Below are 114,533 nucleotides of genomic sequence, written 5' to 3'. Positions count from 1 at the left end.
AAACGACTCGGATCTATGCGATCTCGACGCCCAAACCTTGTCAGGACCGGAAGGTAGCAGCAATACGGGATGCTCGTGGTAGGCGTAGGCTCCGGGTCTTTTGGTTTTTTGGGGCGTCATCAGTACTTTTCACGACTCAGGACAAACACGCTGCCCTCATTGCCCCGGCCGATGCGTAGGTCTTCATCGAGATAGGTAATATCAAGCCAACCATTGTTATTTTTGCTGTTAATCCCCACATCAACGGGAAAAAATTTTTTTCCGGCCAGCATTTGCTCAACCAGTCCTTTGGGAAAACGGTAGTTCATGAGACGCTGGGAGCCAATCACATAGCGATTAAAGAAAACATTTACCCGCTGATCAGAGACGGGGGTGAAAGAGGCTTCCACAAGCACTAAGCCTTCAAGGAAAGGAATCCCCTCCAGTTCGGCGATATTGTAGATTTTTTGCTGGAGTGGCCGCACACATTGGTAAACCTGCCCGAGCTGTACGAGGGGAAAGCGATTGATCCCCAGAATGCCTCTACTGGTGGTATAAATCAGTCGCCAATCCCCTTCGAGTAACGTTGTCGCTTCTAGGGGCTTGGGGGTTGGATTTTGGTCTTCGAGGCGATCGACGATGGTGAGAATATTGGCGCGGTCTACTTCAGTGGCGATCAGACCACGATTTTTTCCGGCGATGGTTTCGAGGAGGTTCGTTTTTAGATTCATGGAAAGGTGAACAGTGGTCAGCGCAGGTCTAAGGGAATTTAGGCCATAGATTATTTTCTCATATCCCTTCAGCGGCGATCAGCAGTGCTAAGTTATCCCGGTGGATTACGGTATCGGCCCCGCCATAGCCGAGAATTTGCCGAATTTGGGTCGAATGTTGCCCTTGAATTTTTTCAATATCTTGGTGGCTGTAGTTCACTAATCCCCTGGCGATCGCCTGACCTGTTTGGGTTCTCAATTCTACGGGGTCATTAATGGTAAATTCGCCTTCAACGGCAACGATGCCCGCCGCCAGAAGAGATCTGCCATTTTTCAGGAGGGCCTGGGTTGCCCCATCATCAAGGGTCAAAATTCCCTGGGGGACGAGGCCGTAGGCAATCCAACGTTTACGGGCATTATCGGCCTGGGGTTGGGCTTCAAAATGGGTGCCGATATCTTCCCCGGCAACAATTTTCAGGAGGTTTTGGGGGGTTTTGCCCTGGGTAATCACAGTGCGGACGCCAGCGCTGGTGGCAATGCGGGCGGCGGTGAGTTTCGTTTGCATTCCCCCTGTCCCCCACTGGGAGCCGCTCGATCCGGCATCGACCTGGAGGTTAAACAATTCGCTAGAGCTAACCAGGGGAATGGGCCGCGCATCGGGGTTTTGTCTGGGGTCGGCGGAATAGAGGCGATCGACATCGGTGAGGAGCACCAACCAGTCGGCATTCACCAAGCTGGCCACCAGGGCAGAGAGGGTATCGTTATCGCCAAATTTCAGTTCGTCGACGGCAACGGTGTCGTTTTCGTTCACAATCGGGATCACGCCGAGATCTAGCATCGCGTTGAGGGCTTCTTGGACGGTCAGGTAGGAGGTGCGATCCACTAAGTCCCGACGGGTGAGCAATACCTGGGCGATCGCCTGTTGCAGACTGGTAAAGAGATCATCATAAAGTCGGATTAAACGACCCTGACCCACGGCGGCGATCGCCTGTTTTTCGGCAATTTTTTTTGGTCGTTCGGAGCGTTTCAACACACCACAGCCTACACCTACGGCCCCAGAGGAGACGAGGATTACCCGGTGGCCCTTTTGTTTGAGGCGAGTCAAGGTTTCCACAAGGGTACCAATGGTTGCCAAAGCCAACATGCCTGTATTGGGATCCGTGAGGCTAGAGGTGCCAATTTTAACGACGATGGTTTGGGGCATAGAAGACTTTATGGCTAGGTGAATTTTTCTATTATTCCAGCAAAAATTCCTTTGGGTCGAAAATCCTGGCTTATGCCTCCAGCATTCTTCCAGCCTTCCGTTAGGGAAAACAAAGGGTTTCAGTAATGGCGGTAAAATAGACCCAGTTTCTGTGTTTTATATCCGCTGGCAAAAGCGCCCACCGTTATCCATGACCGACACTGCGATCGCCAAAGAAAAACCCGATTGGGCTGGGGAAGACTGGTTATCCCGCCTCGTCAACCGTCTGATCCAAACAAAGCCCCTCTACGCCCTGATGAAACAACAGGCCCGGCGCGTTTTGATTAAAACCGCCGAAAAAAATGGTGTGCCCTGGCGACAGACCGTGAAGGAATTAGAGCAATCCCCTGCCAAACAATATTTCCAAGACATCGCCGATCCTCACCTGGATTACCCCGACTATTACCAAGTCCCCTTCCACGCCTATAACGAAGGAAATTTGTGTTGGCAAGCAGCCTTTGAAGCGGCCCCAGCGACGGCAGCCATGGCTCTGCGGGTCTGGAAAACGGAACCCCTCACCCCAGAAATGGCCCAGGCTCGACTCCGCAATAGCTTTTTGGATGTCCTCGAACAACATTTACCCCAGGAAGTGAATGAGGCTCTGGATATCGGCTGTTCCGTGGGCATTTCAACCTTTGCGCTCCTAGACCGACTCCAGTCCAAAAATCCAACAGTTAAGGTGACGGGCCTCGATCTTTCGCCCCACATGCTAGCGGTGGCTAAGGTTCAGGATAAACATCAAGCGGTGCAATGGTGCCATGGTAAGGCAGAAACGACGGGGTTTACGGATGATCGATTTGATCTGATTACCCTGCAATTCGTCCTCCATGAACTGCCCAACCAGGCCACCCGCGAAATTTTCCAGGAATGCCGACGTATTTTGCGGCCCGGTGGTTGTCTGGCAATTGTGGATAACAATCCGAAATCTCCAGTGATTCAGGGTTTGCCGCCAGCCTTATTTGTGTTGATGAAGAGCACAGAGCCTTGGAGCGACGAATACTACACTTTTGATGTAGAATCAACACTAAAAGAAGTCGGTTTTGATTACCGCACCACCGTCGCCAGTGATCCGCGCCACCGCACGATCATTGCCCACAAGCCCCTTTAATTGTTTGCCAAATGTTTGCCGAATGAAAATTGCGATCGCCCAACTGAACCCCACCATCGGGGACTTGACTGGTAATGCCGAGCGGATCCTGGTCGCAGCAGAACAAGCGGCGATCGCCAATGTCCGGTTACTGCTCACGCCGGAACTGTCCCTCTGTGGGTATCCGCCCCGGGATCTCTTGCTCCATGCGGATTTTATTGACCGGATGCAGGCCCAACTCGCGGCCCTAGCAGCAAAAATTCCGCCGACCCTCGCTGTTTTAGTCGGTTTAGCGACCCCCAATCCAGAGGCGATCGCCAAGGGGGAAAAAGCCCTCCACAACAGCATCGCCCTCATTGACCAAGGGAAAGTCCAGCACATTTTCCATAAGCAACTGTTGCCCACCTACGATGTGTTCGACGAAGACCGTTATTTCGAACCGGGCAAGCAGTCCAACTGGTTTTTCCTCCACCCCAGCCCAACGGTGGCTCCCCTAAAAATTGGCGTCACCATCTGCGAAGACCTCTGGAACGACCAAGCCTTTTGGGGCAAGCGCCAGTACGAAATTAATCCCCTTGAACAATTGGCCGAGGCCGGGGTCGATTTGATCGTCAATTTGTCGGCTTCTCCCTACACCGTCGGCAAACAACGCCTGCGGGAAGGGATGCTGCACCACGGGGCCCAACGGTATCGAACGCCCATTCTCTACGCGAATCAGGTGGGGGGAAACGATGATTTGATTTTTGATGGCGGGAGTGTTGCCTTTGACCGGGAGGGACAATTGCTGGGGCGATCGCCAAGCTTTCAGGAGTCCCTATTGGCAGTAGAATTTAGCCCAGACCAACAAACTTTATCGCTGCCCCAGGGTCTACCCGCTGCTTTTCAGCAAACCGTTAGCCCTGAATACGATGCCGATGAGGCGGAAATTTTTGCGGCCCTAGTATTGGGTCTCCGGGACTACGTCCGTAAATGTGGCTTCTCGAAAATTGTCCTGGGTTTAAGTGGTGGTATCGATTCAGCCTTGGTGGCGGCGATCGCCGTTGCAGCGGTGGGGGCAGAAAATGTGTTGGGGGTGCTGATGCCTTCTCCCTACAGTTCCGAACATTCCCTCAGCGATGCGATCACCCTCGTAAAAAATCTCCAGATTCGCCACGAAATTATTCCCATTGAGCCGGCCATGACTGCCTTTGAGACGATGCTCGGTGATTTATTTGCAGGCACAGAATTTGGGGTGGCCGAAGAAAATCTCCAGTCCCGTATCCGGGGTAATCTGCTGATGGCGATCGCCAACAAGTTTGGTTATCTACTGGTGTCAACGGGTAACAAATCCGAAATGGCAGTGGGTTATTGCACCCTCTATGGCGATATGAATGGTGGCCTGGCGGTGATCGCCGACGTGCCGAAAATGCGTGTGTTTAGCCTTTGTCAATGGTTAAACCGCGACCAAGAAATGATTCCCCCGGCGATTATCACCAAACCCCCCAGTGCGGAACTGCGCCCCGACCAATTCGATCAAGATTCCTTGCCCCCCTATCCGGTGTTAGATGAGATCCTCAAACGGGTGATCCACCGCAATCAATCAGCTCCAGAACTCCACGCCGCCGGTTATGACAACGATACCGTGGCCCAAGTCTTTAAGCTCCTTCATCGCGCTGAATTTAAGCGTCGTCAGGCTGCCCCAGGATTAAAAATCACCGATCGAGCCTTTGGCACCGGCTGGCGGATGCCCATTGCCTGCCGCTGGTAAATTAGGGTCGAAACATTAACAAGCTTCAGAAACTTCCGCCGCTTCCCAGGAGGCCAAGCCCAAGTAACGAATACCCTCTGGACTGACGGCAAAGCGACAGGGAAGAATTTGGATGCCGGCGGCGATCGCCTGACGGAACAATTCCCCATACTTCGGGTCTTTACTATCCCCAGGGGCAAACCGGGTGCAATCGCCCCGATTGATGAAATAGAGCATCACGGCTTTTGCTCCAGGCACAATGTCGATGAGTTCTTGGAGATGCTTTTGCCCCCTGGTGGTTTCGGTATCAGGAAAAAGCGCCAGGTCGCCTTTAGTCCAGGTGGTATTTTTAACTTCCACATAAAGGGGCGATCGCCCTTCCCCCGTCAGGAGAAAATCAATGCGACTTTTATTTGCGGTGCCGTAGCGCACCTCTGGACGCACCGTGTCATAGTGGTCAGCTAATTCGGGAATTTGCTTCGCCAAAAGCATCGCTTTGATTACCCGGTTGGGTAACGCGGTGTTGACCCCGACCCAAGTTGGTTCTGGGGTGTGTAGCTGGATCATCTCCCAGGTGTAGGCCAGTTTTCGCTTCGGATTATCGCTTTTTGAGAGCATCACCGGCGCTCCCAATTCACAAACCCCCGTCATTGGCCCCGTATTTGGGCAATGGGCCGTCACGATTTCCCCGGAGGCTAATTCAATATCGGCCAAGAAACGTTTGTAGCGTTTCCGCAGGGTGCCAGGGATCAATTCAGGATAACGATAAACAAAAGGTGATGCAGGGACAGTCATAGCAGCAGAAATCAAAATGGCGATCGCCCTTAAAATTTGTAGCGGGGATCTTGCCAATCAAAGACAGGGGGCATATAGGTTTGATATTCCCATTCTGTAATCACCTCTTCAATGCGGCGGTGCACAATGCCCTGGGTGGCTGCTTTTTTGAGGGCTTTAGCGACAATGATTTTTAGGGTATCCCAATCCATATCCGGGGCATCTGATTCGATGAGATAGGAGTCCCGCAGGAGCTTTTCGAGGTCGCGCAGGCAGGTTTCGGCGATTTCATACTGGGCATATTGGGCCGGTGCGAGGGGCGTTGAGGAGCGCAAAGGATCCCGTTGGACAGCGGCGATCGCCTGGCGAACAGCAATACTAATTTGTTGCTTTAGATCAAGGATGCCTTTTTCTTCTTGGCGCTCTTTACCCCGTTCGCTGGAGGCATAGAGGGGAGGCACCCGGTTCAAAGCATAGGTTGCCACCTCCACCACATCAATATAATCTGCTAATTTTTGTGGCAGGCGCTTGAGTTGTCGGTGGATTTCCTTGTGCACCAGGTTTTCCATAATATTTTGGTAAGCACGGCGATTACCCTTTCCTGGTGAGGGCACAGATGGCTGATTCATAGCAATGGCCCCTGTAGAGCAACGGGGAATTTTTTAGCAAAGACTGCAGATTTTGGCGAAAACAAGGGCGAAAAACACTTTTTCTTTAAGGTACCCACTTAATACTATAGTTTGCCTTCCCTGCAGACCCAGATTAAGTTAACAATTGTTGCGACTCCTCTACGCCACCTCCGAGGGACTGCCGTCGGGCATACACCGCATAAAACGGATCCCGGTGGCCTAGACCCAACATCTGTAACAGCAGGGGCTGGTCGCTCCGTTGTGTTACCACGGTGGGTTTGTCAAAGCCTGGGGTCTGCTGGAAGTAATGCTGCACAAGCTGGAGATGATCAGTGTCGGTACTGTCCCGCCAAGCGGCGATCGCCTTTTGGTAAAACATCCGATTCGAAAAACTAACAATACAAATCCCCCCTGGGGTCAGTACCCGCTGAATTTCTGCAAACACCGCCTCCGGATATTGGAGATATTGCACTGAGACCGCCACCAAAACGGCTTCAAAGCTTTGGTCTGCCAATGGCAATTTGGGATCTGTGTTGAGGTTTTGGACAAAATAGCGATCCAGACGACGGTTTTTCGCCAGTTCCGCCGCGTTCATTCCGTGGCCAACCACTTCCCGAAACGCGAAATCGGGCAAATGGGAGACCCAACTGCTCATTAAATCTAGAACCCGGTCGTTGGGCTGCAGTAAGGTGCCATAGAGTTGGGTTAACTGGTCAATAAAGCCATCATCGACGTGGGTCACAAACCGGGGGTAATCATAAAAAAGCTGATCATCGCTAGAATCGAGCTTCTGCCGTTGGCTAGGGGAAAGAATCATAGAAAATGCAGGGCAAAGAATACGTTAAATTAGTGATCATGCGGGGAACCCCCCAGTCAATCTGCCCCTCAGGCACAGATGTATGGATATTTCTAAGGTAACGATTTCTTGTGGGAAAAACGACTGCCCAGGGGTAGCTTCGTTGGCCCAATCCCATTGTCCCCTCTGCCAAGCGCCGGTGATCAAGCGCTATCTTCGGGTTGTGGGAGCACCCCAGTTGAACCTGACGCCCCAAACTCTCGTGGGGGAAGGCGATCGCTATTGGGTGACAGAAACCCCAGATATTCTCTTAGATACGAAGCCCGCATTGCCTCCGGTACTGACCGAAACCCTCCCCCCAGCCATCGAAAGTTATTTGCGGCTCTCGCCCCATCTGCTCCATATTCCCAAGGTATTTGGCCTGTTGACGCCCCAGGAAGGGTGGCTACTGGAATATCCGTCGGTGGCCCTTGATGAAACAGGTTATCCGCGTTGGCCAAATTTATTTATGCCCCTCACGGAGGCCTGGCAGACCGCAACTCCCCTGCAACAACTCAACTGGCTCATGCAAATCGCGGCGCTGTTACCGGATTTTGTAGACCATGGAGTGGTTCCGAGCGTTTACTATCTGGCGGATTGGGCTGTCCATGGGGGCATTATTCAGGTGCAAAAACTGCGCTTTGAACCCAGCCAGCCTTTAAATTTGGTGCGCCTGGGGAATTTGTGGGCCGAGTTACTCGAAACCGTGGCCCCTGTGATTCAACCTTTTTGTCATCGTCTCCAGCAGGGGTTGAGCCAAGGCCAGATCCAAGATCCCCAGCAGCTTTATGGGATTTTGCGCCAGGGGGTGTTGGAATTGGGGCGATCGCCCCTGGAATATCATTACCGCCTCTATACCCAAACCGATGCTGGCCCCAGCCGTGATCACAATGAGGATGCTTGTTTTCCGCCCCCCGGCAAAGTTTATCCCGATGCGCCTCTGGCGATTGTTTGTGATGGCATTGGTGGCCATGAACAGGGGGAAGTGGCCTCGGCGATCGCCATTGAGCAACTGCAAACCCAACTGGCAAACCTCACGGATTACCCACCGGATCAGACCGCCCAAATCCAAGAAAAATTAGCTGCTGCCGTGCTCCAGGCCAACGATGTGATTTGCGATCGCAACGACCAAGAAAATCGCCAAGACCGAAACCGCATGGGCACCACCGTTGTTATGGCCTGGGTTAATGCCCCCGAACTCTACCTGACCCACGTGGGGGACTCCCGCATTTATCGCATCACTACCACCAGTTGCCACCAGCTCACCTACGATGATGATCTCGGCTCCCGGGAAGTGCGCCTCGGCTATGCCCTCTACAAAGACGCCCTGGCCTACCCCGGATCTGGGGCTTTGGTGCAAGCTTTGGGGATGAACCCGTCCCACTCCCTCCACCCCACCGTAACCTCCCTGGTGCTGGATCAAGATGCGATCTATCTCCTGTGTTCCGATGGCCTCAGTGATGATGGCCAGGTAGAAGGCCATTGGGCCGCAGAAATTGCCCCCCTCATCCAAGGTGAAAAAGATCTGACCCAAGTGGGCGATCGCCTCATTGAAATTGCCAATACCAAAAATGGCCACGACAACAGCACTATCGCACTGCTCCAGGTCAAGGTGCAAGGAGAAGTTCCCGAAACCCCCATCCCCTACCCAAAACTCACCCAACTACAACCGACCTTTGTCCAACCCAAGGCCCATCCCCCTGCAGCAACCCAAATGTCTCGGCTCCGGGGGCGCAAAACGACAATGTCCCCCAATCGTCTATTACTGATCTTGGCAGGAGGTCTGTGTTTGCTGGGGGTCGGCAGTTTACTGTGGCAGCGTTGGCAGCGAGAACCCTTAGGTAGTTCCCCGACGACGAGGCCACCAACGATTAACCCTGTCCCGATTACGGATGTCACCGAAGATCCACCGACGGTAACAGTGCCCGCAGGAGAACCAGAAGAAACAACCCTACCCCTCAGCAAAAACCAAATTTTTCAGCTCCAGGGAAATCGCTCCCTCACGGCCTACGCCACACCAGAGGCGATCGCCACCACCACCGCTGATCCATTGTTAATTTTGGGCGGCAGTATTCTACGGGTCGAACAAATTAATGGGGACAATCAAGTCATGCTCAAACTCTGTCAAAAAGGCGATCAAAGCACTCCTCCCAGCCGTAAACTCCTGACCGAGGGAAATAATGCTTGGGTAGCCCTCGCTGACCTAGAAGGGCAATTGACCCCTGATTTTACGGTGCCCCCCGTGAACCCCTGCGTGTCATCTGCTTTGGAGTAAAATTTTGGGGAGCGATTAATCTCCCGGAGGCATTGCATAATGGAGGAAGATTGAAGCCTCGTGTGGCCCTGCTGACCCTGCCGTTTGATAGGTTTATTCTTAATACCAGCAGTCAGCATTTCCTGCCCTTTGCCCCCAGAATTATGGCCGAATCCCCCACAAATCTAGTGAGTGATGACACAGCCCGCGCCTTCCTCAAAGCGTTGCCTTTTTTCCAGGGGCTACCGGAGTCCAGTCTCCAAAAGGCGATCGCCCATCTGGTGACACGGCCCTTTCCAGCCAACCAAATTATCCTTCTAGAAAAAGACTGGGGCGGTTCTGTCTACTTTATCCAAACAGGCTGGGTTAAAATTCGCACCTACAATCTCGATGGCAAGGAAATCACCCTCAATATCCTCGGCGCTGGAGAATTATTTGGCGAAATGGCGGCCCTCGAAGAAGCCACCCGTTCCACCGATGTGATCACCCTGACCGCCACCACCATTAGCAGTATTCCCGCCGCTGACTTTGTCGAATTGGTGCACACAGAGCCCCTAGTGGGGGTTCGCCTCGCCCAACTGATGGCCAAACGCCTCCGCCAAGTGAACCGTCGCCTCCAGGTGCGCGAAACCAATAGTCTGGCGCGGGTCGCTGATATTCTGGTCTTCCTCGCCGAAAGTCAAGGGCAATCCACGGATCAAGGGGAGATCCAGATTCCGAGTCTGCCCCATCGGGAACTGAGTAGTTTAAGTGGCTTAGCGCGGGAGACAGTAACGCGGGTTTTGACTAAGTTAGAAAAGAAAGGTTTAATTAGGCGCACCCCGGATGCTGTGTTTATCCCGAATCTGCGTGCCCTCGACGACATCATCCATTAGGCGATCGCTGTGACTGAGCATTTTTCTGATCCAAAGAATTCTCCAGAAGATATGAATTGGGTAGACCTAGAGCCCCAAGTCTCTCAACCCCCAACCTCCCCCCTCGCCCAGGTCAATAACCCAGAAATTATTGCCCCACCCGCTCCCACCTCGCCGACAAAACACCGCAAAACCTTGGTGGTGGTTGAAACTGCTTTTTTAGCCAGCACCGCCAGCTTAATTTGGCTGATTAACTATTATTTTCCCATTGGGCCACTGCTGCGGCTGTTTTTTCCGTTGCCCATTGCCTTGGTTTATTTGCGCTGGGGTTCCCGGGCAGCGTGGATGTCAACCCTCGTCTCTAGCTTATTGCTATCTATTTTGATGGGGCCGACCCGCAGCATTATTTACACCATTCCCTATGGCCTCATTGGTGTGCAATTGGGTTGGATGTGGCGACGCCAGGTGTCTTGGTATTGGTCGGTCACCCTGGGGACGATCTTGGGCACCCTCGGTTTTTTCTTTCGGGTGTGGCTCCTGTCATTACTGCTCGGCGAAGACCTTTGGGTCTATGTGATCTCGCAAATTTCGGAGATGGCGGATTGGCTCTTTCTCAAGCTGGGCCTATTAACCCAACCGAGTTTACTGGTGATTCAGCTTTTAGCTCTGGTCATGCTGACTATTAATAGTGTGTTATACCTATTCGTGGTGCATCTGGTGGCATTGTTGATGCTGGATCGTTTAGGAAATTCGATTCCGCGTCCGCCCCACTGGGTTCAGGTGTTAATTGAGTACGAAGAATAGGCTTAAGGTTTATGGGAGCACAACTGTATCAGCAAATCCGAGAATTTTATGATGCGTCTAGTCCCCTCTGGGAATCGATCTGGGGAGAACACATGCACCATGGTTTTTATGGTCTCGGGGGCACAGAACGGCTCAATCGGCGGCAGGCACAAATTGAATTAATTGAAGAATTTTTGGCCTGGGGCAAGGTGGGGCAAGTTGAAAACTTTGTCGATGTGGGTTGTGGCATTGGTGGCAGTACCCTTTATTTAGCTGAAAAATTTAACGCCAAGGGCGTTGGGATTACCCTCTCTCCGGTACAGGCCAATCGGGCGATCGCCAGGGCAGCGGCACAGGATTTACAGGACCAAGTTGAGTTTAAAGTGGCGGATGCGTTGAATATGCCCTTTCGGGACGGGGAATTTGACCTCGTTTGGACCCTCGAAAGCGGCGAACATATGCCCAATAAGCGGCAATTTCTCCAGGAATGTACGCGGGTGCTCAAGCCGGGCGGCAAGTTATTGATGGCGACTTGGTGTCATCGGCCAACGGATTCGGTGGCAGGAACCCTCACCCCTGCCGAGCAAAAGCACCTCGAAGATCTGTATCGGGTGTATTGTTTGCCTTACGTGATTTCGTTGCCAGATTATCAGGCGATCGCCACCGAATGTGGTTTAGAAAATATCGAGACAGCGGATTGGTCTACTGCCGTCGCTCCCTTTTGGGATCAGGTGATTGACTCGGCGATCACGCCAGATGCAGTTTTTGGCATCCTCAAGGCGGGCTGGCAAACGATCCAAGGGGCACTTGCTTTGGATTTGATGAAAAGCGGTTTTCGTCGGGGTTTAATTCGCTATGGGTTATTACAAGCCACTAAGTCTATGAACAGTTAGAAATTGGTGGCGATCGCCTGCACCGGACAGGCTGGCAAACATTGCTCACAAACCACACATTTTTGTCGGGTGAACTTTAGGCGAAACGTTTGGGGGTCTAGCAATAATGCTCCCGTCGGACAAACCCCTGTACAGAGACCACAATCAACACAAATATCCTCATTGATCACAATTTCTTTGCTCGCGAGAGAAACTAAAATCCCTTTGCCTTTCATCCATTCCAGGGCCATCTCAATGGCATCAATGTCCCCCTGGAGCTCCACCACCAACTTGCCCACCTGATTGGGAGCCACCTGGGCGCGGATAATATTTGCTGCAATATTAAAATCCTTTGCTAAGCGATAGGTAACAGGCATTTGCACTGTGTCTTGGGGAAATGTCAAAGTCACACGTTTTTTCATTCTAAAAATTTCCCTTGCATCTTATTTCTCTTATGCTCATTCTAGTTGGGGTTTATCAATCTTGTGTGCTAGGGCAATCAAGGCTCAAGTTTGGCAAAAGATTCAGTTGAGGACTTTAAGTGAGAATTTTATTTCCCATAACAAAGCCAATAGTGATCAAAGCAAACAAACCTGTTGCCATGGGGAAAAATTCGACCATGGCAACAGGTAAAATGCAGAATTTGTGAAAGCTTTTCGGTGAACAGCGATTCGAGTAGTAATTTTATTTATTCTGTTTCTTCAACTGCTTCCAAATTTTCAGGATCCCAAGTGTCTAGGTCATCGAGCATTTCAAATGAAGAGGCAAATTCTTCAAACATCACCTGCTGGGTAATTTCCATCATGGCAGGGGTCAATTGCGCGCTAAATAATGCTGTGGAACGCTCAGTCAGTTCTGGAAAAATTGCAGCGGTTTTTTGTCCGGTAGGTGTTTTGTAAAAAGCAATTAAATCTTGCAGTTCGGCCTCGGTAAAATATTCGTTGTAAAGCATAAAATCAATCTCTCGCTGGAGGGCAACAAAATCGATTTTTTCTTGCATCAGAGTATAAAGGCGATCGGTGATGCGGGTAACGCTTTCCTGAATTAGGGCCAACTCTTCAGGATCTGTTTCTTCACCGAAAAAACCACTGCCCAGACTAGTGGATTGATCTTGGATCTGCTGAATCATCAAGTCCAACATCTGGGTGGCATTTTCATCGCGGAAGGTTAGGACGCGGAGCTCATTGATGAGGGCCGTTTTGGTTTCGCTTGGGGGTTCCGTTTCGGCAGAGACAAAACCTAGATTCAAACTAATGGCTAAGGCGATCGCCACTGGACTCCAGAAAGATTTAATCAGTTTCAGCATCATAAGGTCATTACCATGGCTTTTATGGGGATATTCTCAGAATTTTAAGCTTAAACAAAAAATGCGATCGCCTAAGGCGATCGCATTCCGCATGATTCAAACTAAATCGGTCTTAAAAAAACCGAAAAATGCTTTAGTAACGAGTTTGGTTAGGCTTGTAAACGATAAAGCTTACAGTCTGACACTGACGAATATTGTCGAAACCCACAACACGGATGTAGCAGTCAGAATACTCACTACGGCACTCACGTACTTCGTTGAGCACTTCCTGAGCGTTAGTTGCGCTAAACAAAGGAAGCTTCCAAAGCGTCCAGTGGTGGAGAGCGGGGGTAGGATCTTTTTCAAACTCAACACCAGGGATAAAGCCTTGGTCAATCATGAATTGAACTTGGCGAGTGATCTGTTGGTCACTGAGGGGCGGGAGGTAAGAAAGAGTTTCGTAACGCTTTTCTTTAGGTAAAGTTTTCATTGATTTATGTCCTCTTTATCGGATCAAAGTTTATTCAGAATCTTCTGAAGTATCAGACTTACCAGGGTCAGGTTCAGTCTGATCAGTTGATGAAGAATCAACTTGAGTTAAACGCTCTAGTAAAGAACGGCGATGGTTTCCATTGGACTGCTTGATTTGGCTGAGTACCATTTCTGGTAAAAACTCCAGAACGCCTTCTGCAAGGTTTTCTCGCACTGTCAGAATTCTGAGGACGAGTTCTTTGTTTTCTACCATCATCGCTTCGAGGTAAAGATCACTTTCCTGAATTGGATGACGTTTAGAGAACTCTCCTAGCCAAATCGCCTGTCCAGGATTGGTTTCACTCAGCTGCTGACTAATCAGACGCACCGCTTGGTAGGTCAAATAGCTCTGCAAAGTGATAGCCGTTTCCTTCGCAACTTTTTTAAACTCCATGGGAGGCAATCATCAGTGAATAGGTAGATTGTGACAAACTTCCCCATTCACTGATGCTCATCAGGAGCTTAGAGAGTGTCAACGGTATCGAATTCGAACTTGATTTCCTTCCACAGGTCGAGGGCCGCTGCCAATTCAGGAGACCACTTACCTGCTTCACGGAGGACATCATTACCTTCACGGGCCAGGCTACGACCTTCGTTACGGGCTTGAACACAAGCCTCAAGAGCAACACGGTTTGCAGTTGCACCAGGTGCGTTACCCCAGGGGTGACCGAGGGTACCACCACCAAACTGGAGGCAGGAATCATCACCGAAGATTTCAACCAGGGCAGGCATGTGCCATACGTGGATACCACCGGAAGCCACAGGCATGGTGCCGGGGAGAGAAGCATAGTCCTGGGTGAAGAATACACCGCGAGAACGATCTTCTTCTACATAGTCTTCACGCATCAGGTCTACGAAACCGAGGGTTGCTGCGCGATCGCCTTCGAGTTTACCTACAACGGTACCGGAGTGGAGGTGGTCACCACCGGAGAGACGGAGACACTTGGCGAGAACCCGGAAGTGAATCCCGTGGTTCTTCTGACGGTCAATTACCGCGTGCATTGCCCGGTGAATGTGGAGGAGAAGACCATTCTTACGACACCACTTAGACAGGGTAGTGTTCGCCGTGAAACCACCAGTGATGAAGTCATGCATGATGATGGGAGTACCAATTTCCTTGGCAAACTCAGCACGCTCAAGCATTTCTTCACAAGTACCAGCAGTGACGTTGAGGTAGTGACCCTTAACTTCGTTGGTTTCAGCTTGGGCTTTCTCAATCGCTTCTTGAACGAACAGGAAGCGATCGCGCCAACGCATGAAAGGCTGAGAGTTGATGTTTTCGTCATCTTTGGTGAAGTCAAGACCACCACGGAGACACTCATAAACCGCACGACCGTAGTTCTTTGCAGACAGACCGAGCTTCGGCTTAATCGTACAACCCAAGAGAGGGCGACCATACTTGTTGAGGAGGTCACGCTCTACGGTGATCCCGTGGGGGTTACCAGGACAAGTCTTGATGAAGGCAACAGGGAAACGGATGTCTTCGAGGCGAAGAGCGCGAAGCGCCTTAAAGCCAAAAACGTTACCAACCAAAGAAGTCAGAACATTAGTAATGGAGCCTTCCTCAAACAAATCAAGAGGATAAGCAACAAAACAAAAATACTGATTATCTTCACCAGGTACAGGCTCAACGTTGTAGCAACGACCCTTGTAGCGGTCAAGATCCGTTAGACCATCAGTCCATACAGTGGTCCAAGTACCAGTAGAAGACTCAGCCGCAACAGCAGCAGCACACTCCTCAGGGGGAACTCCGGGTTGGGGAGTCATCCGGAAACAAGCGAGTAAATCGGTATCCTTGGGTGTGTAATCAGGCATGTAGTAGGTCAGGCGATAATCCTGTACCCCAGCCTTAAACCCAGCAGATTTGGTCTGAACCATGCGGTTTTCCTCCAGCAAAAATGCTTATCTTTAACAGACGAATACCAGTAACGGTATTGTTGGTCGAAAACTTCAAAAATCTTACGTTGGCAAAACTGCTTTTTAAAATTCTGAAGATTCAAGTCTTATGACTTTCTTTAATCTGTGGGATATGTTACCACAGCCTCGACTTATTTTTATCTTTTGGCAACAAAAAAAGATTGCTTTTGTTTTTTGGGCTGATTAGCATTTCTAATGCTGTTTGATGGGCCTATTTTACCCTTAGAAAAATACCGAAAAAAGCCATAAAATCCCGCTCGAATTCAGCCGTGCTACCTAATGAGGCATTGGGCTAAAACCGTTTTCTGTCGGGATCTTTAGGAAGGAAAGGAGTTCAGGCGAGATAGATTAAGTATTTATGTTTCTCAACAATCTCCTTTAAGAACTTTAAACATTTAATTTTTACTCAAGAAATCATCAGAGTTTTGTGGAGCTAGGACTTATCTGGCTGGTTTGGGGAGTTGAGAGAATTTTGGTGCGGGAACAGGGTCATTAATAGTTGATTGATATAAACTTGCCCGACAACTGGTGTTTTTTCGCCCGATTCTGCGGGGAGGTTAGATTCCGGAACCGTCGGCATCACTTCGGTATTTGGAGCTTCGGTTTGGGGCGGTACGTCTTCTGGTGGGGGCTGGACATTAGGGCGATGGGGGTCAGAGCTAGTGGGCGATCGCCCTGGTGGAGAAAACGCTGTAGCGGTCTGGTCGGCAGTATCCTCTGCTTGCCAAGGATCGCGGGGTTGGGCCGTCGGTTTGCTCGCGGGCTTGGGCGGTTGGGCCTGGTGGGGAGCTGTGGTTGCCTGGCGGGACGGATCGCCAATGAGGCTTTGGGGCGGGAAAATTGCTGCTGCGGCGATCGCCGTTTGGAAAAGGGTAGAGCCATAGCCTAAGCAGGCATTTTCTCCCACTGAACATTGGCCAATGATCAGGCAACCTGCCCCGATAATCGCCCCGGTATGAATCTCGATGTTACCGCCATGGGCTTGGATGATCGCACCTGCACCAATGCAAGCACCAGCGGCGATCGCCAAATAGCTACCTTCGGTTGCCTGCAGAATAACACCAGGGGCAATAACCGCACGGGGATGGATCCTTACATCGCCACTAATTTGAATATCTGGATGGGTAATTGCCTGGAAAGTCACAATGATTTTGTCAACAGTGATTCAATTAATCACAGGTGGAGTAAAGGTTGGGGGATAGACATCAAGTTTCTCCCCCATCACGAAATGGTCGCGTTACACAACCTAGGGGCGCTGGATGATTTCCTCAAGCACCCGTCGTTTAGCCGCTTCATCCACACCAATCATGCGGACGTATTCGCCACTGTGCTCTTGGAGGCAACCTTCGAGGTGACGTAATACTTCTGCCTCTTGGGTACTATCGATGGTGCCGCAGCTACTCCAGGATTTGACCCGGAAACGGCGCTTATCGGCGTGCTCCGTCCCAATTTTGTAGCCTTGCATCAAGAGAGAACGGACTTTAGAAACCACTTCTCCACTGAGACTACTGCTACTGTGACCTCCGAAACCATTGCTGCTCGGAGCGGACTTGGTGCTTCCAGAAAAACTACTGGTTGCAGTTGTCGTCTGTACAGGGGCATTGTTGCCAGGGCGTTGGATGATGATCTCGGCGGCCCGTGTCTTGGAGTTGGGATCAACGGCAATGAGCTGCACATATTCATTGGGGAACTGGGCGGCGATCGCCTGGATATTCGCCAAAATCTGATTTGCAGAATGACCCTCAACAAAGCCTGCCCCTAGCCAAGACTGGGTTTTAAAGCGGCGAGTGCTGGCATGTTCCGCCGTAAAACTACAACCCTGGGAAGCCAGAGCCGCAATTTGTCCTGCCACATCACCACCAGAGGCCGTATTAACTACCTGGTTTCCACTGCGACGGACAGAGGCTGTTGCCTTAGTGGATAAAGTTCCCGTTTCTCCGGGACGCTGGACAATTAATTCCGCCACCCGAGACTTACTATTGGGGTCAACGGCAATGACCTGCACATACTCATTGGGATACTGACCTAACAAGCCATTGACATTCGCAATGATTTGTTCCGCAGAATGGCCTTCGACAAAACCAGCGCTCAACCAAGATTGCGTCTTAAAACGACGGGCACTGGCGTGTTCTGCCGTAAAGCTGCAACCCTGGGAAGCTAGAGCATGAATCTGAGACGTGAGATCGCCCGCCACAGCCGCTGCTTGGCTTCCCACACTGGTGCCGTTACTGCGATTGCCGTTGCTGCTGTAGCTGGTCGCTGCCGATGCTTGGACTGGCGCACTATCCCCTGGGCGCTGCACAATAATTGCTGCAGCCCTTGATTTGCTATTGGGAGCCACAGCAATTAACTGGACATATTCCCCGGCGTGGTCAGCCAGAACCCGATTCAAGTTGCCAATGATTTGATCGGCAGAATGGCCTTCAACAAAACCAGCGCTCAACCAAGACTTAGTCTTGAAGCGCCGCTTGTTGGCATATTCTGCGGTGAAGGTGCATCCTTGGGCGGCAAGGCCACGCACCTGGTTGTAAAGGTCTCCGTTTAAACTCATATTTCCCACCGATTGATGTTCGCTAGTACCGCTTGTATTTGTAGAAGAAGAGAGGGTTGGTTGCTGCTTTGAGGCAATCCGTGAACCATTATTGGTCGCTCCTGGGGAGTCTTCCCGTAATGCTTCGTTGATTTCCACCACCTGTTTGGCAAAGGCGCGATCGGCCTCGGTCACATTGGAGAGGCGCTCTACCTGCTGCTGGTTCGTAATCACAGCCCCCGAAGGCACATATTTGCCAGGGGGAATTTCCACATCTTGAACGAGGGCGTGCATCATGATCACACAACCGTCGCCGATGCGGGCATTGAACACTGTGGAACGAAAACCAATGAAGCAATCGTTGCCAATGTAGGCGGGACCATGGACAAGGGCCATGTGGGTGATACAGCTGCGATCGCCAATCCAGACAGAATAGTCATGGCCATCTGCCCCAACGACACGTCCCTGCTCCAAACCATGGATTACAACGCCATCTTGAATATTAGTTGCTGCCCCGATATGGAAAGGTGCGCCCTCATCTGCCCGAATAGACGTTCCCGGAGAAATGAGCACATGTTCGCAAACTGTGACATCACCAATCAGATTTGAGAAAGAATGCACATAGGCACTTTCGTGAATCTTTGGTTCCGCTAAGTCCTTAGACCAAGGTGTTGGGGGAGCCGCGGCACTGCGGACTACCATGGATTAATCCCTCCTCTCAATGTCATTGATTGCTTCTCTCGCTAGCTTTTAACCATCCGCCATAAATTGCTTGAGATTACCAAACGAGCCACGCATTGACTTTGGGTAGTCCGGCTAGAAAGTGTTTAGACTGGTTAGCCTGCATCTTTCTTGCTGTAAAGGGAACGGTTATCGACGTTGACCGTGTCAATAATGCCGATGACCATTGCATCTAGGGGTCTTTTTTCCATTCCCGTCTCCGTACGGGCAGCACCACCGCGACTGACCAAAACCCATTCATTGACGCCGGCACCCACGAGGTCTCCTGCCACTTCGTATTTAGGAAGAGGCTGACCCTGTTCATCGATAAATTGAACGAGCAAAAATTTAATTCCCCGGAGGCTTTCTGCTTTGTAGGTGCTGACGACAGTGCCACGTACTTTGGCAATTTGCATGAAAATTTATAACTAAAATTTTTTTATTAAAAAATTACACTCTTCTCAGAGGTTGGGGATTCACGCTTTCACGAAACTGCTCTATGGCTTCGGTGTACCGGATCGGCAGAACGTATTCGAGGTTCTCGTGGGGACGGGCGATGATGTGGGTCGAAAGCACTTGACCACCGTTAACGCGGCTGACGTTCTCAGTACCGGCAGAAACGGAGGCTTGGACTTCAGAAACATCACCACGGACAATCACGGTAACGCGGCCACTACCGATTTTTTCGTAACCAACGAGGGTGACGCGGGCGGCTTTTACCATCGCGTCAGCAGCTTCTACAACTGCGGGGAAACCGAGGGTTTCTACCATTCCGACTGCAATAGACATTGAGTTTTTCTCCTCTTGCTTTTAATTAAATAGGCTTTGGACATAACAGAGGATGCGTGACCTTAAAAATAATGGCGATCGCCCCTCTGTCCCAGGGTTAATAGGTTCTGAATTGTTCTACTTCTTCGGTGTAGCGAATCGGCAAGACGTATTCGAGGTTCTCGTGGGGACGGGCGATGATGTGGGTCGAAAGCACTTCACCACCATTGACACGGTTAGCGCTCTCAATGCCAGCGGAAACGGAGGCTTGGACTTCAGAAACATCACCACGGACAATCACAGTAACGCGGCCACTACCGATTTTTTCGTAACCAACGAGGGTTACACGGGCGGCTTTTACCATCGCGTCAGCAGCTTCTACAACTGCGGGGAAACCGCGGGTTTCAATCATTCCAACTGCAATAGGCATCTAATTTATCCTCGCTTATCAAGCTTAATGTCTTAAAAATACTAAGGAACAGGCGTCCCCCTGGGAATTTGGTCTGCTTCTAGTTGGGGTAACGGAAGCGGCATAAGACCGACCACTTGCCTCTGCGCAGGGGTTGGGATCCTTTACAGGCTTTATAGTGGACAAGGCGATCGCCAGGAATCGCGTTTGTTACTAATTTTGATTTTGGCAAGCTATGAAGAGCATAAGCAACAATGGCACCTTTGACAACATAAACTGCAATGATATTTCGTAATACCAAGGTTAAGTAGAGTCAATGCTTCATCGTTAAAATAAGCAGTGGTTTTCAAAGAAAGTTGCCCAAAGGTTAGAAGACTAAGCTTTTTGCTGCTGAATGAAGGCGATCGCCTGTTGGAGTGTATCTAAACGATTTGTTACACGATTGCGGAGAAGAGCAACTTTAACACTTCTAATTCCCGCAGGCGATCGCCCCCCCTGGCCCCACCAAGAATACCTCCCATCCGAGGCACCTCACTGAGGTCTAGAATTAAAATCACTAGGCAAGGGGAGTGTCAAATGTCGACTTAATAATTAATGGAATCATAAGAGGCGATCGCCAAATTATTATTTCTTAACGCCATGTCAATTAAGCATCGCTATCACCACAAAAAAGCCTCAAACCTTTGGGAAATGGCCATCTAATCGATTACACTCTCTTACAAAGACTGCAGACTGACAAGATAAGATATTTTCTGGCCAATCCACCCAATGCCAACCCACTTTCTGTTTTGATTCTCTAGACACCCTCCATGAGTGAATTTCTTCTACAAAGCGTATGGCTGATCCCAGTCTACGGAATTACGGGGGCGCTCTTGACCTTACCTTGGTCCCTCGGGTTAATTCGGCGCACCGGGCCTCGACCTGCCGCCTATCTCAACCTGATCATGACCTTTTTGGGTCTTTTGCATGGTTCCTTCGCCTTCGCTTCCCTTTGGAACATGCCGCCCCAACAACTATCACTGGAGTGGCTCCAGGTTGCGGATCTAAACCTTTCCCTCGTCATTGAAATTTCTCCGGTTAACCTCGGGGCAATGGAACTGGTCACTGGCATTTGTTTCATGGCCCAACTCTACGGCCTAGGGTATCTCGAAAAGGATTGGTCTATTGCGCGCTTCTATGGCTTGATGGGTTTCTTTGAGGCGGCCCTATCGGGTTTGGCCATTAGTGACTCGTTGCTCTTGAGCTATGGCCTGTTGGAAGTATTAACCCTTTCTACTTATTTATTGGTTGGTTTTTGGTATGCCCAACCCCTCGTCGTGACAGCAGCTAGGGACGCTTTTTTGACCAAACGGGTCGGCGATATTTTGCTCTTAATGGGCATTGTTGCTTTATCTAGTTATGGTACGGGGCTAACTTTTAGTGAACTAGAGACTTGGGCGGCAAATCCTCCCCTACCCCCCTGGGAAGCGAGTCTCGTGGGCCTCGCGCTCATTGCTGGGCCGATTGGTAAATGTGCCCAATTTCCGTTGAATCTCTGGCTTGATGAAGCGATGGAAGGGCCAAATCCAGCGGGGATTATTCGTAACTCGGTGGTGGTTTCTGCGGGGGCCTATGTGCTGCTCAAAATGGAGCCGGTCTTTACGATTACGCCGATCACCTCCGATGCTTTGATCATTGTCGGTACTCTAACAACGGTAGGGGCTTCGTTGGTGGCCCTGGCCCAAATTGATATTAAGCGGGCCTTATCCCATTCCACCAGTGCTTACCTCGGTTTGGTATTTATTGCGGTTGGTTTAGATCAAGTCGATATTGCCCTGTTGCTCTTGCTGACCCATGCGATCGCCAAAGCCTTACTATTTATGAGCATTGGCGCAGTCATTCTCAATACCCACGGCCAAAATATTACGGAAATGGGGGGTCTCTGGTCGCGGATGCCCGCAACCACCAGTGCTTTTGTGGTGGGGTCTGCGGGGCTTGTGTGCCTCTTTCCCCTGGGGACTTTTTGGACGATGCGCCGTTGGGTCGATGGTTTTTGGGATACGCCTCCGTGGTTAGTGCTGCTCCTCGTGGCGGTGAACTTCTGCTCTAGCTTTAATTTGACTAGGGTTTTTCGTTCTGTTTTCCTGGGGGCCCCCAAGCCAAAAACGCGGCGATCGCCTGAAGTGGTCTGGCAAATGGCCGTACCCATGGTGAGTTTGATCCTGATGACCCTGATGGTGCCCTTCTTTTTGCACCAATGGCAATTGCTCTTTAACCCATCCCTGCGGCCCCTTGCCGAACGGCCACTAATCGTCACCTTAGCACTGCCCGCATTAGTGATCGCAGGTGCCCTCGGAGTAATTGCAGGTCTGACAATTACTTTGAATCATTCCCTGAGCCGTCCCCGCCAGTTTTATTTGCGCTTCATACAAGATTTGTTGGCCTACGATTTTTACATTGACCGCATTTACAACGTGACGGTGGTTTGGCTGGTCACAACCCTTTCAAAACTCGCTGCTTGGTTTGATCGCTACATTGTGGATGGCTTCGTTAACTTGACAGGTCTAGCAACGCTTTTTAGCGGCAGTGCCCTACGCTACAACGTTTCGGGACAGTCTCAATTCTATGTTTTGACGATCGTTTTAGGGATGATCCTCGGCTTAGTTTGGTTTATGGCCACGGGTCAATGGACGATTATTACGGATTTTTGGTCAGACCAGTTAGCCTAAGGAGTCTCCCCCTTTGTTGTTCAATCTGCTTTTTTGTGAATTTCGGAGGAAAGAATGCTGAGTGCCTTAATTTGGCTGCCCTTGGTTGGGGCCCTGTTGGTGGCGATACTCCCTCAGGGAGAAAAAAGTCAGTTTTCCCGGACGATGGCCCTGGGAGTGGCTGCCCTCGTTTTTGCTTGGACAGCTTGGCTGGGGCTCCATTACGATGTGGCGATCGCCGGCCTCCAATTTGTCGAACATTACCCTTGGATCGAGTGGTTGGGCCTGAACTACGATCTCGGCGTTGACGGTCTATCGTTGCCCCTCCTTGCCCTCAATGCCTTGCTAACCCTGGTGGCCCTCTGGATTAGCCCGAAGGATTTGCACCGTCCCCGCTTTTATTACGCTCTGTTTTTGATCTTACAGGCGAGTGTCAATGGCGCGTTTCTAGCCCAGGATGTGCTGCTCTTTTTTCTGTTCTACGAAATTGAGATTATCCCCCTATATTTTCTCATTGCGATTTGGGGCGGAAAAAACCGGGGCTACGCCGCCATTAAGTTTTTGCTCTACACGGCAGTTTCCGGGATTTTGATTCTGGCTTCTTTCCTGGGTCTGGCTTTCCTTACAGAATCTAATACCTTTGCCTACAGTGCCCTCCAAAGTGATCTCCTGCCCCTGACGACCCAACTCATTCTCCTCGGCGGCATTTTGGTGGGGTTTGGGATCAAAATTCCGTTTCTTCCTTTCCATACTTGGCTCCCGGATGCCCATGTTGAAGCGTCTACCCCTGTGTCGGTAATTTTAGCGGGGGTGCTCCTTAAGCTTGGGACCTATGGTCTGTTGAAGTTTGGAATTGGCCTATTTCCCATGGCTTGGGCTGTCGTTGCGCCTTGGTTGGCGATCTGGGCGGCGATCAGTGCGTTGTATGGGGCTTCCTGTGCGATCGCCCAAAAAGACATGAAAAAAGTGGTGGCTTACTCCTCCATTGCCCACATGGCGTTTATTTTGCTGGCGGCAGCGGCGGCAACCCCCTTAAGTTTGGCGGCAGCAGAAATTCAAATGGTTAGCCATGGTTTAATTTCTGGTTTGCTCTTTTTGTTGGTGGGCATTGTCTACAAAAAAACGGGCAGTCGGGACGTCGATTACCTACGGGGACTCCTCACCCCAGAACGGGGTCTGCCTTTGACGGGTAGTTTAATGATCCTGGGGGTCATGGCCAGTGCCGGTTTACCGGGGATGGCGGGTTTTATTGCTGAATTTCTGATTTTCCGGGGCAGCTTTCCGGTGTATCCAGTGGCGACCCTGCTGTGTATGGTGGGGACAGGCCTAACGGCGGTGTATTTTCTGCTGATGATTAATAAGGTCTTTTTTGGTCGTCTGACCCCAGAACTGACGAATATGGCCCCGGTCAATTGGGCGGAGCAGTTTCCGGCGGTTATGTTAGTGATATTGCTGTTCGTCTTTGGGTTACAGCCCCAGTGGTTGGTGCGCTGGAGTGAGATCGACACCGCCGCCCTCGTGTCATCCCCAACGGTTGTTGAAATTTCTTTAAAGTAAAAGTAAACGTTTAAGAATTGTGGAATAAATATGGTCACTGCTGTTTTAGAGCCTTCGCGGCATCCCCTCGCCCCTTTTATTCATCGCCTTGAGCAGGGTTTACCGATGCTTGAAGATAGCGATCAAAATGTGATGGAAGTGGTGGGCATCCTCAAGAGTTACGGGGTGGTGTTAGATGCCTACTCGAATAATCTGAACTATGTGGCCGAATCGCAATTTCTCAATGTCTTTCCCTTTTTTAAGTATTTCAACGGCCAATTAACGGGCGATCGCCTCCTGAAACATTGGTGGCACAACCGGATTAATTTTGAATATGCGGAATATTGCATGAAGTCGATGTTCTGGCATGGTGGTGGGGGGTTAGATGCCTACCTCGACACCCCAGAATTTATTGCTGCTGCGAAAAAGGCGATCGCCGCCCGCTGGAAAAATAATCTCTTCATGTTGGGCCTGAATAAACTCTTCCCAGATTTTCTCCTGGAGCAAACCCGCCAAATGGCCTACTACACAGGCTTGGGACAGTTCTGGCGCGTCATGAGTGATATGTTCCTTGACCTGAGCGATCGCTACGATGCCGGCGAAATCAAAACCACCGCTGACGTCACCAACCACGTCCTAGCCGGATTAGTGGCCGATGCTAGCCGTCCCATCACCTACAAAGTGGAAATCAAAGGGGAAGTGTATGAATTGATTCCAGAATCTGCTGGTTTAACCTTCCTCATGGATACCGCTGTCCCCTATGTAGAAGCTATTTTCTTCCGGGGTACCCCCTTTGCTGGCACCATCTCCTACAATGCCCAGGCTGCCCAAGTCCCTGCCGAACAAGGTGTTTTTACCTACGGCGCTCTTTATGCCGACCCCTTACCCATTGGGGGATCGGGGATTCCGCCGACCTTGTTGATGCAAGATATGCGCCACTTTTTGCCCGATTATCTCTGGGATTTTTATATGCACACCCTGCGAAAAGAACAGGATCTACGGGTCAAAATTTGCCAAACCTTCCAAAAGTCAATGTTCTGCGTGACCAGTGCGGCCTTAATGGGTCTCGCTCCCCACGGCTTAGAACCCAAAACCCTCGCCGAGCGACAGGCAAACCGTGAATTTTTTGAACATTGGATGGACCGCCTCTTAAGTTCTCAAATTAAAGCGGTCAATGACCAAGCATAAAGGGGACTGTTGCTGATTTTGTCCTATAGAAAAACAAGTCAATATTTGGGCTTGGAGTAAACACGAGCCCCTTGCAAGCATGTGCTGATCGGATAATTAGTGGAGATAGGTGTAGCTTTCTAGGCTTTGACGATAATGGTTAATCAAAAGCTGTGACTGCTGTAAGGTAAGACGTTTTTCACTGAGGGCTTTTTCCGTGCGGCAACGCATTGTTTCAAGGAGATCGGCCACGTCATACTGTACATACTGCAAGACTTCTTTGATGGTGTCCCCTTCCACGAGGTGTTCGAGGTGGTAACCATCATCGGTCAGGCGCACGTGCACCACATGGGTATCACCAAACAGGTTGTGGAGGTTGCCCATGATCTCTTGATAGGCTCCCATCAAAAAGAGGCCCAGGTAGTAGGGTTCCCCATTGGGAGGGTGCAATTCCAGGAGATTTTTACTTTCGGCCTTGGTATCAATAAAGCGGTTGATGCGCCCGTCGCTATCACAGGTTAAATCTGCCAGGATGCCTTTTTTGGTGGGTTCTTCGTGGAGTCGGTGGATCGGCATAATCGGAAAAAGTTGATCAATGGCCCAGCTGTCCGGCACCGATTGGAACACAGACAAATTCATGTAGTAGAGGGTGGCCATATTTTGCCAGAGTTCTTCAAAGTCCTCAGGGATACTGGCTTGTCCTTGGATAATCGAAAAAATCTTTTGGCAACAGGACCAGTACAATTCTTCGGCATTGGCGCGATCGCCTAAACTGAGATAACCCAAATTAAACAAACTGATCGCTTCGTCTTTAAATTGCACGGCATCATGATAATTTTCTTGGTAATTTTCTGGGGTAATGGTGTCGTAGGTTTCCCGCAGATTACGCAGTACTAAATGCTCTTTGTAATCGGGCTTCGGGGGCAAAATCGGGTCTACTTCACTACTGCCGAGGACATCAAAAATCAATACTGCCTGGTGGGAGGCGATCGCCCGACCACTTTCACTCACGAGGATGGGGGGCGGCACCTGGGTTTCATCACAGGTATCCTGAACCGTTGCCACCACATCGTTGGCATAGTTCTGCATGTTGTAGTTTTTCGAAGAGGGGAAATTATTTTTTGAGCCGCTGTAATCCACTGCGAGGCCGCCGCCCACATCTAGAAACCCCATGGTGGCCCCCAATTTGACCAATTCCACATAGATTTGTGAGGCTTCTCGGATGGCAGACTTGACAACACTGATCGACGAAAGCTGGGAGCCGATGTGGTAGTGCAATAACTGTAGGCAATCGAGCATCTCCAAGGCCCGGAGTTTTTCCACGAGACGCAAAATTTGCGGGATGGTTAGCCCAAATTTAGCGCGATCGCCCGAAGAACTGCCCCAACGACCAATGCCACGACTGGCAAGCTTAGCCCGAATCCCCAACATTGGCCGGATGCCTAAACTTTGACTGGCCTGGATTACCAAGTCTAATTCTTCTGGCTGCTCGATGACGATCAGGGCACGGTGCCCCAATTGGGTAGCTAGGAGGGCCGTTTCGATGTAATGCTGGTCTTTATAACCGTTGCAAATGAGCAACCGCTCTTGATCGGCTTCTGGTTCCAAGAGGGCGATCGCAATCATGAGTTCTGGTTTGGAGCCAGCTTCTAAGCCCAGGTGATGGGTCCGCCCCAAATCCACGAGATCTTCGACCAAGTGGCGCTGCTGATTACATTTGACCGGATACACACCCCGATAATGGTTCGGATAGTTATACCGGGCGATCGCCGTTGCAAAACATTCCTGGAGCCGTTCAATGCGATCGCGGAGAATATCTGGAAAACGAATTAAGAAAGGTAAACCAATATTCCGTTGCTTCAGGGACTCTACTAATTCAAATAGATCGAGGCTCGTCCCGGCGTCTCCCAGGGGAGAAACCTGCACATGGCCCTGGTTGTTAATCGAAAAATAAGGTTCCCCCCACCCTGCCACTTGGTATAACGCCTCGCTATCCACCACCGTCCAACGAGTATCAACTGACTGCTCCAAACAACCAAGGGCTTTGTTCATCGTGGGTTTGCAACCTACTGCATTAAATTTTTGCTGGGTCTGGACAATTCCCAAAAATTGCCACCCCTTTATTTTCCCAGAGACACCTCATCATCCACAATGCTTTTTTGCAAATGTTGGGGAAATCTTCGGCGATCGCCTTCCCGCCAATTGTGACCCGTGAACTCTCCATAGTTCTAAATTTTTTCTATACTTCTGGCAACAGACCCTACCGACCCTTGTTAATCTGTTAGTAACTTTTTGCCACGCCTTCACCCTCAAATTTTCCGTTCATCCCTGCATATGCCGCCGACCTTCCTTTCCGCACAGCCGATCATCGCGCAACAACCCACACCGATTGCAACCTCAGATCGCCCGACCTTTGGTGGCATTGGCCTATGGATTGTGCTTGCTTCAGCTTTTTTCTGCAGCACCCTAGGGCTTCTGTTCTACATTCGGAATATCAATCAAAAACACAAAAAAGAAGCCAAACTCAATCGTTACAAAATCAACGATCTCAGGAAAAAACTCAAGCTGGCTCTGAACACAATCAAGAAAATGGAAAGTAACCCGGACTTGGTACACTCCCGGGAATTTAACCTCGATTACCTCCGGATGCGGATGGAAGAAGATCAGTTCCATTACGTGATTGTGAACCAGCTCAAAATTAAGGTGCGTCTCATTATCAGCGTGGCCCTACGCCCCAGCACCGCCGATGTTGCCACTGTCGGTATTGCCACCAGTGGTCGCCCCGTGGACGAAATTTTTGACGTTTATTACGACACAATTAATCGAGAAGGCCAACGCCAGGAAGGGGTCTTATTTCGCGTCAATATTAGCCTTACGAAACTTCCCGCCCAAGCCAGCAGCATTACCGTTGAGCAAATTATTGATTGTCTCGAAAAATTTCTCAATCCCGGTGAAGCCCCTGATTATTGGCAACCCACAGTACAAGGGCGTGTCGTCACCATCGAATGGGATCAAAAAGCAAAACCCACACCGCTCCTCCTCTTTAAACAGTCTGAAGAAGGAGACAATGTGAGTTTTCGGAGTATTGCCTGATGATCGCTACAAATTAGAGACAATTAGCGGATGCTTGGGGATGTCCGCCATTAACTGCCCATGCTGGTGAAGAAATCAATGGTGTCCTTAAGGGCAACAATGAATTGATCGATTTCAGCTGTGGTGTTGTAAAAATAGAGGCTAGCGCGGGCACTGCCAGAAGCCTCAAACAGGCGATGAAGCGGTTGGGTGCAATGGTGACCAGAACGAATTGCGACCCCTTCGTGATCAAGCAGAGTAGCGAGATCATTGGCGTGGACACCGGTAACATTAAAGGCGGCGAGGGCTGCACGACCTTCTCCTTTAGCGTTGGGTTGTTTGCCATAGATTTTTAGGTTGGGGATTTCCCGGAGTCGCTCAAAGAGATAGGCAGTGAGTTCGGCTTCGTAGGCGTGGATGTGATCCATCCCAATTTGAGATAGATAATCTACCGCCGCCCCAAGGGCGATCGCCTCACCGATGGCTGGGGTTCCCGCTTCAAATTTATGGGGCAGTTCACCATAAGTGGAATGGTCAAAAAAGACTTCGGCGATCATTTCTCCACCGCCCAAGAAAGGGGGCATCGCTTCGAGAATTGCCCGTTTTCCATAGAGAAAACCAATTCCCGTGGGTGCACACATTTTGTGACCAGAGCCGACGAGCCAGTCACAGTCCATTTGCTGCACATCAACGGGCATATGGGGCAAACTCTGGCAGGCATCAATAAGGATTTTCGCGCCGTATTTACGGGCTGCTTGAATGATTTCGGTCACCGGATTGACATTGCCCAGGGTATTGGAGACATGAACCACCGTCACTAGCTTCGTTTTATTGCTCAGTAGTGCTTGGTATTGCTCAAAATCAAAGGTCTCATCCTGGGTTAGCGGCACATATCTCAGGACAGCCCCAGTCTTCGCCGCGATCATTTGCCAAGGCACAATATTGCTATGGTGTTCCATCACCGACAGGATAATTTCATCCCCCGGCCCCAGGTTGCTCAACCCCCAACTGTAAGCGACGAGATTAATTGCTTCACTGGCATTGCGGGTGTAGACGATTTCATCACGACTGGCCGCATTGATAAACCGGGCGACTTTATCCCGCGCCCCTTCGTAGCCATCCGTTGCCCGTGCACTAAGGCTATGAATCCCCCGGTGGACATTGGCATTATCTTGCTGATAATAGTGCAGCAATGCATCGAGGACGGCCTTGGGCTTCTGGGAGGTGGCAGCATTATCGAAGTAGATCAGCGGTTTCCCGTGCACAGTCTGGTGCAGAATGGGAAAGTCGTCACGAACCTGTTCGGCAAGGGGTTTAGGTTGGGTTGTGATCATAGGGGATTCACTGAGTCGGATGGGTGGGCTGGAACGATTGGGACTATCAATGGTTATCGGTTAGTCAACGGTACGACAGGCGACACAACCTGTAAGGGCGTGTTGCAAATGGGCGATCGCCACGGTATCGAGAATTTCAGCGGCAAAGGCATCAATCAGCAAATGGCGCGCGTCGTAATCGTTAAGACCCCGGCTGCGGAGGTAGAAAATTTCCTCGGCTTCCAATTGACTGACGGTGGCGCCGTGGGCACATTTCACGTTGTCAGCAGTGATTTGTAGCTCTGGTTTGGTATCGACTTTGGCCTTGGGAGACAGCAGCAAATTACGATTCAATTGGGCTGCATTGGTCATTTGCGCTTTCTGGGGCACGTGGATTTGGCCATTGAAAACAGACCGAGCCGCATCGTCAATGATGCATTTATGGAGTTGATCGACGGTGCCGTAAGGATGCTGGAGATAAACGGCGGTATGGGTGTCGCTGAGTTGTTCTGCACCAACCATGGTTAACCCTTTCAGCACAGTTTCCGTTTGGGGGCCATTTTGGGTCAGGGTGAGGGTATGGCGACTCAGTTGGGCACCGAAATTGACTTCCGTGAGTTGGTAATGGCTGTCCTGGGCTTGGGCGATCGCCGTATTACCGAGGTGAATCGCGCCCCCAGCTTCCCGTTGTACCCGCACATGGTTCACCCGGGCATTGGCCTGCACCCAGACTTCCGTCAGGGCATTGTTGAAATAGCGGTGGGTATCTTGGTCGGTGCAACCCTGGGCGATCGCCCCGTAATATTCCACCACATTGGCCTGGGCACCTGTTTCCGCAATGACTAAACAGCGGGACTGCATTGCCGTCGGTTGATCGCCACCGTTGCCCACAAATAGCAATTGGATTGACTGCTCAACGCTGGTGTTTTTCGGCACCCAAACAATGGCAAGATCATCAAGACCCGCATCATTCAAGGCGGCAAACACATCCAGTTGCTCGGTCTGCTGGCCGAGATATTGGGCGATCGCCGCTTTTTTGTCTACCGTTAATGCCGTGAGATTACCGACAAAAACGCCATCAGGTAATCCCGAAACACGGGACTGATCAGGCGCGTAGTGGCCATTCACAAATACCAAACGACTGTTGGCTGTTTCCGGCAGGGCAAAAACATCTAAATCTGCCGCCGTCAGGGTCGTCGGTTGGGCTGCTTGGAAAGTCGTATGTTTGAGCACCGATAAATCCGTTACGCGCCAGGCTTCATCCCGTCGAGTTGGGAATTTTTCTTGGCGAACTCGTTCAACGCCTTTGTCACGGACGGCTTGAAATTCTGCTGCTTTGTTTTGGTCGCGTAATTCGAGAAACTTTTCAAGATTGGGATCGACTTCTGTCGGTTGGCTCTGGGAAAAGGCGATCGCCGCTGTCATAGTACCGCTAGACATCGTTACACAACCCCCGCAGCCATTTCTTGATCGAGGAAATCATAGCCCGTTGCTTCTAGTTCCAGGGCGAGTTCTTTACCACCACTTTTCACAATTCGGCCATCGTACATCACATGGACAAACTGGGGCGTGATGTAATCCAGTAACCGTTGGTAGTGGGTGATTAAAAGAAACGCATTATCCGGGTTTGCCAAGTGATTAACCCCTTCCGCCACAATCCGTAGCGCATCAATATCGAGGCCAGAATCAATCTCATCTAGAATACCGAGACTCGGCTCCAACAAAGCCATCTGCAAGATTTCATTGCGTTTTTTCTCTCCCCCAGAAAAGCCTTCGTTTAAGCTTCTTTCGAGGAAACTGGGATTCATTTTGACCACTTCGAGTTTTTCTTCGATCAAATCCTCAAAATCAAAGGCATCAATCTCTTCTTTGCCCTGATGCTTGAGCTTGGCATTGTAGGCAACCCGCAGGAAATCAAGGTTGCTCACCCCAGGAATTTCGAGCGGATACTGAAATGCAAGGAAAATACCATCTAAAGCCCGTTCTTCTGCTTCTTTTTCCAGAAGATTTTCGCCTTTGTAGATAATTTCACCGCCAGTGACTTCATACTCAGGGTGCCCCGCAATAATTTTTGATAGGGTACTTTTCCCTGAACCGTTCCGGCCCATAATCGCGTGGATTTCTCCCGCTTTGATTTCTAGGTTGACTCCCTTTAGGATCGGCTGACCATCGACGGTCGCAGTCAAATCTTTAATCGCTAAAATAACGTCGCTCATTGCCTTCGATTGCTTATTTTTGAACTAAAAAAACGAATACTTACTTTCTGTTAATGCTTGATGTCTGACACTAGCCAACGGTGCCTTCAAGTTTGAGACTGAGAAGTTTGTCCGCTTCGGCGGCAAATTCCATCGGCAACTCACTGAGGACATCCTTACAGAAGCCACTAACGAGCATCGAAATGGCATCCTCTTCGGCGATGCCCCGTTGGGCAAAATAAAAGAGCTGCTCTTCCCCAATTTTTGCGGTGGAGGCTTCATGTTCCACCTTGGCATTTTGGTTATCCACTTGGATATAGGGGAAGGTATTGGCCTCCGCCGTATCGCCAATGAGCATCGAATCACACTGGGAGTAGTTGCGCGCCCCGTCAGCTTTAGGGTGCATTTTCACCAAGCCTCGGTAGCTGTTTTTCGATTTGCCCGCAGAAATTCCCTTGGAGATGATCGTACTACGGCTGTTTTTACCGATGTGGATCATTTTGGTGCCTGTGTCGGCCTGTTGGTGATTATTCGTCAGAGCAATGGAATAAAATTCACCCACAGAATTGTCCCCAAGGAGCACACAACTGGGGTATTTCCAGGTGATTGCTGAACCAGTTTCTACTTGGGTCCAGGAAATTTTTGAGTTAACGCCCTTACAGAGGCCCCGCTTCGTGACGAAGTTATAGATACCACCTTTGCCGTTTTCGTCACCCGCAAACCAGTTTTGGACGGTGGAATATTTGATGTCAGCGTTATCGAGGGCAACCAACTCAACTACAGCAGCATGGAGCTGATTGGTATCGAACATTGGCGCGGTACAACCTTCTAGGTAGCTCACAGAGGCACCTTCTTCGGCGATGATCAGGGTCCGCTCAAATTGACCGGTTTCCCCGTCATTGATCCGAAAATAGGTGGACAACTCCATCGGGCATTTTACGCCTTTGGGAATGAAGACAAAGGAACCATCACTAAATACGGCGGAGTTTAGGGCCGCAAAGTAGTTGTCAGAAGTGGGCACAACGGTGCCGAGATATTTTTTGACCAGGTCTGGGTATTCCTGTAGTGCTTCGGAAATGGAGCAGAAAATGACGCCGTGCTTGGCGAGGTCTTTTTTGAAGGTGGTGGCGATGGAAACGCTATCAAAAACGGCATCTACAGCGACATTGGATAGACGCTTTTGTTCGGAAAGGGGAATGCCCAATTTTTCAAACGTTTCTAGGAGGGCCGGGTCAATTTCGTCTAGGCTCTCGATCTTTTTGGTTTCTTTTTTGGGGGCTGCGTAGTAAACGATGTCTTGGTAGTCGATGGGGGGATATTTAACGTGAGCCCATGCCGGTTCGGACATTTTGAGCCATTGGTGGTAAGCCTTGAGACGAAACTCCAGCATAAAGTCCGGTTCGTTTTTCTTCGCGGAAATTAAGCGAACGACATCTTCGCTGAGGCCACGGGGAATTTTTTCCGTCTCGATATCTGTGACGAAACCATATTTATAGGGCTGATTGACAAGGGTTTTGACGGTCGCACTCATGCTGGGGTCAGTCTCTCTACAGAATGGGTAATGCTTTCTGGGTTTGGCGTTGTCGGATTGAGAAAACGCGATATGATTAGTTTAACAACTGTTTGGTTGTTTTAGTTTCTATTCAAGGTACTTTAACAACAAAAAAGTTGTCAAATATTTGTGGTAGATCTTGTCTGACGGCTTATCCATGACCCTTTCTGACACCCGCACCGAAACCCGTTCAACGAAGCATGACATTTTGGAATATTTATTGAAACATGGTCAAGTTAAGGCTGTGCAGTTGGCGAAATCTTTACAAATTAGCCCCCAGGCGGTGCGGCGTCACCTAAAAGATTTAGAGGAAGAAGGTCTCATTGAACACCGGGCGAAGCAGGAGGGTTTGGGCCGTCCTAATTATTTTTATGGTCTAAGTCGAGCAGGGCGCGATCGCTTTCCGAACCGCTATAACGATTTTGCGGTGTCTTTTTTGGATACCTTGGCAGAGACTGCGGGGGAAGAACAGGTCAAAGAAGTGCTCCGCAAACAGTGGCAAAAGAAGGCCCACAGTTACCGCGATCGCCTTGGGGATGGTTCTTTGCCAGAGCGTTTAGCCCGTTTGGTCAATTTGCGCAAAGAAGAAGGCTACATGGCGGAGGTCATTCCTGCGACGGACCATGGCCATCATGGTTTTTTATTGACGGAACACCATTGTGCGATCGCCGATGTGGCGGAGTCCTTCCCGGTGGTGTGTGGTAACGAATTAGAGATGTTCGAGGAAATTTTGCCTGACTGTACTGTGACCCGTACCCAGTGGATCAACGAAGGGGAACACCAGTGCGGCTACATCATCCAAGCCAAAGCTTAACCCAACAAAAACATTAGCTCTGACATTGGGGACAAAAATGGGTCGATCGTCCACCAAGCTTGATCCGTTCGATGGGATGACTACAGACCCGACAAGGTTCCCCCGTGCGTCCATAGGTGAGGGCCATGCCGCCATAGTTGCCGTTGGTGCCCGTGGTGCTCACAAAATCGCTAAAGGTCGTTCCCCCCTGGGAAATAGAGGTTTCTAGGACTTCAACAATTGCTTTATGTAGCCTCTCGATTTCTGACATCTTTAAGCTACTGGCCTTGCGGGTGGGATGAATGCCTGATTTAAACAGTGCTTCGTCAGCATAAATATTGCCTAAGCCCGTCACGATGCTTTGGTCGAGTAAAAATGTTTTCATTGGCCGCTGACGTTTGTTGCAGAAATTGGCCAGCAGATCAGCCGTAAAATCTGGGGAAAGCGGTTCCACACCCAAGCGTGTCAGCCCTGTAATCACGGATTCCACAGGTGTTCCCGTCGGTACCCACCAAATTTGTCCAAAGGTGCGCAGATCGACAAATCTCAATTCGCGATCGCCTTCTAGGAAAAACCGCAGGCGGGTGTGCTTTTGCACAGGAATATTTGGGGTAGTCCAGAGAAATTTTCCCGTCATCCGCAGATGGACTCCCAGGGTAGAAGTATCAGACAGTTTTCCGAGTAAATACTTGCCGCGCCGTTGCCAGTTTTTAATTATTAAACCTTGAATCGCGCCTAGGAAATGGTCGTGATCTGGGGGATAGGCCAGGGTTTTTCCCAAGAGAATTTCGGCCCCTGTGAAGCGCTGATTCAAACTAATCTGCATTAGACCGCGACGAACGGTTTCCACCTCTGGTAGTTCTGGCATATTGTCCCTCAACAAATGTTTTGGGACAATATAGCAGGGGACTCCAGAGAAAAGTTTTGCGATCGCCTTGCTCCATCCTCTATTTTGGAAACATCAAATTTTTCTCCCCCGAACATCATCATGTCGAAGGTTATTGTCACAGGCACTGCGGGATTTATTGGCTCTAGCCTCGCGGAAACCCTACTCCAGCAAGGGATCACGGTGGTAGGCATTGACCAAGTGAATAACTATTACGACACCACCCTCAAGCGCAAAAATTTAGCGGCCCTCGCTCAGTACCAAAACTTCCAACTGATCGAAGCAGATATTCAGCATCTCGATTGGGAAGACCTTCTTCAAGGCGTGAGTGTGGTTTACCATCAGGCGGCCCAAGCGGGGGTACGAGCCAGTTGGGGCATCGGCTTTCGAGATTACACCGAACGAAATATTAATTCCACCCAGGTGATGCTGGAGGCGGCGAAAAAAGTCGGCACCCTGGAGCGCTTTGTCTATGCAGGAACTTCCTCAGTTTATGGCGATGCGGAAACCATGCCCACCCCAGAAACCATTTGTCCCCAGCCCGTCTCTCCCTATGGCATCACAAAATTGGCGGCGGAACGGCTTTGCTGGCTCTATCTGAAAAATTATGATGTTCCGGTTACATCCCTGCGTTATTTCACGGTGTATGGCCCCAGGCAACGGCCCGATATGGCGTTCCATAAGTTTTTCCGGGCGGCAATCCTAGGGGAAACCATCGGTATCTATGGCGATGGCAAACAGACCCGTGACTTTACCTATATCAGCGATGCAGTCCAGGCGAATTTGCTAGCAGCCCAGGAACCAAAGGCGATTGGCGAAATTTTTAATATTGGTGGGGGCAGTCGGGTAATTTTAAATGATGTGCTCGATGAAATTGACCAGATCGTTGGTCAGCCGATTCCCCGGAACTATGGTGATCGCGCCCGGGGGGATGCTAGACATACCAGCGCCGATGTGACCAAGGCGAAAACGATTTTAGGGTATGACCCCCAGGTGCAACTCAGCGAGGGCTTGCGGCGAGAATGGGATTGGATTCAAAGTCTGTATTAGTTTGTATTTAAGAAAATCCCTGAGGCGAATTGATTATGGCGCAAAATTTACCGGCTCCCCCCCAACCTTTGCCCGATGAACTTTGGGGCGAAAATTGGCGTTTTGGCAGTATCCCTGCTGGGGACTTTTGGGATCTGTTTGGCGATCGCCCGATCCCGATTGTGTCACTACCGGAAGAGTTACAGCCCGTGAAATTGGGGTTGGCCTCTAACGTGCTGATTCCGGGGACGATTATTTATGGCGGCCGGCAGTCGATGCAGTTAGCCCTGTGGCTCCAGGAACAGCAACCCCAAACGGTTTTTTACCAAGAAACGGAGGCCAACCTCGCGGGCGGACTTGTGTTAACCGGGGCCGATACCCAACGGTGGGTGATCATGACTTTCTACGACGAGGCGATCGCCAGCGCCGGCCAACGCTACCAACAACGACTCCAGCAGGCCCAAGGTTTACATTTCCTTTTAGTACAACCGGACGATTCCGATGTGACCCACACGGCCCTTTGGCTCCTGAAGGCTTAGGCATTAACGCGAATTTGCCCCAATAAAAAGCGATCGCCACCTGAGAGGAATAGGAGAAGGGCGATCGCCGACAATTTTTGATAATTTTTTCAGGACTATTTTGAGACGAATAGACTTGCCTCTAGCCTTCCGTCAATTTGTCAAATAGATTGTCTTTCACGAGCATTTGCCGAAACATTTCCAACAAAAATTCTTGGGCTTGTTCTAGGCTCAGGTCTTGGGTACGGGTTTCAAAGATTTGTACCTGTAGCCTTTGTTCGAGGGTCAAGTTTGTTTCCGGGGACATGGGCAGCTCCTTGCCAATAATTCTGGCGAATATTGCGAATGTCTCTACTGCATTTAATCTAACCCCTGTCAATTGTTCTGTCAAAATTGAAACAAACTGAAACAATGAGGCGATCGCCCATTTCCTAAGGAGCAGCCCGAAATTCGTTAAGCTGAAAGATGTTTTTAACAGATACCGATAAAACGATATTTTTGTAATCAGCCAAGACCCAGAGGACAATTTTTCGATATGCAAAGCTTTGCAGATGCCAAGGAATTTTTCCAATTCAGTGCCGGACAATGGCAGTCTCGACGCGTTACCCACCATCTCCCCTTCCGACGGGCTGAATCTGGTGGCTCTAATATCCAAGTCGAAACCCTCGAAAAAGACGACCCCCGGATCATTGAAATTTGCCAGATGCACGATATGGATGCCAGCCTCAGTGTCGGTGGTTCCTATGTCACCTGGGCCGGAACGATGCAGTGGGACAAAGATGATGAAAACCACGAAGGCAGCACTGTTTTTGCCCTAATCCCCGATGCCGATAATCCTCGCCAAGGAAAATTACTACGGGAACGCGGTTATGCGGAAATTGTCCCCGTCGCTGGTGAATATCACCTCGATCATGAAGAGGGCCTCGTTTTGACCACCGAATACGAAACCATGACGATCTACGAACGGTTTTGGTTCGCCAACCCGGATCTACGCCTGCGTACCAGCACCGTGAAACGTTTTGGGGGCTTTAATACAACAACTTTTTGTATGGAAGAACGCATCCAAACCTCCCCGGCAACGGCGACTGCTACTCCAGAAACCAGTCTCCTTTACGCCATTAGCGGTTGGTAGTGGGTCAATTCCCAGTCATTGTTCGTCACAATAACGTCCGTGTTGCCGCAGTCAAAAAGATTCCGCTTGTCCATAGGCTTTCGGGGCAAACAGTGTTAGCATAGTAGACTGCAATATTTGTATTTTATTTTCTACAAAAACAGATTATGGCTTTAACGCAAGAGCGTAAACAGGAACTCATGGGCGAGTATCAGGTACACGAAACTGATACTGGGTCTGCGGATCTCCAAGTGGCCTTCCTCACGGAGCGCATTAACCAACTGACCGAACACCTCAAGGTCAACAAAAAAGACCATTCCTCCCGGCGTGGTTTGTTAAAAATGATTGGGAAACGGAAGCGCCTTTTACAATTTATTAAATCTAACGACCAAGAACGTTATCAAACCTTGATTGGTCGCCTCGGAATTCGTCGTTAAGTTTTTACCGAACCCATGTCCTCTGAACCGAAGCGAGATCGACTCCCCTTCGAGCCCAAGCAAACGAAGCAAAAGGCTCCCAAAAAGCCCCCGGCAACGGCAACAACCCAGTCTAGTTCAGGATCCAATTCACCGAGGCGATCGCCAAAGGATGAGGCCAGTTTATCGGCGATCCCCGATGCGGTGAGCAAACGGATGATTCGTCGGATGGCCTTATTTTCTGGGATTCCCACGGCCTTGGGGGTCACTTCCTTCGTGGTGTCTTACTATATTGTTTCCCGCGAACTTCTGGAGTTGCCCACCATTGCCGTGCTGCTGGTGAGCCTAGGCTGTTTCGGTTTGGGGGTTGTGGGGCTGAGCTACGGCATTCTCTCCACTTCCTGGGATGAAAATCGTCCAGGGAGTCTTTTCGGTTGGGAAGAATTTAGTCTTAACCTTGGTCGGATGGTTCAGGCCTGGCGTGCTAGTCGCCGGGAAGCCCGCAGCAAATCTTAAAGTTTTGACCCTTGGTTTTTCAGGGTTTCCGAGCTTAAATGTCACGTATGCAGCCTTGTCGGTTATCAAAATTTTCTCAGGTGAATGTGTCAAGATAAGACTGGGAGGGTGGCGATCGCCGACAACTTAGTTTTTAAGAACGTTATCCATAAAAAGCGCCCTATTACATCGTTATTTCATAAATAAAATTTCTTTTACCTGTCGTAATTTTCGAGGAAATACCATGATCGTAGTCATGAAAGTTGGCACTCCTGAAGCCGAAATCAACCGTTTGGGGAGTGAGCTTAAAGAATTAGGCCTGACTCCCGAAAAAATTGTTGGGGCCCACAAAGTGGTCATCGGCCTAGTGGGAGATACTGCCACTTTTAATATTGAACTGATCCAGGAAATGAGCCCCTGGATCGAAAGCGTACTCCGAGTCGAAAAGCCCTTTAAGCGGGTCAGTCTTGAGTACCGTCATGGTCAATACAGCGAGGTCGTTGTCCCCACTCCGAACGGGGATGTCACCTTCGGCCCCAATCATCCTGTGGTTGTCGTCGCTGGCCCTTGCTCCGTCGAAAACGAAGAAATGATCGTTGAAACTGCCCTCCGGGTTAAAGCGGCAGGGGCAAAATTCCTCCGGGGTGGGGCGTACAAGCCGAGAACTTCTCCCTACGCATTCCAGGGCCACGGCGAAAGCGCTTTGGAATTGTTGGCAGCAGCGCGGGAAGCCTCCGGTCTAGGGATTATCACGGAAGTGATGGACACGGCGGATGTCGAAAAAATTGCTGAAGTTGCCGATGTGCTCCAGATCGGGGCGCGCAATATGCAAAACTTTGCGCTTCTGAAGAAAGTGGGGGCCCAAAACAAGCCTGTGTTATTGAAGCGTGGGATGGCTGCCACCATTGACGATTGGTTAATGGCTGCAGAATATATTCTGGCTGAAGGTAACTCCCAGGTGATCCTCTGTGAACGGGGCATTCGGACCTTCGACAGTAAGTACACGCGCAACGTTTTGGATCTATCGGTGATCCCGGTGCTGCGCAGTTTGACCCACTTACCGATGATGATCGATCCGAGCCACGGTACGGGTAAGTCGGAATTTGTCCTCTCGCTGGCTAAGGGGGCGATCGCCATTGGCACGGATTCGCTAATGATTGAAGTCCACCCTAATCCGAAGAAGGCCCTTTCCGATGGCCCTCAATCTCTCACCCCAGACGCTTTCGACCAGGTCATGAAAGAACTGGCAGAGGTCGAAAAATTAACGGGACGTGGCCAAAAGGAATTGGCAACGGTTTAAAGCCCCTGTGATGGCTGGTTAACGTCAGTACCCCAACGTGATATCCCTGCTACTTGGAGTGGGGATTTTTTATTTACAAGTCAAGGTTGCCGTAAAAATCTTGACCGTTGTAGCTTAAAGGAAGGCACCGGAAGGAATTTAAGGTGATGGAAAAAATGGCACAGCAAGCGGACGTTTTAATTTTGGGAGGCGGGATCATTGGCTTGGCGATCGCCGTCGAATTGCAGCAACAGGGTTGTGCAGTGACCATTCTAAATCGCAACTTCACCGAGGCTGCCTGCCATGCCGCTGCCGGAATGCTCGCCCCGGAGGCCGAAGGCTTAACGGGAACGATGCTCGAACTGGGGCGGCGATCGCGCAATATGTATGCCGACTGGTGCCGCAAAATTGAGCAACTCAGTGGCGTCGATGTGGGTTACTTGCCCTGCGGTATTTTTGCGCCCAAATCCGTTGCCCCGAGCCAAACTACGACCGATAGTGCTTCCGTTTGGCTCGACCGCGCCCAACTGGCCCACCATGAACCGGGTTTTGGCGATGGAGTGGTGGGAGCCTGGTGGCACCCCGAAGACGGTCAAGTAGACAACCGCCGTCTCAGCCAAGCCCTACTCCAAGCGGCACGGGGTTTGGGGGTGGTGATTAAAGAAGGCGTCACTGTTTTGGGTCTTCAACAAATCCAAGGGCAAGTGCAGGCAGTGCAGACCGATCAAGGGCTCTTCCAAGCGAGCCATTATGTTTTAGCCGCAGGTTCCTGGTCGAGTCAGATTATCCCCCTGCCCGTTTTCCCGATCAAAGGGGAAATGATGTCCCTGAGGATGCCGAACCCTGAGGCCCTCCGGCGGGTGATTTTTGGTGATAACCTGTACCTCGTGCCGCGCACCAATGGCACCCTGATTATTGGGGCCACCGCAGAAACTGTGAAGTGGCAACCCAACAATACCCCCCAAGGGATCCAAACCCTCCTCAATAAAGCCATTCAACTGCTGCCGAAACTCAAAGATTGGGAAATCACAGAACTCTGGTGGGGCTTTCGTCCTGCAACCCCCGATGAAAAACCAATTCTGGGGGCGTCTCCCTGTGAAAATCTCACCTACGCTACGGGCCATTACCGCAATGGTATTTTACTGGCTCCGATCACAGCAAAACTCATTGGCGATCGCCTGATCCGCAACCAAGAAGATTCCCTCCTCCAACATTTTTCTTACCAACGCTTTTTAGACAACTCAACCCATCAAACCATGCAAAACGGTCACAACAGTCAGAATGGTCAAAACGGTTCAATGCCGAGCTTTTTTATCAGCCCTAAAACCACAACTGCAACGCCAAACTCCACAGAAACCCCGGATCAGCTGGTCATTGCCGGTCGTCGCTTTACTTCCCGCTTAATGACAGGGACGGGGAAATATCCTTCGATTCCCGCAATGCAACAAAGCGTTGAGGCCAGCGGTTGCGAAATTGTCACGGTGGCAGTGCGTCGCGTCCAAACCAAAGCCCCAGGCCACGAAGGACTCGCCGAAGCCCTCGACTGGCAAAAAATTTGGATGCTCCCCAATACCGCAGGGTGTAAAACGGCCGAAGAAGCGATTCGGGTGGCCCGTTTAGGTCGGGAAATGGCCCGCTTATTAGGCCAAGAGGATAATAACTTTGTCAAACTAGAAGTGATCCCCGATGCTCGCTACCTGCTGCCAGATCCCATCGGTACCCTCGAAGCCGCAGAACAATTGGTCAAAGAAGGCTTTGCGGTGCTGCCCTATATTAATGCCGACCCCCTCCTGGCGAAACGGTTAGAGGAAGTGGGCTGTGCTACGGTGATGCCCCTCGGTTCTCCCATTGGGTCTGGCCAGGGGATTCAAAATGAAGCCAATATCAAAATTATTATTGAACAGAGCAAGGTTCCCGTGGTGATTGATGCAGGCATTGGCTCCCCTAGTGAAGCTGCCTATGGGATGGAATTAGGCGCCGATGCACTACTGGTCAATTCGGCGATCGCCCTCGCCAAAGATCCTGTGCAAATGGGTCGGGCCATGGGGCTAGCCACCACGGCTGGCCGCCTCGCGTACCTTGCTGGGCGCATTCCGGTTCAACATATTGCCAGTGCCAGTTCTCCCCAAACTGGACTTGTCAGCACCTAAGTCCTTCCCGTTGATTTAATGCGGCGATCGCATCATCAATATTCTGATTTCGCAAAAGCCAGACAGGCCCGTAGTTAACACTACAAAATCTCCCTGGTTGAATGTTTACCTTGGTCAAATCACCCTGGATATCCAGTCGATGCCCATAGCAACATCAGTATTGAAATCAGGATTAACTCCATGACTGACGCCGCCACAATCCAAAAAATCAAACTCACAAAAATCGAACAAGCGAAGCAAGCAAAACCTGGCTTAGCGATTAAAGATGAGTTGGCAACCCTGGCCCAGGCTGGCTGGGAAGCCATGGATCAAGATGACTTAATCATTCGTCTTAAATTTCTGGGACTTTTCCATCGACCGGTGACCCCAGGCAAATTTATGTTGCGTCTACGGACTCCCCACGGCATCCTCAACAGTGCCCAAGTACGAGCCCTCGCAGAAATTGTGCAACGTTATGGCGAAGACGGGAGTGCCGATATCACCACCCGCCAGAACATCCAATTGCGCGGCATTCGTCTGGAAGATACCCCAGAGATTTTGACGAAATTAAAGCAAGTGGGCCTCACAACAATACAATCTGGCCATGATAATGTGCGCAATATTACAGGGTCTCCCGTCGCGGGTATTGATCCCGAAGAATATTTTGATACCCGCGAACTCGCGGCCCAACTTCAAAATATGATCACCAACTACGGTGAAGGCAGTCTCGAATTTAGTGACCTCCCCCGGAAGTTTAATATCTGCCTAGAAGGAGCTCCCGATAATTCTTCCCACGTAGAAATCAATGACATTGGCTTTGTGCCGGCTTTTAAGGATGGGCAATTTGGCTTTAATGTGCTTGTCGGCGGATATTTTTCCGCCCAACGCCAAGCCGAAGGGATTGCGATTAATGTTTGGGTTCCCCCCAACGAAGCCGTCCTCGCGGTCAGTCGCGGCATCTTAGCGCTCTATACCCGCCACAGTGCCGAGGAAGGTCTACGGGGTAATCGCGCGAAAGCCCGGGTGTTATGGCTTGTCGAAGCCTGGGGTGTCGATGCTTTCCGGGCGAGATTAGAAGCAGAAATTGGTCAATCCTTAGAACCAGCAGCCCCAGAACACGCTTTAACCATGGATAAGCGGGATCACATCGGTGTCTATGCCCAAAAGCAAGCAGGCTACCACTATGTAGGCTTGCATGTCCCCGCCGGACGCCTGACCGCAGAGGATATGTTTGAGGTAGCACGCTTGGCAGAAACCTATGGCAATGGCGAAATTCGGGCCACAGTAGAAGAGAACTTTATTATTCCCTACGTTAAAAGCGAAAACATTGATGCGCTGCTCCAGGAACCGTTACTAGAAAAATTCTCGGTGAATCCTTCAACCCTGGTACGTTCCTTTGTGTCTTGTACAGGGAATCGTTACTGCAACTTTGCCCTTGTGGAAACGAAGGAACAAGGGTTGGCGCTGGCCCGTGAACTGGATGCCGAATTAGAGATTCCCCAACGGGTACGGATGCATTGGACTGGCTGCCCAAATTCCTGTGGCCAGGCCCAGGTGGGCGATATCGGCTTTATCGGGTCTAAGGCAAAGGTTGATGATGCGATTGTCGAAGCGGTCAATGTGCTCACTGGGGGGACAGTCGGCAAGCATGCCAGCCTCGGGGCGCTAGTAGCCCAGAAAGTGCCCTGTGGAGATACTCTCAAAGCAACCGTGAAGAACATTTTAATTGAACAGTTTGGGGCAACGCCAAAGTCGAAGTAGACCGAGGTCTTCTCAATTTCGCTTGTTTACAGCTCTAGTCTGAAAAACTATCCCACAGAATCGATCAGTGACTCTGTGGTTTTTTTTGTTGGGCAGATTTTGTGGAGACAGGCAAACTAAATTTTTTCGCTGACCCAGATTCGATAGAGCTTACCATTTGCATCTTTTAACCAGTGGGCCACAAGGCGGGTAGGGACATTTCGATCTGTTTTGAAAGGAAAAGGGATCGCAGTTTGGGTGGTTGGATTAGCAACATAATGCATGGTTCAAGTCTCCTGGACACGCCAATAGGTAATGAAAGGATTAAGTCATAATTTACTTTTTCTTAACCTTGGCTTTAGTATACACCGAAGCTTTTTGAAAATTTTCCTTATATCGGCGTTTTAAAACGGAAAAGCTTCTGGGAGTGCAGTTAATCTATTCTTAACCTTAAGCGGGATTGGGGGCGATCGCCTTGCATTTAGAGGTGGCATTAGACGAGGAATCCAAAGGAAGCCGCTTTTTAATTATTCGTTACAAACTTCATGAAAAATCACATTCACCAAGGCTGAAAATGCCCCGATTCAGGTTAGTCTGGAATACTAGTTTGACCTATGCCAACCTAAAGAAGCCTTGTAAAATAAGCCTTTGGGCCATCAGGTAGACCCTTTTAATAAATCGATAAACCTTCTTCCCACGCAACCATGACAGCTTTGCAAACAGAATCCACCAATGCCAGCCCATCTAAGCCTGTGCCCCCTAGTGATTCCAAAGAACGGGTGAGCCAGTTTATGCAGCAAATCCAGGACAAAATTTGTCAGGGATTGGAGGCAGCCGACGGAAAAGGAAAATTTCAGGAAGATTCTTGGCAGCGACAGGAGGGCGGCGGCGGTCGTTCTCGGGTAATGCGTGAGGGGAATGTCTTCGAACAAGGGGGGGTCAACTTCTCTGAGGTATGGGGCGATCAACTGCCGCCTTCGATTTTGAAGCAGCGCCCTGAAGCGGCAGGCCACGGGTTCTATGCCACAGGCACATCAATGGTTTTGCACCCCCACAATCCCTATATCCCAACGGTTCACCTCAATTACCGCTACTTTGAAGCTGGCCCTGTCTGGTGGTTTGGCGGTGGGGCAGATTTAACGCCCTATTATCCCTTTGCGGAGGATGCGGCTCACTTCCACAAAACCTACCAAGCCGCCTGCGATCGCCACCACAAAGAGTATTACAACGTCTTTAAGCGCTGGTGTGATGAATACTTTTATCTGAAGCACCGGGACGAAACCCGTGGGGTTGGCGGGTTATTTTTTGACTATCAAGATGGCACTGGGGAACTGTACAAAGGCCCCCATCCTGATAAGGCGGCCGCTGCCTACAGTAAGGATTTAGGGGAACAACCCCAGCGCAGTTGGGAAGATCTCTTTGCTTTCGTGCAAGACTGTGGTGGTTCGTTCCTTGATTCCTATGTGCCGATCATTGAGCGGCGACGCGATACAGAATATGGCGATCGCGAGCGGCAATTCCAGCTCTACCGCCGGGGCCGCTACGTAGAATTTAACCTCGTCTATGACCGGGGAACTATTTTCGGCTTGCAGACCAATGGCCGTACCGAATCGATTCTGATGTCTTTACCGCCCCTAGTGCGTTGGGAATACAGCTATAGCCCGGAGCCTGGCACCCCAGAGGCCGAACTCTATGAACGGTTCCTCAAACCCCAAGACTGGGCCAACTGGCAAGCTTAAATAGATCTCTTATAAAAAGATCTAAGGCGAAAAAATTGAGGCGATCGCCGGGGAAAATCTGGGGTCATGGACGCCGGAATTTCCCCAGAATTTTGATTTGGGGCATAATAGCTCAGGTATTACCGGAAAAGTCCAACACCAGGGGTGGCCATTCAAGCCGCTTTGGGGTGTTGCTCACCACTGCCCGGTCAATTTTATTGTGCCCTAGAGAACGATTGATGCGGGTTACACCGAGAACACTACAAAACTATAAAAAAACAGCGCGACCCATTGTGACCCTGACAGCTTGGGACTATGCGATCGCCCGCTTAGTTGATCAAGCCGGGGTCGATGTCATCCTGGTGGGGGACTCCCTCGCAATGGTAGCCCTTGGCTATGAAAATACCCTACCCGTGACCCTAGAGGCGATGATTCACCATACCCAGGCTGTTTGTCGGGGGGTCAAAAATGCCCTCGTGGTCAGTGATCTACCTTTTTTAACCTACCAAGAAAGCCTCTCCCAGGCGATCCATACAGCAGGCCGAATTCTCAAGGAAACCACCGCCCAGGCGATCAAATTAGAAGGGGGACATCCAGCCATGGCCGAAACGGTGGAACGTCTCACCCGATTAGGGGTACCGGTGATGGGTCATGTGGGCTTAACGCCCCAATCAGTGCATACCCTGGGTTATCGGCAACAGGGCAATACAGAAATAGAAGCGACGCGGGTGATCCAAGAGGCGATCGCCCTCGAACAGGCCGGGGCCTTTGCGGTGGTCTTAGAGCATATTCCGGCGACCCTGGCGCAGACGATTACCGAAAAACTGACAATTCCCACCATTGGCATCGGGGCAGGACGCCATTGCGATGGTCAAGTGCTGGTCACGGCGGATCTTTTGGGCCTCAGTGAAAAAGCGCCGCCCTTTGCGAAACAATATTTAGACCTAGGCAACCTTATTACCGACGCAGTCCAACGCTATAGCGATGATGTTCGTACGCAGCAGTTTCCGCCCCATGTGGGCTCCTAGATTTCTGGTATTCGGGGCAGGGGTACTCATGGGCATGGCCTCGGCCCCCGTCGAAGCTTGGTATCTAGCCTGGATCGCCCTAATTCCCCTCTGGATCTATCTTGGGCGATCGCCCCAAAGGAATGAGCGGCCCCAGTCCGGTCAGGATCAGAAAAGATTACGGTCTGTTCGTCATTTTTACCAGAAATACAAACAGCCCCTCTGGTTGAGTTTTTATTGGGGTTTGGGATACCAGGGCTTTACGCTGTTTTGGATTACAGGGATTCACCCGATGACCTGGATGGGGGTTCCTTGGCTGTGGAGTTTGGCGATCGCCATCGTTTGCTGGATCATTATTACTCTGTGGGGGGCTGGCATCCCGGTACTCTGGATGTTGGGGATGGTTTGCTTCGAGGCATTTCGATCCACCTTCGGGCCTTTGAGCTTTGCTGGACGACTTTACCGGATTATTTACGGGGCATCTTTGTGGTGTGTGATCGAATATCTCTGGAGCCAGAGTGATCTTTTTTGGCATTTCCTCGCCTTTAGCCAGAGTCCCCATAATTTAGCGATCTTACAATTGGCCCAACTGTCGGGATTCACCACCATTTCTTGGTTAATTGTGTTGGTGAATGGCTGCCTTGCGGAAGCCTGTTTTGATGTGACTGGGACTGTGCGCCTCCACCGTTGTAGTGGCCTGCTGGGGGGACTAAGCCTGATCCTTTTGGGAGTTGCCCACTTGATCGGTTGGGTGCTGCTGCAGACAACGCCCGTCACCAGTGATGCCCCGGCCCAAATCGGCATTATCCAGGGGAATATTCCCAACGAAATTAAACTCTATCAAGATGGCAATCAGTTGGCGATCGCCAATTATCGCGCGGGCTATGAAACCCTGGCCCAACAGCCCCTAGACTTGATTATCACTCCAGAAACGGCCTTACCTTTCCGTATTGAACAAATTCTCCAAGCAACCTTTTGGCCCCGGTTAATCCGCACAGAAAAGATCCCCCTCGTCCTGGGAGCTTTTGGCAGTGAGGCGAATAATTTTACCAACAGCCTATTTACCCTTGATCGCCAAGGCTACGTGTTAAGCCGCTACAACAAACAGCGCCTCGTGCCCCTGGGGGAATATATTCCCTTTGAAGCTGTTCTGGGTAAGATCATTAACCGCCTGTCGCCCCTCGATACCCACCTGGTACGGGGCCAAAACCCGGCAGTGATGCAAACACCCCTCGGCCCAGCCACCGTTGCCATCTGCTATGAGTCCGCCTATCCAGAACATTTTCGTCGCCAAACCGCCGCCGGGGGAGAATTCATTATTGTGGCTTCTAACGATGCCCACTACAGCGAAACAATGCCAGCCCAACACCATGCCCTCGATGTGATGCAGGCGATCGCCAATGGCCGCTGGTTAATTCGGGCTAACAATACGGGTCATTCGGGTGTGATTGACCCCACCGGCAAAACCCTGTGGTTATCTTCCCTCAATGAATTTGTCACCCACAGCGCACAAATATATTTAAGCGATGAAAAAACGCCCTATGTCCGCTGGGGAAATTGGCTGGTTAAAGGCCAAGGCTTATTCCTCTTAGGAACAGGTCTGTATGGCTATATTAGCTATGCCCACAGAGCCAGAATGTAGGGAACTTGGGCAATACAAATAAACAATAAAAAAGGGGAGCTTTTCCCCTTGAGATCTTCTGAATTTTGCTGACTAGATCATTGCTAGAAAATGGACTTTAATCGGGCAAATTAAGGTCTTGCCCTTGGAGGGATTTTTCGATGTTGAACCGTTGCTCGGCATTACGAATAAAGTAGCCCCCCATCATTGCTGAGGCCAACAAGTGACCAAGCTGTTCGCGGCTCATATTGACCGATACATTAAATCCATCGGCGCTGGATAAAACACCTAATAACCCAACAATATTGCGTTCAATAACTTGGTTGACGGCCGGAGATTGGGGTTTTGACATGTGGGCAATCATCTCTGGAGACAAAGACTGGACATAATGCCAAAGCTCGTCTGAACCTTGTTGTTTGTTGCCTGTGAGACCATAAAAACTTTGGGCTTCGTTATTCACCAGTCTTTCCTCCTAGATGCTCAATGGGAGTGATGCGTTGAATCACTATGTTTTGATGCAATACTAACTAAGGCTAATGTAACAACTTATTGACAACCCAGAGGGGAGTGTAACCGAACTTTTGCGGTGTCATTTTTACGATTTTCTCCCCCCAGGCGATCGCCTAATCATGTTTTGCTTGGAGAATTAACTGGCTAAATATTCGCCCATTTCCGCTTTCCGTTTGCGGAGTTTGGCGAGGGCTTCCCGTTCAATTTGGCGTACCCGCTCCCGGCTAATACTCAGGTGTTCGCCGATTTTTGCTAAGGTGTGGGGCGTCCCATCCCGGAGACCAAAACGTAGGGTTAAGACTTCCTGTTGTTGGGCGGTCAAGTCATTTAACATCCGCGCCAAATCCCGTTTTAAGGCAGCATGGGTCGCATAATCATCGGGGGTTAAACCATCATCTTCGAGGAGTTCGATTAGTTCTGTGTCGTTGTTATCACCAACCCGCAGGTCTAGAGAAAGAGGCTGACGGGATTTTTCGAGGTAGTCTCTGACTTGTTTGGTGGTTAAGCCTAGTTCATCAGCAAGTTCTGGGATTGAGGCAGAACGTCCGTTGGCCTGGGCAAGTTGGCGTTGGGCTTTTTTAATTTTATTGAGCTTTTCGGTAATGTGAATTGGTAGGCGGATGGTGCGACTCTTTTCGGCGATCGCCCGGGTAATGGCCTGCCGAATCCACCAATAGGCATAGGTAGAGAAACGATAACCTTTGGTCGGATCAAACTTTTCGACCCCCCGCTGCATGCCAATGGTGCCCTCTTGGATCAGATCGAGGAGATCCATATTGCGCTTAATGTATTTTTTAGCGACGGACACCACAAGACGAAGATTCGCTTCGACCATTTTTTGCTTTGCCTGCTTCCCTAGGAGTAGTTGCTTTTTTAACTCCCGCTGGGAAAGGTTTGCCGCCTGGGCCCATTCCTTGATGCTCGGCTCTTGCTCCTGTTTCTCTGCTAATTCGGCTTTAAGCTTCTCTAGGTTGACCATTTTCTGGACACGACGAGAATAAAGGACTTCCTCCTCGTGGGTTAAAAGGGGAACTCTTCCAATTTCTTTGAGGTAGGTACGGACAGGATCGGCGGAGTATTTGGCAGTTTTCATAGGTCAACTCGGCTAGAAAGGACGAAATTTAAAAAATGAAAATAAGAAGCTTCTCCCTAGACTGGATTTGCCAGGGCTGCGGAAAAATTGAGTTGTCCACTAAAGGAAACAGGCAAGGCGATCGCTGATGGAGTAGCAATTTAACCTTGGTGAAAAAACGAAAATTGAAATACTTAACTTTTATTTATGAACTTATCTTACCAAAAAATTAGAGTTTTATTAAGTTTGTTTAATAAATGTAAAGTTGCTGAGAATGGAAAATAGGCCGTAGGGAAACGACGGCGGACTAGGGATTCCGGGCAGAAATTAGGGCAATGGCGAGTCCTCTTGGGGTAAATAATCAGGGTTGCGTTTGGAAAATCCCCAAATAAACATGGCGGCGATCGCCGTAATCATCAGCCACTCAGGCACCACAAAGCTGGGATAAACCGCCTTGAGAAGAAGACGAACCCCCACAAAGCCCACGGTCACAAAGCCGGCATCTTCTAAGTTGGTAAATTCATCGAGCCAGCGGATAAACAGCCCCGCCAAAAACCGGAGGGTGAGCACGCCGATGGTGCCCCCAATCACAATCAGCCAAATGTCGTCCGCGACGGCGATCGCCGTTGTGACGCTATCGAGGGAAAAGGCTAAATCCGTGACCGCAATCATCGGGATCGCTTGCCAGAGAGACTTAAACTCTAGGCTGTGGTGGTGATTTTTATCATCTTCAGGAGACGTAAAGTAGCGAAAAACCAGCCACAACAAATACAATGCCCCCAAAAGTTCCACTTGCCAAAAATGGATCACCCAGGTTGCCGTGAAAATAAGGGTGATTCTGAGAATGTAAGCCACCATCAAACCAATGTTGAGGGCTTTGCGTTGTTGAGTCGGACTGGCTAACCCCTGGGCGATCGCCGCGAGAGCAATGGCATTATCGGCGGAAAGAACAGCTTCCAGGGCCACCAAAATCACGAGAATGAGAGACGTTTCTAAACTGAAATCTAACTGGGGATGAAGAATTTGCTCGAGCATGGGAAAAATTCGACACAGTAAACTTTTGAGAACAATTCAAGACAAAAAAAGACCGCCCGTCGGGTTGCTGTGGCGGCAAATAGGTCACCTTAAAGCCATTGTAAACAAACTATCCAGCCAACGGCAGAAACTTCTCAGAATCAGGATTGAAGCAATGCATCTTCGGTGAATGGGTCAAGGTTGGGGTGATATGTTGCGTCTTGTTACAAAACCTTGGGTAAATCAGAGGCAATATCGCAAATTAAGGGATAAACCTCAGTTTATATTCGGAGTTTTGAAAATTATGGGAATTTCTGATACCCAAGTATTGGTGGCCCTCGCCATTGCCCTCATTCCTGGTGTTTTGGCTTTCCGGCTCTCCACTGAGCTTTATAAGTAAATTTGTCTGAAGCTGCCCCAAGAGCAGAATTGAGGGTTCCGCACGGAACCCTTTTTTCATGGCTCCCTTGATGTTTTTAATGGCGATAGGCTTTGAGGACGCCCGGCTCCGTCTGGATCGGTAAAACTGCCAGGGTATCACTCTGGGCACAGTAGCGAATATCGATTTCATTGTCTAAGCGCAGGAGACGCTGGCCGTGGCTCGCGAGCTTGAAGAGACCAAATAAATCTTGTTGCCACTGTTGGTAAAGGGAAATCGCTCCGATCACTTCGTCATTCCCTAACTGGTCACTGTTACCATTCCACAGGGCCTTGGCGATCGCCCCAGCACAGACCGTATCTTCGAGGGAATAGTCCCCCTGCCAACCGGAACCAACGAACCAAACAGTTTCTGGCTGTTCTGTCTGAAGAAATTTCACAACACTCTGGCGATTCACTTGGGCGGCGGTAATCACGGTGGGCGCTTGTTCGACACGCTTGAGGGCTCTGGTGCCGTTGGTGGTTGTTAAAAAGAGGCGCTTCCCGGCCACCATTTCTGGGGTGCAACTGCGGGGAGAATTGCCAAGATCACAGCCTTCTACCTGCTGCCCGCCCCGTTCCCCAGCTCGGAGAAATGGGGTTTGCTGCCAGGTTTCACTAAATTGAAATAGTTCATCGAGATCAGCAAAGGTTTGTACTGCTTCTGCCCCCGCATGGAGCGCCGTGGCAATGGTTGTAGTGGCCCGCAGTACGTCGATTACCACCGCACAATCAGGGAGTTGATCCGGTGGCGTCGCCTCAGGCGTGTGATACACAAAAAGTTTCACGCAATAAAATCCTTCCTAACAATCCAGTCTAAATTCCAAAATACCTGATTTGGCGATCGCCCCGAACAAAACCTTTAGGACATTAATAGTCGTTGCCAAGGCCCCCAAACGGCGAGAATCAACCCAGGCTGGCCAAGAAGAAATTCCCGATTGTTTGAACCCGTTAAGCACGGCAGGCCGCACAGAGTCCCTTAACGGTCACTTCATAGCTCTCGGCGGTAACTTGTGTCGCAAACTGGCCCAAATCAAAACAGCTAAAAGCCTGCCAAGGCAGATCCTGGATCGCCCCACAATCTCGACACACGAAATGGTGGTGAGGATTGACATTGGCATCGTATCGGGTCACCCCTTCATCCAGGAGCACTTCCCGCACAAGGTTCACTTCCCGCAAAACCGTCAGGGCACTATAAACACTGGCCTTAGAAGCAATAGGCAAATCCGCGTTCACATCCTCTAGGATCTGTTCTACCGTGGGGTGATCCTGCCGACCGAGTAAATTGGCATAGACCGCAAACCGCTGGGGCGTGATGCGCAACCCCTCTTGCTTCATCGTGTTACGAATTTCTGTGGCACTAAAGGCTTGGGACATGATTTTGGGGGAAGAACAGACGACAGGGAAATAATGGGGGCTATTTTGACGAATGGGCCAAGCTGAAATCAAGGCTTGTTCGTTGCAAAATCGACGCTAAAAGTAATTCTTAAGATTTTTTTCGGATTACAGATAAGAAAAAAATATAGGTTAATAGTTCTTTAATGATCTTAGCATCTTAAATTAAGCTTTGCGCCTATCTAGGAGAAAGTCCCATCTTATACTTTCCCTTAAGTAAGAATAAATCTAACTAGATCTGAGGCGAGTTGACGGTATTCTCCGGCCTTATTATTTTGTTTTGATGACATTTGACAGGACGAGTCGTTGCTTCCGGTGAGTTCCCTTGGGGCAGGGATGGGCAAACAGCACTTGAGTATTTATACTTAAAAACAAGCAAAAGTCATATTTCTTCGTCTCAATACTTTGCTAGTGGAGCTGTCAAACCATGGAATTTAAAAAAGAAATGCAGGAAATCGGAATCATTTCGGGGTTAGCGTTATTGGTATCTAGCGTTTTCACAGCCCTCGTCTGCTTGTAAAGATTAGTAGAAACTGGTCTAGTCCTAGGCCAGAAGCAAGCAGTTGAAGGAGTATAGAGCTTCGCAGTATTCTGGATGTCTGTTATATCAAAAGCTCTATAGAAATTTTTATGTTTAAATATCGACGCTTGCTCCAGGGGGCGATCGCCTTTTTAACGGCGGTACTGGTGATTGCCTGTAACGCTCCGTCTCCCCCTACGGATAACAGCGGCAGTGGCACCCTGACAGAAATTCCCCTGGGTGTTGCCGTTGCCCAGACCAGTAATGTTGCCCTATTTGGCCAAGAGCAGATCCTCGGCACCCAAATTGCGGAAACCTATTTTAATGAAAACGGTGGGATTAACGGTAAATCCCTGAAAATCATTCTCCAGGATGTGGCTGCTGACGAACAGGGCGCAATCAACGCCTTTAATACCCTGATCAACCAGGATAAAGTTGTCGGTATCGTTGGCCCGACCCTTTCCCAACAAGCCTTTGCCGCTGACCCGATCGCCAACCGTGCCCAAGTGCCTGTCCTTGGCCCTTCCAATACCGCAGAAGGCATCCCGCAAATTGGCGAATTTATTGGCCGGGTTTCTGCTCCTGTCTCGGTGGTGGCCCCTAATGCTGTGGCCCAAGCCCTCAGGCTCAACCCAGAACTGCAGCGGGTCGCCGTTTTCTTTGCCCAAAATGACGCCTTTAGTAAATCAGAAACAGAAACGTTCCAGGCGGCTGTGCAAGATTTGGGTTTGGAATTAGTGACGGTACAAAGGTTCCAAACCACCGACACCGATTTTCAAGCTCAGGTTACCGCCGCCCTCAATGTTCAACCGGATTTAGTGATTATCTCTGGGTTGGCGGCTGATGCGGGCAACCTTGTGAAGCAACTGCGAGAGTTGGGTTACAACGGCATTATTGTTGGGGGCAATGGCTTGAATACCTCTAATATTTTTCCCGTCTGCCAAGCGAAATGTGATGGGGTATTGGTGGCTCAGGCCTACAGTGCCGAGTTAGATAATGCGGTCAACCGCGCGTTTCGGGACGCCTATTTCCAGCAAAACCAAAAGGAGCCACCCCAATTTAGTGCCCAGGCGTTCACGGCAATCCAAGTTTTTGTTGAAGCCCTTAGAAGCCTCGATCAAAAAACGCCTCTAGAAACTCTCGCTCTGCCGGACTTGCGACGACAACTCCGGGACGAAATTTTTGCCGGTACTTATATCACGCCTTTGGGGGAAATCTCCTTCACTGAGGAAGGCGAAATTGTCCAGAAAGAGTTTTTTGTGGCCCAAATTGAAATGGATGAATCGGGTCAACAGGGTCGTTTTGCTTTCATTGAAGCGAACTAAAGTCAAACCGAGGCCTGTGTTAAAAAGGGGGAATCAGTTCTGTCTTTGGAACTTACTGACTCCCCTCCGGCTTACAGCAACCTTCCCTAGGGGAGGCACCCTTTTCCTGCCGGACATCTCCCTCAAGGGAAGTCACCCTCTGTCCTCCGGACATCTCCCTCAAGGGAAGTCACCCTCTGTCCTCCGGACATCTCCCTCAAGGGAAGTCACCCTCTGTCCTCCGGACATCTCCCTCAAGGGAGAATGGGTAGGGTTTTAGCCCCGGAGTTGGTCGAGGACGCTGCGGTCTTCGAGGGTGGAGGTATCACCCACAATTTCCTGGCCTGCGGCGAGGTTTCGCAATAGACGTCGCATAATCTTCCCTGAACGGGTTTTGGGCATGACATCGGCAAAACGAATTTCTCCGGGACGGGCGATCGCCCCAATTTCTTTGACCACATGGGCTTTTAACTCTGCCACCAATTCGTCGCTCGGACTGTAGGTGCCCTCAAGGGTAACAAAGGCAAACACCTCTTCCCCTTTAATCGGATCGGGTTTACCTACGACCGCAGCTTCTGCGACGGCAGGGTGAGACACGAGGGCTGATTCCACTTCCATCGTGCCGAGACGGTGACCGGATACATTCAACACATCATCGACACGCCCCATAATCCAGAAATAGCCATCCTGATCACGGCGTGCGCCATCCCCTGCAAAGTAGAGGTATTGCCCATCTTTCGGGGCGATGTGCTCCCAATAGGTAGACCGGAACCGTTCGGGATTGCCATAAACGGTGCGCATCATCCCCGGCCAAGGTTGTTTCACCACCAAATATCCGCCTTCGTTATCATCAACGGGGTTGCCATCGAGATCGACCACCTCCGCCACAATACCGGGGAAGGGGAAAGTTGCGGAACCGGGTTTGGTGGGGGTGGCACCAGGTAAAGGTGTAATCATCACGCCGCCAGTTTCCGTTTGCCACCAAGTATCGACGATGGGACAACGCTCGCCCCCAATCACTCGGTGGTACCACATCCAAGCTTCCGGGTTAATCGGTTCACCCACAGTCCCCAAGAGACGCAGGGAGCTCATATCGTATTGGTTGGGGATGTCTTCGCCCATTTTGATAAAAGCCCGGATCGCCGTGGGAGCTGTGTAGAAAATGGTGACGCCATATTTTTGGATTACTTCCCAATAGCAACCGGGATTAGACGGACGGGGCGCGCCTTCGTACATTAAGACCGTTGCGCCGTTAGATAGGGGGCCATAGGTAATGTAACTGTGGCCTGTGATCCAGCCCACATCGGCACCACACCAATACACATCATCGTCTTTGAGATCAAAGATCCATTTGGTGGTCATGTGGGTGTAGAGGTTATAGCCGCCGGTCGTGTGGACAACCCCCTTGGGTTTGCCCGTGGTGCCGCTGGTGTAGAGGATAAAAAGCATGTCTTCGGCATCCATCGGTTCGGCAGGACAGTTAGCGGAGACTTCCTTCTGGAGATCATGCCACCAATGGTCGCGCCCTGCTTCCATGTGGACGGGTTCCTTGGTGCGTTGAACGACTAAGACATTCTCGACGCTGGGGGCATGGTGGTCGGCGATCGCCGCATCCACTTGATCCTTGAGGGGTACTGCTTTATCTTTGCGGAAACCGCCATCGGCGGTGATCACGAGTTTAGCTTCGGCATCTTCGAGGCGACTGCGGAGGGCTTCGGCACTAAATCCCCCAAAGACCACGGTGTGGGGGGCACCAATGCGGGCACAGGCGAGGAGGGCAATGACGGCTTCGGGGATCATCGGCATATAAATTCCGACGCGATCGCCTTTTTTGACCCCCAGTTTTTTCATGGCGTTGGCGAATTGGCAAACCTCATGGTGCAGTTGGGCGTAGGTGAGGGTCCGGGAATCGCCGGGTTCCCCTTCCCAGATCAGGGCGGCTTTATTTTTGCGCCAAGTTTTCAGGTGGCGATCGAGGCAGTTATGGGAAATGTTGATCTTGCCGTTGACAAACCATTTTGCGAAGGGCGGTTGCCAATCGAGCACCTGATCCCATTTTTCAAACCATTCCAGTTCCTGCTCAGCGAGTTCACCCCAAAAGCCTTCAGGATCACTTTTGGCCCGGTCGTAAAGGGCCTGGTACTGGTCTAAGCTTTTGATCTGGGCCTCGGCGGAAAAGTCCGGTGCAGGGGAAAAAAGGCGCTGCTCCTGGAGGATGGATTCAATGTTTTGTTCGGACATAATCGGGTTATTATCGTGGGATTTATTTCACCCCATTGTCCCCCAAGTCCGTCCCATCAGGGGGTCTCGTGCTTAAGCCGTAATGGTTTGCAAGATTTTTACTACTCAGTTAATTGAATATGTTCCACAGATGTAGCTTAGGGAGATTGTGGAGATTGTTCTAAGGCGAGCAGGGTTTGCCAAGTGGCGATCGCCTCAGGAAACCACAGCCAACTTTGTTCGAGGCGTCGGGGGTTGAGATGGGAACGATCAAGATCTAGGGCGATCGCCCGGAGTTTTTCGGCTTTTCCCACAAGAATCTCTTGGTCAATGTCGGTGGATTGTCCTTGGGCCAAATCGTACATACTAATTGCGAGGCCGGCATAAATCTCCGCTTGGGGGGCCGGGGGGAAAGCCTGGGTTGTTGCTGCTGCTAGGGCTTCATACCAGCGATCATTGGCGGCTTCGTAATCTTCATTAATGTAATGGGCAAAGCCTAGGGCCATTAAAATTTCGGGGTCATTGGGCTGTTGGGCCAGGGCCATTTCCCAATCTGCTTGCACAGTGGCGATCGCCGTTGCCTGGGTTGGTGATGGTGGAGATGCTGCCAGGGTTGTTTGCCAAAGGTAACGCCCCCGTAAAAAAGCGATGGTGCCATTTTCCGGGGCGATCGCCGGATCAAACAGTAACGGTTTCACGGTACTAAAGGCTTGGCGATCAAGAAGTTCACTGAGGATCATTTCAACATTACCCCAATTGTCTTGGTCAATATCTGCCTGGGCCAACTGCACCAAGTCTGCATCGTCAAGCTTTTCTAGTTCCCCTTCTGTGAGGCGAGTGATTCCTTCCATCGTGGTGGGTGTTACGGCAATGTTCTGTAAATGTCGGCCCAATAGAATGCCTCCCAAGGTGAGGGTGACAATCAAACCCAACCCCAGGAGGCTATTGGGTAAAGTCAATAGAGAGCGCCAGGATGGAGCGAGGAAAATCCCTCGATGAGGATCCGCCTCATTCGTTTCCATCTCGGATTGTTCTGGCATATTCGCAAAAATATCTTGGATAAAGGCAACATCCTCCTCGGTTTCTGTCTCCCCCAACCAAGACAAATCAACCGCTGTATCTAAATTTTCAGAATTATCGGCACCTGTTGCCCGATCCCGTTGCCGAGAAAAATTCACCGTGTAATGCTGCGGTTTGATAAACATCGCTTCCCACGGCAAAAACCACAAAATCCCATCCGGTAGGCCTAAATAGACGTGAATCGGCAAATTATCCACTTGGGCGATCGCCACCATATCCTGCCAATGCTCGCAAATTTCTCCCACAAAAAGGGCCGTAAACAGCATTTTCCCCCAGGTCTCTAGGGGATAATCAGCCCAGGTTGCCAGCCAAGCTTCCGGTTGCCAAGTGACCACTTCCACGATGGGCTCCGCACCGGGGGCGATCGCCGAACTTAAACGCAGTTGATACTGGTCATTACCCAGGGCCAAGATGGACAATTGAAAATCATGGAGCATAAAAAATCTGTCGTGTCCAGGGGGATTCTGTTACTTTGATCGTAAGCGAGTCTGAATTGTTTCTCGATCAAATTTTTTGGGAAATGGCGTGATCTGCAATAATTTTGAACGATAATTGCCTCCCTGATATTCAACCTAATTCCTGCAACTTCGCCACCAAATCCGCCTGACCAATCACATAAACTCCCCGAATTTTTTTGTGAGAAACAGCCAACTGGGCACGGGTGAACACCAGCAGTGGCGTGACAAAATCGAGCTTTTTTTTATCGCGTACCTGGAGCGCCTGCTTCATCACAATTTGTAAAAAATCCTTCTTAAAGCCATAGATGGTGCGGCCCATGCGGCGCTGGAGACGATGATCTTGGAAAATCACCGTACCTTTGTGGGATTTGACATCAATGACATAGGTTTTTTTCTGGGGCGAAAAGCAAATTACATCGGCATCCCCTAGGCCCTCATCAAGGCGCATCCCATATTCAAAAGACCACCCCTGGGGTTCTAGTTCCTGGAGCGTTTTGGCGACATTTTCCTCAGCCCTTGCCCCCTGGACAGCGCGATTTGCGGCCTGCCAAAGGTCTAAACCCCGGAAAATAAAACCCATGGCTCCAAAGGCGGCGATCGCCACAATCACGATGGCCGCAATAAACCCCAGACCAATCGCCAAGACCGGAAACATAAACACCACCAAGACCGGGAGTCCCGCCGCCGCCAAGAAAGCCTGCCAGGACTGGAGGCGACGTCGAAAAGCTAAGCGACGTACATTTTGACCCGCTGTTCTAGGGGAAGAGGCAACCATAACTAGCCCAGATAAAATTTAATCCATCAATAATCCACCAAACATCCAACCCAAAAGTCGTTATCCTAAAGCTGGAATTTAGTTTTCTGTTGCCCATTATTCTGTCGTAAGTTCCATGGAAAAACCCGCCCAAACTCAATATCCAATTCATCCCCTGCTGCGTCAACGGTTCAGTACGGTCATCTTTGATGGCGATCGCCCCGTAGAAGCAGAAAAAATTGGGAGCTTACTGGAAGCTGCCCGGTGGGCTTCTTCTTGTTTTAATGAACAGCCTTGGCGGTTTTTGGTGGCCACAAAAGCTGATGCCACCGCCTATGGCAAAATGTTGGACTGTCTGATGGAAACAAACCAGACCTGGGCAAAAAACGCATATATTCTGATGATTTCTGTCGGAAAACAGCGATTTACCCGCAATGATAACCCGAATCCCTACGGAATGTACGATGTGGGCCAGGCCTTGACCAGTTTAACAATCCAAGCTGAAGCCCTCGGTCTGCGGGTGCACCAAATGGGCGGTTTCGATAAAGAAAAGGCCCGTGACTTCTACAAAATTCCCGCTGGATTTGACCCGGCGGCAGCCGTGGCCATTGGTTATCCTGGTGAAATTTCCACAGCATCAGAAGCCCTCCAGGAACGGGAACAAAGCCCCCGTAGCCGCAAACCCCTCACGGAAATTGTCTTCACCGGAACTTGGGAAAATCCCTATTTCTAAACACTCAGCAAGGGCACAACCAAGGCAAAAAGCACCCCTAAACCCACGATGATTTCTAGGGATTTCAGTAACAAGCTCTGCTGCTTCTGGAATCCCTGTAACCAGTTTTTGGGGCGATCGCCTTCCCGTTGCTGAAAACTGATCATCGAAGCCAACAGCGGTACACCGCCCACCTTAATGCCCAACAGTAAGTGCAGGGCCAGCGCCCCAAACATGACCACCCAGGCCAACAGATGCCCAAAGTAAGCGAGATGATTTAATTCTCCCGCCGGTAGCCATTCTTCCTTCATCATCCGGCCCGTAACGACGGCCAAGGTTCCCGCCAGCAGCATACCCGTATTAATCAGCCGATGGGCCGAAACCCACCAGATGGACTTCCCTACTTGCCTGAGTTGCGCAAGAGAATTGGGTTGCAACAAACGGCGATCGCCCAGACGAAAACTATACACCGCAAAAAACGGTAGCAACAGGAAAAACGTTAAGGCGATTGTTCCATGGATGCCCTGCATCGCTTCGATTCGTGGCAAACCTAAGCGTCCCCAGCGGCCATCATAAATATCGTAAACCCAAAACCCCGTATCTAAAGCCAACAATACTAAAATTGCCGTTAAACCATGGAGCAAACGCAGCAAAATAGGTTGATACGGTTTAGATTGTGCCATGGCTCTACGATGTCTTTTATGTTGCTAACGCTTGCTCAATTTTACGCCAAAAAACAATGATTTCCCTAAGGTTTTACTGTAAGGCCGACTTTGGCAGCGGCAGAGACCCAGGGTAGCGGATAACTTCCCGCTGACGATGACTATCGCCGTTGGGGTCTGCCAACAAAACATTGCGAATGAAACGGGCCGCAACGCGTTGCAAGAGACCCTCCGCGATTTTCTGACCCAACTGTTGAGTTTCCGGCTTAATGAGCACCTTCGGGATCAACGGCAAAATAAACATCGGGTCAAAATCCGGGGTTTCCTGGAGGATGCGCCAAATATTTTGAATGTGCACCAAATTGGCCCGGTCTTCTGCACTCATGCCCCTAGCCCGGTTTTGGGTCGGCTTTTGACCCAACTGTTCTTGCACCAAACTGGTAATGTTTTGGAACGTATTACGTCCGAGGATATCCACCGATTGAATGATTTCTTCGGCGAGGCGCTCCCGGATAAATTCACCCCGTTCCGAAAAAATATAGTCAATGGCTTGGTTGACTGCCCCTTTGAGATCGTAATCGTTAGAATCCTTCGCGTTATTCAGCAAATTTTCTAGGCGATTCCAGCGAAAACTTCCTTCTTTAAACAATAAATCCTTAAGGGAATGACGTAATTCTGGGGAATTATCAGTTAACAGGCGCTTCGCAACATAGGGATACGCTTTGCTCAAGACCTTAAATTCTGGATCAACACCAATGGCAATTCCTTCGAGGGTCACCATCGAACGAATAATCAAGGCATAGTAGGCCGGCACCTTAAACGGAAATTCGTACATAATGCCTGACATTTGATCCGTGATGCTCTTGAAATTAAGTTCCGCAACACTAGCCCCTAAGGCATTATTAAAAACGGTACTCAAAGCTGGAATAATCGGGGCGAGATCCGTGTCGGACTTAAGAAAATCTAATTTGACATAGTCATGGGCCAGGGCTTCAAAATCTCGGTTGACTAGGTGTACCACAGCTTCGATCAACCCATAGCGCTGGTAGGGTTCGATCATGCTCATCATGCCAAAATCTAGATAAGCAAGGCGACCATCATCAAGGGCCAAGAGATTACCGGGGTGGGGATCGGCATGGAAAAAGCCAAACTCCAAGAGTTGACGGAGGGAACATTCCACCCCGACTTCAACTAAATGGGTGGCATCGATCCCTTTAGCAGCAACTTCCTTGAGGTTAGTGAGCTTCGTCCCATCGAGCCACTCCATGGTGAGGACGCGCTTGCCAGTATATTTCCAGTAAATTTTTGGCACATAGATTTCTGCCATGCCGCCGTAGAGTTTTTTGAATTTTTCGGCGTTACGCCCTTCCTGGGCATAGTTCATTTCTTCAAAAATACGCGCCGCAAATTCGTCGGTGATACCAATTAGGTCGGAGCGGACTTGTTTAACATTATTTTGGAGCCAGCGGGCAATGCGCCGCATGATAAAAATATCGAGGTTGATGCGCTGTTGCAGATCCGGGCGTTGAACTTTTACAGCGACTTTTTCGCCGGTTTTAAGGCGGGCTTGATAGACTTGGCCGAGAGAAGCAGCGGCAAGGGGATGATCTGAGATCTCGGCATAGATTTTTTCGGGGGGTTCCCCTAATTCTTCTTCGATGAAGCGAAAGGCAATTTCATTGGGAAAGGACGGGAGTTGATCCTGGAGGCTGGTCAATTCCGTCAGATATACGGGAGGGACGAGGTCAGGACGGGTAGAAAGGGCTTGGCCAATTTTGATGTAGGTGGGGCCTAATTTCGTCAGAACTGCCTTGAGGTGATCGGCTTGTTTCTGTTGGGCTTTGGGATTGTTCTTGTTGCCCGTTGCTTTGGCCCACCAGATCCTGAGCAGTAGACCACTAAAGCTGGAAATGATGGTGAGGAGACGTCCCAGAACAGCAAAGGGACGGTTGCGGTATTGGGTTTCGATCGCCTCTGGATTGTAACGCCACAGCTCGGACTCCTGGATGGGCTGTTCGATAACCGAGTTGACCGGGGTCGCGGGGGTACGGGTCTGGTATGGCATAGTTTTCCGATGCGATCGCCTACAGTTGAATGGGTTGCATTGTAAATGATTGTAACAAATGTTTCTGGGTTACTCATCTACGGGAACTGCAGACGATCGAAGCGATGGGAGGCCCTTAATTGGATACGGCACCAGACGAACGGGCACTGAGGGGCGCTTGGTCTCCTGGGGTTTCGCTTAAGCGTTGGTTTTGGAGGATGTTGACCGCCTTGAGAAACTGGGGGTCGGAACTTGTACCAATCAAACTTGGATCGAGACGCAGTTGGGTGAACTGTTCATTATCTAGTTCTACGGTAATGTCAGGATTCACACCATTCATGTTAATGCTGATACCGCTGGGGGGATAGTACCGGGAGATCGTGACTGCTAGGCCCGCACCATTGGATAATTCGTGGACTGATTGGACGGTGCCTTTGCCGTAGGTACGAGTCCCGACGAGGGTTGCCCGTTCGTTATCCTTGAGGGCCGCCGCTAAAATCTCGCTGGCACTGGCGGAGTTTTCGTCTACGAGCACCACCAGAGGTAAATCGGTAATGGCTGTTTGGTTCGCGCTAAATTGGCGATCGCCCCCTTTACGATCCACCGTGCGCACAATCGCCCTCTCTTCCATCCACATCCGGGCAATATCAACACTAGAGTAAAGCAATCCCCCAGGATTTCCCCGTAGATCGAGCACAAACCCCGTCACCGCTTCTGTCTTTAGGTCTTGGATGGCGTTGTACATTTGCTCAGCAGCATGGGAACTAAACTCATCCAGACGAATGTAGCCAATTTTTTCACTGCCAACGGTCTGTACCCCATAATTCACCGTGGCCAACTCAATTTTTGCCCGCGTAATGGCCAGGTCTAGGGAAGACTGGTCGCGGCGACGAATTTTTAAGTTCACCTCAGTCCCTTCTAGGCCCCGAATCAGTTCCGAAGACTGCTCCAGGCTCAAAAGAGCTGTCACCTGACCATCGATTTGCATGATCTGGTCTTCAGGCTGGAGTCCCGCCGCCTCTGCCGGAGAATCCGGGAGTACATCGACCACCGTCAAGATCCCGGTTTCTGCATTGATTTCCATACGGATGCCAATGCCAGATAGTTCCCCTGTGGTTTGGCTGGTCAAGGTTTCAAACTCCTCTGGATCGAGAAATCGAGTGTAAGGATCTCCCAAGGTTCTGAGGGCACCACGAATTTGACGATAGGCCGTGTCATAGGTATCGTAATTCTGGCTTAACAAATCTTCGCGGACTTTTAGCCAAGATTCCGGCTCAAAGTTTTTGGCTACGGATTCTGCATAGACAATCTGCCACATCTCATCAACGATGGCTTTTGGACTATCCTCCATTGCGGCGATCGCCGGACGAGACAAACTGGGCGCAGTCAACAACACTAAAACAGATAACGTTCTGAGGGCGCCCTTAACAAAAGTATCTGGGCAACGAGGCAAAGACAGAGCAATCTTTTTCATGGAGATCTGAAGACGAAAGAAAACGCGGGGAGGAACGGCGAAAATCAACCCATTGGGACAGGTCAAAGTCAGTAATCTACTTTCCTCGTGACTTCCCCACCGGAAAACTGCCGGGAAAGACATTTTGGAAACCCCTGCGCTTGACCTCGAAAACACCACGAGCGAAAAACTTGCGAGTCTCGAACGCTTTTAGATCAGCTCAAAGGAAAGCTTGACTTGACCGAATCTTGTACGGTTGTCCTCCATTGTAATCAATTCAATTTTGCTTTTATCGAGTACGACAGCACAATTCTTACAAAGGGTTTGATGGGGCACTTGGATCATGAAAATTTGTGTTCCAAAATCCCCCCACCAATCGGCCCCTAATCCTCAGTAATGATGTGGGTCTGCTGCTCAACCGCTCTACGGAAACCAAGGTAAATTCTGCCACTACTTGCCGCTGGGTATTGTTCAGAGATCGAATTGTCACCCCGATTAACCAATCAATACACCATTGCAGTGGCACTCCGTAATAAATCTATGCAATATAGAGCAAGAATGGTGCTTTTGCTTTAAGATAGGCGAGATTTTTCGTCCCATGGGTAAACAACTGTAAAAATCAAGAAATTTATATTATTTTTGCCCTTAAATCGTTGTATCTCCGATTTTTTCTCGCTACCATTGGACTTGAGTTATAAGTGCTCAATCAACCATCTGTAACCTTACTGGCTGCTGCTAGTGAAAGCTCAAGCGACCTATGGAAATACAATTAATTAATATCGGTTTCGGTAATATTGTCTCTGCCAATCGTGTCATTGCGATTGTGAGTCCTGAGTCTGCACCAATCAAACGGATCATTAGCGATGCGCGCGATCGCGGCCAATTAATTGATGCCACCTATGGTAGACGTACCCGAGCAGTGATTATTACAGATTCCAGCCATGTGGTACTATCAGCGATCCAACCAGAGACAGTGGCCCATCGCTTTGTTGTGCAAAAAGACCCCACCATGGCGATGACCAAGGTTTAACGGTTGGGCCATTACCTCCCATTGCCGCCGAATCCATGACCACCCCCGGAAAGTTAATTGTCCTCACAGGGCCTAGTGGTGTTGGTAAAGGAACTTTGGTTCGTTCTTTACTGCCGCGCCACCAAAATTTATTTCTCTCTATCTCAGCGACGACCCGTCAACCGCGCCCCGGAGAAGTGGATGGGCGAGATTATTTTTTTAAGACCCGTGAACAATTTGAGGCAATGATTGCTGCGGGAGAATTGCTCGAATGGGCCGAGTATGCCGGGAATTACTACGGCACCCCCTTGCCTCCGGTGAAAGAACAGATTCAACAGGGAAATTTTGTGCTCCTCGAAATTGAGGTGATTGGGGCCAACAGAGTCAAAGAAATCTATGCAGATGCCCTCAGAATTTTTATTTTGCCACCGTCTTTTAAGGAACTAGAAGATCGTTTGCGGGGACGGGGTAACGATCCAGAAGCGGCGATCGCCAAACGGTTAGTCCGGGCAAAAGAGGAACTAGCCATGAGTCACGAGTTCGACCATGAAATTGTCAATGACGACCTAGAAACCGCCTTAACAGAACTCGAAAAAGTCATTTTCAGCTAGCCGAAACGCCACCGCTGCCAACTGAATCCATTACAATCAAACAAACAAGACATAAACAACAACGAGCTTACAGACCCCATGATTCCAACCGTTATCGAAAGTTCTGGTCGGGGCGAACGTGCCTTTGATATTTACTCTCGTCTACTCCGGGAGCGCATTGTGTTCCTCGGCACCCAGGTCAATGACGAAATTGCCAACCTCATCGTGGCACAGTTGTTATTCCTCGAAGCCGATGATCCCGAAAAAGATATTTACCTCTACATCAATTCTCCGGGGGGTTCTGTCTCAGCCGGTATGGGGATCTTCGATACGATGAACCAAGTGCGTCCCGATGTTTGCACAATCTGTATTGGTCTAGCGGCCAGCATGGGAGCGTTTCTGTTGAGTGCTGGGGCCAAAGGAAAGCGCATGAGCTTACCCAACTCTCGGATTATGATCCACCAACCCCTCGGCGGTGCCCAGGGTCAGGCGACGGATATTGAAATTCAAGCCAAAGAAATTCTTTATCTCAAAGGCAAGCTCAATCAACACCTGGCTGACCATACTGGACAACCTCTAGAAAAGATTGAGATTGATACAGACCGGGATTTCTTTATGTCTGCGGCAGAAGCAAAGGATTATGGCCTCATTGACCAAGTGATTGAGAGAAGTCCTTCGGCCACAAATCCCGCTTAGGTTTCTTTCTGTTCCTAACAATCGTCCTCCTTATCTCTAGGGGGATTTTTTTATGGTTAGGGCTTGTAACCTGTGGCGCGATAAATGGTTAGAGTAATTGCGCCGTGGGGATGATTGGGCACTTGGCGGAAGTGGGTCAAGCCGTTTTCGAGGCGGTCTGGATTTTTGCCTAATTTCTCTACCATCTGGGGGATCATCAGTTTGATCCAGGTGTCGAGATGATTGACTAAGCCCTTTAGGTCTTGATTGTGGGGACTGTGCCAATGGTGAACGGCGATCGCCTCATTTTTAACCCCAGTAAAGCCCGCCTGTTCTAAATATCCCCCTAAGCTACGGCCAATGTAGGAATTACCTGCTGCAACCTGGAATAATTCACAAAGGGCCTGCTGAAAATAGTCAAAATCAGGATGGGGCGGATAAATCAGAAGGCTCTGGTAATCGGTTTCTGTTAGGCAAATTTTTCCCCCTGGTCGTAAAACCCGCAATGCTTCAGCGATAATTCCTGCCGGATCGGGGACATGCTCTAACAACCAAACCGTCAGAGCAAAATCAAAGGTATCGCTTGCCCAGGGTAAACAGTACGCATCTCCCACCTGGAGGTCGGTAGTCAATCCCAGGCGACGTAAATATTCTGTGGCGTAGGCAATTTGACGGGGTTGGTGGTCAAGGCCAGCAAAGGTCAGGGTGGGAAACTTTTCACCGATGATCCCCAGGACGGCGCCGACGCCGCAACCAATGTCTAAAATTTTGGCTTCGGGATCAAATTCGAGATCTTTTAACAAGAGGCGATCGCTCCAGTAGCGTGCTTGATCAACGAGACGTTGCTGTTCTTCTGGATCATACCCGTGGATATATTCGGCCATACCTTTCTTTTCACCCAAAATATGCCTGTTCAACAATGTGACATACTCCCGACGCTCACCTAATGGTACAGCGCGGGCTTCTTAAGTCGCCTTAAGAAATTCCTGCTTCAAAGCCTCCCCACTGGGCGTAGCTCCACAGGATTGAACGGTCTGTCCAACCGCTATTAGTCCACGATTGCGAATCACTTGTCCGCTAGCCACATCTCGATTGGTGATGTAACCACATTCCGGGCATTCATGCCGACGCACAGACAAATCTTTCCTCACCGCTACTCCACAGGATGGGCATTCCTGGCTAGTGCCATAGGCGGCAACTTTTTGGAAATGTACACCACGCTTGAAGCAAACCCATTTAAGCGTATCGAGGAATTGTCCCCAACCAGCATCCAGACAATGCTTCCCCAGCATTCCTTTTGCCAGTCCTTTTAGGTTTAATTCCTCCGCAAATATCATCCCTGCTTGATCACAGAGATGATGGGCGAGCTTGCGGTGAAAATCTTTACGTCGGTTTGCAATTCGTTCGTAAAATCTTGCGACTCGTTGACGAGCTTTTTGCTGGTTCTTTGACCCTTTCTGCTTTCTGGCAACGGCACGGTTCAGCACTTTCAGCCTGTGTTGTGCCTCCACAAAGAATCGGGGTCTCGCAATTAACTCGTTGTCTGATGTCGCAACAAAATCGGTCAATCCCACATCAATCCCGATGGCGTGACCTCCAATGACAGGATATGGGATTTTAACGTCGCTTTGGATAACTAGCTGGATATACCAACCAGAAGCGCGTTTAACGACCCGTGCTTGCTTCGCCTCAAACCCATCAGGGATCGGGCGGTGCATTACGGTCTTAACCCAGCCAAATACCGGCAGCTTGATTCGATTGCTGTCAATGGGATTTTTCCCCAACTGCGGAAAGTTAAAGCTGCGAAAACGCTTCTTAAACCGTGGGAATCCGAACCCACTATTCCACAGGGCGTTAAATGCCTTTTCCAGCCGACCCATTACGTCCTGGAGCACTTGAGAATGAACGTTTTGCAGAAAAGGACTCTCTTTTCGCGCAGCGGTCAAATTTCGCTTTTGACTGTAATAAGTCGGTTTTTCCGCATCCATGGGATAAATAAATTCCCGCTGAATACTACAAGCATTAACTGGGCACTTACGGGACTGAATCCAGTCACGACGTTCTGCCAAGGCGTAGTTATAGACGCGCTTGCACGTGTCCAGCCATTCCTCCATTTTGGAAGATTGATTGACCGTCGGATAGAGCCTGTATTCGTAAGTCAGGTTAAGCATTTTTCGATCATATCAGGATCTTAGGAGGAAATCAGTAACTCCCTAGAGTTGTTCGTCTCTGCTTCGCTCCGACTCACCGCTCCTCATCCCGACGCTGAATTAAAATTACAGCGCGGGGCTTCTCCGCGATCAGCTAACGCACTTAATTACCCTTTCTCTGACCTTGTGGCTTTGTTTCTGGCGGATTCAAGTCAAGGTTGCGAGGGAAATTGAACGGGATAAAGCTCAAAAAATATTACAGATTGCCCACGAAGTTGTTGCTATTGGGAACATAGTTTAGTACAAATCATCTTAAGATCATGTGTTTTTAACTGCACCATGGCACCGTAAACATTCAACGCTCCCATGCTCGTGTCCTATCTATTGAAGCGATGGGCTTGTGGCACTGGCGCAATTTTTTGACTATGCAAAAACTCACCGTTGCCCAACAGGAACTCTACGATTGGCTTGTCTACTACATCCAGACAAACCAACATGCCCCATCCATTCGCCAGATGATGGTCGCGATGAATTTGCGATCGCCTGCCCCCATCCAAAGCCGCTTAGAACGACTACGCAAGAAAAAATATATCGATTGGATCGATGGCAAAGCTCGTACTCTCAAGATTTTGCGGCCCCAAGAGCAACGAGAAGGCCTGCCGATTCTTGGGACAATTACCGCTGGCGGCCTGGTTGAACCCTTTACTGACGATCAAAGCGAAACCCTCGTTTTAAATCAAGTTGTCAATCAACCCAATTGTTATGCTCTCAAAGTTACCGGCGACAGCATGATCGAGGCTCTCATTGCCGAAGGGGACTATGCCATTATGCAAAAAGTATTTGACCCAGACCGTGTCAAAAATGGCACCATTGTTGCAGCGCGTGTGACAGGGGATGGCACAACCCTAAAACACTTTTATCGAGAAGGAAAAAAGGTCGTTCTCAAACCTGCAAACCCCAAGTATGACGAAATCAAAACCGATGCGCTCAATGTTGATTTACAAGGGGTTTTAGTCGGAGTCTGGCGCGGCTACGGCCAATAGATTCAGATAAAGAGTAGAAGCCCCTGAATTGTTTGACTAGCAGGGAGATCAACGGGGGGTTACTGTTGATCTTGATGTTTCAAGATTTATGCTTCGTCCGGACAAATGGTCAATTGTGCCGGTGGCATCGTTTGATTTAAAACAACCTGGGTGATTTTGGCCTGTTCTCGTTCCAAATCTTCTTGGTAACCCGCCAGGTGACAGCGCGCTATTTTCTCACTGGAAAAAGGGCCAAAATAGTAGACACAAAATGGATTCATGGTGGTTACTTTGAGCCACCAATCACGGTTATAGGGTTGGTTGAGATAATAAAATACAGAACCCAGGGCTAGGGAATAGACCGCAAAAATAATTAAACCAGTCATTGCTCAAACCTCACTACAGCAAAAGTCAATATTCATACAAACGCTTCAGCAGACAAATCTCGTGATTTCGGCCGGAAATCAAGGGTTTTCGTCAATATTTATTGCTAGACGCTGGACGAGGAGACCGTCGGCGAGGAATGCCCCCAGGCGATCGCCCGCTGAATAATATGACTCCTTAAATGCTAGCGAAGTTTCCAGGGCACAGACCCCAAGCAGTTGAGGAAATTCACGAAAGCGTACTATCGTATAAACAGTCCCATACACCAGAAAATACCGCGATGACTGCTGAGAACAATGCTTCCGATAAGGCTTTAGAGTTGATGAAAAACTTTGCCGAAAAATATGCCCAGCGCACAGGTACTTACTTTTGTGTCGATCCTTCGGTAACTGCAGTTGTAATCGAGGGCCTCGCCAAGCATAAAGAAGAATTGGGCGCACCACTCTGTCCCTGTCGCCATTACGAAGACAAAAAGGCGGAAGTTGACAACGCTTTTTGGAACTGCCCCTGTGTCCCCATGCGGGAGCGTAATGACTGCCACTGTATGCTTTTCATCACCGAAGATAATGACTTCGCTGGTGATAAACAAGAGATCGAACTGGATTACGTCAAAGAAGTAGCGGCGAGCATGAAAGGATAGAGCCGATGACGATTCCAGAGACTTTTTTCGTGGGGGTAGAGCAACTAAACACCCAACAGTTTTATGCGTGCCACGATACCCTTGAGGCTCTGTGGTTTGAAGCTATGGAGCCAGAAAAGTCTCTTTACCAAGGTATTTTGCAAATTGCAGTGGCTTGTTATCACCTCAGTAATGAGAATCTCAGGGGGGCGACGATCCTCACGGGAGAAGGACTACGCCGCATCCGCCAGACGGAAGAAGAGGTTTACGGTGGCCTGAATCTTGTGGACTTTGTGGAGCAGGGAGAGGTGCTGCTTGCCAGTTTGCAACAGTTGACCCCAGCAGAGGTGGCAACTTTTTATCAGGAGCTCCAAGCAAGCGATCGTTTTCCACGCCTTAATCCCGTTTGAGCTTCCCCTTAGATATTTTGGAAAAATGCCAAGAGATGGTTAGCGATGCGGTTGGCTGCTCCAGCTTGACCCATACGTTCTTGGCCGTTGATGGCGATCGCCTGGAGCAAATCAGGCTGACTCAGCAGAAAATCCACTTTTTCAGGAACTGCTCTGGGGCTAGAACATAGAAGAACGGATTCTCCCAGAAGACGAGTTTGGGCCTCAGCAAAGGCAGGGGTAAATTGGGGGCCATCACCGACGATGGTTAAAGCCGGTTTGCCTAAGCCAACAAATTGTTCCGTTGCGGTGCCCGCCATGGCGATCGCCAAATCGGCATAGTGCAAACTTTCGGCATAGCGATGTTGGGTAAAGACAAGTTGGGCTTTATGTTGCTGGAAAACGAAGGCTTCGGGATCGCCAAACGTGAGTTCACAGGGCTTAGAATCGCTTGCTTGCCAACCGAAGGAGGGCAGACAGTCGAGGAATTCGGCTGAGTCGAGACTGGGGGCGATCGCCGCAATAAAATCCACATTTTGATATTTTTCAACGAGCAACTGTACCACCTGGAGAATTTTTTGCCAATTATGCAAGGCTTCTGGAGGGCGCGAACCCGGCAGTAGGACAAAGGTCAAAGTCTGTTTCGCTTCTCCCTGGGGCAAACTTTCGGGGGGTTCGAGGCCATCCATCATTGGATTGCCTAAATTCACGGCTGGGATCTTATAGGTTTGTAGAATTTCCGTCGTCAGGCGATCGCGTGGATAGACAGCAACACATTTTTTTCGACTGAGCAGCCACCGCTCCCAAGGTAAATAAACTGATCCAAACCACTTTTCAAGGGCTGAGGTTTTCGGGAGCCAATTTCCCTGGCGATCGCGCAAATAGTATTCTGATTTTGCTGTCCCCACAAATGCATATTGGCAACCACTGAGCCACGCAAAAATGAGGGGGACAATATCACCCACCGCAAGAATTAAGGATTTTTCTTTTTCTCGATGCTGCCATCGTTTAACGGCTTTATATTGTTGCCAAGTGAGCTGTAGCAAACCCCCTTTGAGATCCCGCATTAATTGACGATTGTCCATATAAACAAACCCCCCAGATGGCATTTGTTGGGTGCGGCCAATGATTGGAATATCTAATTTTTGGTAGGCGTGCCCCGTACCGACGATAGGTAGTGCAGCGAGGCTTGTTTCCGGGTTTTGGGCTTGGATGGCACTGAGGATTTGAACGGCGATCGCATCTTCCCCATGGCCATTGCTGAGACATAGAATTCGCATCGCTTAAACCCCAAATAAAAACTGTTTTGTTTCTTGTAAAAGAGTTTCTAAACAATTGCCTAAGCTGTGGTCACTGTCGAGGGAAATTAGCTTTGTCCAGGGTCGATTATGAGAATAATTTTCGCTGACTTGGATAGGGACTGTTTCATCATGAATCCCATGGAGAATTAGCGTTGACGTTTTGTTTTTGAATGCATAATTGGCGTAAGTTTCCGCATCTTGAAAAAAGCTGTAATGAAGAGGGATTTCCCGTTGGTAGCTGTAGTGAAAAACCGGGAGATAAGTTTCCTGTTGCCATTGGGTGATGGTGGTTTCTCCTAAACGACGACGCCAATTGGTGGTGAATTGGAAAGCTGGGGCCAGTAAAACAATTTTTTTGACCTGTTCTGGGCATTGTTCCGCCAGGATTGCCGCAGTGAGTCCCCCCAGACTTGAGCCAATGATGTAACTGGGTTCTGTGAGCAGGGGTTTAATCTGTTTTAGTTGTCGGGAAATGGTTAGGCTGCCAAAATCCTCTTGGTTGAGGTCGGGAATGATGAGATCAGGAATATTTGCGGCGAAATATTGGGCTTTGCGGGATTGGGGACTAGAAGCAAAGCCGTGGAGATAGAGGGTGCGAGTCATCGGCCAGGGGAACGAACGGCACAGACCATCATCTAATATTTTGGTTTTTTTGGGTGGAGGCGATCGCCTTTCTACTCATCATCAAGGGTCTCGAAGATCGCATTTTCATAAAGATCAGCCACGGCACATTCAAATTCGATGCTAGGGAGCCAAAAGGTTTCGTCGGGGCCATAGTCGCTGTAACCCCACATTCGTCCCGATTGTCGCTGGTAAAGGGCAACGGAAATTTGTTGACTATCAATCAAGATATATTCCTGGAGGCTGGGGATTTGCCGATAGAGCTTCAGCTTACGGCTTTGGTCATAGTTAGCGGTGCTGGGAGAAAGGACCTCTACAATTACCGTGGGATGTTGAATAAACTGATTGTTGCGACGGTCATCGGGATGGCAGGTCACTACCAGATCCGGATAAAAGTACCGCTGATTTTTTTGATCTTGCACTTTGACATCAACGACAAAAGCCTCACAGCCCCGTTTTTCAAGATGGGAGCGTAATGCAGCGTATAAATTGAGATAAATCCTACCGTGATTAACGCTACCGCCAGTCATCGCAATGATTTCACCATCAACATATTCATACCGGAGTTCCTGGGTAGCTTCCCAAGCGAGGTATTCCTCCGGGGTCATTTTTTTGGGCGATAAACTAGGACTGGCAATCATGGCTGCTGTTGTTCTGTTTCAAACCGATAGTCCCATTGTAATGGGCGGAATTAAGATGCTTGAGGCGATCGCCTGTAACGTTTAACGTTCCTGTTGCGGTACAAGCTTATTAGCAGATAAGGTTTAATGTTTCCTAGAGGGGTTGGCCTTCGTTTTTTGTCTATGGTGCTATGAATCAGCCGGATTTTTTGCGATTACAAAAAGCCTTATCCATCGAAGCAGAGCGGGGTTTTCAGGATCTCCAGGGCCATCAGTATCGGTTTAGCGAATTTCTCTGCCTTAGTTTTGGAGCCGTCCCCCCGGCAGGGATTGATCCGGATCAGCGGCGACGGTGGCAGGCATTTGCCCAGAAATTTGCCGATTATTCCACCGCAACTTTAGCTCAGCGCCGTCTTTTGGTGGCTGGGGCGAGAAGTTTTTTGCAGCAAGTTAAACAAGACCTAGAACAACCAAGCCAGAGTGCCCCCAAAGCGAAAGTGCCCCGCACCCAATCGGTCTGTGAGAAAAAAGCCAGTCGTTCGACCTATGGCCGAGGCCTTACCCTAGATCAACCGTTGATGTATTTGCCCGGCGTCGGGCCGAAACGCAGCAATCAATTGGCAAAGCTCGGTTTGGAAACAGTGCGGGATGCGCTCTTTTACTACCCCCGACAGCACATCGACTATGCCAAGCAGGTCAAAATCGCCGACTTAGAAGCGGGAGAAACAGTGACCCTGGTGGGCTATGTGGTGCGTTGTAATATCTTTACCAGCCCGAAAAATCAGAAATTGAGTATTTTCGAGCTTTGGCTGCGGGATAGTAGCGGCCGCATTAAGCTCAGTCGGTTCTATGCTGGCACCCGTTACAGTAATCGGGGTTGGCAAGAAAAAATGAAACGGCAATATCCCCAGGGGGTGGCGATCGCCGCGTCGGGTCTTGTGAAAAAAAATAAGTACGGCCTCACCCTCGATAATCCAGAAATTGAAGTGCTCGACAGCAGTGGCGCAGATATTAAATCCTTAAAAATTGGCCGAGTCTTGCCTGTTTATCCCCTCACCGAAGGGGTTCCGGCTGATCTAATTCGGAAAGTGGTGATCAATTCTCTCCCTGCCATTGAGCAGTTAAAGGATGCTTTTCCTACAGCCTTTCGGGAGCAACACGGCTTGATGAAACTCCAACAGGCGATCGCCAATATTCATTTCCCAGAAAATGCGGAGATTCTCCAGCGGGCGCGGCAACGGTTGGTGTTCGATGAATTTTTCTATCTGCAACTGGGCTTCCTCCAACGGCGACAACAGGAAAAGGCCAGTCGAAAAAGTGCTGTATTCGTTCCCCAGGGGGAACTGATCGAGCGGTTTGAAAAACTCCTGCCCTTTCAACTCACCAACGCCCAGCAACGGGTAATTAACGAAATTCTTGTTGATCTAGCTCAGTCAACGCCGATGAATCGTCTCGTCCAGGGGGATGTGGGGGCGGGGAAAACCGTTGTGGCCGTCTTTGCGATCCTCGCCGCGATCCAGTCCGGCTACCAAGCGGCCCTGATGGCCCCCACCGAAGTCCTCGCCGAACAGCATTACCGCAAATTGGTGGGCTGGTTTAACCTGCTCCATCTGCCCGTTGAACTGCTGACGGGTTCGACAAAAACGAAAAAACGCCGGGAGATCCACAGCCAACTGCAAACGGGAGAACTTAAAGTTCTCGTTGGCACCCACGCCCTGATCGAAGATCCGGTGCAGTTCCAGAACCTCGGTCTGGTGGTGATCGATGAACAGCACCGCTTCGGCGTCCAACAGCGGGGGAGACTCCTCGCCAAAGGGAAAGCCCCCCACGTCCTCACCATGACGGCAACGCCAATTCCCCGCAGCTTGGCCCTCACCCTCCATGGGGATTTGGATGTGAGTCAAATTGATGAGCTGCCCCCCGGTCGCCAACCCGTTGATACGCGGGTGATTAAAGGGGGCGATCGCCACAAAGCCTATGAGTTGATCAAGCGAGAAGTGGCTCAGGGTCGCCAAGCCTACGTGATTTTCCCGCTGATCGAGGAATCTGAAAAACTCGAAGCCAAAGCCGCCGTCGCCGAACACCAAAAATTATCAGAACAGGTTTTCAAAAGCTTTAACGTGGGCCTACTGCACGGACGAATGAAATCTGAGGAAAAAGACGCCGCCCTCAACGCCTTCCGCGATAACCAAGACCACATCATTGTCTCCACCACCGTGATCGAAGTGGGGGTTGATGTGCCCAATGCGACGGTGATGCTGATCGAAAATGCCGAACGCTTTGGCCTCTCCCAGTTACACCAACTGCGGGGGCGCGTCGGTCGGGGGGCTCACCAGTCCCACTGTTTACTGATCACCAATAGCAAAAATCCTGATTCCCAAACCCGTCTGCGCGTCTTAGAACAATCCACCGATGGCTTTTTTATCTCCGAGATGGATTTACGTCTGCGGGGGCCAGGGGAAGTGCTGGGGACGAAACAGTCAGGTTTACCGGATTTTGCCCTAGCGAGTCTAACGGAGGATCAGGAAGTTTTGCTCATTGCCCGCCAGGCCGCAGAACAACTCCTCAAGGTTGATCCAGAACTTGAGCAATATCCCCTCATGCAACAGGAACTCCAACGGAAATACCAAAAACTCCTTGGCGCCGATGTACTGACTTAAGAGAAATACTCATTGATTCTTTTTCAGGAAGAAGCTCCCCCCAAGGATTAAACTCGCTCCCAGGACAATGTTGGGTGAAAGCTGCTCTTGGAAAAAGATAATGCCGCAAAGGATGGTGCTGAGAATTTCTAAATAACAGAGAAGGGCGGTGGTGGACGCCTGGAGTTTGCTCAAGGCTGAGAAAAAGAGGAGAAAACCGACAATGCCGACGGAAATCCCGTAAATGCTGCCCATGCTGATTTGAAATAGATTCGGCCAAGGTTGGGTGCCGAGGAGAAAAGGAAAGGCAATGAGCCCAGTCATCAGGTTTTGATAGAAAATTAGACGATACACCGAAAAATCAGCGGATTTAGCCTTGTACATCACCACCGTACAGGCCACGAGGACAGCGGCAATCAGCACACTGGTTAGACCAATAAAACTCCGGCTAGAGAAACTAATTTCCCCGTTAGCATAAATCACCACAATCCCCAGGATGAAACAAGGCAGGATCCAAAGGTTACGCCGGGGAATGGCTTCCTTGAGAAAGAGCCAACTAAAAAGGGTCGCAAACAGCGGCCAGGTGTAGAGAATAATCACCGCACTGCTGAGGTCGGCATAGCCAAAGCCAAAAATGTAACAGAGGCCGCGCACCGCATCGAGAAAGGAAATGAACAGCAGACCCGGGGTCACGCCTTTAAAAAGCGGTTCCCGCTGGTAGAGCAATAGGCCCGACACGAACAGCAATGGAATCCCTGCCCGGAAAAAGCTCATCACAAAGGGAGATAGGGCCGCCAACTTAATAAAAACACCGGAAGTGCCCAAAATAAGGGTGGCGATCGCCAATTGCAGTACAGGGTTCATTGGGGATGTGGGGGCAGGAGTAAATAAAGCGAACAGTCAACTTCTGTAAGGTAACCCCCAAGCTTGGTTAATGCCAGACCCTAAGGAAAATCAAGGGAGATTCCAGCCCGATTGACTCTGACAAAATTCTCAATAATATTGAAAAAGATTTTTAGTAGGGTATGCTACTTAAAGGAAACTGTTATCTTAGAAACGTTTCAATAACAGTGATTACATAGCAACGCTGGAGCATACTATGACACAGACTTTAACGGCCCAGGATGCGTTTCGGGCAGCCTACGAAAACCGTTACACCTGGGATCAAGATTTTCCTGGCTTTACTGCCACCGTCACCTTTACCCATGGCGACCAGAGCTATACCGGCAAAGTCGCCATCAAAGCCGATATGTCCTTTGAGGTCACGGGAATCGAGGCTGAAGCGGCGAAAAAAGAAATCGAAGGTCAACTGTGGGAAATCACCGTGCACCGGGTACGACGCTCCTTCGAAGACAGCCACGGCAAAAACAGCTTTGAATTTGGTGAAAAGTTTGCCGATGGTGCCCAGGAAATCCAAGTGACTGGCGCTTCCATGGGAAATTCCTACAAAATCAAAAATAATGTCGTTACCTTTGTAAACCGCAAAATTCGCGACATCATCGTTAATATCAATACCTTTGACGTGCTCAATACTGATGAAGGTTATCTTTCTTTGGGCTATGACTCAGTCTATTTTGACGCGGCCACCAAAGAACCCAAAGCAGGCAAGAGCCTTTTCCGGGATAGCTTTGAAAAAATTGGCGGTTACTATGTCCTCACCCGCCGAGAAATTACTTACCTAGAGAACGATCAAGAAGTTGACAAAAAAGTGTTTACCTTCAGTGATGTTCAATTCTAGGGATTGATCTAGGCAATCTTATTTTTCGCTTGGTGATCATCCATCTTTAAGTGAACACAAGGCCGTTCCTCAGGGACGGCTTTATTAATTATTTAGACAATGGCCTCACCATTTTTCAGACGTTTGAGCTTGTACTCAATGGCTTCGATCACGGTCTCAATCACGAAAACACGGGCATAGAGTTTGTCGTTAGCCGGCACAATCGTCCAGGGGGCGGCGGGGGTGCTGGTGCGGGCGATCGCCTGATTAATGGCCACCGCATATTGGCCCCATTTTTCTCGGTTGCGCCAATCTTCGTCGGTTAACTTATATTTTTTGAAAATATTGTCCTGCCGTTGCTCAAAGCGTTTTAACTGTTCATCTGGGTCAATGTGGAGCCAAAATTTTACGAGCACATAACCCTTGTGAATCAGCTGAGCTTCAAACTCGTTAATTTCGCGGTAGGCCCGCTTCCATTCCGTTTCCGTCGCAAAGCCTTCAACCCGTTCGACTAAAACCCGCCCATACCAACTGCGGTCGAAAATGCCAATCGTCCCCATACCAGGTAAATGGCGAGAAAAACGCCAGAGGTAATGGTAACGGTTTTCCTCTTCGGTGGGGGCACCAAAGGCATCGACTTTATAACTGCGGGGATCTAGGACGTCGGTTAACCGTTTAATGGCGCCCCCTTTGCCCGCGGCATCCCAGCCTTCAAACAGCAGCAGCACCGGTAATTTTTCTTGGTGGATTTTAAGTTGCAGTTGCCGTAATTTAATTTGGGCTGCCCGGAGACGTTTTTTGTAGTCTTTGTCGTCTAGTTCTAGGCTTAAATCCACCTTGGCGAGAAAGTCCGGTTCTGTGGGTAAAAGTTGGGCTTGGGGACGGATATGAACCGCCTCAGGGATGGTGATTTTGCGACGATCTAGGGCTTCGACAATGGTCGCCACCAGTTGGGACAGCACCTTTATTTCCGACCAACGGTAATCATCGCCCTCGACGAGAATCCAGGGAGCGGCCCCGGTACTGGTGTAGATCAACATTTCCTCTGCGAGGTGCCGATATTCTTTGTAGTTTTTCGCTTGTTGCCAATCTTCAGGACGGACTCGCCAGGCTTCTAATTCGTCAGCTTCGGCAGTTTTGAGGCGTTTTTTTAATTCTTTTTGGGACAGATGAATCCAAAATTTGGCGATCGCCATGCCATCATCCACCAACTGCCGCTCAAAGGCATTAATTTCTCGCATCACCAGGGGCACGTCCACCGGATTAACCCGCTCAAACAGGCGATCTTCGAGCACATGGGTGTACCAACTGTGATAGAAAAAAGCGATACTGCCCTTCGCCGGGAGCTTGTGCCAAAATCGCCAGAGCAATGGATATTGTTTTTCGCGGGCTGAGGGTTCGAAGATCGGCAACACCGAAAACCCCCGGGGATCCATGTAGTTGGTCATTTTTTTGACCAAAGCGCCCTTCCCTGCGGCCGCCCAGCCTTCTAAGACAACCGTCACGGGTAACTGGTGCTGCCAACAGGCATTTTGCAAAGACCGCAACTGCTGCATCAGGTCTTCTAATTGCTCTTTGTAGGTGTCCTTTGCCAGGGTTCGCTTTAGATCAAGGGTATTTAACACGCGCCTTTTGTATTCCAAGAGTGCTTCACTACAAATTATGGATAAGGACACCTCCTACCATGGTTATCGTGACAAAAACTGTAATGTGAAAGGGCTGACTTTTCCCCCAAGGCGATCGCCCCATTTAGCCCTGGCCAGAAAGTGAGCTATTCTGAAAAGAAAACGTGCGAAAATAGCGCCTAACGGCCAATCACCTTGTATTCATTGTATTGTTTCATTCTGCACATCCTGGCAAGATTTCATGGACATTGAAGCTTTTAGCGAGCTTTTTCCCCTCTTTAGCACCGCAAACCCCGAAACCATCGAATGGCTCCTGTCTGTCACCACCGAGCATGACTATCCCGCAGAACGCACCGTCTTAATGGAAGACTCCTGGGGCAATGCCGTCTATTTCATCGAATCCGGCTGGGTTAAAGTGCGCCGCCTCACAGGGGACGACGAAACCGTGACCCTCGCGATTATGGGCAAAGGCGACTTTTTTGGGGAAATGTCAGTATTAGACGAATCGCCCCGTTCCACAGATGTGGTCGCCCTTTCTCCAGTCAAACTATTTAGCGTTTCGGCCCAGCGTTTTATTCAGCTACTGTTTAAAGACCCTCAGCTGCACCACAAAATGCTGCAACTCATGGTGCGTCGTCTCCGTAATGCCAATGCCCGATTTTATTGGCGTAAGCAGCCCCCCGCCCTCAAGTTAGTCAAAACCCTCTTACTCTTGGCAGAAAACTATGGCCACCCCACGGATCAGGGCGTAGACATTATTCAATTGTCGGTGTCTGACCTGGCGGATGTGGCTGATATCACCACCAAGGAAGTCGAGATGATTCTGTCTAAACTGGAAGGGAAAGGGTGGATCGAAATTGGTGAAGGGCGCATTCATTTAGTCAACTTCAAGCAACTGACAAATTTAGCCAACCGAGCATAGGAGTAAGTTTTTTTCTGATGGTTCACACGGCAACTTCCATGGCAACACCAGCCCCAACTGCACAAGATACGGTGGCGATCGCCTATCGAGTGGCAATGCCCCAGCCCCAAACCCACCTGTTTGAGGTGACGATTGAGATTAGTCAATGGGAAGCTGCTGTCCTCGATCTCAAGATGCCCGTATGGACGCCTGGTTCCTACATGGTGCGGGAATATTCCCGGCATCTCCAGGATTTTCGGGCCACCACAGCGGCGGGTGTTGACCTCAGTTGGCGCAAAGTGACGAAAAACCACTGGCAAGTTGAAACCGCTGACATCTCAGATGTCCAAATTCACTATCGGGTCTTTGCCAATGAGCTCACCGTCCGCACCAACCACCTTGATAGTACCCACGGTTATTTCAACGGTGCGGCTTTGTTCTGCTTTATTCCAGGGCACCAAGACCAAGCCTGTACCTTGACCGTCGAACCGCCCCACATCGCCTGGGAAGTGAATACCACTCTGCCCCTGATCGAAGATCAAGAGAATTGTTTCTGGGTCGAAAATTTCGATGTGTTGGTGGATAGTCCCGTGGAAGTGGGTCTCCACGAAAATTATGAATTTTTCTGTGAAGGGAAGCCCCACCGTTGGGTCGTTTGGGGAGAAGGCAATTTCAAGGCGGAAAAGGCGATCGTCGACACCAAAAAAATCATCCAGACCGAAGCAAAAATTTTCGGCGGTGAGTTGCCCTACGACGAATATATGTTTTTGCTGCACCTGTCCGGCAGTGGCTATGGCGGCCTCGAACATAAGGAAAGTTGCTCCCTCAACTATCCTCGGTTTGGTTTCCAAAAATCTGACCAATACAACCGCTTTATGCAGTTGGTGGCCCACGAATTTTTCCACCTCTGGAATGTGAAACGCATTCGCCCGAAGGAACTCGAAACCTTTGACTACGAGACAGAAAATTACACCCCTTCCCTTTGGTTTGCTGAAGGAGTGACCAGTTACTACGATTTGCTCATTCCTCTCTGGGCTGGCATCTATGACAAAGCGTTTTTCCTCGAAAGCCTCAGCAAAGATATCACCCGCTACCTCCTCACCCCAGGGCGTTTGGTGCAACCCCTAGCAGAGTCAAGTTTTGACGCCTGGATTAAGCTCTACCGCCGCGAGGCCCATAGTAACAACAACCAGATGTCCTACTATCTCAAGGGCGCTCTGGTGGCGATGTTGCTGGATCTCAAAATTCGCGATCGCCACCAAAACCAAAAATCCTTGGACAATGTGCTGCGGATCATGTGGGAAAAATTCGGCAAACCAGAAGTTGGTTTTACTCCGACCCAGGTGGAGCAGGTCATTAGTGAGGTGGCGGGCTTTGACCTGAGCGACTTTTTCCATCAATCTCTCCACACCACGGCAGAACTTCCCCTCAGCGAAACCCTCGAAACCTTCGGTCTACGAATCAAACCCGTCTACACCAACAAAGATCTCCCCTACCTGGGTCTCACCGTCACCGACCAAAACAATCGCACCCTGGTGCAAACGGTGAATGTTGACTCCCCCGCCCACCAAGCCGGCATTGATCCAGAAGATGAACTCTTGGCGATCGCCAACTATCGCACCAATGCCGAACAACTCAACCATCGCCTTCAGAACTACCAAGCAGGTGATACAATTTCGATCACGATTTTTCACCAAGACCAACTGAAAACCCTTGCCGTCACCCTCGCTGCCCCCCAACCGAGCAGTTATCAAGTCGTGAAAAATCCCCAAGCCTCTGCCAAGCAGTTGCAGAACCTCAAGGGCTGGCTGAATCCCAAAGATTCAAGTGCGGTAAGATAAACATCCCTTTTTGCTTCATTATTCTTTTTGTCACCCATTTCGCACCCTACCGTTTGCCCCCAACCCATGCATAATTTCCTCCCCACTGCCTATTTCCAAGGAAAATTTGTTCCCTTCATTGACGCAAATATTTCCATTGCAACCCACGCACTCCACTACGGCACAGGGGCATTTGGGGGCTTACGGGGCATCCCTGATCCGAACAATCCTGGGCAAATTCTTCTTTTCCGTCTCGAACGCCACTGCCGTCGCCTCAGCAACAGCGCAAAATTTCTCCATTTTGATCTCCCGGCTGACAAAATTGAGCATGTCATCGTTGACTTTGTGAAACAAAATCGGCCCACGAAATCCTTTTACATTCGTCCCTTTGTCTACACCTCTGATCTAGGCATTGCTCCCCGTCTCCACAACATCGAAAAAGACTTCTTTGTCTATGGCTTAGAGCTGGGTGACTACCTTTCTCCCGACGGGATCGCCTGCCGGATCAGTTCCTGGTCGCGCCAAGAAGACCGTAGTTTCCCACTCCGGGGCAAAATTAGCGGCGCTTACATTGCCTCAGCCCTAGCCAAAACCGAAGCCGTCGCCTCTGGATTCGACGAAGCCCTGCTGATGAATTCCCAGGGGAAAGTTTGTGAAGCCTCCGGGATGAACGTCTTTATCGTCCGGGATGGCAAGCTGATCACTCCTGGCTCCGACCAAGACATCCTCGAAGGGATTACCCGCGACAGTATTGTCACCCTCGCGAAACACCTCGGCATCGAAGTGGTAGAACGTCCCATCGATAAGTCGGAATTATTGATCGCCGATGAGGTCTTTTTAAGCGGAACAGCGGCCAAAGTCACCCCAGTAAAGCGAGTCGAAAATTATACTTTACCGACGGAACGGCCCATCACCGAGAAATTACGGGAAAAACTAACAGCGATCACAGAAAATCGTGATCCGGAGTTTGCAGATTGGGTTTACAAAATTTCCCTCGATTAATGACTCGTTTTTTCATGCAAGATCCCCCTGTTATGATCAATATCAGTGACTTATGGGGGGAATCTCAGTATGGAAATTATTCGCCTACTGGCCTTTAACGATAACTATATTTTTCTCTTGGTTGATCGATCCACGGGAGACTGTGCAGTGGTTGATCCAGGCGACGGTAAGGTGGTGCTGGATTACCTAAACAGAGAGTATTTAACGCTTAAGAGCATCTTGATTACGCATCACCATTCTGATCATGTGGGTGGTAATCGTCAATTATTAAGTCATTTCCCGACAACAGCGGTGTATGGCAGTGCAATAGATTTACAGAAAGGACATATTCCAGGCCAAACGGTGAGCCTTAAGGCTGGTGATCACTTAGATTTATTTAATCGCACCGTCGAAATTTTGTTTGTGCCAGGCCATACCCAAGGTCACATCGCCTACTATTTCCCTCCCCTGCGGCCTGAAGACAGTGGTGATTTATTTTGTGGCGATACGCTGTTTGCTAATGGCTGCGGTCGTCTTTTGGAAGGAACGCCAGAGCAACTTTTTGCCTCGCTCCAGCAAATTTGTGATTTGCCAGATAACACCAACATCTGGTGTGCCCATGAGTACACCCTGAAAAATATTAAATTTTCCTTGACGGTCAATCCAGAGAATGAGGCTCTCCAGAGGCGTTTTCAACAAGTGCAGACCCAACGGCAACGCCAGGAACCGACCATTCCCACGGCGTTGGCTTTAGAAAAACAGACAAATCCTTTTTTGCGCTGTGGCGATCGCCAACTGCAAGCTAACTTAAACACAACGGATCCCCTCCGGACGTTCATAAAGTTGCGTGGCAAACGGGATCTCTTTTGAAGTTTAAACTGGTAGCAGCGACTTCCATAAAAAAATTCAACCATACCCCAGGGGAACGATTGCGGATTTGCTAAAACCGTTTACAGTGAGGATCAATCTCCTAAAATGGGGCTCAATTTATAGTTTTCTCGTCTTTTTTCCTGAAAAGCAAACCCTAGGGCCTGCGATCAGGAGCAAGGTATCACACACAACATTTCCCCCCTATCCTCTTTGTCACAATCATTCCCAAATGTACACCACGTCATAAATCTCCCTCAGATTGCCCTATCTTGAGCCAGCCTTGCCCCAGATCCCTAAACAAAAAATTTCTTTAATAAACCTTTAATCGATTTCCGGTAATTGCCATAATGCCTACTCTCCTCACCCCAGACCAGGTCAATCAAATTGTTTCTAACCAGCATGATAATCCCCACGGGATCCTTGGTTGTCACCCTGTCAATGAAGATGACACTGCACCAAAAACCTGGTCAGTTCGTGCCTATTTGCCCTCCGCAAGTCAAGCTTGGGTCGTTGATACGTCATCCCAAACGGAATATCCCATGGCGACGGTGCACCATCCCCATTTTTTTGAATGCACCCTCAAGAGTGACACCACACCGAAATATCAACTCAAACTCCAGGAAGGCGATCGCCAACAGATTATTAATGATCCCTATGCCTTCGCCGAAGCGCCCCACATCAGCGATCTCGATCTCCACCTCTTTGCTGAAGGGAATCACCACCGCATCTACAACAAACTAGGAGCGCACCTCGTTGAAGTCGATGGCATCAAAGGCGTTTACTTTGCCGTTTGGGCGCCCAATGCCCGCAATGTCTCTGTTCTAGGCGATTTCAACAACTGGGATGGCCGTAAACACCAAATGCGCCGTTTAAACGTGGGGATCTGGGGAATCTTCATTCCCGATCTTGGCCCAAATACCAAATACAAATACGAAATCAAAAACCAACACGGCCACATCTACGAAAAATCAGATCCCTACGGCTTTCTCCGGGAAGTACGTCCCGACACCGCTTCCATCGTTGCCGACCTCGACCAGTACCAGTGGCAAGACCATGACTGGCTAGAACAGCGTGCCAAACAAGACCCCCTCAAAAATCCCGTCTCCATCTACGAACTTCATCTCGGTTCCTGGCTCCATGGTTCCGCCACCGAAAAAATGCGACTCCTTTCCGGTGAAGTCTCTCCCATTCCCGTGGGCGATCAAAAACCCGGTGCCCGCTTCCTCAGCTATTACGAACTGGTAGATAAGCTCATTCCCTACGTTAAGGAAATGGGTTACACCCACATCGAGCTACTACCCGTTGCTGAACATCCCTTTGACGGATCCTGGGGCTACCAAGTGACTGGCTACTATTCCCCAACTTCCCGCTTTGGTAATCCCGAAGACCTGATGTACTTCATCGATCAATGTCATGCCAATGGTATTGGGGTGATCGTTGACTGGGTACCTGGGCATTTTCCTAAGGATGCCCACGGTCTTGCCTATTTTGATGGCACCCATCTCTATGAACATGCCGATCCCCGCAAAGGTGAGCACAAAGGCTGGGGCACCCTCATCTTTAACTACAATCGCAATGAGGTTCGTAACTTCCTGATTGCCAATGCCCTATTCTGGTTTGACAAATATCATATCGATGGCATTCGGGTCGATGCAGTAGCGTCGATGCTCTATCTCGATTACGACCGCGAAGAGGGTGAATGGCTCCCCAATGATTACGGCGGTAATGAACACCTCGAAGCCGTAGAATTTCTCCGCCAAACCAACAATCTCATCTTCAAGTACTATCCAGGGATTATCTCCGTTGCCGAAGAGTCCACCGCTTGGCCCATGGTTTCCCGCCCCACCTACCTCGGCGGCCTCGGCTTCAACCTCAAGTGGAATATGGGCTGGATGCACGACAATCTCAAATACTTCAGCATGGATCCCTGGTTCCGGCAGCACCACCAAAACAGCATCACCTTCAGTATGTGGTATCACCACAGCGAGAACTACATGCTGGCCCTTTCCCATGATGAAGTCGTCCATGGTAAGAGCTCGATTATTGGGAAAATGCCGGGGGATGAATGGCAGAAATTTGCCAATGTGCGGGCCTTATTTGCCTACATGTTCGCCCATCCTGGCAAAAAAACCATGTTTATGAGCATGGAATTTGGCCAATGGAATGAGTGGAATGTTTGGAGTGACTTGAGTTGGGACTTGCTACAACATGAGCCCCACGCCAAACTCAAAGGTTTCTTTGCGGCATTGAATAGCCTCTATCGACAAGAACCAGCCCTTTACGAACGGGATTTTGAAGAAGAAGGATTCCAATGGATCGACTGCTCTGACAATCAAAACAGTGTTCTTTCCTTTATTCGACGGGCAAAAGATCCCAACGATTTTCTCGTTGTGGTCTGTAATTTTACGCCGCAACCCCATAGTCACTATCGCATTGGCATTCCAGAAGAAGGCTACTATCAAGAAATTTTGAATAGTGATGCCGAAACTTTTGGAGGGAGTAATTTGCTCAACTTCAGTGGCGTCTGGACTGAAGACTGGAGTTTCCACAATCTTCCTTATTCGGTTGACCTGTGTTTGCCGCCCCTCGGCGTAGTCGTCCTAAAAATTGACCGAGAGAAAACAGCCGCAATGCTCGCTCAAAAACAAGCGGATAAAGCAAAGGCTCTATCCGGCGAAGTATAAAAAATAAAATTTTGTCGTTAGCTGTTTAGCTATCTTTACAGGGTTTGGGAATTTATCTCCAGGCCCTTTTTTTTGCCGAGTTAAAGAAAAACTGGGTACAAATTTATGTTGTTTTCTTTAGTGATTTGTCGTCTCCTAGAGTTGTTCTGAAAGACGTGCTTTGCTCAGTCTCAGTTGAACTAAATATCCCAAAAAGTAGATAAAAATCCTTGCGATAGAGAGAGCTTAAGATTGATTTTTTTGAAAAATAAGGTGGTACCCAGATTCGAACTGGGGAGTGGAGGTTTTGCAGACCTCTGCCTTACCACTTGGCTATACCACCGGGTCAACAGTTCGCTATTATAACAGGGCTTTTGTTCACATCACAACATTTTTTTCGTTATGGAAGTTATTCCCGCTATTGATCTACTCGGTGGCCAATGTGTGCGCCTCTACCAGGGTGATTATCAACAGGCGCAGGTGTTTAATGATGACCCAGTGCAGGTGGCACGGACGTGGGCTGAGCAGGGGGCGACCCGACTTCATGTGGTGGATTTAGATGGGGCAAAACAGGGGGAATCCGTCAATTTAGGGGCGATCGCCAAAATTGCGGCAGCGATTGATATTCCTGTGCAAGTGGGCGGTGGTCTCCGGACTGTCGCCAGTGTGACGCAATTGTTTGATGTGGGTGTAGAGCGAGCCATTATCGGGACGGCAGCGGTAGAAAATCCGGATCTCGTGACGGAACTCTGTGCAAAATATCCCGGTCGGATTGCGGTGGGGATTGATGCGCGCAATGGCAAAGTGGCGACCAAGGGATGGTTGGAAACCTCGGCGGTTTTGGCCACGGATTTGGCGAAGCAGATGGCTACCCAGGGCGTCGCTGCCATTATTTACACAGATATCCATCGGGATGGCACCATGGCTGGCCCTAATCTAGAGGCGCTCCGGGAGTTGGCAGCCACCATGGAGATTCCAGTGATTGCGTCGGGAGGCGTTAGTTCTTTGGCTGATCTGGTCAATCTGGTGGCCCTCGAAGGGATTGGGGTCACAGGGGCGATTGTGGGCCGGGCGATTTATACCGGGGATATTAATTTGGCTGAGGCGGTAAAGGCGGTTGGCCCCCAACGTTTACAGGATGTTTTTCCGGATGATGGTACAGCGATCGCCTAAGTTTCGTGCTAGATTGAGTCGTGAAATTGTAATGGAACAAACCACATCAAAAGCGATTCTAGAGTAAAGCTATATAGTGATCGACCACACCACTTTATGCCATTGATACTTGTTGTAAATTTCTAATGTGTTTATGCTTAGACCCTTACGTAGATTAATCGAACATTCCTGGGTTCTTCCGGGGCTTGTATGGCTCGCAACCCTTGCACCTGCACAGGCGGCGGTTGATCTCCGGGTCGCTGTACGGCAGACGACGGCAAATCTTCAGGTGGGCAGTTCCACCAACGCTCTCATCAAAAATGGCCAAGGCCAAGTCCTCGGTGAAATTGCTGGCATGAGTTCCTTTGCGGTGGGACGCCAGGGGAATCAATTGGCGTTTGACCGTTGGCGGGCGACTGAGGTCTGGATTGAACCCAAGGGAGATGGCTATGTGTGGATTGGCGATCGCTGGTACCGGGGCCGCACCCAACTCCGGCAGAGTGGTAACGGGATTCTCGCCATTAATCACGTCGATCTCGAAGACTATCTCTACAGTGTCGTCGGTGCTGAAGCAATTCCCAGTTGGCCCCAGGAAGCCCTCAAAGCCCAGGCCGTCGCAGCCCGCACCTATGCTTTAAAAAAACGTTCAGAAAATACCGGGAAGCCCTACGACCTCGACACCACGACGGCAACTCAAGTCTATAAGGGTCTGAATAGCGAATACAGCACAACCCATGCTGCCGTTAATGCTACGGAAAGTCAGGTAATGACCTATAACGGCAGTGTTATTTTGGCGGTATTTCATTCCTCTTCGGGTGGTCATACCGAAAACGTTGAGGATGTCTGGAGCCAACCTCTACCCTATCTACGGGGAGTTGTGGATTATGATCAATCCTCGCCGGTCTACCAGTGGAGTAAAACCATTTCAGCAGCTCAGCTAGGTCAACTGGTTGGTGGTGTTGGTACCGTGAAGCAATTAATTCCCCAACGGGCCACTCCCCAGGGTCGGGTAATCACGATGAAAGTGATTGGTGATCGCGGCACGAAAAATATCAGCGGCGATCAATTGCGGAGTCTTTTAGAACTGCGTAGCACCTTGATCAATGCCAGAATTCAACAGGGCGACGTTTACATCTACGGTAAAGGCTTTGGCCACGGCGTTGGTATGAGTCAATGGGGCGCCAATGGCTTAGCGGCCCAGGGCATCGACTATCAACAAATTCTGCGTCACTATTACCAAAATGCCACCATTGCCAAGCTAACACCCCGGTAACGGTCAGTTTTCGGCGTAAAAAATACAAGATTGTAGGAGGGGAATTGCACCCCTCCTTTTTTGTCTTCCCCAGAGGCGATCGCCTTCTATTTGCCTTTCGTTTAAAAACCGAGATCTGTCGCGACCTTGTGGGCACAGGCGAAACCAGAAAAAGCCACGGCATTTAAACCCTGTCCGGGGAAGGTACTATCGCCAACACAATAAAGTCCAGGGACTTCTGTTTTATTGACCCGGGGCGGAAAACCCGCAAAATTAAACATTCCCAATAACCCCAGGAGTTTGCGTTGGGGGATCGGCCCATAGGAGCCATCCACTCGCCCAAGGAATTTACGGTGGGTGCGTGGTGTCCCTACCTCCATGTAATCCAACCCAGCATCTAAACCCGGAAAAATCGCTTCAAGGCGATCCACGAGTTGCCAGGCAGCTTCTTCTTTCTTCGCTTCGTATTCCTGGGGGGACAACCCTTGCCATTCACTCAGCCAACTGGGGGTAAAGGTGTGGATAATGTGATACCCCTCAGGGGCCAGGCTCGGATCGAGGAGCGTTGGAATAGAGACAAAAATAGTACCCTGCTCGGCCTCCATGTTGTCCCAATTTTCGAGCAAAATGTGGTGGCATTCTGTCCCAGGGGGAAGCACATCGGCTTTAACACCGAGGTGAACGCTGAGAAAGCTGGGGGATTTTTGGTACTTCTCCGTCCACTTTTCTTCAAAAAAGGGTTTATTGTCGCTGGGCAGGAGTTTTTCAAAGGTGTCCCAACGGGTGGCATTGGAAATAATCTTTTTCGCGAAATACTCGGTGCCATTAGCCAAGCGTACGCCGATAGCCTGACCTTGGTCGGTGATAATTTCGTAGACATTCGCGCCGTATTGAATTTCACCGCCATGGTGCTCTAAACCTTCAACCAGTTTGAGGGCAATTTGGCCCACACCCCCTTCTGGATAGTTGATGCCACCATAATGGCGATCGCTAAACACCATACCCGCATTAATCATGGGCGTTAGCTCCGCCGGCACCACCGACCAGCAGTAACATTCCATATCGATAAACTTAAGCAGTTCGGGGTCTTTAATGTATTGACGGGCAAGATCCCCAGCATTTTTGGGTAAATATTTAAGCAACCCTAGACAAGCAAAGGGCTTTTGCATAAAAACTCGCAGCAGGTAACGGATTTCTTCGAGGGAAAGCAGTTCGATGCTGTTAAGGCAATTAAACACCTTCCAGCACTCATCATAAAATTTACGAATGCCCTTGGCTTCATGGGGAAAGCGCGCCGTTAACCCCGTTAAAAATTCTTCGTAGTCACGGTGTACCTTGACCTCCAGATCATTAGGCAGATGGTAATGAATCTGGACTGGATCTGGGATGGTCGGAAGCGACATATCCACTGCGGCGAGGGCCCGGGTGAGGAGATTGGTGGTGCCGCGATCGCCAAAGCCAAAAATCATCGAAGCGCCCACATCAAACCGATAGCCCTGCCGCTCAAAATACCCCGCACTGCCACCGGGGATCACATAGCGCTCTAGCACGAGTACCTTAATTCCCTTGGCCGCCAATTGGGTCGCCGTAACGAGGCCTCCGATACCGGAACCAATGACAATCACATCGTACTGGGGAGCAGAAATGGCAGTTTTGGCGGTCATAAACGGTGAAGCTCGCAAGGTAGGCTAAATTTTGACTGTTACATAGTCTACCTTTATTTCTCTAGGGATTGGCAGGGGAAATTAGCGGCCATGCTGCGGTAACGATTTTGGGTAGGGGGAGATATTCGTCACAAAAAAAGGCGGAAAATTTTCCACCTTACTGCATCAGAACTATATTTATTTTTAATAAGAGATTGAGGGGGCACTGGGGCCAGAAAAATACTGAATTTACTCTTCGTCGTCTTCGGGGGAAGGATAAACAAAGCTAGAACGACCAGTGAGTACAGATTTGCCAAGGGAAAGGGCCTTTTGGGCTTCGATGGTTGCCTTACGCTTCCAGTGGGCGCGGCGTTGGTCACGCTTTGCCTTTGAGGTTTTCTTCTTTGGAACTGCCATGGGATTAACTACAGATTTTTACAGAATTACCATTATAAAATCTTCTTTCCCAAAAAGTAAGCCCTCCGTCAAAATCTCTTGAGTCAAGGGGCTGAGCCTAGGCAAGGTTTAGCACCGGTAAAGAAATCCATGCAAATCCGACCAGGGAGGAATCAAGCTTTTACAATCGGAATCGCATTGGTGCGTCTATTTGTCTAGGAGTCTTAACAGCGATGGTTTGGTATCGACGACGACTATACCGTAACCCCCAAGCCTACGGGGTGATGATGGAGTGGTGGTTGGGTTGGGTCGATTTTGTGCAGTGGTTTATTCCGCGCCCGGTGACGGGAAAAAAGACGCGGCGTTTATATCGGCAGCTTTTAGTCGAGGCGAGTTGGCGTCTTAATTTTGTGATGTTAACTGTTAGCTCCTGCATTATTGCCACCTTTGGGCTGATTAGTAATAGTACCGCTGTGATTATTGGGGCGATGCTGGTAGCCCCCCTGATGTTGCCGTTGCGGGGGTTGGCCTTCGCGGCCCTAGAGGGGGAGTTGAAATTATTTTGGCGATCGCTGTATTCGATTACGGGAGCAACAGCCCTTTCTCTTGCGTTGTCATGGATGATCGGCGTCATTATTGGCATCCCTGATTTTGGCTCAGAACTGACGGCCCGCACCCAACCCAACTTAATCGACCTTGGTATTGCGGTGGCCGCTGGCGGAATTAGTGGCTTTGTGAAGGTGCGTCGGGGGATTAGTGATGCCCTCGCCGGGACGGCGATCGCCGTGGCCCTGATGCCTCCTCTCTGTGTAGTAGGCTTATCATTTTCCCAAGGCTATTTCAATTACTCCCGTGGCGCTTTTTTGCTCTATCTAACAAACCTCCTCGGCATTACCCTCGCCTGTATGGTGGTCTACATCCTGGCTGGTTATGCGGAGATCAACCACGCCCTTGGCTGGACAATGGCCTTAACCCTCGTCTTGCTGGTACCCCTGGGGGCAAGATTTATTCAACTGGTACAACAGCTCCGCCTGCAGCAAACCATCACCAGTCAGCTCACCACCAAAACCGTTACTGTCGGTCAAGACGTCGAAAATGTTCGGGTGCGGGTTGACTGGACATCTTCCCCACCGATCATCTACGTCAACCTCCAGGCGAAAAAAGAAATTACCCCTAGACAAGCTCTCCTCGTTGAAGAATTCTTACGCAAGCGTAACAGTCAAATTTTTAAAATTATTTTTCAAGTTAGTCCGATCCAAGAAGTCAAAGCCGATGACATTGATCCTAACGATTTAGATTTACCCCAATTAGACATCGCCCCACCGCGCCAATAGAAACCTAGGGCACAAACGAAAAATTCCTTGATAAATCAAGCTTTCAGCCTTAGCTAACCTCAACATCGACCCGTGAATTGTGACCTTATTTAGCTGAAGCTAAAAGGTTTACCTGTTCTTAAAGTCAAGATGTCGCAGGACTGATAATATACTGAGGCCGAAGGTTTTGTATGCTGATGTTCTAAGCAAAACTGATGAAGCTGATGGGTAAGGAAATCCTTTCCATGGCTCATCTCTTCTCTGGTTACACAAGCCCCAGCATTAGCCCTATCAAGTCGTTCGGCAAGTATTGATTGACCATTTTCCCGACTCCCTGCATCCGGCCTAGATAAGCTGTTTTTCCAATGATTGATCTCGACAATGCAAACGCGACAGACTACGTTCTGCAGACAGAAAATGTCAGTGTCTATTACGGTAGCTTTCTGGCGATCAAAGGCGTTTACCTCAACATTCCCAAAAATCAAGTAACAGCATTTATTGGCCCTTCTGGTTGCGGTAAAAGTACCCTGTTGCGTTGCTACAACCGTCTCAATGATCTCATTCCCACTTTTCGCATAGAGGGCGATATTGCTTACCACGGCAGTAGTCTCTATGGATCCGGTGTAGATCCAGTGGAAGTACGTCGCCGCATCGGCATGGTTTTCCAAAAGCCAAACCCCTTCCCCAAATCGATTTATGACAATATCGCCTATGGGGCGCGGATCAATGGTTACAAGGGAGACATGGACGAACTGGTAGAACGTTCACTACGCCAGGCCGCTCTCTGGGATGAGGTTAAAGATAAGCTGCGTCAAAGTGGTCTCGCCCTATCTGGGGGGCAACAGCAACGTCTTTGTATTGCCCGGACGATCGCCATTCAACCAGAGGTTGTGTTGATGGATGAACCTTGTTCTGCTTTGGATCCGATTTCAACCCTCAAAATTGAAGAATTGATCCACCAGCTCAAAGAGCAGTACACAATTGTCATTGTGACTCATAATATGCAGCAGGCTTCGCGGGTCGCTGATATGACGGCGTTTTTCAACGTGAAAACAAATGATGACGGCACCCGCCAGGGCTATCTGGGCGAATGCGATCGCACGGAAGTTATTTTCCAAAACCCCCGGGAACAGGCCACCCAAGAGTATGTCAGTGGCCGTTTCGGTTAATTTGAGGGGATGACTTTAGGGTCTGTTTTTCTCGTAACGCCACACTAAATTTTTGTCTCAGCCTTAGCCCATATCTGCTGTTGCAGGTAATGGGTTTTTTATTTGTGATTGAATTTGTTACGGGTTGGCCCCAAAAAGGTAGTGCTTCGATAGGATCAGACAGTCCCATGGGATTGAGATGACTTGGGCTTTTTGACCGATATCGCGCTCGAATATTGAGCTGATATGTGTGAACCACTCCTCCCTGCTAAAGCGAGGAAGGAGCTTTCTACCCAAAGAACTGCTTTCTACTCCGAAGAATAGTGAGTCTTACATTCTGGCGATAGGCGGAAAACCCTCGTTCCGAAGGCCAAAATTCTTTTCTTGCAACACTGCCCGTTTAGCTTGGTTTTCGCTTAGGGAGAAGTGGTCAAGGCAAACTTATAGTAGCATGAGCCTAACTCGCTTTCATCCCCTCCCTGCTCGTCACAGTAAACCGTGTGCGAGGAAGGGGAATGCCCGCTCGTATCAGTTAAAATGTGAAGATTTAGGATTATTTTTGTTTAGTTATAATTTTTCTGCACCGATTTGGAATCCATGGCCGTTGCTCCTACCGTCACAATGAATCAACCTCAACATGTTTTCCTCGTTCAAGATGATACTGGACAACGGGAGTATATTTTGACGGATGCCCGCTATTCAATTGGGCGTCGTAGCAGTTGCGCGATTCATCTCCAATCGCAGTTTGTGTCTCGGCTCCATGCGACCTTGGTGCGGCACCTAACGGATGATCATGTTTACTATCGCATTGTGGATGGGGATGGTCTCCAGAGGGCCAGTGCGAACGGCATTTTGGTCAATGGGAACAAAGTGAATGCGGTGATACTCCAAGATGGGGATGTCGTCACATTTGGCCCCCAAATTTTGGGTCGTTATGAAAGGCGATCGCCGCGTCCTCCGAAGCACACCCAGCCGGGGGAAGAAGATCCCTTTGACATTACGCTCATTGATCCGGCGATGTTAGCGGAGGATCTAGAATTGACGGTGGATGAAGAGGCCACACGATTATTTTAGGGTGGCCTTAACGGAAACGAGTGATAGTTGTTTGAGGTGTTTTTTCCAGGAACGCAATGGTTAATTTTTCTGCTCCGAAAGCGGCTGGTTTGGCCCCTTGGTTTGATATTACGGCCCTGTTGTTGTGGGGGGCTTTGCTGCTCAAGTACGCGATTACAGGCCAGTTGGCGCTGTTGATCCATCCGAATTACTTTGGTCTATGTGTGGCGGCGGGGATTATTCTCCTCCTGCTTGGGTTGGGAAAATTGCTGCAACAGGTGCGTCCCCAGGTTAGTGGCGGCGAATCCGTGCAGCACATTACGCTTTTGCCCCAGAATGTGGGGAGTGGTTTGTTGATTTTGGTGGCGATCGCCGGATTTTTGATTCCTCCCACCATTTTGTCGAGCCAAACAGCGATTCAACGGGGTTTAACGGAAGAATTGCCCCTCACCCGGAGTCAACCGGAAAGTTTTCGGGTCGGCACGTCCCCAGAGGAGCGGACGTTATTAGATTGGATTCGGACGTTGAATGTTTATCCAGAACCTGATGCTTATACAGGGGATCCGGTGAAAGTAAACGGATTTGTGACCCATCTGCCCCAGTTGCCGGACAATTACATGATGGTGTCGCGGTTTGTGCTGACCTGTTGTGCGGTGGATGCCTATCCAGTAGGATTGCCCGTGAAACTCGAAGGCGATCGCCAAGCCTTTACGCCGGACTCTTGGGTAGAAGTCACCGGGGAAATGATCACCGAGGATCTCCAACTCACCACAGAAGACGAGAGTGATAATGGTTTGCCCCAGCGCCAGTTAGTGATCCAGGCCAGCGCCGTCGAACCGATCCCCACCCCCAGAAATCCTTACGATTATTAGGTATAAGGGTGTTGTCGCGCTCTTAAATTTCGATGGTTAATCCCCGTGCTCGTCGCCCATTTTTTGCCCTCTGGGGTCTATTGGTCGTTGGTCTGCTGGGTTGTCAGGGGGAAAGGGGGCGATCGCCCCAGGACGAATCCATTCAGGTGTATTTCAACCAGCGTCAAGGTCGGCGCGTGGTTTATACCGAGCCCTACCGCCAACTGAAACGCCCAGGGGATAACCTCGAAGAAATTTTGATCGAGGGCATTAACAGCGCCCAAAGCACCATCGATGTTGCGATCCAGGAGTTGAATTTGCCCCTGGTAGCCGAAGCCCTCGCTGCCCAAGCCGCTGCGGGGATCAACATTCGCGTGATCGTCGAAAATAATTACCACCAACCCTGGGCCGAGCCTGATTCAGCAGAAATTTTAGAACTCGATGAACGGGATCAGGGAAAATATCAAGAATTTGTCGCCCTCGCCGATGAAAACCAAGATGGCTTTTTAGATGCGGCAGAAACTGCGAAATATGATGCGATCGCCATTTTAGAAAGGGCAGAGATCCCGATTTTGGACGATACCGCCGACGGTTCCAAGGGAAGCGGCCTAATGCACCACAAATTTATGGTGGTCGATGGGGAAACGGTGATCACCGGCTCGGCAAACTGGACATTGAGCGGCATCCACGGGGATTTCGCCAACCCGGAAACCAGGGGCAATGTAAACCACCTAATGCGGATCCAAGATGCGGCGATCGCCCAGGTTTTTACAGCAGAATTTGAGGAGATGTGGACTGGGCGCAAGTTTGGGGTTCAGAAACTGCAAGGGCCGCCCCAAACCTTTACGGTGGGCAATAGTCGCGTCACGGTTCAGTTTTCCCCTTTCTCCAGTTCCCAGGCCTGGGAAAATACGAGCAATGGTCTCATTGGCAGCACCCTCGCCCAGGCCCAAGAATCGATTAGTCTAGCCCTATTTGTTTTTTCTGAGCAAAAAATTGCCAATATTTTAGAAAAAGAAGCTCAAGAAGGCACCGTTATCCAGGCTTTGATCGATCCGAGTTTTGCCTTTCGGGAATACAGCGATGGGCTGGATCTGTTGGGGGTTAATCTCAAGGAAAAATGTGACCCCTTTAATCGGCCCTGGGCTAGCCCCATCCAAACCGTCGGTACGCCGAAATTACCCCAGGGGGATAAATTTCACCACAAATTCGCCGTCATCGATGGCAAAACGGTGATTACGGGTTCCCATAACTGGTCAGCCTCTGCCAATAATCAGAACGACGAGACCCTCTTAATTATCCAGAACGAGGCGATCGCCCAACAATTTCAAGCCGAATTCGATCAGTTTTATACTACGGCTTATCTGGGAATTCCGCCCTTCATCGCCAGCAAACAAAAACCAATGCCCGCTGACTGTACTGTGGCCGCCACCGATGGCCCCGTAAACCTCAATACCGCCAGTGCCGCCGAACTCGAAACCCTCTCTGGCATTGGCCCTAGTCTCGCCCAAAGGATTATTGAGGGCCGCCCTTATTCTGGTTTGACGGATCTACAACGGGTATCGGGCATTGGCGAAAAAAAGGCCGCCGACCTCGCCGGAAAAGTCACCTGGTAGAGACGCGTTATAGTACCCATAGCCTTTTTCATCCAAGTCATCAAGCTGTTTATTCTATGCGCCCCATTTTTAGTCTTCTGTGTAGTCTGCTGCTGTGGGTGAGCCTCTGTTGGCCCAGTGTTGCCCTCACCAATGCCCAAATCTCTGAAGGCGATCTCGCAGAGATCCGCTCCGCGGTGCGCCTCACTCAAACCGCGATCCAGGCGGCGAAAAAAGGCGATTTGTTTACCGCCGAAAAAATTTGGTCTGATTTAATTGAAGCATTTCCCCAAAATCCTGCCCTCTGGAGCAATCGGGGCAATACTAGGGCGAGTTTAAATCAGTTTGATGCGGCCCTAGAAGATCTCAATGAAGCGATCCGCCTTGCCCCCGACCAAGTCGAACCCTACTTTAATCGCGGTGCGATCCTCGAACAGCAACAGCGGTTTACCGAAGCGATCGCCGATTATGACAAAGCCATTGAACTCGATCCCCAAGAGGCGATCGCCTACCACAATCGCGGCAATGCCTACGGCAGTTTGGACAATTGGGAACAGGCTAGGCAGGACTACCAAAAGGCAACGGAACTTGATCCCCGCTTTGCCTGGGCCGCCGAAAGCTATGCCCTCGCCCTGTATCAAGTTGGCGAAGAGAACCAAGCGATCAAGCGAATGAAAGCCCTGGTACGTAAATACCCCATGTTTGCCGATGCGCGGGTGGCCCTGACAGCGATGCTCTGGGGGAACCACCAATTTGGCGAGGCCGAAAGTAACTGGGTGGCAGCAGCGGGTTTAGATGAGCGTTACCGGGATTTAGAGTGGCTAGAAAATATTCGGCGCTTTCCGCCGAAAGTTTTCCAAGATCTAAATAATTTCCTCAATCTCCAATAAATCCTCAAATTCTAGGCTGATTGTGCGGTTTTTAGCAGTTTAGCCCGCACCAGTTTAATCGCATCGTAGCTGTATTTTTCCTGGAGGTGCTCCCGCAATTGCGTTAAGGACTCTGGCCCCACGGTGGCGATCGCCTTTTCGATTTCCACCTGGGCTTCTGGTTTAACGAGACGGTCTAGATCGGTAATCTCACCACTCTGTAATAACGTTGCCAGATGTTCGTTGATCGTCCCCGCCGTTAGATTGCGCTGCTTAGCAATTTCTGTAACCGAGAGGCCCTGTTGATAAAGCTGGAGGGTGAGTAACTGAGTGCTATGAATCTGGGGTTTCGGTGGCCCTTGGCTGGCACAAAATTCCTGAATCGCCGCGAGGAAAGGCTCCCCGTAACGCTGATATTTCGCACTTGTTACCCCGGAAATTAGACAAAAATCCGCTTGGGTGCGGGGTCGCCGCTTGGCCATTTGCCGGAGGGTTGCGTCGGAAAAAACCATGTAGGGGGCGACCCAATTTGCATCGGCCAATTGTTTCCGCAGTTGTCGTAGTTGCCCGAAGAGAATTTCCGCATCGAGACGACTTTCAGAAATCCCCAAAAGTTCTGGGGCCGTTTGCCGCCGTTCTACCGCGATTTTCACTTCCCGCTGTTTGCGTAAAACTTCCCAACTGTGGCCGTTGAGCTTCAGTACCCGATAGCCATCACTCGTTTCCGCTACTAAGCCCTGATGCAAAAGCGATCGCCCCAGATTTTTCCATTCTTCCTTGGTGTGGTCGAGGCCAATGCCATAGGTGGATAGTTGATGGTGTCCGTTCTGAATAATTTTTTCTTTTTTTGAACCCCGCAACACATCGATAATGTAGGTCATGCCATAGCGTTCTCGACAGCGGGCAACACAGGATAAAAACTTCTGGGCCTCAATGGTCCAATCTTCGACCGGACGCGGATTCTGGCAATTGTCACAGCCGCCACAGTCCCCCGGAAATTGCTCCCCGAAATAGCTCAGTTGAATCGTCCGCCGACAATCGATCCCTTCGGCATAGTCAATCATTTTCTGGAGTTGTTGGTAGGCGATCCGTTTTTCTTGTTCGTCTTCCTTGAGCTCAATAAAATACTCTGCCTTTTTAATATCTCCCGCCCGATAAAACAGAGTACAGTGGGCGGCTTCCCCATCCCGGCCTGCGCGCCCCGACTCCTGGTAATAGCGTTCTAAATTAGTCGGCAAATCATAATGCACCACAAAGCGCACATCGGGTTTATTAATGCCCATGCCAAAGGCAACGGTGGCGACCATCACAGGCACATCATCCCGGATAAATTGCGCTTGGTAGTCAGCCCGTAAACGATCAGCTAGTCCCGCATGGTAGGGCAATGCTTTAACGCCATCTTGTTTGAGGCGATCGGCCAACTCGTCTACTTTTTTGCGACTCGAACAGTAGATAATGCCTGGTTGCCCGCGCCGTTGTCGAACATAGCGCAGCAGTTGCGTATAACTCTTCCGGTCTTTGGGGAGAACTTCATAGTAAAGGTTGGGACGATTAAAGCTGGTGCAGTGAAAGCTGGGGTTTTGTAACGCGAGCTGGTCAATAATATCTTCACGGACACGTTGAGTAGCAGTGGCGGTAAAGGCATAGCAGGGAGTCTGGGGATAACGCCTCCGGATGCGACTGAGTTGGCGGTATTCGGGACGAAAATCATGGCCCCATTCTGAAACACAGTGGGCCTCATCCACCACAAAGCCAGCGAGGCCAATGGTCTGATCCACATCCGTCAGTAGTTGCTGAAAGCCTTCGTTAAATAGCCGTTCTGGGGCAACGTAGAGAAGTTTAATGTTGCCGTTAAAAATTGCCTGGATCCGCGATCGCGCTTGGTCGAGGTTGAGGGTACTGTTTAGAAATGTCGCCCCGATGCCGTTATCCGTCAGGGCATCCACTTGATCCTGCATCAGGGCAATTAAAGGAGAAATCACCACCGTTAATCCCGGTTTCAGCAGAGCAGGCAGTTGAAAACAAAGGGATTTTCCGGCCCCCGTTGGCATCAGAGCCAGGACATCACGGTTTTGCAGGGCGGCGGTAATGACAGCTTTTTGGCCATGGCGGAAATTGTCATATCCGAAGAAGTGTTTGAGGGCGGCTTCTAGGGATGGGAACTGGGACATGGCAGCAACAAAACGAAAACGACTAGCCTCCTAATCGTACCGTGACCCAGTCTTTGAGCAGATCCAATAAGCTAAGGCCACCGTTGAAGAAGACATAAATCACGGACACCATCAGCACGGCGATGACAAGGGAGAAAATGACCCCAGCACCACTGATCAAGCCGTCGTCCTCTTGGAGGCCAAAGGCGGTGAGGAAGATTGCCATGGCTGGGAGGGTATTGGTGCCGGGAATGGGGATCATCATCGAGGTGGCCATCAGGGCAATGGTGCAGCCCATGACGGTGCGGCCCAGGCGACTCTGACAAACGCTAGGGAACCGGGGGTGGGCGATCGCCTCGATTTTCTTTAACCAAGGGAGACCTTTTTTCAGGATGCCCTGGGCCATGGTCGTTTTGACGGTTTTTCGTTGCCACGCAACCGGGAGCCAGAGTTTTTTCCGACCAAAAATCAACTGGAGGGCGATCGCCAAAATCAAAATACCAAAGGGCGTCGAATAGCCCGGGGCCGGAATTGGCAGGGCCGACGGAAAGGCTAGCAGCAGCAAAATGACCCCAAAGACTTTTTCCTCTGCGAGGGCGATCGCCTGGGCTAAACTCACGGTTTCACCACGGTCTTCTTCAAAAAAATAACGGTGCAATTCTTGGGAGAGGCGAGCCATAGCCAAATGTTACGCAGAGGGACAGCTACTGAGCATAGCGCAATGCTCGTCCGTTAATTGTGTTTACCAAAAAAAATCTCCCCACCGAGGGGAGATCAAAAGGCAGATTCAATGAAGCTTTACTTCTGGGTTAAACGGGTCAACACTTGGTTAGAACGTTCCACAAACGCTTTCATGCCCTCCGCATCAAAGGCTTTTTGGGCCATCAATGCCAGATCATAGACGTGCTGACACATCATATCGATGGTTTCCTGGTTAGAAGACTTACCATCTGCTTGAATAATCGAACCCTGGCTGAGTTGGTAGATATTTTCGATCAAGGGGTGCGACAAATTAATCATCAACACATGATCTTCTGGGAATTGCATCGCCGTCTGCTGCATCATCGCTGTCATCTCTTGCAGACGTCGCATCGCCTCTGGTAAGAGCACCATTGCCGGGGGAGTTGCTGCTGTTTCTGCGGATTTAATCGATTGGGTTTTAATGTTGACCTTCGGTTTACCGATCGCCTTTTCAAACAACTCTTTGATTACATCGCCACGGGTTTTGTTGGTATTTGGGTCAACAATTTCACTGGCTTTATCGTCTTCTACGAGGCTTTGATCCAACTCCGAATCCACCCGTGAAAACTTCACATCGCTGTATTCCTGTTCCAGGAACGGAATGAAGTAGTTGGTATCAATAAAAGAGTCCATGTAAAGGACTTCCAAACCCTGGTTTTTATACAGTTCAATGTAAGTGCCCTGGGTGCTGGGGTCGGTGCAATAGAAAACGCGATTTTCGTGTTTCTCTTTATTGCGTTCTAAATAATCTTTTAGGGTTGTGTAGGGGGCCGTAGACGTTGCCTGGGTGTCTTCGGATTTGACATCTTCCCACACATCGCCATCATTACCCTGCACCTCTACTTTGGGCGTTGTTGCCGCTGTTTCGGGTTGGTGGGTTGTGCGGTAAATAAGGATGTCTTCGACTTGTTTTTTAAACTTCTCGTCGCGAATACTGCCGTATTTAACAAAGGTGCCGACATCTTCCCAACTTTTAACATAGTCACTATAGCTTTCGTTGTAGAGGGACTTGAGGCGATCGCCAACTTTTTTGGCAATGTAATCGGAGATGCGGCGCACTGTCCGGTGATTGGTTAAGGCGCTGCGGGAAACGTTGAGGGGAATGTCGGTGCTATCGACCACGCCGCGTAGGGGCATCAAAAATTCAGGAATGACTTCTTCACAATGGTCACTGACGAAAACTTGATTACAGAACAGTTTAATTTGTCCTTTAGTAACGTCAATATCCGGGCGTAGTTTCGGGAAATAGAGAATGCCGTTAAGCAGGAAAGGATAGTCTGTATTCAAGTGAACCCACAGCAACGGATCTTCTTGGAAGGGATAGAGATAGCGATAAAATTCGAGGTAATCTTCGTCGGTTAAATTCTGGGGAGATTCCTTCCAAATGGCCCGCTGTTTGTTGATTTGTTCTCCTTCAAAGCGAATGGAAACGGGCATGAAATCAGAATAGGTTTTGACCAATTGGCGAATCCGTTGGGATTCTAAATATTCTGTTTCCTCATCCATCATCGTGAGGGTAATGGTCGTGCCGATGCTTGTTTTGTCACTGGCAGACAACTCAAATTCGGGGGAACCATCACAACTCCAATGGACTGCTTCAGCGCCATCTTTGCAGGAAAGGGTATTGATTTCGACTTGGGTTGCCACCATAAAGGCAGAATAAAACCCCAAACCAAAATGCCCGATTAAATCGTTCGCATCCTTGCCGTATTTTTGAATAAATTCTTCGGCACTCGAAAAGGCAACTTGGTTAATATATTTTTTGATTTCTTCGGCGGTCATCCCAATGCCGTTATCGGTGATGGAGAGTTGTTTTTTCTCTTTGTTAACATCAATGATGATCTCTCCATCGGGGACATCAACGCTACTTTCACCGGCCATTTTTGCCATTTTGCGCTTGGTGATCGCATCAGCAGCATTGGAGATGAGTTCCCGTAAAAAGATCTCGTGGTCGGTATAGAGAGATTTTTTGATTATCGGGAAAATATTCTCGGTATGGATTGTAATATTGCCTTTTTCGCGGACTGCCATAGGTCGTATGCTTCCAACTTGATCTAAGGATTCGTCCTCTATTTTGCCGGAAGATGGGTTGCTGCGAATTAGGCGATCGCCCCCATCCCTAGATGCGGATTCCCGTATTTTCTTAATTGTCTATGGCTTTTCTTGGAGTTGCTTTAAGAGCCAGCTCACCCCATCTTGAAGATCCTTGGCCACATAATCTGGCTTGGTGTGGTGCTGATATTTGCCGCTGGGGACTTGTTTTCCGTAGCCTGTTTGCACCAAAATCCCCCGGAGGCCAGCGTTGTGGGCGAGGTCAATATCCGTCGCCTTGTCCCCCACCATAAAACTACGGCGCAAATCTAAATCATGTTCCCAGGCCGCCGCCACCAACATCCCCGTATTCGGCTTGCGCCAAGTGCCCCATCGGGTAAAGTCCGGGTGAGTGCCTCCAGCTGACTGGCTTAAATAGGGGCAATAGTACAGCGCATCTAGGTGGGCACCCGCTTTCTGGTTTAGGAGGGTGCACAATCTGGTGTGGAGAGCCTCCACGTGGTCAATGCCATAGTAGTCCCGGGCTGGCCCCGATTGATTGGAAACCAAACAGCAAAAAATTCCTTGATCATTGAGCGATCGAACAGCCGTCGCCACCCCTGGAATCAGATTCAGGTCTTCGAGGGTGTGAATATAGCCTGCTTCGATGTTAAGGACACCATCACGATCAAGGAAAACTGCTGGTTTAGCCACGCCAAATTTGAGCCAATACGTCTTGGGGTTTAATATCTGCCATTTGTCCAGTGGGAGACTGGATGCCAATCAATTTATCATTCTTTGGCGGCAAGAGCTTTTCGGCATTAGTCGAACCAAAGAGGGCAATGGTGTAAGTACCGACTGCGGCGGCCAGGTGCATCGGCGCACTATCTGTACAAACCATCAAGTTGGCCCCGGCAATCATTGCGGCCGCCTTGCCAATATCCTCAGGCCGTGTCACCTTCAGGGCTGGATAAAGGGCGATCAGTTCCGTGACCCAAGGGGCATCATCGGGGCCTTGGAGCAGAACAATGGGAAGGTTGGGCTGTTTGTTTTGGATATCTTCAATGATCGGTTGCCAATTTTCCACGGGATAGAGTTTTTTAAGGCCCTTGGCTTGGGATAGTTGACTCGCGCCACCGTGGATCAGGAGATAACCCTCGGCTAAGCCCAGGCGTTTTTGTTCCCCTTCGGCCCATTGAATATCCGCATTGGGTACGGTGATGCTGGGGGACGGACAGTCTGTGTCAATGCCTAACCCTTTCAGGAGATCGTGGTAGAGGGCCGCTGCGTATTGGTTTTCGTTGAGGGGGGCTGGATTAGAGATAAACCAAGATGTTGGGGTTTTGTAGCCCACGCGGGTGGGAATTCCATTCAGCCAAAGCAGGAAGCCCACGGCCCAATTTTTGCCGAGGGAGAGGGCAATTTCATATTCGCGATCGCGGATGGTGCCGAGAATATTGAGATAATCAGCCGGGCCATTGCGATCTTTGAAGTCGAAGGTTAGCACTTCATGAACCTGGGGACAGACGCGATAGGCTGCCTTGGCACGGGGTTCGACCAGAACGTCAATCATGGCTTCGGGATAACGTTCCTTGAGATCAGCGAGAGTCGGGAAAAAGAGGATTTGGTCGCCAACTCCTCCGGGAACTAGGGCTAGTATGCGCATCTTGGGGGTATAAACTTACGTATCCAGCATCATTTTAGAAGAGAATAGGCGGAAACGTTTAGTAACTTAGGGAAAAGCCATGGTGCACTTGTTATTGCCTGCGGCGGGCGTCGGCAAACGGATGGGCGGCGATCGCAATAAACTGCTGATGACGCTACGGGACAAACCGCTCTTTAGTTGGACGATTCAAGCGGCGGCGGCGGCGGATTCGGTGGCCTGGATCGGCATCATGGGACAACCGTTAGACTTTCCGGACTTTGAGGCAATTTTGGCAGATTTAAAGCTTTCTAAGCCTGTCCAGCTCATTCGAGGTGGCAAAACCCGCCAAGAATCGGTGTATAACGGCCTCCAGGCGCTGCCCCCAGAGGCAACCCAGGTGCTGATCCACGATGGGGCGAGGTGTTTGGCCACCCCGGAGTTATTTAATCGCTGTGCAGCGGCCCTAGAAACTTGTGAGGGTTTGATTGCGGCGATCCCCGTAAAAGACACCATTAAGGTAGTGGACGGCCAAGGTTGGGTCAAAGAGACGCCGGAACGGTCTCATCTCTGGGCGGCCCAGACGCCCCAAGGATTTACGGTGCAGCGTCTCAAAGATTGCCACGAAAAAGGAAAAACCCTGGGTTGGGAAGTGACAGATGATGCGGCTTTGTTTGAGCGTTGTGGGCTCCCCGTCAAGATTGTGCCAGGGGAAGAAACCAATCTCAAAATTACGACGCCGGGGGACTTGGCGATCGCCGAATTTATTTTGCAGTGTCGTGATGGCGCACCAGAACTCTAGGAACTATGGGTTTCGGCACTGTGTAGCGGCGAAAGTTTGGTGTGGCGGTGCCGTTGGCTACGGTATACCGAGATCGGCCGGTCAATGCCTTTAAAGCGTCCCTCGCCCATGGGGAGAAATAAATCTTGGTGGCGATCGCCAATCGCTTGGTATGTCGCATCGGTGATCACACATTCCCCCGGCGGACAAATGGTCTCAAGGCGGGCCGCCAGATTCACCGTTCCCCCCAGAACCGTATAGTCCACCCGCTGGGCACTACCCACGTCCCCCACAAAGGCTTTGCCACTATTTACCGCGACCCGCAGTTGAATCGGTTGGGGCCAGACGTTCTGTAAATTTAATTGATCCAAGCGGTTAAGCATCCCCATGGCAGCGGCGATCGCCCGTTCAGCATGGTCGATCTGGGGTTCTGGTGCCCCAAAAAACGCCATGATGCAGTCGCCAATGAACTTATCGAGGGTCCCTCCCTGGGCAAACACCGAGTGGAGCATCTCCTCAAAAAAAACATTTAGTAAATCCGCAATGGCACTGGGGCTAGACTGCTCAGCAATGGGCGTAAAATCGACGATATCCGCAAATAAAATACTGATTTCCGCTTCCCGAGGCGGGAGCCGCCCATTTTTTAATGCCCCCACCGAAATGAGTTGATGTACCACCGCAGGGGAATGGTAGCGCTCTAATTTTTGGCGAATTTGGGCCTGTTCCTGGAGACGACGGCTCAACAACCACCGCTGCACACTGGCCGCCAACAGGTGACCAATGGTCGAGAAAAAACTTAAATCATCATCGGTGAGCGGTTCTGATTCATCTAACTTCAGGTGGGCATCGCCATACAAAACCCCCACCACTTTTGTCTGATCCCACAGGGGTACCGCCAACACCCCCCGAATGCCCTTCATCAAAATACTATCTTCATCCGCAAAGCGCTGGTCACTCTGGGCATCTACAGATTTGAGGGCAACCCTTTCTTTAAAAACTTTTTGGCAGACCGATCGACTAATCCAAGCACTGGTGCGGATGGCTGGATGATTATCCGGAAGACTCTGGGCCGCAGCGCTGAGGAGTTCTAATTTGCCATTGCCCTGAATATCAATGAGCAGGGCCAGCCTTTCTAACCCTGGCAATTCCTGAAAAATAACATTCCGGGTCAAGCGGAAAATGGCTTCGATGGATTCGGCAGAACTGAGTTGTTTCGCTATGTCCACCAATTCCTTGAGGCGGGCGATCGCCGTTTCTGTGTGGGGCTGATGACCATAGCCTTCTTCCCCCTGTAGCCATTGCTCCTTAAGATCTTCGGCGTTACGTAAAATCGTCCGCCCCTGATCAAAATGCAGATCTGTGGTTTCATCGAGGGTTACATTCTGGAACGTGACCAAAATTGAGGCATGGCCGAGGCGGATCAAATCTCCTTGGCGGATCGTTTGGGGCTCGGTGATCCGGACATGGTTGAGATATGTGCCATTCGTGCTGCCTAAATCCTCTAAAACCCAAGCCTGTTGCCGTCGTTTGATCCGGGCGTGGTAACGGGAAATTTGATTCATCTGTAGTGTGAGACTACATTCTGGCAAACGACCAATGACAAACTCCTCTTGATCGACCACCACGATACGTTCTGGATAGTCCTCAGCTTGGATGCGGAGTTGCAGGTCTGTCATAGGCGTTTCACGGGGAGGAATGCGTGCCGTGGTGCAATAGTGAAAATTTATAAAAAGGCGATATAAAAGGGTGATTTCTCCCAGAAGCGTTCAGAAAGCGGTGGGGAATTTTTCTCGGCTTATATGACAAATCAGCGCCTTAAGCTGATATTCATCCCTGAGTTTAGCCCAAGGAGGCTATTTTTCTGCCTCAAGATAGTGGCGATCGCCAAAAACCGTTAAGGAAGTTCTGGCAATGGGGGCACTTGGATCGGGATTGTCTGGGTGGGTGGCAACAGAGCTGGGGGAAAGGTGAAAGGCACAGTTTCAGCCAGATCTGCACTGGCGATCGCCCCTTGGAATTCAAAGTTCCACACCACAGAGCCATCGGCTTGGGGCAAGCGTTGGAAGGTGGGCGACCAAGTGGGAGGAATTTCCCCAGTCCAAGTTAAAACAATGCGAGTGGTGCGCTCATTAAACTGACCAATGCGCAGTTGGCGAATAGTGCCGTTGTAGTCCTGGGTCAAGGTCGCGTCGGGCCAGCGGGTATTCGTGAGGTCAATGATCAGACGGGTTGGATTATTGAGGCGAGAATATTGGGGAATCGTCGTTGGGGCCGTTTGGAGGCGGAGTTGCTGAGCTTGGGGATTAAAGGCCCAGTCCTGGAGGGAAGGGAATTCTGATGCTGGATCGGCGATCGCCTTGGGGCTGTGGCTCAGTCCGACCACCAACACCAGCACTACACAGACACTCTGATTAAAACATTTTTGGATTAACCCAACAGCCATTCTGAGGCCCGTTCTCCCAATTCCAAGCGGATACTAATTGCTTTGCCGACTCTAGGGCGTTCTGTGGTTTCTTCGAGGTAAGTGTAAACTTGTTGACTCACACCCCATTCGCCCAGATAAGTGGCGATCGCCTGGAGATGTTCTTCATATTGCGCCTCCGAGAGAGGAAAAGAAACCTGTTCCAAATATTTCCACATCACCTGGAGATACCATTCCCCCTTAATTTGTCGCAGTTGGATGTCATAGGAACGTCCCCATTTACGCCACAAAAGTTCCCGTAGTTCCACACCATTCATCGCCCAGTCCTCCTGCTGCCCATTGACATTTCTGTGGCCAAAAGCTTAATCTCAGCCGATCTGTAATCATTTATCTACAAAACTTTGTTAACCTTTTTAAAGGCTATCCGGCAACCTACTAAGGCTCAAGCTCAGGTAAAACGCCATCTTTGCTCGCCATTTGGATGATATTCTTCATAGGAAGTATTGTAGAAACGCTTACATAACTATACAAAAAGGCTCTGATTATGACTCAATTATCAGGTTCCTCCGATGTTCCAGATCTAGGTCGTCGCCAATTTTTGAACCTCCTTTGGGTGGGAACGGCGGCAGGAACGGCTCTCGGTGGTTTATATCCCGTTATTAAATATTTTATTCCTCCTTCTAGTGGTGGCGCTGGTGGTGGCGTGATTGCTAAAGATGCCCTCGGTAATGACATTATCGTGAGCGACTATCTCCAAACCCACACCGCAGGCGATCGCTCCTTGGCCCAAGGCCTAAAAGGGGATCCTACCTATGTGGTTGTCGAAGGGGATAACACCATCTCCAGCTATGGGATCAATGCCATCTGTACACACCTTGGCTGTGTCGTCCCTTGGAATACCGCTGAAAATAAATTCATGTGTCCTTGCCACGGTTCTCAGTATGACGAAACTGGGAAAGTGGTTCGCGGCCCAGCACCGTTGTCCTTGGCCCTTGTCCATGCGGAAGTGACTGAAGATGACAAGATCTCCTTCACCGATTGGACAGAAACCGATTTCCGTACTGACGAAGCTCCTTGGTGGGCCTAAAGACCCCCATACGGGTTCATCCATTAGAGAAAACGCTTGTAAAAATTTACGATGAAAACACCTGAACTGATGGCAATCTGGCAACGGCTAAAGACCGCCTGCCTCGTGGCGATCGCCACCTTTGGTTTATTTTTCGCCAGTGACGCCCTTTTCCCCCAAGCCGCTGCTGCCTATCCTTTTTGGGCCCAGCAAACCGCCCCGGAAACCCCCCGTGAAGCAACAGGCCGGATCGTCTGTGCCAACTGTCACCTCGCTGCCAAAGAAGCAGAGGTGGAAATTCCCCAGTCTGTCTTACCCGATCAAGTTTTTGAAGCCGTTGTCAAAGTTCCCTATGACCACAGCCAGCAACAAATTTTAGGGGACGGCTCGAAGGGTGGCCTCAATGTTGGTGCCGTTTTGATGCTTCCTGAAGGCTTCAAAATTGCGCCCGCTGATCGCCTCTCCGATGAACTAAAAGAAAAAACTGAAGGTCTCTACTTCCAGTCCTACGCTCCGGATCAAGAAAACGTTGTGATCATTGGGCCGATTTCCGGTGACCAATATGAAGAAATTGTTTTCCCGGTGCTCTCCCCCGATCCGAAAACCGATAAAAATATCAACTACGGTAAATATGCTGTCCACCTCGGTGCGAACCGTGGCCGTGGTCAGGTATATCCCACTGGTGAACTCAGCAATAACAATCAATTTAAAGCGTCTGCCACAGGCACCATTGCAGATGTTGTTGTGAATGATGCTGGTACTGGTGTCATTACCACTGATGTTATTATCTCCACCGAAGCAGGTGAAGTAACCAACACGATTCCTGCTGGCCCTGAAGTGATTGTTTCTAAAGGTCAAGCAATCACCGTCGGTGATCCTCTCACTAATAACCCCAACGTCGGTGGTTTTGGCCAAAAAGATACGGAAGTAGTGCTCCAAAATCCCGCTCGCATCTATGGCTACATGGCCTTTGTGGCTGGGATTATGCTGACTCAAATCTTCCTGGTGCTGAAGAAGAAACAAGTAGAACGGGTTCAAGCCGCCGGCCAACTCGACTATTAAGGTTCTACTAGAGTTCCAGAATCAATCGGAGACAGGTACTTACAATGCCTGTCTTTTTATTTTGTCCAAAATTTCAATCACAAAATAAATATTGATGCTTAGCTATCGAAAACTGCTCCAGAATCCTTACCTATGGCTCTGTTTATGGACGATACCAATTCTCAGCATTGGATTATTGGCAGACCAAAGCATCATGGCCCATGATGAGGGACTGTATGCCACTCGAGCGAAGTTGATGTTTGATACTGGTGACTGGATTAACCCTTGGCAAGCACCCCATCATAAACCCCCTGGCATCTACTGGATTATCGCCCTAAGTTATTTTCTATTAGGTGTGAATGAAATTGCCCTGAGACTTCCCAATCTCTTTCTTGCTTTAGGATGCGTTCTTCTTGTTTATAAAATCACTGAATCTCTTCTGAATAAACAGGTCGCTTTACTGGCAGGAGGGATTTTATGTTTAGAATTCCTTTGGGTACGATATAGCTACCTTGCCAATCCTGATCATGTGACAATCTTTCTTTTTCTGTTGGTGATCGCTCTTTTAGGTGAATTAAGTTTAGGCCAAAAACCAAACATTCAAAAATCGAGTGCTTTGCTTTTTGGTGTAGGATTATGTCTCTCCTTAATGGTTATCTTCAGAGGATTTTTGGCATTTATGCTAATATTTAGCCTACTTCCTTATCTAGTTCAAAAAAAATACTGGAAGCAGTTTTGGCTTTATTTTGGTTTTATAGTGGGAAGCCTTCCTTTGATACTTTGGTTGTTTTTTAGTAGTCAAAGATTTGGTTATGATTCAATCGCAAGCTTAATCAATTTGTTTTGGTCTCTCTCCCAAGAAGAACGCCGAGGCAATGGGTATTTTTATTATCTATGGACAACGATTGGTCTTTGTTTTCCCTGGATTATTTTTGCAGCTCTTGGCTATTATCAGATGCTTTCTAAGCGACCATGGGCTTATTTTTTGATTTTAGTACCTCCAGCACTTATTTTTATCGCAATCACCATATATTCAACACGTTTATCCCATTACTCTTTATCTCTCTATCCCTTTATTGCGATTTTTGCAGCGGTTTCTATCAACGGCAGCTTAAACCATGTTCAAAAACAGCCACCTCATCAAAAAATATTTGATTACACCATCTTTTTGTTAGGTATTTTGGGAATTCTAATCCTGGGAGTTTGCGCTGGTTTCTATAGTTCACAACTTTTTGGTCTACGATTTATTTCCCCAGATGTGTCAGAAGTTTTCAAGCAGTATTCTCTAATTCTTTTACCTCTGGGCATCGGTTGGTTTTGTACTGCTCTGTTTACTTGGCAAAAAAACTTTAGTCAATATTCACTTACCAGTTTATTGTTGGGTCACTGGATTGCTTTCTGTTTATTAATGGCTTCTGGATTAATTACAGATATTAGTCCGGATTTTAAAGAAGTGGTTCAAGTGGAGAGAGTTCAAAGGGTCGCTCAAACTCAGCAAGTTGCGGCTATTGGTGATGGAAAAACTAAGGTTTTAATTAAATTTTATTTTCTAAACTTCAACGAGAAAATCCAAGATGTTAAACACCTAAAGAAAAGTCAGTATGTTTGGATTGATACTGAAAATTTAACGGAAAAAATATTAAATTACGAAGTGATCGCCAACTTTAAGTCTTGGCAATTAATCCGAATTAAGTAATGTTCAACTGGTTCGTATGATTTTTTCCAATGTATTAATAGTATGGCGTAATTCTTGGGCGAGGGGATGGTCTGGGTCGAAAATTGCCAAAAGTGAGTTGTAATACCAAAGGGTGCCCTCTTTTTTGCCCTTAAAGCGTGTCCAGAGGATTTCACCTATCCGTTGATAATCTCGCAAAATAGATTGGGCATTGTAAAGTTTATCGGCCATAGAAACAAGATGTACTGAGGCTGAAGCGGTTGTAAGGTGCTGAAGATAGGCTTCTTTGCGTTCTCGCCAGGGCTTCTTTTTTTCGCCGTCAAAACTATCGGAACAACCTTCAACGATTTCGGTGACGCGATCGCCAAATTTTTCCCGAATTAAATCTCTGGTTTTGAGTCCGCCCTGATCTTCGATGGCATCATGGAGTAGAGCGGCGATCGCCTCATCCTCGTCTCCACCCGCTTCAAGCACTAAACTGGCAACCCCTAACAAATGGGCAATGTAAGGTGTGCCGGAACCCTTACGAATTTGTGTCCGGTGCAATGTTTCTGCCAGCACCAACGCCTTAGAAAATCGTTCTGAAAGTCTCATATTCTCTGTCCAACTGCGAATCCGTTCATCCTAACGAGACAGCAAAATTCTGCGAAAAAATTCTTTAGCTCAATTCATCGGAACCGGAACCGAACCAATTGCTAATCTTTTTGATCACCCAACTGGCGATCGCCCCCAACATTAAAATCCCAATCGCGGGCGTAAACACAGGTTCCCAAAGGCTATACCAGAGATCCCAGCCCAAATTCATACCGGAGGATTTACCCACGAGGGCGATCGCAAACCAAAAAAAGGCAAATAACACCACAAATACATCCGCCACCAATAACCGATCCAGCCAGAGGATAAATTGTTCTTTCATTGCGTGATTTCATCTAAAAATGTCCATTTAGAAAATACCGCAGCTTGACCCCGATATTCTCCTGATGCATCGAGTAAATCGTAAAGTTTCACATTTTCAATCCGAACGGGTCGTCCACTTTTTGTGACTCGCACAGCCGAAAAATCACGCTTACAACCATAATTACGACTATCTACAAGGGCTGCGTACCGTTCCTGTTGCGCTTGTTCCTCTGCCGCTGCGGATTGTCGTGAGGGCATTTGAGTTAATTCTTCCCAAGTTCTTTCCCATAATTCCAAACCCAAACGAGAACCATAGTTATAGATAGGGTCAGCTTCTGTGCCGTGAGAAAACACGACAAAAGGCGATTCAAATAATATTTTTGCCTGTTCAAGGCGATCGCCATCAACCCTAATCAAGTGCTCTCCAAACCAACGGCGATAATTTGTCAAAATCAACTGAGTTTGCCGAATCGTGCTTTCTAACTGCCAAGGTTCCATAAAAATACTGAAAAAAATCTCTAACTCGCCAACACAAACCGCAAAATAATCCCAATCGTCGTCGCCACAATCAAACTAAACGACAAATTCACCACCCATTGGGTCCCCTGACGATAAGCATCTGCTTTTTCCTGACCAATCTCCACCCGATCAAGTCTCGTCTCAATATGTTCTAAGCGAGTATTTAATTGTTTTAGCTCCCCACTAACTTGGGTTTTAAACTGACGTATTTCCAGGAGAATTTGATTGCTTTCAGAATCAGTCATCGTTTTTTACAAAAAGGAGTCTAATCCCAATTGTCAGGAAAGGATTGGAACTGGTACAAAAGGGATAAATTTCATGGATATTAAGCAGTGACGAGGGCTGCAATGGGTTCACCCGTGAGACTAAAAGGACGCACTTCTGTAATTTTCACCGAGACAGTTTTACCCTTGAGTTCGTTGATATTCCCCGCAAAAAAGGTCAAACGATTGCCACGGGTGCGACCCATCACCTGACTGGGATTTTTGGGATTTTGATCTTCCACTAAAACTTCTTCAATCCGTCCAGCATAGCGTTGGGAACGTTCCGCTGCTTTCTGGGAAACAAGATGATTTAACCGTTGGAGGCGATCGCCTTTCACTTCTTCAGAGAGTTGATTATCCCAAGTGGCTGCGGGGGTGCCGGGTCGGGGTGAATAGGCCGCCGTATTGAGTTGATCAAAACCAATCTCATCGACAAGTTTTAACGTATTTTCAAACTGCTCCTCTGTTTCCCCAGGGAAAGCCACGATCGCATCGGCACTAATCGACGCATCCGGCATATATTCCCGAATCATATTAATAATCCGACGATATTTCTCATGGGTATAGCCCCGTCGCATCGCCTTCAGCACCTCATTATCCCCAGACTGGAAGGGAATATGAAAATGCTCACATACCTTCGGCAGATCCCGGCAAGCCTTGATCAAGCGTTCCGTAAAGTAACGGGGGTGGCTGGTGGCAAAGCGGATCCGCTCAATGCCCGGTACATCATGAACGTAATACAAAAGATCCGTGAGGGTGTATTTATTTCTACCTTCCGGTGTTGTCCCTGGTAGATCCCGGCCATAGGCATCAATATTTTGGCCGAGGAGAGTGACTTCTCTAAATCCTTGTCGCCCCAGCTCTTCCATTTCTGCTCGAATTGCTTCTGGATAGCGCGATTGCTCCGTACCCCGGACTCCAGGAACAACACAATAGGTACAGTGCTCATTGCAGCCATAGATCACATTGACCCAAGCCGTGACCGTGCTATCCCGACGGGGTTTCGTAATGTCTTCAACGATATGAATCGGTTCTGTTGCGACCACCTGGCTGCCCCCCTCGACCTGCTCTAACAAATCCTGGAGACGGTTGGCATGTTGAGGCCCCATGATCAGATCCAGTTCCGGGACACGACGCAGAAGACTTTCCCCTTCCTGTTGGGCAACACAGCCCGCGACGATCAAAGTCAAATCGGGCTTGGTTTGTTTCCGCTTGGCCTGGCGACCGAGGTAAGAATAAACTTTTTGTTCTGCGTTATCCCGGATGGTGCAGGTGTTGTAGAGAACGAGATCTGCAGCATAGGGATCTTCGGTGAAGTGATAGCCCATCTCTTCGAGAATGCCCGCCATACGTTCAGAGTCGGCCTTGTTCATCTGACAACCGAAAGTGGTAATGTGATATTGACGAGGCTTAGTCATGGTCGTTTCAAAAATAATGGGCTAGGCAAATTAGCAGCTTTTTATTCTAGCAATTTAGGTTTCTCTTGTGGGAGATGGGGATCTGAATCCGCCAGAATCTTGACGTGAGCCGTGAAAACTCTAGATCACGCTATCCCAGAGGGAACCTTGCCTATATACTATGTCTAATATTTTTAATATGTATTTTTGATTACAGCAAAGATAACCCCTAATTTTTTGTGGTTGTGAACCGAA

The 114,533-nt window shown here is 49.7% G+C and carries 110 protein-coding genes, 1 tRNA gene and 1 other RNA gene; 52 read left to right on the top strand and 60 right to left on the bottom strand.

Annotation, left to right across the window (positions count from 1 at the left end; translation table 11 throughout):
- Positions 1-4 precede the first annotated feature (4 nt).
- Positions 5-101: signal recognition particle sRNA small type (gene ffs, locus AWQ21_RS09530), an RNA gene on the top strand.
- An 18-nt stretch (positions 102-119) separates the two neighbouring features.
- On the opposite strand, the gene AWQ21_RS09525 is transcribed toward ffs, so the two are convergent.
- Positions 120-710: a PAP/fibrillin family protein gene (locus AWQ21_RS09525; RefSeq protein ID WP_065714338.1), complete on the bottom strand. Its 591-nt coding sequence runs from the start codon at positions 708-710 to the stop codon at positions 120-122.
- Positions 711-768: 58 nt separating this feature from the next.
- Positions 769-1,893 carry a glutamate 5-kinase gene (gene proB, locus AWQ21_RS09520; RefSeq protein WP_065714337.1) on the bottom strand — a complete coding sequence of 375 codons (1,125 nt, stop codon included), beginning with the start codon at positions 1,891-1,893 and terminating at the stop codon, positions 769-771.
- A 190-nt stretch (positions 1,894-2,083) separates the two neighbouring features.
- Here proB and AWQ21_RS09515 point away from each other — a divergent pair, with 190 nt between their 5' ends.
- Positions 2,084-3,040, top strand: a complete 957-nt coding sequence (locus AWQ21_RS09515; protein ID WP_065714336.1) for a class I SAM-dependent methyltransferase — start codon at positions 2,084-2,086, stop codon at positions 3,038-3,040.
- Positions 3,041-3,062: 22 nt separating this feature from the next.
- Positions 3,063-4,766, top strand: coding sequence for an NAD+ synthase (locus AWQ21_RS09510; protein WP_065714335.1), 1,704 nt, complete (start codon positions 3,063-3,065; stop codon positions 4,764-4,766).
- Between the two features lie 15 nt (positions 4,767-4,781).
- On the opposite strand, the gene sfsA is transcribed toward AWQ21_RS09510, so the two are convergent.
- From sfsA to AWQ21_RS09495, 3 genes are all read right to left on the bottom strand, one after another.
- Positions 4,782-5,540, bottom strand: a complete 759-nt coding sequence (gene sfsA / locus AWQ21_RS09505) for a DNA/RNA nuclease SfsA (protein WP_065714334.1) — start codon at positions 5,538-5,540, stop codon at positions 4,782-4,784.
- A 29-nt stretch (positions 5,541-5,569) separates the two neighbouring features.
- On the bottom strand, positions 5,570-6,148 hold the full coding sequence (locus AWQ21_RS09500; protein WP_065714333.1) for a late competence development ComFB family protein: 579 nt from the start codon (positions 6,146-6,148) through the stop codon (positions 5,570-5,572).
- A gap of 133 nt (positions 6,149-6,281) precedes the next feature.
- Entirely contained in the window at positions 6,282-6,965 is a 684-nt protein-coding gene (locus AWQ21_RS09495; RefSeq protein WP_065714332.1) for a class I SAM-dependent methyltransferase, read from the bottom strand.
- A gap of 82 nt (positions 6,966-7,047) precedes the next feature.
- Between AWQ21_RS09495 and AWQ21_RS09490 the strand changes: the two genes are divergently transcribed.
- From AWQ21_RS09490 to AWQ21_RS09475, 4 genes are all read left to right on the top strand, one after another.
- Entirely contained in the window at positions 7,048-9,258 is a 2,211-nt protein-coding gene (locus AWQ21_RS09490) for a PP2C family serine/threonine-protein phosphatase (protein ID WP_065714331.1), read from the top strand.
- A 143-nt stretch (positions 9,259-9,401) separates the two neighbouring features.
- A complete protein-coding gene (locus AWQ21_RS09485; protein WP_065715291.1) occupies positions 9,402-10,112 on the top strand; it encodes a Crp/Fnr family transcriptional regulator in 711 nt (236 codons plus the stop codon).
- Between the two features lie 51 nt (positions 10,113-10,163).
- A complete protein-coding gene (locus tag AWQ21_RS09480; protein WP_065714330.1) occupies positions 10,164-10,895 on the top strand; it encodes a DUF2232 domain-containing protein in 732 nt (243 codons plus the stop codon).
- Between the two features lie 11 nt (positions 10,896-10,906).
- Positions 10,907-11,767, top strand: a complete 861-nt coding sequence (locus tag AWQ21_RS09475; protein WP_065714329.1) for a methyltransferase domain-containing protein — start codon at positions 10,907-10,909, stop codon at positions 11,765-11,767.
- Here AWQ21_RS09475 and AWQ21_RS09470 read toward each other — a convergent pair.
- From AWQ21_RS09470 to AWQ21_RS16630, 11 genes are all read right to left on the bottom strand, one after another.
- Positions 11,764-12,168 carry an NIL domain-containing protein gene (locus tag AWQ21_RS09470; protein WP_065714328.1) on the bottom strand — a complete coding sequence of 135 codons (405 nt, stop codon included), beginning with the start codon at positions 12,166-12,168 and terminating at the stop codon, positions 11,764-11,766. The genes AWQ21_RS09475 and AWQ21_RS09470 overlap by 4 nt on opposite strands.
- Positions 12,169-12,434: 266 nt before the next feature.
- Positions 12,435-13,055, bottom strand: coding sequence for a DUF2059 domain-containing protein (locus AWQ21_RS09465; protein ID WP_065714327.1), 621 nt, complete (start codon positions 13,053-13,055; stop codon positions 12,435-12,437).
- A 130-nt stretch (positions 13,056-13,185) separates the two neighbouring features.
- Entirely contained in the window at positions 13,186-13,521 is a 336-nt protein-coding gene (locus tag AWQ21_RS15915; RefSeq protein ID WP_071932281.1) for a ribulose bisphosphate carboxylase small subunit, read from the bottom strand.
- Between the two features lie 30 nt (positions 13,522-13,551).
- On the bottom strand, positions 13,552-13,956 hold the full coding sequence (locus AWQ21_RS09455; RefSeq protein WP_065714325.1) for a chaperonin family protein RbcX: 405 nt from the start codon (positions 13,954-13,956) through the stop codon (positions 13,552-13,554).
- Between the two features lie 68 nt (positions 13,957-14,024).
- A complete protein-coding gene (locus AWQ21_RS09450; RefSeq protein ID WP_065714324.1) occupies positions 14,025-15,440 on the bottom strand; it encodes a form I ribulose bisphosphate carboxylase large subunit in 1,416 nt (471 codons plus the stop codon).
- A gap of 472 nt (positions 15,441-15,912) precedes the next feature.
- A complete protein-coding gene (locus tag AWQ21_RS09445; protein WP_198159631.1) occupies positions 15,913-16,623 on the bottom strand; it encodes a hypothetical protein in 711 nt (236 codons plus the stop codon).
- Between the two features lie 102 nt (positions 16,624-16,725).
- The gene (locus AWQ21_RS09440; protein WP_065714322.1) at positions 16,726-18,711 is read right to left on the bottom strand and encodes a ribulose bisphosphate carboxylase small subunit; all 1,986 of its coding nucleotides are present in this window, start codon (positions 18,709-18,711) and stop codon (positions 16,726-16,728) included.
- Positions 18,712-18,845: 134 nt separating this feature from the next.
- Complete coding sequence (locus tag AWQ21_RS09435; RefSeq protein WP_065714321.1) at positions 18,846-19,145, bottom strand: EutN/CcmL family microcompartment protein; 300 nt, start codon at positions 19,143-19,145, stop codon at positions 18,846-18,848.
- A gap of 34 nt (positions 19,146-19,179) precedes the next feature.
- The gene (locus tag AWQ21_RS09430) at positions 19,180-19,518 is read right to left on the bottom strand and encodes a carbon dioxide-concentrating mechanism protein CcmK (protein WP_065714320.1); all 339 of its coding nucleotides are present in this window, start codon (positions 19,516-19,518) and stop codon (positions 19,180-19,182) included.
- A gap of 97 nt (positions 19,519-19,615) precedes the next feature.
- A complete protein-coding gene (locus tag AWQ21_RS09425) occupies positions 19,616-19,927 on the bottom strand; it encodes a carbon dioxide-concentrating mechanism protein CcmK (RefSeq protein WP_012307414.1) in 312 nt (103 codons plus the stop codon).
- A gap of 413 nt (positions 19,928-20,340) precedes the next feature.
- The gene (locus AWQ21_RS16630; RefSeq protein ID WP_257784274.1) at positions 20,341-20,463 is read right to left on the bottom strand and encodes a hypothetical protein; all 123 of its coding nucleotides are present in this window, start codon (positions 20,461-20,463) and stop codon (positions 20,341-20,343) included.
- 252 nt (positions 20,464-20,715) lie between these two features.
- On the opposite strand from AWQ21_RS16630, the gene AWQ21_RS09420 reads away from it, so the two are divergent.
- The 3 genes from AWQ21_RS09420 to AWQ21_RS09410 are packed head-to-tail and all read left to right on the top strand — an operon-like array spanning position 20,716 to position 25,317.
- On the top strand, positions 20,716-22,614 hold the full coding sequence (locus AWQ21_RS09420) for an NAD(P)H-quinone oxidoreductase subunit F (RefSeq protein WP_065714319.1): 1,899 nt from the start codon (positions 20,716-20,718) through the stop codon (positions 22,612-22,614).
- A gap of 54 nt (positions 22,615-22,668) precedes the next feature.
- Positions 22,669-24,150, top strand: a complete 1,482-nt coding sequence (locus tag AWQ21_RS09415; RefSeq protein ID WP_065714318.1) for an NADH-quinone oxidoreductase subunit M — start codon at positions 22,669-22,671, stop codon at positions 24,148-24,150.
- Between the two features lie 30 nt (positions 24,151-24,180).
- Positions 24,181-25,317, top strand: coding sequence for a CO2 hydration protein (locus AWQ21_RS09410; protein ID WP_065714317.1), 1,137 nt, complete (start codon positions 24,181-24,183; stop codon positions 25,315-25,317).
- 96 nt (positions 25,318-25,413) lie between these two features.
- Here the strand turns inward: AWQ21_RS09410 and speA are convergent, their stop codons facing one another.
- Both speA and AWQ21_RS16205 read right to left on the bottom strand, forming a co-directional pair.
- Positions 25,414-27,348, bottom strand: coding sequence for a biosynthetic arginine decarboxylase (gene speA, locus AWQ21_RS09405; protein ID WP_065714316.1), 1,935 nt, complete (start codon positions 27,346-27,348; stop codon positions 25,414-25,416).
- Between the two features lie 22 nt (positions 27,349-27,370).
- Positions 27,371-27,520, bottom strand: a complete 150-nt coding sequence (locus tag AWQ21_RS16205; protein ID WP_157094730.1) for a hypothetical protein — start codon at positions 27,518-27,520, stop codon at positions 27,371-27,373.
- 110 nt (positions 27,521-27,630) lie between these two features.
- Here AWQ21_RS16205 and AWQ21_RS09400 point away from each other — a divergent pair, with 110 nt between their 5' ends.
- Positions 27,631-28,389: a hypothetical protein gene (locus AWQ21_RS09400; protein ID WP_065714315.1), complete on the top strand. Its 759-nt coding sequence runs from the start codon at positions 27,631-27,633 to the stop codon at positions 28,387-28,389.
- 50 nt (positions 28,390-28,439) lie between these two features.
- Here AWQ21_RS09400 and AWQ21_RS09395 read toward each other — a convergent pair whose 3' ends face one another.
- From AWQ21_RS09395 to sufB, 4 genes are all read right to left on the bottom strand, one after another.
- A complete protein-coding gene (locus AWQ21_RS09395) occupies positions 28,440-29,702 on the bottom strand; it encodes a SufS family cysteine desulfurase (RefSeq protein WP_065714314.1) in 1,263 nt (420 codons plus the stop codon).
- A gap of 60 nt (positions 29,703-29,762) precedes the next feature.
- A complete protein-coding gene (gene sufD / locus AWQ21_RS09390; protein ID WP_065714313.1) occupies positions 29,763-31,121 on the bottom strand; it encodes a Fe-S cluster assembly protein SufD in 1,359 nt (452 codons plus the stop codon).
- Between the two features lie 2 nt (positions 31,122-31,123).
- A complete protein-coding gene (gene sufC, locus AWQ21_RS09385; protein ID WP_065714312.1) occupies positions 31,124-31,897 on the bottom strand; it encodes a Fe-S cluster assembly ATPase SufC in 774 nt (257 codons plus the stop codon).
- A 70-nt stretch (positions 31,898-31,967) separates the two neighbouring features.
- Positions 31,968-33,407 carry a Fe-S cluster assembly protein SufB gene (gene sufB, locus AWQ21_RS09380; protein ID WP_065714311.1) on the bottom strand — a complete coding sequence of 480 codons (1,440 nt, stop codon included), beginning with the start codon at positions 33,405-33,407 and terminating at the stop codon, positions 31,968-31,970.
- Positions 33,408-33,585: 178 nt separating this feature from the next.
- Here sufB and sufR point away from each other — a divergent pair, with 178 nt between their 5' ends.
- Positions 33,586-34,242, top strand: coding sequence for an iron-sulfur cluster biosynthesis transcriptional regulator SufR (sufR, locus tag AWQ21_RS09375; protein ID WP_065714310.1), 657 nt, complete (start codon positions 33,586-33,588; stop codon positions 34,240-34,242).
- A gap of 13 nt (positions 34,243-34,255) precedes the next feature.
- Here the strand turns inward: sufR and AWQ21_RS09370 are convergent, their stop codons facing one another.
- Positions 34,256-35,089 (bottom strand): DNA-formamidopyrimidine glycosylase, encoded by an 834-nt coding sequence (locus AWQ21_RS09370; RefSeq protein ID WP_065714309.1) that lies wholly within the window; start codon positions 35,087-35,089, stop codon positions 34,256-34,258.
- 120 nt (positions 35,090-35,209) lie between these two features.
- Between AWQ21_RS09370 and AWQ21_RS09365 the strand changes: the two genes are divergently transcribed.
- Positions 35,210-36,157: an NAD-dependent epimerase/dehydratase family protein gene (locus tag AWQ21_RS09365; protein ID WP_065714308.1), complete on the top strand. Its 948-nt coding sequence runs from the start codon at positions 35,210-35,212 to the stop codon at positions 36,155-36,157.
- A 35-nt stretch (positions 36,158-36,192) separates the two neighbouring features.
- Positions 36,193-36,675 (top strand): Tab2 family RNA-binding protein, encoded by a 483-nt coding sequence (locus AWQ21_RS09360; protein WP_065714307.1) that lies wholly within the window; start codon positions 36,193-36,195, stop codon positions 36,673-36,675.
- 121 nt (positions 36,676-36,796) lie between these two features.
- Here the strand turns inward: AWQ21_RS09360 and AWQ21_RS09355 are convergent, their stop codons facing one another.
- Positions 36,797-36,961, bottom strand: a complete 165-nt coding sequence (locus tag AWQ21_RS09355; protein WP_065714306.1) for an NblA/ycf18 family protein — start codon at positions 36,959-36,961, stop codon at positions 36,797-36,799.
- Positions 36,962-37,189: 228 nt separating this feature from the next.
- On the opposite strand from AWQ21_RS09355, the gene AWQ21_RS09350 reads away from it, so the two are divergent.
- The 9 genes from AWQ21_RS09350 (at position 37,190) to lnt (ending at position 48,191) form a co-directional block, all read left to right on the top strand.
- Complete coding sequence (locus tag AWQ21_RS09350) at positions 37,190-37,786, top strand: phycobiliprotein lyase (RefSeq protein WP_065714305.1); 597 nt, start codon at positions 37,190-37,192, stop codon at positions 37,784-37,786.
- Positions 37,787-37,932: 146 nt separating this feature from the next.
- On the top strand, positions 37,933-38,202 hold the full coding sequence (gene rpsO, locus AWQ21_RS09345) for a 30S ribosomal protein S15 (protein ID WP_012307434.1): 270 nt from the start codon (positions 37,933-37,935) through the stop codon (positions 38,200-38,202).
- 15 nt (positions 38,203-38,217) lie between these two features.
- Complete coding sequence (locus AWQ21_RS09340) at positions 38,218-38,697, top strand: PAM68 family protein (RefSeq protein WP_065714304.1); 480 nt, start codon at positions 38,218-38,220, stop codon at positions 38,695-38,697.
- Between the two features lie 223 nt (positions 38,698-38,920).
- The gene (aroF, locus tag AWQ21_RS09335) at positions 38,921-39,976 is read left to right on the top strand and encodes a 3-deoxy-7-phosphoheptulonate synthase (protein ID WP_065714303.1); all 1,056 of its coding nucleotides are present in this window, start codon (positions 38,921-38,923) and stop codon (positions 39,974-39,976) included.
- 155 nt (positions 39,977-40,131) lie between these two features.
- Positions 40,132-42,105: a glycine oxidase ThiO gene (gene thiO, locus AWQ21_RS16720; protein WP_065715290.1), complete on the top strand. Its 1,974-nt coding sequence runs from the start codon at positions 40,132-40,134 to the stop codon at positions 42,103-42,105.
- 180 nt (positions 42,106-42,285) lie between these two features.
- The gene (locus AWQ21_RS09325; protein ID WP_065714302.1) at positions 42,286-43,845 is read left to right on the top strand and encodes a ferredoxin--nitrite reductase; all 1,560 of its coding nucleotides are present in this window, start codon (positions 42,286-42,288) and stop codon (positions 43,843-43,845) included.
- A gap of 683 nt (positions 43,846-44,528) precedes the next feature.
- Positions 44,529-45,563: an oxygen-dependent coproporphyrinogen oxidase gene (gene hemF / locus AWQ21_RS09320; RefSeq protein ID WP_065714301.1), complete on the top strand. Its 1,035-nt coding sequence runs from the start codon at positions 44,529-44,531 to the stop codon at positions 45,561-45,563.
- Between the two features lie 218 nt (positions 45,564-45,781).
- Positions 45,782-46,570, top strand: coding sequence for a 3-methyl-2-oxobutanoate hydroxymethyltransferase (gene panB, locus AWQ21_RS09315; protein ID WP_065714300.1), 789 nt, complete (start codon positions 45,782-45,784; stop codon positions 46,568-46,570).
- Positions 46,557-48,191 (top strand): apolipoprotein N-acyltransferase, encoded by a 1,635-nt coding sequence (gene lnt / locus AWQ21_RS09310; RefSeq protein WP_071932280.1) that lies wholly within the window; start codon positions 46,557-46,559, stop codon positions 48,189-48,191. Before panB ends, lnt begins: the two co-directional genes overlap by 14 nt.
- Before the next feature lie 97 nt (positions 48,192-48,288).
- Here lnt and AWQ21_RS09305 read toward each other — a convergent pair whose 3' ends face one another.
- The 3 genes from AWQ21_RS09305 to AWQ21_RS09295 all read right to left on the bottom strand — a co-directional run bounded on the left by AWQ21_RS09305 (position 48,289) and on the right by AWQ21_RS09295 (position 50,787).
- A complete protein-coding gene (locus AWQ21_RS09305; protein ID WP_065714299.1) occupies positions 48,289-48,630 on the bottom strand; it encodes a DUF760 domain-containing protein in 342 nt (113 codons plus the stop codon).
- 186 nt (positions 48,631-48,816) lie between these two features.
- Entirely contained in the window at positions 48,817-49,773 is a 957-nt protein-coding gene (locus tag AWQ21_RS09300) for an RNA polymerase sigma factor, RpoD/SigA family (protein WP_065714298.1), read from the bottom strand.
- A 306-nt stretch (positions 49,774-50,079) separates the two neighbouring features.
- Positions 50,080-50,787 carry a TerC family protein gene (locus AWQ21_RS09295; protein WP_065714297.1) on the bottom strand — a complete coding sequence of 236 codons (708 nt, stop codon included), beginning with the start codon at positions 50,785-50,787 and terminating at the stop codon, positions 50,080-50,082.
- 283 nt (positions 50,788-51,070) lie between these two features.
- Here AWQ21_RS09295 and psaM point away from each other — a divergent pair, with 283 nt between their 5' ends.
- Positions 51,071-51,166, top strand: coding sequence for a photosystem I reaction center subunit XII (psaM, locus tag AWQ21_RS09290; RefSeq protein ID WP_012307445.1), 96 nt, complete (start codon positions 51,071-51,073; stop codon positions 51,164-51,166).
- A gap of 76 nt (positions 51,167-51,242) precedes the next feature.
- On the opposite strand, the gene AWQ21_RS09285 is transcribed toward psaM, so the two are convergent.
- From AWQ21_RS09285 to AWQ21_RS09280, 3 genes are read right to left on the bottom strand one after another with little or no spacing between them, the layout of a single operon-like run.
- On the bottom strand, positions 51,243-51,971 hold the full coding sequence (locus AWQ21_RS09285) for a 2-phosphosulfolactate phosphatase family protein (RefSeq protein WP_065714296.1): 729 nt from the start codon (positions 51,969-51,971) through the stop codon (positions 51,243-51,245).
- A 15-nt stretch (positions 51,972-51,986) separates the two neighbouring features.
- Positions 51,987-52,142, bottom strand: a complete 156-nt coding sequence (locus AWQ21_RS16200) for a hypothetical protein (RefSeq protein WP_157094729.1) — start codon at positions 52,140-52,142, stop codon at positions 51,987-51,989.
- Entirely contained in the window at positions 52,135-52,560 is a 426-nt protein-coding gene (locus AWQ21_RS09280) for a Fur family transcriptional regulator (RefSeq protein ID WP_065715288.1), read from the bottom strand. Before AWQ21_RS09280 ends, AWQ21_RS16200 begins: the two co-directional genes overlap by 8 nt.
- Positions 52,561-53,208: 648 nt before the next feature.
- Between AWQ21_RS09280 and AWQ21_RS09275 the strand changes: the two genes are divergently transcribed.
- Positions 53,209-54,423: an ABC transporter substrate-binding protein gene (locus tag AWQ21_RS09275; RefSeq protein WP_065714295.1), complete on the top strand. Its 1,215-nt coding sequence runs from the start codon at positions 53,209-53,211 to the stop codon at positions 54,421-54,423.
- A gap of 255 nt (positions 54,424-54,678) precedes the next feature.
- On the opposite strand, the gene acs is transcribed toward AWQ21_RS09275, so the two are convergent.
- The 3 genes from acs to AWQ21_RS09260 all read right to left on the bottom strand — a co-directional run bounded on the left by acs (position 54,679) and on the right by AWQ21_RS09260 (position 58,935).
- Positions 54,679-56,643, bottom strand: coding sequence for an acetate--CoA ligase (gene acs, locus AWQ21_RS09270; RefSeq protein ID WP_065714294.1), 1,965 nt, complete (start codon positions 56,641-56,643; stop codon positions 54,679-54,681).
- Positions 56,644-56,780: 137 nt separating this feature from the next.
- Complete coding sequence (locus AWQ21_RS09265; RefSeq protein WP_065714293.1) at positions 56,781-58,139, bottom strand: hypothetical protein; 1,359 nt, start codon at positions 58,137-58,139, stop codon at positions 56,781-56,783.
- 130 nt (positions 58,140-58,269) lie between these two features.
- A complete protein-coding gene (locus AWQ21_RS09260) occupies positions 58,270-58,935 on the bottom strand; it encodes a nuclease-related domain-containing protein (RefSeq protein ID WP_065714292.1) in 666 nt (221 codons plus the stop codon).
- A 115-nt stretch (positions 58,936-59,050) separates the two neighbouring features.
- On the opposite strand from AWQ21_RS09260, the gene AWQ21_RS09255 reads away from it, so the two are divergent.
- Positions 59,051-59,647, top strand: coding sequence for a nitroreductase family protein (locus AWQ21_RS09255; RefSeq protein ID WP_065714291.1), 597 nt, complete (start codon positions 59,051-59,053; stop codon positions 59,645-59,647).
- Here the strand turns inward: AWQ21_RS09255 and AWQ21_RS09250 are convergent.
- From AWQ21_RS09250 to AWQ21_RS09240, 3 genes are all read right to left on the bottom strand, one after another.
- On the bottom strand, positions 59,644-60,309 hold the full coding sequence (locus AWQ21_RS09250; RefSeq protein ID WP_065714290.1) for a cytochrome b/b6 domain-containing protein: 666 nt from the start codon (positions 60,307-60,309) through the stop codon (positions 59,644-59,646). The two genes, AWQ21_RS09255 and AWQ21_RS09250, sit on opposite strands and share 4 nt — an antisense overlap.
- A gap of 73 nt (positions 60,310-60,382) precedes the next feature.
- Positions 60,383-62,353 (bottom strand): AarF/ABC1/UbiB kinase family protein, encoded by a 1,971-nt coding sequence (locus AWQ21_RS09245; RefSeq protein WP_065714289.1) that lies wholly within the window; start codon positions 62,351-62,353, stop codon positions 60,383-60,385.
- Positions 62,354-62,468: 115 nt separating this feature from the next.
- The gene (locus AWQ21_RS09240; protein WP_065715287.1) at positions 62,469-63,806 is read right to left on the bottom strand and encodes a S41 family peptidase; all 1,338 of its coding nucleotides are present in this window, start codon (positions 63,804-63,806) and stop codon (positions 62,469-62,471) included.
- A gap of 332 nt (positions 63,807-64,138) precedes the next feature.
- Between AWQ21_RS09240 and AWQ21_RS16195 the strand changes: the two genes are divergently transcribed.
- The 4 genes from AWQ21_RS16195 (at position 64,139) to clpP (ending at position 66,080) form a co-directional block, all read left to right on the top strand.
- Positions 64,139-64,318 carry a hypothetical protein gene (locus AWQ21_RS16195; RefSeq protein ID WP_157094728.1) on the top strand — a complete coding sequence of 60 codons (180 nt, stop codon included), beginning with the start codon at positions 64,139-64,141 and terminating at the stop codon, positions 64,316-64,318.
- A 224-nt stretch (positions 64,319-64,542) separates the two neighbouring features.
- Entirely contained in the window at positions 64,543-64,815 is a 273-nt protein-coding gene (remA, locus tag AWQ21_RS09235; protein WP_065714288.1) for an extracellular matrix/biofilm regulator RemA, read from the top strand.
- Positions 64,816-64,850: 35 nt separating this feature from the next.
- Positions 64,851-65,405, top strand: a complete 555-nt coding sequence (gmk, locus tag AWQ21_RS09230) for a guanylate kinase (protein WP_065714287.1) — start codon at positions 64,851-64,853, stop codon at positions 65,403-65,405.
- Positions 65,406-65,483: 78 nt separating this feature from the next.
- Positions 65,484-66,080, top strand: coding sequence for an ATP-dependent Clp endopeptidase proteolytic subunit ClpP (clpP, locus tag AWQ21_RS09225; RefSeq protein WP_012307458.1), 597 nt, complete (start codon positions 65,484-65,486; stop codon positions 66,078-66,080).
- A 56-nt stretch (positions 66,081-66,136) separates the two neighbouring features.
- Here the strand turns inward: clpP and AWQ21_RS09220 are convergent, their stop codons facing one another.
- Positions 66,137-66,943, bottom strand: coding sequence for a class I SAM-dependent methyltransferase (locus tag AWQ21_RS09220; protein ID WP_065714286.1), 807 nt, complete (start codon positions 66,941-66,943; stop codon positions 66,137-66,139).
- Positions 66,944-67,024: 81 nt separating this feature from the next.
- Positions 67,025-68,230: an RNA-guided endonuclease TnpB family protein gene (locus AWQ21_RS09215; protein WP_065714285.1), complete on the bottom strand. Its 1,206-nt coding sequence runs from the start codon at positions 68,228-68,230 to the stop codon at positions 67,025-67,027.
- A gap of 404 nt (positions 68,231-68,634) precedes the next feature.
- Between AWQ21_RS09215 and lexA the strand changes: the two genes are divergently transcribed.
- The gene (gene lexA / locus AWQ21_RS09210) at positions 68,635-69,252 is read left to right on the top strand and encodes a transcriptional repressor LexA (protein WP_065714284.1); all 618 of its coding nucleotides are present in this window, start codon (positions 68,635-68,637) and stop codon (positions 69,250-69,252) included.
- 86 nt (positions 69,253-69,338) lie between these two features.
- On the opposite strand, the gene AWQ21_RS09205 is transcribed toward lexA, so the two are convergent.
- On the bottom strand, positions 69,339-69,617 hold the full coding sequence (locus AWQ21_RS09205) for a DUF1816 domain-containing protein (RefSeq protein ID WP_065714283.1): 279 nt from the start codon (positions 69,615-69,617) through the stop codon (positions 69,339-69,341).
- A gap of 278 nt (positions 69,618-69,895) precedes the next feature.
- Between AWQ21_RS09205 and AWQ21_RS09200 the strand changes: the two genes are divergently transcribed.
- Complete coding sequence (locus tag AWQ21_RS09200) at positions 69,896-70,255, top strand: ferredoxin-thioredoxin reductase catalytic domain-containing protein (protein WP_012307462.1); 360 nt, start codon at positions 69,896-69,898, stop codon at positions 70,253-70,255.
- 5 nt (positions 70,256-70,260) lie between these two features.
- A complete protein-coding gene (locus AWQ21_RS09195; RefSeq protein ID WP_065714282.1) occupies positions 70,261-70,644 on the top strand; it encodes a DUF309 domain-containing protein in 384 nt (127 codons plus the stop codon).
- Between the two features lie 8 nt (positions 70,645-70,652).
- Here AWQ21_RS09195 and AWQ21_RS09190 read toward each other — a convergent pair whose 3' ends face one another.
- From AWQ21_RS09190 to AWQ21_RS09180, 3 genes are all read right to left on the bottom strand, one after another.
- Positions 70,653-71,903: a lipid-A-disaccharide synthase-related protein gene (locus AWQ21_RS09190; protein ID WP_065714281.1), complete on the bottom strand. Its 1,251-nt coding sequence runs from the start codon at positions 71,901-71,903 to the stop codon at positions 70,653-70,655.
- Between the two features lie 3 nt (positions 71,904-71,906).
- Positions 71,907-72,527 carry a YqiA/YcfP family alpha/beta fold hydrolase gene (locus AWQ21_RS09185; RefSeq protein ID WP_065714280.1) on the bottom strand — a complete coding sequence of 207 codons (621 nt, stop codon included), beginning with the start codon at positions 72,525-72,527 and terminating at the stop codon, positions 71,907-71,909.
- A 71-nt stretch (positions 72,528-72,598) separates the two neighbouring features.
- Positions 72,599-73,186, bottom strand: coding sequence for a Uma2 family endonuclease (locus tag AWQ21_RS09180; RefSeq protein WP_065714279.1), 588 nt, complete (start codon positions 73,184-73,186; stop codon positions 72,599-72,601).
- Between the two features lie 170 nt (positions 73,187-73,356).
- On the opposite strand from AWQ21_RS09180, the gene recG reads away from it, so the two are divergent.
- Positions 73,357-75,825, top strand: a complete 2,469-nt coding sequence (gene recG, locus AWQ21_RS09175) for an ATP-dependent DNA helicase RecG (protein ID WP_065714278.1) — start codon at positions 73,357-73,359, stop codon at positions 75,823-75,825.
- Between the two features lie 9 nt (positions 75,826-75,834).
- Here the strand turns inward: recG and AWQ21_RS09170 are convergent, their stop codons facing one another.
- Positions 75,835-76,668, bottom strand: a complete 834-nt coding sequence (locus AWQ21_RS09170; RefSeq protein WP_065714277.1) for a DMT family transporter — start codon at positions 76,666-76,668, stop codon at positions 75,835-75,837.
- A gap of 235 nt (positions 76,669-76,903) precedes the next feature.
- Here AWQ21_RS09170 and AWQ21_RS09165 point away from each other — a divergent pair, with 235 nt between their 5' ends.
- On the top strand, positions 76,904-77,542 hold the full coding sequence (locus AWQ21_RS09165; RefSeq protein ID WP_065714276.1) for a DUF3386 domain-containing protein: 639 nt from the start codon (positions 76,904-76,906) through the stop codon (positions 77,540-77,542).
- Positions 77,543-77,634: 92 nt separating this feature from the next.
- On the opposite strand, the gene pap is transcribed toward AWQ21_RS09165, so the two are convergent.
- Positions 77,635-79,146, bottom strand: a complete 1,512-nt coding sequence (pap, locus tag AWQ21_RS09160) for a polyphosphate:AMP phosphotransferase (RefSeq protein ID WP_065714275.1) — start codon at positions 79,144-79,146, stop codon at positions 77,635-77,637.
- A 241-nt stretch (positions 79,147-79,387) separates the two neighbouring features.
- On the opposite strand from pap, the gene AWQ21_RS09155 reads away from it, so the two are divergent.
- From AWQ21_RS09155 to glgB, 5 genes are all read left to right on the top strand, one after another.
- Positions 79,388-80,068: a Crp/Fnr family transcriptional regulator gene (locus AWQ21_RS09155; protein ID WP_065714274.1), complete on the top strand. Its 681-nt coding sequence runs from the start codon at positions 79,388-79,390 to the stop codon at positions 80,066-80,068.
- A 38-nt stretch (positions 80,069-80,106) separates the two neighbouring features.
- Positions 80,107-81,888: a M61 family metallopeptidase gene (locus tag AWQ21_RS09150; RefSeq protein WP_232314937.1), complete on the top strand. Its 1,782-nt coding sequence runs from the start codon at positions 80,107-80,109 to the stop codon at positions 81,886-81,888.
- A gap of 66 nt (positions 81,889-81,954) precedes the next feature.
- Positions 81,955-82,869: a branched-chain amino acid transaminase gene (locus AWQ21_RS09145; RefSeq protein WP_065714272.1), complete on the top strand. Its 915-nt coding sequence runs from the start codon at positions 81,955-81,957 to the stop codon at positions 82,867-82,869.
- A 69-nt stretch (positions 82,870-82,938) separates the two neighbouring features.
- Positions 82,939-83,718 (top strand): hydroxyacylglutathione hydrolase, encoded by a 780-nt coding sequence (gene gloB / locus AWQ21_RS09140; protein WP_065714271.1) that lies wholly within the window; start codon positions 82,939-82,941, stop codon positions 83,716-83,718.
- Positions 83,719-84,065: 347 nt separating this feature from the next.
- Positions 84,066-86,402, top strand: coding sequence for a 1,4-alpha-glucan branching protein GlgB (glgB, locus tag AWQ21_RS09135; protein ID WP_065714270.1), 2,337 nt, complete (start codon positions 84,066-84,068; stop codon positions 86,400-86,402).
- Between the two features lie 250 nt (positions 86,403-86,652).
- Here the strand turns inward: glgB and AWQ21_RS09130 are convergent.
- Positions 86,653-86,724: transfer RNA gene (locus tag AWQ21_RS09130), tRNA-Cys, on the bottom strand.
- Positions 86,725-86,783: 59 nt separating this feature from the next.
- Between AWQ21_RS09130 and hisA the strand changes: the two genes are divergently transcribed.
- Positions 86,784-87,554, top strand: coding sequence for a 1-(5-phosphoribosyl)-5-[(5-phosphoribosylamino)methylideneamino]imidazole-4-carboxamide isomerase (gene hisA, locus AWQ21_RS09125; RefSeq protein ID WP_065714269.1), 771 nt, complete (start codon positions 86,784-86,786; stop codon positions 87,552-87,554).
- Positions 87,555-87,687: 133 nt separating this feature from the next.
- Positions 87,688-88,806 (top strand): SpoIID/LytB domain-containing protein, encoded by a 1,119-nt coding sequence (locus AWQ21_RS09120; RefSeq protein ID WP_065714268.1) that lies wholly within the window; start codon positions 87,688-87,690, stop codon positions 88,804-88,806.
- A 101-nt stretch (positions 88,807-88,907) separates the two neighbouring features.
- On the opposite strand, the gene crtH is transcribed toward AWQ21_RS09120, so the two are convergent.
- Both crtH and rpmF read right to left on the bottom strand, forming a co-directional pair.
- Entirely contained in the window at positions 88,908-90,449 is a 1,542-nt protein-coding gene (gene crtH, locus AWQ21_RS09115) for a carotenoid isomerase (protein ID WP_157094727.1), read from the bottom strand.
- A gap of 228 nt (positions 90,450-90,677) precedes the next feature.
- Positions 90,678-90,845, bottom strand: coding sequence for a 50S ribosomal protein L32 (rpmF, locus tag AWQ21_RS09110; protein WP_012307503.1), 168 nt, complete (start codon positions 90,843-90,845; stop codon positions 90,678-90,680).
- Positions 90,846-91,057: 212 nt separating this feature from the next.
- Between rpmF and AWQ21_RS09105 the strand changes: the two genes are divergently transcribed.
- From AWQ21_RS09105 to AWQ21_RS09080, 6 genes are all read left to right on the top strand, one after another.
- Positions 91,058-92,158, top strand: coding sequence for a DUF389 domain-containing protein (locus tag AWQ21_RS09105; protein WP_157094726.1), 1,101 nt, complete (start codon positions 91,058-91,060; stop codon positions 92,156-92,158).
- Positions 92,159-92,502: 344 nt separating this feature from the next.
- Positions 92,503-93,306, top strand: a complete 804-nt coding sequence (gene pstB / locus AWQ21_RS09100; RefSeq protein WP_065714265.1) for a phosphate ABC transporter ATP-binding protein PstB — start codon at positions 92,503-92,505, stop codon at positions 93,304-93,306.
- 576 nt (positions 93,307-93,882) lie between these two features.
- The gene (locus tag AWQ21_RS09095; RefSeq protein WP_083997999.1) at positions 93,883-94,359 is read left to right on the top strand and encodes an FHA domain-containing protein; all 477 of its coding nucleotides are present in this window, start codon (positions 93,883-93,885) and stop codon (positions 94,357-94,359) included.
- Positions 94,360-94,415: 56 nt separating this feature from the next.
- A complete protein-coding gene (locus AWQ21_RS09090; protein WP_065714263.1) occupies positions 94,416-95,210 on the top strand; it encodes a TIGR03943 family putative permease subunit in 795 nt (264 codons plus the stop codon).
- 32 nt (positions 95,211-95,242) lie between these two features.
- A complete protein-coding gene (locus AWQ21_RS09085; protein WP_065714262.1) occupies positions 95,243-96,805 on the top strand; it encodes a phospholipase D-like domain-containing protein in 1,563 nt (520 codons plus the stop codon).
- A gap of 56 nt (positions 96,806-96,861) precedes the next feature.
- Positions 96,862-97,674 (top strand): tetratricopeptide repeat protein, encoded by an 813-nt coding sequence (locus tag AWQ21_RS09080; RefSeq protein ID WP_065714261.1) that lies wholly within the window; start codon positions 96,862-96,864, stop codon positions 97,672-97,674.
- An 11-nt stretch (positions 97,675-97,685) separates the two neighbouring features.
- On the opposite strand, the gene recQ is transcribed toward AWQ21_RS09080, so the two are convergent.
- The 5 genes from recQ to AWQ21_RS09055 form a co-directional block, all read right to left on the bottom strand.
- On the bottom strand, positions 97,686-99,824 hold the full coding sequence (gene recQ / locus AWQ21_RS09075) for a DNA helicase RecQ (RefSeq protein WP_065714260.1): 2,139 nt from the start codon (positions 99,822-99,824) through the stop codon (positions 97,686-97,688).
- A 22-nt stretch (positions 99,825-99,846) separates the two neighbouring features.
- Positions 99,847-100,482 carry an exopolysaccharide biosynthesis protein gene (locus tag AWQ21_RS09070; RefSeq protein WP_065714259.1) on the bottom strand — a complete coding sequence of 212 codons (636 nt, stop codon included), beginning with the start codon at positions 100,480-100,482 and terminating at the stop codon, positions 99,847-99,849.
- Between the two features lie 119 nt (positions 100,483-100,601).
- The gene (gene htpG / locus AWQ21_RS09065; RefSeq protein WP_065714258.1) at positions 100,602-102,575 is read right to left on the bottom strand and encodes a molecular chaperone HtpG; all 1,974 of its coding nucleotides are present in this window, start codon (positions 102,573-102,575) and stop codon (positions 100,602-100,604) included.
- Positions 102,576-102,695: 120 nt separating this feature from the next.
- On the bottom strand, positions 102,696-103,289 hold the full coding sequence (locus AWQ21_RS09060) for an HAD-IIIA family hydrolase (protein WP_065714257.1): 594 nt from the start codon (positions 103,287-103,289) through the stop codon (positions 102,696-102,698).
- Positions 103,282-104,241 (bottom strand): glycosyltransferase family 9 protein, encoded by a 960-nt coding sequence (locus tag AWQ21_RS09055; RefSeq protein WP_065714256.1) that lies wholly within the window; start codon positions 104,239-104,241, stop codon positions 103,282-103,284. The genes AWQ21_RS09060 and AWQ21_RS09055 overlap by 8 nt, the downstream gene beginning before the upstream one ends.
- Positions 104,242-104,323: 82 nt before the next feature.
- Between AWQ21_RS09055 and ispD the strand changes: the two genes are divergently transcribed.
- Positions 104,324-105,019 carry a 2-C-methyl-D-erythritol 4-phosphate cytidylyltransferase gene (gene ispD, locus AWQ21_RS09050; protein ID WP_065715286.1) on the top strand — a complete coding sequence of 232 codons (696 nt, stop codon included), beginning with the start codon at positions 104,324-104,326 and terminating at the stop codon, positions 105,017-105,019.
- Here the strand turns inward: ispD and AWQ21_RS09045 are convergent.
- The 3 genes from AWQ21_RS09045 to AWQ21_RS09035 form a co-directional block, all read right to left on the bottom strand.
- A complete protein-coding gene (locus tag AWQ21_RS09045; protein ID WP_065714255.1) occupies positions 105,016-106,674 on the bottom strand; it encodes an adenylate/guanylate cyclase domain-containing protein in 1,659 nt (552 codons plus the stop codon). The two genes, ispD and AWQ21_RS09045, sit on opposite strands and share 4 nt — an antisense overlap.
- Before the next feature lie 218 nt (positions 106,675-106,892).
- Positions 106,893-107,441 carry an AMIN domain-containing protein gene (locus tag AWQ21_RS09040; protein ID WP_065714254.1) on the bottom strand — a complete coding sequence of 183 codons (549 nt, stop codon included), beginning with the start codon at positions 107,439-107,441 and terminating at the stop codon, positions 106,893-106,895.
- A complete protein-coding gene (locus AWQ21_RS09035; protein WP_065714253.1) occupies positions 107,426-107,737 on the bottom strand; it encodes a DUF3067 family protein in 312 nt (103 codons plus the stop codon). The genes AWQ21_RS09040 and AWQ21_RS09035 overlap by 16 nt, the downstream gene beginning before the upstream one ends.
- A gap of 227 nt (positions 107,738-107,964) precedes the next feature.
- Between AWQ21_RS09035 and petC the strand changes: the two genes are divergently transcribed.
- The 3 genes from petC (at position 107,965) to AWQ21_RS09020 (ending at position 111,223) form a co-directional block, all read left to right on the top strand.
- Positions 107,965-108,507, top strand: a complete 543-nt coding sequence (gene petC / locus AWQ21_RS09030; protein ID WP_012307519.1) for a cytochrome b6-f complex iron-sulfur subunit — start codon at positions 107,965-107,967, stop codon at positions 108,505-108,507.
- 51 nt (positions 108,508-108,558) lie between these two features.
- Entirely contained in the window at positions 108,559-109,548 is a 990-nt protein-coding gene (gene petA, locus AWQ21_RS09025; protein ID WP_065714252.1) for a cytochrome f, read from the top strand.
- 175 nt (positions 109,549-109,723) lie between these two features.
- Positions 109,724-111,223: a glycosyltransferase family 39 protein gene (locus tag AWQ21_RS09020; protein ID WP_198159630.1), complete on the top strand. Its 1,500-nt coding sequence runs from the start codon at positions 109,724-109,726 to the stop codon at positions 111,221-111,223.
- Between the two features lie 3 nt (positions 111,224-111,226).
- On the opposite strand, the gene AWQ21_RS09015 is transcribed toward AWQ21_RS09020, so the two are convergent.
- The 5 genes from AWQ21_RS09015 to miaB all read right to left on the bottom strand — a co-directional run bounded on the left by AWQ21_RS09015 (position 111,227) and on the right by miaB (position 114,299).
- On the bottom strand, positions 111,227-111,796 hold the full coding sequence (locus AWQ21_RS09015; RefSeq protein ID WP_065714250.1) for an HD domain-containing protein: 570 nt from the start codon (positions 111,794-111,796) through the stop codon (positions 111,227-111,229).
- A 64-nt stretch (positions 111,797-111,860) separates the two neighbouring features.
- On the bottom strand, positions 111,861-112,118 hold the full coding sequence (locus tag AWQ21_RS09010; protein WP_065714249.1) for a hypothetical protein: 258 nt from the start codon (positions 112,116-112,118) through the stop codon (positions 111,861-111,863).
- Positions 112,115-112,597: an MEKHLA domain-containing protein gene (locus tag AWQ21_RS09005; protein ID WP_065714248.1), complete on the bottom strand. Its 483-nt coding sequence runs from the start codon at positions 112,595-112,597 to the stop codon at positions 112,115-112,117. Before AWQ21_RS09005 ends, AWQ21_RS09010 begins: the two co-directional genes overlap by 4 nt.
- A 20-nt stretch (positions 112,598-112,617) precedes the next feature.
- Positions 112,618-112,863: a hypothetical protein gene (locus tag AWQ21_RS09000; RefSeq protein ID WP_065714247.1), complete on the bottom strand. Its 246-nt coding sequence runs from the start codon at positions 112,861-112,863 to the stop codon at positions 112,618-112,620.
- Positions 112,864-112,943: 80 nt separating this feature from the next.
- Complete coding sequence (gene miaB / locus AWQ21_RS08995; protein ID WP_071932279.1) at positions 112,944-114,299, bottom strand: tRNA (N6-isopentenyl adenosine(37)-C2)-methylthiotransferase MiaB; 1,356 nt, start codon at positions 114,297-114,299, stop codon at positions 112,944-112,946.
- Between the last annotated feature and the right edge of the window lie 234 nt (positions 114,300-114,533).

It is taken from the genome of Picosynechococcus sp. PCC 7003 (assembly GCF_001693255.1).
GTDB lineage: Bacteria > Cyanobacteriota > Cyanobacteriia > Cyanobacteriales > MRBY01 > MRBY01.
The sequence above is the reverse complement of the archived record's forward strand: the minus strand, read 5'-3'. Positions and strand labels throughout refer to the sequence as shown.

Bases quoted from the DNA above. Each gene is read 5' to 3' on its own strand.
- AWQ21_RS09525 (WP_065714338.1), bottom strand. From the start codon at position 710: ATGAATCTAAAAACGAACCTCCTCGAAACCATCGCCGGAAAAAATCGT.
- proB (WP_065714337.1), bottom strand. From the start codon at position 1,893: ATGCCCCAAACCATCGTCGTTAAAATTGGCACCTCTAGCCTCACGGAT.
- AWQ21_RS09515 (WP_065714336.1), top strand. From the start codon at position 2,084: ATGACCGACACTGCGATCGCCAAAGAAAAACCCGATTGGGCTGGGGAA.
- AWQ21_RS09510 (WP_065714335.1), top strand. From the start codon at position 3,063: ATGAAAATTGCGATCGCCCAACTGAACCCCACCATCGGGGACTTGACT.
- sfsA (WP_065714334.1), bottom strand. From the start codon at position 5,540: ATGACTGTCCCTGCATCACCTTTTGTTTATCGTTATCCTGAATTGATC.
- AWQ21_RS09500 (WP_065714333.1), bottom strand. From the start codon at position 6,148: ATGAATCAGCCATCTGTGCCCTCACCAGGAAAGGGTAATCGCCGTGCT.
- AWQ21_RS09495 (WP_065714332.1), bottom strand. From the start codon at position 6,965: ATGATTCTTTCCCCTAGCCAACGGCAGAAGCTCGATTCTAGCGATGAT.
- AWQ21_RS09490 (WP_065714331.1), top strand. From the start codon at position 7,048: ATGGATATTTCTAAGGTAACGATTTCTTGTGGGAAAAACGACTGCCCA.
- AWQ21_RS09485 (WP_065715291.1), top strand. From the start codon at position 9,402: ATGGCCGAATCCCCCACAAATCTAGTGAGTGATGACACAGCCCGCGCC.
- AWQ21_RS09480 (WP_065714330.1), top strand. From the start codon at position 10,164: ATGAATTGGGTAGACCTAGAGCCCCAAGTCTCTCAACCCCCAACCTCC.
- AWQ21_RS09475 (WP_065714329.1), top strand. From the start codon at position 10,907: ATGGGAGCACAACTGTATCAGCAAATCCGAGAATTTTATGATGCGTCT.
- AWQ21_RS09470 (WP_065714328.1), bottom strand. From the start codon at position 12,168: ATGAAAAAACGTGTGACTTTGACATTTCCCCAAGACACAGTGCAAATG.
- AWQ21_RS09465 (WP_065714327.1), bottom strand. From the start codon at position 13,055: ATGATGCTGAAACTGATTAAATCTTTCTGGAGTCCAGTGGCGATCGCC.
- AWQ21_RS15915 (WP_071932281.1), bottom strand. From the start codon at position 13,521: ATGAAAACTTTACCTAAAGAAAAGCGTTACGAAACTCTTTCTTACCTC.
- AWQ21_RS09455 (WP_065714325.1), bottom strand. From the start codon at position 13,956: ATGGAGTTTAAAAAAGTTGCGAAGGAAACGGCTATCACTTTGCAGAGC.
- AWQ21_RS09450 (WP_065714324.1), bottom strand. From the start codon at position 15,440: ATGGTTCAGACCAAATCTGCTGGGTTTAAGGCTGGGGTACAGGATTAT.
- AWQ21_RS09440 (WP_065714322.1), bottom strand. From the start codon at position 18,711: ATGGTAGTCCGCAGTGCCGCGGCTCCCCCAACACCTTGGTCTAAGGAC.
- AWQ21_RS09435 (WP_065714321.1), bottom strand. From the start codon at position 19,145: ATGCAAATTGCCAAAGTACGTGGCACTGTCGTCAGCACCTACAAAGCA.
- AWQ21_RS09430 (WP_065714320.1), bottom strand. From the start codon at position 19,518: ATGTCTATTGCAGTCGGAATGGTAGAAACCCTCGGTTTCCCCGCAGTT.
- AWQ21_RS09425 (WP_012307414.1), bottom strand. From the start codon at position 19,927: ATGCCTATTGCAGTTGGAATGATTGAAACCCGCGGTTTCCCCGCAGTT.
- AWQ21_RS09420 (WP_065714319.1), top strand. From the start codon at position 20,716: ATGAGTGAATTTCTTCTACAAAGCGTATGGCTGATCCCAGTCTACGGA.
- AWQ21_RS09415 (WP_065714318.1), top strand. From the start codon at position 22,669: ATGCTGAGTGCCTTAATTTGGCTGCCCTTGGTTGGGGCCCTGTTGGTG.
- AWQ21_RS09410 (WP_065714317.1), top strand. From the start codon at position 24,181: ATGGTCACTGCTGTTTTAGAGCCTTCGCGGCATCCCCTCGCCCCTTTT.
- speA (WP_065714316.1), bottom strand. From the start codon at position 27,348: ATGAACAAAGCCCTTGGTTGTTTGGAGCAGTCAGTTGATACTCGTTGG.
- AWQ21_RS16205 (WP_157094730.1), bottom strand. From the start codon at position 27,520: ATGGAGAGTTCACGGGTCACAATTGGCGGGAAGGCGATCGCCGAAGAT.
- AWQ21_RS09400 (WP_065714315.1), top strand. From the start codon at position 27,631: ATGCCGCCGACCTTCCTTTCCGCACAGCCGATCATCGCGCAACAACCC.
- AWQ21_RS09395 (WP_065714314.1), bottom strand. From the start codon at position 29,702: ATGATCACAACCCAACCTAAACCCCTTGCCGAACAGGTTCGTGACGAC.
- sufD (WP_065714313.1), bottom strand. From the start codon at position 31,121: ATGTCTAGCGGTACTATGACAGCGGCGATCGCCTTTTCCCAGAGCCAA.
- sufC (WP_065714312.1), bottom strand. From the start codon at position 31,897: ATGAGCGACGTTATTTTAGCGATTAAAGATTTGACTGCGACCGTCGAT.
- sufB (WP_065714311.1), bottom strand. From the start codon at position 33,407: ATGAGTGCGACCGTCAAAACCCTTGTCAATCAGCCCTATAAATATGGT.
- sufR (WP_065714310.1), top strand. From the start codon at position 33,586: ATGACCCTTTCTGACACCCGCACCGAAACCCGTTCAACGAAGCATGAC.
- AWQ21_RS09370 (WP_065714309.1), bottom strand. From the start codon at position 35,089: ATGCCAGAACTACCAGAGGTGGAAACCGTTCGTCGCGGTCTAATGCAG.
- AWQ21_RS09365 (WP_065714308.1), top strand. From the start codon at position 35,210: ATGTCGAAGGTTATTGTCACAGGCACTGCGGGATTTATTGGCTCTAGC.
- AWQ21_RS09360 (WP_065714307.1), top strand. From the start codon at position 36,193: ATGGCGCAAAATTTACCGGCTCCCCCCCAACCTTTGCCCGATGAACTT.
- AWQ21_RS09355 (WP_065714306.1), bottom strand. From the start codon at position 36,961: ATGTCCCCGGAAACAAACTTGACCCTCGAACAAAGGCTACAGGTACAA.
- AWQ21_RS09350 (WP_065714305.1), top strand. From the start codon at position 37,190: ATGCAAAGCTTTGCAGATGCCAAGGAATTTTTCCAATTCAGTGCCGGA.
- rpsO (WP_012307434.1), top strand. From the start codon at position 37,933: ATGGCTTTAACGCAAGAGCGTAAACAGGAACTCATGGGCGAGTATCAG.
- AWQ21_RS09340 (WP_065714304.1), top strand. From the start codon at position 38,218: ATGTCCTCTGAACCGAAGCGAGATCGACTCCCCTTCGAGCCCAAGCAA.
- aroF (WP_065714303.1), top strand. From the start codon at position 38,921: ATGATCGTAGTCATGAAAGTTGGCACTCCTGAAGCCGAAATCAACCGT.
- thiO (WP_065715290.1), top strand. From the start codon at position 40,132: ATGGCACAGCAAGCGGACGTTTTAATTTTGGGAGGCGGGATCATTGGC.
- AWQ21_RS09325 (WP_065714302.1), top strand. From the start codon at position 42,286: ATGACTGACGCCGCCACAATCCAAAAAATCAAACTCACAAAAATCGAA.
- hemF (WP_065714301.1), top strand. From the start codon at position 44,529: ATGACAGCTTTGCAAACAGAATCCACCAATGCCAGCCCATCTAAGCCT.
- panB (WP_065714300.1), top strand. From the start codon at position 45,782: ATGCGGGTTACACCGAGAACACTACAAAACTATAAAAAAACAGCGCGA.
- lnt (WP_071932280.1), top strand. From the start codon at position 46,557: ATGTGGGCTCCTAGATTTCTGGTATTCGGGGCAGGGGTACTCATGGGC.
- AWQ21_RS09300 (WP_065714298.1), bottom strand. From the start codon at position 49,773: ATGAAAACTGCCAAATACTCCGCCGATCCTGTCCGTACCTACCTCAAA.
- AWQ21_RS09295 (WP_065714297.1), bottom strand. From the start codon at position 50,787: ATGCTCGAGCAAATTCTTCATCCCCAGTTAGATTTCAGTTTAGAAACG.
- psaM (WP_012307445.1), top strand. From the start codon at position 51,071: ATGGGAATTTCTGATACCCAAGTATTGGTGGCCCTCGCCATTGCCCTC.
- AWQ21_RS09280 (WP_065715288.1), bottom strand. From the start codon at position 52,560: ATGTCCCAAGCCTTTAGTGCCACAGAAATTCGTAACACGATGAAGCAA.
- AWQ21_RS09275 (WP_065714295.1), top strand. From the start codon at position 53,209: ATGTTTAAATATCGACGCTTGCTCCAGGGGGCGATCGCCTTTTTAACG.
- acs (WP_065714294.1), bottom strand. From the start codon at position 56,643: ATGTCCGAACAAAACATTGAATCCATCCTCCAGGAGCAGCGCCTTTTT.
- AWQ21_RS09265 (WP_065714293.1), bottom strand. From the start codon at position 58,139: ATGCTCCATGATTTTCAATTGTCCATCTTGGCCCTGGGTAATGACCAG.
- AWQ21_RS09260 (WP_065714292.1), bottom strand. From the start codon at position 58,935: ATGGTTGCCTCTTCCCCTAGAACAGCGGGTCAAAATGTACGTCGCTTA.
- AWQ21_RS09255 (WP_065714291.1), top strand. From the start codon at position 59,051: ATGGAAAAACCCGCCCAAACTCAATATCCAATTCATCCCCTGCTGCGT.
- AWQ21_RS09250 (WP_065714290.1), bottom strand. From the start codon at position 60,309: ATGGCACAATCTAAACCGTATCAACCTATTTTGCTGCGTTTGCTCCAT.
- AWQ21_RS09245 (WP_065714289.1), bottom strand. From the start codon at position 62,353: ATGCCATACCAGACCCGTACCCCCGCGACCCCGGTCAACTCGGTTATC.
- AWQ21_RS09240 (WP_065715287.1), bottom strand. From the start codon at position 63,806: ATGAAAAAGATTGCTCTGTCTTTGCCTCGTTGCCCAGATACTTTTGTT.
- remA (WP_065714288.1), top strand. From the start codon at position 64,543: ATGGAAATACAATTAATTAATATCGGTTTCGGTAATATTGTCTCTGCC.
- gmk (WP_065714287.1), top strand. From the start codon at position 64,851: ATGACCACCCCCGGAAAGTTAATTGTCCTCACAGGGCCTAGTGGTGTT.
- clpP (WP_012307458.1), top strand. From the start codon at position 65,484: ATGATTCCAACCGTTATCGAAAGTTCTGGTCGGGGCGAACGTGCCTTT.
- AWQ21_RS09220 (WP_065714286.1), bottom strand. From the start codon at position 66,943: ATGGCCGAATATATCCACGGGTATGATCCAGAAGAACAGCAACGTCTC.
- AWQ21_RS09215 (WP_065714285.1), bottom strand. From the start codon at position 68,230: ATGCTTAACCTGACTTACGAATACAGGCTCTATCCGACGGTCAATCAA.
- lexA (WP_065714284.1), top strand. From the start codon at position 68,635: ATGCAAAAACTCACCGTTGCCCAACAGGAACTCTACGATTGGCTTGTC.
- AWQ21_RS09205 (WP_065714283.1), bottom strand. From the start codon at position 69,617: ATGACTGGTTTAATTATTTTTGCGGTCTATTCCCTAGCCCTGGGTTCT.
- AWQ21_RS09200 (WP_012307462.1), top strand. From the start codon at position 69,896: ATGACTGCTGAGAACAATGCTTCCGATAAGGCTTTAGAGTTGATGAAA.
- AWQ21_RS09195 (WP_065714282.1), top strand. From the start codon at position 70,261: ATGACGATTCCAGAGACTTTTTTCGTGGGGGTAGAGCAACTAAACACC.
- AWQ21_RS09190 (WP_065714281.1), bottom strand. From the start codon at position 71,903: ATGCGAATTCTATGTCTCAGCAATGGCCATGGGGAAGATGCGATCGCC.
- AWQ21_RS09185 (WP_065714280.1), bottom strand. From the start codon at position 72,527: ATGACTCGCACCCTCTATCTCCACGGCTTTGCTTCTAGTCCCCAATCC.
- AWQ21_RS09180 (WP_065714279.1), bottom strand. From the start codon at position 73,186: ATGATTGCCAGTCCTAGTTTATCGCCCAAAAAAATGACCCCGGAGGAA.
- recG (WP_065714278.1), top strand. From the start codon at position 73,357: ATGAATCAGCCGGATTTTTTGCGATTACAAAAAGCCTTATCCATCGAA.
- AWQ21_RS09170 (WP_065714277.1), bottom strand. From the start codon at position 76,668: ATGAACCCTGTACTGCAATTGGCGATCGCCACCCTTATTTTGGGCACT.
- AWQ21_RS09165 (WP_065714276.1), top strand. From the start codon at position 76,904: ATGACACAGACTTTAACGGCCCAGGATGCGTTTCGGGCAGCCTACGAA.
- AWQ21_RS09155 (WP_065714274.1), top strand. From the start codon at position 79,388: ATGGACATTGAAGCTTTTAGCGAGCTTTTTCCCCTCTTTAGCACCGCA.
- AWQ21_RS09150 (WP_232314937.1), top strand. From the start codon at position 80,107: ATGGCAACACCAGCCCCAACTGCACAAGATACGGTGGCGATCGCCTAT.
- AWQ21_RS09145 (WP_065714272.1), top strand. From the start codon at position 81,955: ATGCATAATTTCCTCCCCACTGCCTATTTCCAAGGAAAATTTGTTCCC.
- gloB (WP_065714271.1), top strand. From the start codon at position 82,939: ATGGAAATTATTCGCCTACTGGCCTTTAACGATAACTATATTTTTCTC.
- glgB (WP_065714270.1), top strand. From the start codon at position 84,066: ATGCCTACTCTCCTCACCCCAGACCAGGTCAATCAAATTGTTTCTAAC.
- hisA (WP_065714269.1), top strand. From the start codon at position 86,784: ATGGAAGTTATTCCCGCTATTGATCTACTCGGTGGCCAATGTGTGCGC.
- AWQ21_RS09120 (WP_065714268.1), top strand. From the start codon at position 87,688: ATGCTTAGACCCTTACGTAGATTAATCGAACATTCCTGGGTTCTTCCG.
- crtH (WP_157094727.1), bottom strand. From the start codon at position 90,449: ATGACCGCCAAAACTGCCATTTCTGCTCCCCAGTACGATGTGATTGTC.
- rpmF (WP_012307503.1), bottom strand. From the start codon at position 90,845: ATGGCAGTTCCAAAGAAGAAAACCTCAAAGGCAAAGCGTGACCAACGC.
- AWQ21_RS09105 (WP_157094726.1), top strand. From the start codon at position 91,058: ATGGTTTGGTATCGACGACGACTATACCGTAACCCCCAAGCCTACGGG.
- pstB (WP_065714265.1), top strand. From the start codon at position 92,503: ATGATTGATCTCGACAATGCAAACGCGACAGACTACGTTCTGCAGACA.
- AWQ21_RS09095 (WP_083997999.1), top strand. From the start codon at position 93,883: ATGGCCGTTGCTCCTACCGTCACAATGAATCAACCTCAACATGTTTTC.
- AWQ21_RS09090 (WP_065714263.1), top strand. From the start codon at position 94,416: ATGGTTAATTTTTCTGCTCCGAAAGCGGCTGGTTTGGCCCCTTGGTTT.
- AWQ21_RS09085 (WP_065714262.1), top strand. From the start codon at position 95,243: ATGGTTAATCCCCGTGCTCGTCGCCCATTTTTTGCCCTCTGGGGTCTA.
- AWQ21_RS09080 (WP_065714261.1), top strand. From the start codon at position 96,862: ATGCGCCCCATTTTTAGTCTTCTGTGTAGTCTGCTGCTGTGGGTGAGC.
- recQ (WP_065714260.1), bottom strand. From the start codon at position 99,824: ATGTCCCAGTTCCCATCCCTAGAAGCCGCCCTCAAACACTTCTTCGGA.
- AWQ21_RS09070 (WP_065714259.1), bottom strand. From the start codon at position 100,482: ATGGCTCGCCTCTCCCAAGAATTGCACCGTTATTTTTTTGAAGAAGAC.
- htpG (WP_065714258.1), bottom strand. From the start codon at position 102,575: ATGGCAGTCCGCGAAAAAGGCAATATTACAATCCATACCGAGAATATT.
- AWQ21_RS09055 (WP_065714256.1), bottom strand. From the start codon at position 104,241: ATGCGCATACTAGCCCTAGTTCCCGGAGGAGTTGGCGACCAAATCCTC.
- AWQ21_RS09045 (WP_065714255.1), bottom strand. From the start codon at position 106,674: ATGACAGACCTGCAACTCCGCATCCAAGCTGAGGACTATCCAGAACGT.
- AWQ21_RS09040 (WP_065714254.1), bottom strand. From the start codon at position 107,441: ATGGCTGTTGGGTTAATCCAAAAATGTTTTAATCAGAGTGTCTGTGTA.
- AWQ21_RS09035 (WP_065714253.1), bottom strand. From the start codon at position 107,737: ATGAATGGTGTGGAACTACGGGAACTTTTGTGGCGTAAATGGGGACGT.
- petC (WP_012307519.1), top strand. From the start codon at position 107,965: ATGACTCAATTATCAGGTTCCTCCGATGTTCCAGATCTAGGTCGTCGC.
- petA (WP_065714252.1), top strand. From the start codon at position 108,559: ATGAAAACACCTGAACTGATGGCAATCTGGCAACGGCTAAAGACCGCC.
- AWQ21_RS09015 (WP_065714250.1), bottom strand. From the start codon at position 111,796: ATGAGACTTTCAGAACGATTTTCTAAGGCGTTGGTGCTGGCAGAAACA.
- AWQ21_RS09010 (WP_065714249.1), bottom strand. From the start codon at position 112,118: ATGAAAGAACAATTTATCCTCTGGCTGGATCGGTTATTGGTGGCGGAT.
- AWQ21_RS09005 (WP_065714248.1), bottom strand. From the start codon at position 112,597: ATGGAACCTTGGCAGTTAGAAAGCACGATTCGGCAAACTCAGTTGATT.
- AWQ21_RS09000 (WP_065714247.1), bottom strand. From the start codon at position 112,863: ATGACTGATTCTGAAAGCAATCAAATTCTCCTGGAAATACGTCAGTTT.
- miaB (WP_071932279.1), bottom strand. From the start codon at position 114,299: ATGACTAAGCCTCGTCAATATCACATTACCACTTTCGGTTGTCAGATG.